This is a genomic window from Gluconobacter cerinus (assembly GCF_025961355.1).
Lineage (GTDB): Bacteria > Pseudomonadota > Alphaproteobacteria > Acetobacterales > Acetobacteraceae > Gluconobacter > Gluconobacter cerinus.
In genome coordinates, this window is record NZ_JAOQNM010000001.1 from 1035674 (window position 1) to 1117500 (window position 81827).

Annotated in this window: 58 protein-coding genes, 1 tRNA gene and 2 rRNA genes (2 of these 61 running past the window's edge); 22 read left to right on the forward strand and 39 right to left on the reverse strand. The window is 56.3% G+C overall.

Annotation, left to right across the window (positions count from 1 at the left end; translation table 11 throughout):
* The 3 genes in view from M2305_RS04805 to M2305_RS04815 are tightly spaced (each overlapping or abutting the next) and all read left to right on the forward strand, a layout consistent with a single transcriptional unit that may run on beyond the window.
* A protein-coding gene (locus tag M2305_RS04805; protein WP_064273557.1) for an efflux RND transporter permease subunit crosses the window boundary here: on the forward strand, positions 1 to 2152 show its 3' portion. It extends 1022 nt beyond the left edge of the window; the window shows 2152 of its 3174 coding nt (coding positions 1023-3174); its start codon lies beyond the left edge, outside the window; its stop codon occupies positions 2150 to 2152.
* Positions 2152 to 3333 (forward strand): efflux RND transporter periplasmic adaptor subunit, encoded by a 1182-nt coding sequence (locus tag M2305_RS04810; RefSeq protein ID WP_086634233.1) that lies wholly within the window; start codon positions 2152 to 2154, stop codon positions 3331 to 3333. Before M2305_RS04805 ends, M2305_RS04810 begins: the two co-directional genes overlap by 1 nt.
* Positions 3330 to 4958 (forward strand): efflux transporter outer membrane subunit, encoded by a 1629-nt coding sequence (locus M2305_RS04815; RefSeq protein ID WP_264648715.1) that lies wholly within the window; start codon positions 3330 to 3332, stop codon positions 4956 to 4958. The genes M2305_RS04810 and M2305_RS04815 overlap by 4 nt, the downstream gene beginning before the upstream one ends.
* A gap of 58 nt (positions 4959 to 5016) precedes the next feature.
* Here the strand turns inward: M2305_RS04815 and M2305_RS04820 are convergent, their stop codons facing one another.
* From M2305_RS04820 to tsaE, 6 genes are all read right to left on the reverse strand, one after another.
* On the reverse strand, positions 5017 to 5664 hold the full coding sequence (locus tag M2305_RS04820; RefSeq protein WP_264648716.1) for a GcrA family cell cycle regulator: 648 nt from the start codon (positions 5662 to 5664) through the stop codon (positions 5017 to 5019).
* 133 nt (positions 5665 to 5797) lie between these two features.
* Positions 5798 to 7000 (reverse strand): ribonuclease D, encoded by a 1203-nt coding sequence (gene rnd, locus M2305_RS04825; RefSeq protein WP_202206233.1) that lies wholly within the window; start codon positions 6998 to 7000, stop codon positions 5798 to 5800.
* A gap of 86 nt (positions 7001 to 7086) precedes the next feature.
* Entirely contained in the window at positions 7087 to 7413 is a 327-nt protein-coding gene (gene trxA, locus M2305_RS04830; RefSeq protein WP_007283421.1) for a thioredoxin TrxA, read from the reverse strand.
* Between the two features lie 83 nt (positions 7414 to 7496).
* Positions 7497 to 11054, reverse strand: a complete 3558-nt coding sequence (addA, locus tag M2305_RS04835; protein WP_264648717.1) for a double-strand break repair helicase AddA — start codon at positions 11052 to 11054, stop codon at positions 7497 to 7499.
* Positions 11051 to 14086 (reverse strand): double-strand break repair protein AddB, encoded by a 3036-nt coding sequence (addB, locus tag M2305_RS04840; RefSeq protein WP_264648718.1) that lies wholly within the window; start codon positions 14084 to 14086, stop codon positions 11051 to 11053. The genes addA and addB overlap by 4 nt, the downstream gene beginning before the upstream one ends.
* The gene (gene tsaE, locus M2305_RS04845) at positions 14083 to 14532 is read right to left on the reverse strand and encodes a tRNA (adenosine(37)-N6)-threonylcarbamoyltransferase complex ATPase subunit type 1 TsaE (RefSeq protein ID WP_264649932.1); all 450 of its coding nucleotides are present in this window, start codon (positions 14530 to 14532) and stop codon (positions 14083 to 14085) included. The genes addB and tsaE overlap by 4 nt, the downstream gene beginning before the upstream one ends.
* 240 nt (positions 14533 to 14772) lie before the next feature.
* Here tsaE and M2305_RS04850 point away from each other — a divergent pair, with 240 nt between their 5' ends.
* Positions 14773 to 20052 carry a Hint domain-containing protein gene (locus tag M2305_RS04850; protein ID WP_264648719.1) on the forward strand — a complete coding sequence of 1760 codons (5280 nt, stop codon included), beginning with the start codon at positions 14773 to 14775 and terminating at the stop codon, positions 20050 to 20052.
* 7 nt (positions 20053 to 20059) lie between these two features.
* On the opposite strand, the gene M2305_RS04855 is transcribed toward M2305_RS04850, so the two are convergent.
* On the reverse strand, positions 20060 to 21127 hold the full coding sequence (locus M2305_RS04855; RefSeq protein WP_264648720.1) for a glycosyltransferase family 4 protein: 1068 nt from the start codon (positions 21125 to 21127) through the stop codon (positions 20060 to 20062).
* Between the two features lie 46 nt (positions 21128 to 21173).
* On the opposite strand from M2305_RS04855, the gene M2305_RS04860 reads away from it, so the two are divergent.
* Together M2305_RS04860 and M2305_RS04865 are read left to right on the forward strand one after the other, a co-directional pair.
* The gene (locus tag M2305_RS04860) at positions 21174 to 22196 is read left to right on the forward strand and encodes an NAD(P)/FAD-dependent oxidoreductase (RefSeq protein ID WP_064273540.1); all 1023 of its coding nucleotides are present in this window, start codon (positions 21174 to 21176) and stop codon (positions 22194 to 22196) included.
* Positions 22197 to 22293: 97 nt separating this feature from the next.
* Complete coding sequence (locus M2305_RS04865) at positions 22294 to 23547, forward strand: D-amino acid dehydrogenase (RefSeq protein WP_064273538.1); 1254 nt, start codon at positions 22294 to 22296, stop codon at positions 23545 to 23547.
* Positions 23548 to 23652: 105 nt separating this feature from the next.
* Here M2305_RS04865 and M2305_RS04870 read toward each other — a convergent pair whose 3' ends face one another.
* The 3 genes from M2305_RS04870 to typA form a co-directional block, all read right to left on the reverse strand.
* Entirely contained in the window at positions 23653 to 25758 is a 2106-nt protein-coding gene (locus M2305_RS04870) for a tetratricopeptide repeat protein (protein WP_264648721.1), read from the reverse strand.
* 149 nt (positions 25759 to 25907) lie between these two features.
* A complete protein-coding gene (locus M2305_RS04875; protein WP_046900907.1) occupies positions 25908 to 26207 on the reverse strand; it encodes a hypothetical protein in 300 nt (99 codons plus the stop codon).
* A 275-nt stretch (positions 26208 to 26482) separates the two neighbouring features.
* Positions 26483 to 28303, reverse strand: a complete 1821-nt coding sequence (gene typA, locus M2305_RS04880; RefSeq protein ID WP_086634249.1) for a translational GTPase TypA — start codon at positions 28301 to 28303, stop codon at positions 26483 to 26485.
* Between the two features lie 171 nt (positions 28304 to 28474).
* Here typA and queF point away from each other — a divergent pair, with 171 nt between their 5' ends.
* A complete protein-coding gene (queF, locus tag M2305_RS04885; RefSeq protein WP_046900909.1) occupies positions 28475 to 28963 on the forward strand; it encodes a preQ(1) synthase in 489 nt (162 codons plus the stop codon).
* Positions 28964 to 28966: 3 nt separating this feature from the next.
* The gene (locus tag M2305_RS04890; RefSeq protein WP_264648722.1) at positions 28967 to 29779 is read left to right on the forward strand and encodes an aminoglycoside N(3)-acetyltransferase; all 813 of its coding nucleotides are present in this window, start codon (positions 28967 to 28969) and stop codon (positions 29777 to 29779) included.
* Here the strand turns inward: M2305_RS04890 and M2305_RS04895 are convergent.
* The 7 genes from M2305_RS04895 to M2305_RS04925 form a co-directional block, all read right to left on the reverse strand.
* Positions 29774 to 31330 (reverse strand): PepSY-associated TM helix domain-containing protein, encoded by a 1557-nt coding sequence (locus M2305_RS04895; protein WP_264648723.1) that lies wholly within the window; start codon positions 31328 to 31330, stop codon positions 29774 to 29776. The genes M2305_RS04890 and M2305_RS04895 overlap by 6 nt on opposite strands.
* Complete coding sequence (locus M2305_RS04900; RefSeq protein WP_046900183.1) at positions 31327 to 31635, reverse strand: hypothetical protein; 309 nt, start codon at positions 31633 to 31635, stop codon at positions 31327 to 31329. Before M2305_RS04900 ends, M2305_RS04895 begins: the two co-directional genes overlap by 4 nt.
* Positions 31632 to 31901: a hypothetical protein gene (locus M2305_RS04905; protein WP_264648724.1), complete on the reverse strand. Its 270-nt coding sequence runs from the start codon at positions 31899 to 31901 to the stop codon at positions 31632 to 31634. The genes M2305_RS04900 and M2305_RS04905 overlap by 4 nt, the downstream gene beginning before the upstream one ends.
* 10 nt (positions 31902 to 31911) lie before the next feature.
* Positions 31912 to 34113 (reverse strand): TonB-dependent siderophore receptor, encoded by a 2202-nt coding sequence (locus tag M2305_RS04910; protein ID WP_264648725.1) that lies wholly within the window; start codon positions 34111 to 34113, stop codon positions 31912 to 31914.
* A gap of 156 nt (positions 34114 to 34269) precedes the next feature.
* Positions 34270 to 34743 carry a flavin reductase family protein gene (locus M2305_RS04915; protein WP_046900185.1) on the reverse strand — a complete coding sequence of 158 codons (474 nt, stop codon included), beginning with the start codon at positions 34741 to 34743 and terminating at the stop codon, positions 34270 to 34272.
* A gap of 100 nt (positions 34744 to 34843) precedes the next feature.
* Positions 34844 to 35683, reverse strand: coding sequence for an aldo/keto reductase (locus M2305_RS04920; protein ID WP_264648726.1), 840 nt, complete (start codon positions 35681 to 35683; stop codon positions 34844 to 34846).
* 59 nt (positions 35684 to 35742) lie between these two features.
* Entirely contained in the window at positions 35743 to 39366 is a 3624-nt protein-coding gene (locus tag M2305_RS04925) for a PAS domain-containing protein (protein WP_264648727.1), read from the reverse strand.
* Positions 39367 to 39543: 177 nt separating this feature from the next.
* On the opposite strand from M2305_RS04925, the gene M2305_RS04930 reads away from it, so the two are divergent.
* Positions 39544 to 40338, forward strand: coding sequence for an SDR family NAD(P)-dependent oxidoreductase (locus M2305_RS04930; RefSeq protein WP_264648728.1), 795 nt, complete (start codon positions 39544 to 39546; stop codon positions 40336 to 40338).
* 76 nt (positions 40339 to 40414) lie between these two features.
* Here M2305_RS04930 and M2305_RS04935 read toward each other — a convergent pair whose 3' ends face one another.
* On the reverse strand, positions 40415 to 40603 hold the full coding sequence (locus M2305_RS04935; RefSeq protein ID WP_086634214.1) for a YqaE/Pmp3 family membrane protein: 189 nt from the start codon (positions 40601 to 40603) through the stop codon (positions 40415 to 40417).
* Positions 40604 to 40686: 83 nt separating this feature from the next.
* Entirely contained in the window at positions 40687 to 42825 is a 2139-nt protein-coding gene (glgX, locus tag M2305_RS04940) for a glycogen debranching protein GlgX (protein WP_264648729.1), read from the reverse strand.
* A gap of 204 nt (positions 42826 to 43029) precedes the next feature.
* Between glgX and glgA the strand changes: the two genes are divergently transcribed.
* Genes glgA through treZ form a run of 3 tightly spaced genes read left to right on the forward strand, consistent with a single transcriptional unit; the run spans position 43030 to position 48659 of the window.
* Positions 43030 to 44670, forward strand: a complete 1641-nt coding sequence (gene glgA / locus M2305_RS04945; protein ID WP_264648730.1) for a glycogen synthase GlgA — start codon at positions 43030 to 43032, stop codon at positions 44668 to 44670.
* A 12-nt stretch (positions 44671 to 44682) separates the two neighbouring features.
* Positions 44683 to 46884, forward strand: a complete 2202-nt coding sequence (gene glgB / locus M2305_RS04950) for a 1,4-alpha-glucan branching protein GlgB (RefSeq protein ID WP_264648731.1) — start codon at positions 44683 to 44685, stop codon at positions 46882 to 46884.
* Between the two features lie 17 nt (positions 46885 to 46901).
* A complete protein-coding gene (gene treZ / locus M2305_RS04955; RefSeq protein ID WP_264648732.1) occupies positions 46902 to 48659 on the forward strand; it encodes a malto-oligosyltrehalose trehalohydrolase in 1758 nt (585 codons plus the stop codon).
* Positions 48660 to 48677: 18 nt separating this feature from the next.
* On the opposite strand, the gene M2305_RS04960 is transcribed toward treZ, so the two are convergent.
* From M2305_RS04960 to M2305_RS04985, 6 genes are all read right to left on the reverse strand, one after another.
* Positions 48678 to 50219: a glucoamylase family protein gene (locus tag M2305_RS04960; protein WP_264648733.1), complete on the reverse strand. Its 1542-nt coding sequence runs from the start codon at positions 50217 to 50219 to the stop codon at positions 48678 to 48680.
* A gap of 180 nt (positions 50220 to 50399) precedes the next feature.
* Complete coding sequence (gene xdhC, locus M2305_RS04965) at positions 50400 to 51191, reverse strand: xanthine dehydrogenase accessory protein XdhC (RefSeq protein WP_264648734.1); 792 nt, start codon at positions 51189 to 51191, stop codon at positions 50400 to 50402.
* A 2-nt stretch (positions 51192 to 51193) separates the two neighbouring features.
* Positions 51194 to 53524 carry a xanthine dehydrogenase molybdopterin binding subunit gene (gene xdhB, locus M2305_RS04970; protein ID WP_264648735.1) on the reverse strand — a complete coding sequence of 777 codons (2331 nt, stop codon included), beginning with the start codon at positions 53522 to 53524 and terminating at the stop codon, positions 51194 to 51196.
* Positions 53517 to 54977, reverse strand: a complete 1461-nt coding sequence (gene xdhA / locus M2305_RS04975) for a xanthine dehydrogenase small subunit (protein WP_264648736.1) — start codon at positions 54975 to 54977, stop codon at positions 53517 to 53519. Before xdhA ends, xdhB begins: the two co-directional genes overlap by 8 nt.
* A 287-nt stretch (positions 54978 to 55264) precedes the next feature.
* On the reverse strand, positions 55265 to 56167 hold the full coding sequence (locus tag M2305_RS04980) for an aminotransferase-like domain-containing protein (RefSeq protein ID WP_264648737.1): 903 nt from the start codon (positions 56165 to 56167) through the stop codon (positions 55265 to 55267).
* Complete coding sequence (locus tag M2305_RS04985) at positions 56091 to 56450, reverse strand: winged helix-turn-helix domain-containing protein (protein WP_264648739.1); 360 nt, start codon at positions 56448 to 56450, stop codon at positions 56091 to 56093. The genes M2305_RS04980 and M2305_RS04985 overlap by 77 nt, the downstream gene beginning before the upstream one ends.
* 112 nt (positions 56451 to 56562) lie before the next feature.
* Here M2305_RS04985 and M2305_RS04990 point away from each other — a divergent pair, with 112 nt between their 5' ends.
* Positions 56563 to 57177: a LysE family translocator gene (locus tag M2305_RS04990; RefSeq protein WP_086634204.1), complete on the forward strand. Its 615-nt coding sequence runs from the start codon at positions 56563 to 56565 to the stop codon at positions 57175 to 57177.
* 9 nt (positions 57178 to 57186) lie between these two features.
* On the opposite strand, the gene M2305_RS04995 is transcribed toward M2305_RS04990, so the two are convergent.
* From M2305_RS04995 to M2305_RS05015, 5 genes are all read right to left on the reverse strand, one after another.
* Positions 57187 to 58116, reverse strand: coding sequence for an ABC transporter ATP-binding protein (locus M2305_RS04995; RefSeq protein WP_264648740.1), 930 nt, complete (start codon positions 58114 to 58116; stop codon positions 57187 to 57189).
* Entirely contained in the window at positions 58113 to 59066 is a 954-nt protein-coding gene (locus M2305_RS05000) for an ABC transporter ATP-binding protein (RefSeq protein ID WP_264648741.1), read from the reverse strand. Before M2305_RS05000 ends, M2305_RS04995 begins: the two co-directional genes overlap by 4 nt.
* On the reverse strand, positions 59056 to 60039 hold the full coding sequence (locus M2305_RS05005) for an ABC transporter permease (RefSeq protein WP_046900201.1): 984 nt from the start codon (positions 60037 to 60039) through the stop codon (positions 59056 to 59058). The genes M2305_RS05000 and M2305_RS05005 overlap by 11 nt, the downstream gene beginning before the upstream one ends.
* Positions 60036 to 60986 (reverse strand): ABC transporter permease, encoded by a 951-nt coding sequence (locus M2305_RS05010; RefSeq protein ID WP_264648742.1) that lies wholly within the window; start codon positions 60984 to 60986, stop codon positions 60036 to 60038. The genes M2305_RS05005 and M2305_RS05010 overlap by 4 nt, the downstream gene beginning before the upstream one ends.
* A 119-nt stretch (positions 60987 to 61105) precedes the next feature.
* A complete protein-coding gene (locus M2305_RS05015) occupies positions 61106 to 61300 on the reverse strand; it encodes a hypothetical protein (RefSeq protein ID WP_046900203.1) in 195 nt (64 codons plus the stop codon).
* Positions 61301 to 61607: 307 nt separating this feature from the next.
* Here M2305_RS05015 and cysK point away from each other — a divergent pair, with 307 nt between their 5' ends.
* A complete protein-coding gene (gene cysK / locus M2305_RS05020) occupies positions 61608 to 62603 on the forward strand; it encodes a cysteine synthase A (protein ID WP_264648743.1) in 996 nt (331 codons plus the stop codon).
* A 127-nt stretch (positions 62604 to 62730) separates the two neighbouring features.
* A complete protein-coding gene (locus M2305_RS05025; protein ID WP_211499807.1) occupies positions 62731 to 63408 on the forward strand; it encodes an RBBP9/YdeN family alpha/beta hydrolase in 678 nt (225 codons plus the stop codon).
* On the opposite strand, the gene M2305_RS05030 is transcribed toward M2305_RS05025, so the two are convergent.
* From M2305_RS05030 to M2305_RS05045, 4 genes are all read right to left on the reverse strand, one after another.
* Positions 63402 to 65771, reverse strand: coding sequence for a heavy metal translocating P-type ATPase (locus M2305_RS05030; RefSeq protein WP_264648745.1), 2370 nt, complete (start codon positions 65769 to 65771; stop codon positions 63402 to 63404). The two genes, M2305_RS05025 and M2305_RS05030, sit on opposite strands and share 7 nt — an antisense overlap.
* Before the next feature lie 80 nt (positions 65772 to 65851).
* Positions 65852 to 67567, reverse strand: a complete 1716-nt coding sequence (locus tag M2305_RS05035) for an ABC transporter ATP-binding protein/permease (protein WP_264648746.1) — start codon at positions 67565 to 67567, stop codon at positions 65852 to 65854.
* Positions 67554 to 69950 (reverse strand): TonB-dependent siderophore receptor, encoded by a 2397-nt coding sequence (locus M2305_RS05040; protein WP_338085666.1) that lies wholly within the window; start codon positions 69948 to 69950, stop codon positions 67554 to 67556. Before M2305_RS05040 ends, M2305_RS05035 begins: the two co-directional genes overlap by 14 nt.
* A 76-nt stretch (positions 69951 to 70026) precedes the next feature.
* Positions 70027 to 70239, reverse strand: coding sequence for a heavy-metal-associated domain-containing protein (locus tag M2305_RS05045; protein WP_086634247.1), 213 nt, complete (start codon positions 70237 to 70239; stop codon positions 70027 to 70029).
* A gap of 300 nt (positions 70240 to 70539) precedes the next feature.
* Here M2305_RS05045 and M2305_RS05050 point away from each other — a divergent pair, with 300 nt between their 5' ends.
* The 4 genes from M2305_RS05050 to M2305_RS05065 all read left to right on the forward strand — a co-directional run bounded on the left by M2305_RS05050 (position 70540) and on the right by M2305_RS05065 (position 73909).
* Entirely contained in the window at positions 70540 to 70944 is a 405-nt protein-coding gene (locus tag M2305_RS05050; RefSeq protein WP_211510097.1) for a hypothetical protein, read from the forward strand.
* Between the two features lie 85 nt (positions 70945 to 71029).
* Complete coding sequence (locus M2305_RS05055; protein ID WP_264648748.1) at positions 71030 to 72826, forward strand: copper resistance system multicopper oxidase; 1797 nt, start codon at positions 71030 to 71032, stop codon at positions 72824 to 72826.
* Between the two features lie 20 nt (positions 72827 to 72846).
* A complete protein-coding gene (locus tag M2305_RS05060; protein WP_264649933.1) occupies positions 72847 to 73596 on the forward strand; it encodes a copper resistance protein B in 750 nt (249 codons plus the stop codon).
* 25 nt (positions 73597 to 73621) lie between these two features.
* On the forward strand, positions 73622 to 73909 hold the full coding sequence (locus M2305_RS05065; protein ID WP_264648749.1) for a hypothetical protein: 288 nt from the start codon (positions 73622 to 73624) through the stop codon (positions 73907 to 73909).
* A 25-nt stretch (positions 73910 to 73934) separates the two neighbouring features.
* Here the strand turns inward: M2305_RS05065 and M2305_RS05070 are convergent, their stop codons facing one another.
* Positions 73935 to 74276: a metal-sensitive transcriptional regulator gene (locus tag M2305_RS05070; RefSeq protein WP_408870800.1), complete on the reverse strand. Its 342-nt coding sequence runs from the start codon at positions 74274 to 74276 to the stop codon at positions 73935 to 73937.
* A gap of 281 nt (positions 74277 to 74557) precedes the next feature.
* On the opposite strand from M2305_RS05070, the gene M2305_RS05075 reads away from it, so the two are divergent.
* The 3 genes from M2305_RS05075 to M2305_RS05085 all read left to right on the forward strand — a co-directional run bounded on the left by M2305_RS05075 (position 74558) and on the right by M2305_RS05085 (position 79076).
* The gene (locus M2305_RS05075; protein ID WP_046900211.1) at positions 74558 to 74800 is read left to right on the forward strand and encodes a FeoA family protein; all 243 of its coding nucleotides are present in this window, start codon (positions 74558 to 74560) and stop codon (positions 74798 to 74800) included.
* An 8-nt stretch (positions 74801 to 74808) separates the two neighbouring features.
* Positions 74809 to 76677 (forward strand): ferrous iron transporter B, encoded by a 1869-nt coding sequence (gene feoB, locus M2305_RS05080; RefSeq protein ID WP_264648750.1) that lies wholly within the window; start codon positions 74809 to 74811, stop codon positions 76675 to 76677.
* A 476-nt stretch (positions 76678 to 77153) separates the two neighbouring features.
* Positions 77154 to 79076, forward strand: coding sequence for a DUF6311 domain-containing protein (locus tag M2305_RS05085; protein ID WP_264648751.1), 1923 nt, complete (start codon positions 77154 to 77156; stop codon positions 79074 to 79076).
* A 9-nt stretch (positions 79077 to 79085) separates the two neighbouring features.
* Here the strand turns inward: M2305_RS05085 and M2305_RS05090 are convergent, their stop codons facing one another.
* From M2305_RS05090 to M2305_RS05105, 4 genes are all read right to left on the reverse strand, one after another.
* Positions 79086 to 80015, reverse strand: coding sequence for a glycosyltransferase family 2 protein (locus M2305_RS05090; protein ID WP_264648752.1), 930 nt, complete (start codon positions 80013 to 80015; stop codon positions 79086 to 79088).
* A 224-nt stretch (positions 80016 to 80239) separates the two neighbouring features.
* Positions 80240 to 80316: transfer RNA gene (locus M2305_RS05095), tRNA-Met, on the reverse strand.
* A gap of 48 nt (positions 80317 to 80364) precedes the next feature.
* Positions 80365 to 80479, reverse strand: a 5S ribosomal RNA gene (gene rrf, locus M2305_RS05100).
* Positions 80480 to 80559: 80 nt separating this feature from the next.
* Positions 80560 to 81827: ribosomal RNA gene (locus M2305_RS05105) — 23S ribosomal RNA — on the reverse strand (it continues 1469 nt past the right edge of the window).

Genomic DNA, 81827 nt, shown 5'->3' on the forward strand with positions numbered 1-81827 from the left:
GGCCGCGTTCCTGACCGGTATCGTGGTCCTGCTGTTCCTTGGCTCCTGGCGCTCTACTGTTATCATCGCCACATCCATTCCGCTGGCCATTCTGTGTGCGCTCATCGGGCTGGGCTGGGCGGGTCAGTCCATCAACGTGATGACTCTGGGCGGCCTGGCGCTGGCCGTTGGTATTCTCGTCGATGACGCCACCGTCATGATCGAGAACATCGATACCCATCTTGAAATGGGCAAGGATCTGGAACTCGCCATCATTGATGCGGCAAACCAGATCGTCATCCCGACTTTCGTTTCCACAACCTGCATCTGCATTGTCTGGCTGCCACTCTTCGAGCTGGATGGCGTGTCAGGCTACCTCTTCATGCCGATGGCAGAAGCCATCATCTTCGCGATGATCGCGTCCTTTATCCTGTCCCGTACGCTCGTGCCCACCATGGCCAAGTATCTTCTCGCAGGACAGGTTCATCATGGCGCACATGGTGAAACCGATCATGGCCACCCTGAACCCAAAGGCTTCTTTGGCCGGTTTCAGGCTGGATTCGAAACCCGCTTCAATCGGTTCCGTGATGGCTATGGCAGCCTGCTGGAGCGCTGCATCAGCCGCCGTGGCGCTTTCGTCGGCATCTTCATGCTGATCTCCATTGCCTCAACCGGACTCTATGCCTTTGCAGGGCGAGACTTCTTCCCTGAAGTGAAATCCGGCACTCTCCAGATGCATATGCGTGCACCTTTGGGAACGCGTATCGAGGTTGCTGGCCGTATCGCTGCCCTCGTGGATGATCGCATTCATCAGGATCTGGCAGGCAAGGTTGAAAGCATCATTTCTGATTGCGGCCTGCCAGAAGGCCCTCACAATCAGGCATTCATGCCCACACCAAGCGTCGGAACGCAGGACTGCGACCTGACGATTGCCCTGAAAAATGATGCCTCCCCTGTCTGGGACTATCGCAAGCTGCTCCGCAAGGATCTGTCACAGCGTTTCCCCGGCACGGTCTTCACATTCCAGCCTGCTGATCTGACCCAGAAAATCCTGAACTTTGGATCTTCTGCTCCGATTGACGTTCAGATCTCCGGTCCGGATGCCCTGCTGAACTACGATTATGCCCGTCACATCATTGGCAAGATCCGTCAGGTTCCAGGTGCTGCAGACGTCACGATCCAGCAGACCATGTCCACGCCGACGCTGATGGTTAACGGTGATCGGACCTTTGGTCAGGCAACAGGCGTGACGGAAGCCGATATTGCCCAGAACGAACTGTACACGCTCTCGGGCTCAGCCGTTGTGGACCCGCAGTTCTGGCTTGACCCGGAAGACAACGTCACCTTCCCGCTGAACCTTTACACCTCACAGGATCAGATGACGCATCTGAGCGATCTGCTGACCATTCCGGTGGACAAAGGTGAAGGCAACACGGAGAACATCGACCCGCAGCTTCTGGGTGCCGTTGCCAACGTGATCGCAGCCGGAACACCGGGCGAAGTGTCTCACTACAACTCGATGTCCGAGATGGACATTTACGTAAACGTCGAGGGCACGGACATGGGTTCCGTTCTGGACGGCGTGAAAAAGGTACTGGCGGCCGACGCACATAACGTCCCGCGCTCGGCTGAAATTGACGTCCACGGACAAGCCACCACCATGCATGGTGCATATTCACAGCTTGTCTTCGGGCTCTGCGTTTCCGTGGTGCTGATCTATCTGCTGATCGTTGTGAACTTCCAGTCCTGGCTGGACCCGTTCATCATCATCACGGCTCTGCCGGGTGCTCTGGGCGGTATTGCATGGGCTCTGTTCCTGACAAATACGCGTCTGTCCGTTCCGGCTCTCACGGGCGCCATCATGTGCATGGGAACGGCCACGGCCAACTCCATCCTCGTGGTCTCGTTCGCCCGTGAACGCCTCGAAATCCATGGTGACGCCCTCAAGGCAGCACTGGAGGCCGGCTTCGGCCGTATCCGCCCCGTGCTCATGACCGCACTCGCCATGATCGTTGGCATGATCCCGATGGCCATTTCGAACTCTACGAACGCGCCACTGGGCAAGGCTGTCATCGGCGGTCTGCTGGTCGCAACGATTTCTACGCTGCTCTTTGTCCCCTGCGTTTACGCCATCCTCCACAATCGTTCTTCGCGTCAGAAGGAAACTGTCTAATGGCCAGCTCTCCGAAAATCTTCGCCATTGCGGGAAGCTGCGTTCTCGCGCTTTACGTGGGCTTCATCGTTGTCGAAAAAACCCATGCGGCAACGGAACTGAAGGCTGACACTGAAGCTGGCGCGATCCAGAACGTTGCGGTCGTCACGCCCAAACAGTCACCTGAGAAGGTCGCCCTGACGCTCCCCGGCACGATTGATGCCTGGTATCAGGCGCCGATCTACCCGCAGGTCTCTGGCTACGTGAAGATGTGGTACAAGGACTACGGTGCACACGTGAAGGCTGGCGACGCTCTGGCCGAGATCAATGCCCCTGCCCTTGATGCACAGTATGCGCAGGCCAAGGCAGATCTGGACTCTGTGATGGCGAAGTACCACCTCGCCACCGTGACGGCCGAGCGCTGGCGCGCCATGGGGCGGTCTCAGTCCGTTTCAGGGCAGTCCGTCTCGGTGTCCAACGCAAACGAACAGTCTGCCCATGCAGAAGTGGATGCAGCACAACGTAACGTTGATCACTTCGAAGCTCTCGAGAAGTTCAAGACCATCGTTGCACCGTTTGATGGCGTCGTGACGGCCCGTAACATCAACGTCGGTGATTATGTCAACAATGGCGGCGGTGGCCTGAACTCAACGGGTGGCGCATCCGAACTCTTCACGGTTGCGGATGTACAGAAGCTGCGTCTGTTCGTGTCCGTGCCGGAAACATTCTCCTATGTTCTGCAGCCGGATCTGACCGCAACCATCAGTGTGCCCCAGTATCGTGGCCGCACGTTTGAAGCGCATTACCTGACGACATCACGCGGCTTCGACCCGACCACCCGTACAGCCGTGGCCGAGTTCACCCTGGAGAACAAGGATGAAGTGCTCTGGCCCGGGACCTTTGCGTCAGCCGCTCTGAAATCCCACAATGAAGACGCACATCTCTACGAAATCCCGACCAGTGCTCTCGTCTTCGAAGAAAAGGGCATGCAGGTCGCCGTCGTCGATGAAAACAGCCGCGTCCATTATCGGAACGTCACCGTCGGTCGCATGGCCGACACTTCGACCGAAATCCAGAATGGCATTTCCCCGACAGACCGCATCATCTCCAACCCGCCAGCCGATGTGCTGGAAGGCGACAAGGTCAATGTCGTGGAAGGTCAGCGCGGCTATAACCAGTCAGGCTATGGGAAAGACCAATGATCAGCCCCATCCTTCGCCGTTTTTCACTCGCATGCGGTTCAGCCCTCTCCCTTCTGGGGCTGTCAGCCTGCGATCTCGCCCCGACCTACAAGGCCCCCAGCTTCGTCGTCCCGGCGAGCTGGCAGGGTCAGGCGCCGTTCGCTGTCGCCACGCCTGCTGATACGCTCCTTCCGGAAAACTGGTGGATCATGCTGCATGATCCACTCCTGAACGGGCTTGAAGAACGCGCAACCGCAGACAACGGGGACATTCAGGCAGCGGCAGAACGCTTCATTCAGGCACGGTCCCTCGTAGCAGCGGCGCGGTCCGAACTGCTCCCCCATGCCAGCCTGGAAGCCGGTGCGTCAGACAACAAACAGTCTGCTGACCGTCTGTTCCGCAATGGTGCCACGCTCACGCAAACGGAAGAGGATTACGGCGGCCTCGTGTCCTGGGAGCCGGACTTCTGGTCGTCCATCCGGAACCGCGTTCGGTCCCAGAAGCAGTTTGCCCAGCAACGCGCGGCAGACTTCGCCATGGCGCGCCTGAGCACCCAGGCCGAACTGGCGCGCGATTATATTGAATTGCGCGGCTATGATGCGCAGGATGCGATCTACTCACAGTCCATCGCCTTCTATAAGCGGGCTGTCACCATCACGGAAAATCAGGTTCAGAATCAGGCAGCCCCACGTCTGGATCTGGCCCGTGCTCAGGCACAGCTCTACACCACGCAGGCTGCTCAGCTGGATATTCAGGCTGCCCGTCAGGTTACGGAGCATGCCATTGCCGTTCTGACCAACTCGTCTCCATCGGCGTTCCATATTCCGCAGGTTCAGACGTTCAGCTTCATCCAGCCGAGCATCCCAACCACCGTGCCTTCCGAACTGCTGCAACGTCGGCCAGACATTGCGTCGGCCGAACGCGAAATGGCTCAAGCCAACCGGGAAATCGGCATTGCCCGTGCGGCATTCTACCCGCATATCGCTTTGAAGCTGGGCGGCGGTTTTGCGTCCAATGGCTTCGATCTTGCCAATCTGGCCAATTCACTCTGGACGTATGGCGCCAGCCTCGACATGCCACTCTTTGACGGTGGCCTGCGTCGGGCGGAACTCCAGAGAACGTGGTCTGCATACCGGGAAACGCGCGACGAATACCGCATGAAGGTTCTTGATGCCTTCCGCGAAGTCGAAGATGGCTTGTCCCGGACTGAGCGCCTCTCCAAAGAAAATACCGCTCTGGAGCAGGCCGTCAGAGCCAATCTCGACACCCAGAATATGACCATGACCCTTTATCAAGGTGGCGTTGGCACATACCTGGAAGCGATTTTCAGTCAGGAAAACACACTGGAAAGCCGCATCCATCAGGTAGAGGTCGCCACGCGCCTTTATACGGCAGATGTGGACCTGATCCGCAGCCTGGGTGGCGGGTGGTCCGTCAAGGCCCTGCCAACCATGGACCAGACGCTGTCTATCGCGCCGCTCCAGTATGACAACCTGCACCACCCGAAAGCTGTTGGGGATGTTACGGCATCACAGCATCCGGAGCAGTTCGAGAACCTTACGGGCACCGCACCTTCGACGCCTGGCCTCGGCCATGACAGGCAACTTCCCTCCCTACCAATGGGAGATCTGGCGAACCATCCCTGAACAGACGGATGGCCAGAAATAGCCAATAAAAAAGCCGTCCATTTGGACGGCTTTTTTTTTAATCGCGACGGTCGCGGATTTTGACGTAGGCGATGGCCGCATGTTCCGCACAGTAGGGCTTACCCGGCAGAGGGGTTGCGCCACAGAAATGGAACCCCGGGGTGCCCGGATCACCGATCGGCCAACAGCAGGACGGCCCACGACGCGTCGGACGATCAATGCTGGCCGTAAAACGCGGCGGCGGAGCCGGACGGACCGGCGGAGCCACACGGGGTTCCGGAGCAGGCGGCTTGGCGGGCGCTTCAGCCTTCAGGGGTGGAACCGCAGCCGCGCGTGCAACTGGAGCAACCACAGGACGGGCCGCCACAGTTTCTGCAGCCTTTGCAGGAGCGGCCTTGGGCGCATCCACCTTGGCTGGGGTGACCTTGGCGTCTACCTTGTCCCCCAAAAGGTCAGCAGTTGCTTCGGCAGGTGCCGCAGCCTTCCGGGCGGGGGGTTTGCGCCGTGGCACTTCCGTTGACGGCGTTTCGCCATCCTTGACCTTGCGGTTCCGGATGGGTGACGGGCGAGGCGGCAGGCCAAGGCGATGCGCCTTGCCAACAACAGCATTCTTCGTGATGGAAAGCTGGCGGCCGATTTCGGCGGTCGAAAGTCCCTGACTCCACAACTCGCGAAGTCTGGCGATCGTCTCGTCCGTCCAGTCCATATATCGTTCCTCTGTCGCGCATCCGGGCCTGTCTTGGCCCACTATCCTGTTACCCGCCGACCCTTTTTACAGGACCGGAATCTTTTGGGTGACGTTCCTTACCAGAAAGTCATGCCCGCGTCGAAGGTGCTTGTCACGCGTCCGCAGGTTCACCGTCTGGTGCAACCCGCTGAAGCTCAACACATCCCTTTACGACAGCCAGTGCAATCTCGCCACGTACGAGCGCCAACGCATCCAGCCCAAAAACTTCACGACGCCAGCCCTTAAGAGCACCGACATCTGTCTCACCAAGCGCAATCCGGTCCAGATCTTCGGAAGACGCCACCAGACGCGGCGCAACCTTGTGCATTTCACATTTGGCTGTCTGAAGCACCCGAAGAAGCGCAACCAGTGCTGCTGATGGCCGTCCACGATCAGACTTGGACGGTGGCTTGGGCAGTTCGGATTCTGGAAGATTTTCACCGACACGAACGACTTCCAGAAGTCCCTGCCCCATACGTCCTTCAGCAAAGCCGCGCGTTACACCACGGACACGCGCTAGCGTCTCAACGTTTTCCGGCTTAATCGCAGCAATTTCGAGCAGACTTTCATCCCGAATAACCCGCTGCCGGGGAATATCGGCGTTCTGCGCCTCTTTTTCACGCCATGCTGCTATCTCGCGCAGGATACCAAGCATTCTGCGATTATTCGTGCGGGCTTTCAGCTTTTCCCAAAGACGGCGCGGATCAGGGCGGAATGTCTCTTCGGACGTGAGAACAGCCTGTTCAGCATCAGCCCAGCGTAGGCGACCTTCGTCTTCAAGCTGCTTGCGCAGTGCAAGATAGACCGTACGAAGATGCGTCACATCTGCTGCTGCGTAAGCGATCTGGGCCTTCGTCAGGGGGCGGGCTGACCAATCGCTGAACCGATGGGCCTTGTCGATCGCATTGCCAGTGATCGCCCCCACGAGGCTGTCATAGCCGACCTGATCGCCAAATCCGGCCACCATCGCTGCGACCTGTGTATCGAACAGGGACTGCGGGAGCCGGTCGAAAATATGAAGGAAGATTTCAAGGTCCTGCCGTGCGGCATGGAACACCTTGATGCATCCGGGCTCATCCAGAAGTTCACCCAGAGGAGCCAGATCAATGCCCGGCGCCAGCGTATCGATAACGGCGACGTCTTCGGCACCAGCAAGCTGCACGAGGCAGAGCTCGGGCCAGTAGGTTTTTTCCCGAACGAATTCCGTATCGATGGTAACGAACGGCTCCTGCTTCAGCTTGTTGCAGAGCCGTGCAACCTCCTCACTGGAGGTTACGATGACGGGGGACGGGAAATCAGAGGCTTTCGGACGCATGGCCCGATCCTACACAAAGGAATCGCCTCTGACCACGCCCCCACTGCCCTCAGATGAGGGACAGTGAAACGCGAGCAGCCGTCAGATCAGATGGACTTCTCGATCCAGGCCTTGAGCTGGCTCTTTGGCATCGCACCCATCTGCTGTGCAACCGGCTTGCCGTCCTTGAAGACGATCAGCGTCGGGATGCTGCGAACGCCGTATTGCGTCGGGGCTTCCGGGTTGGAGTCGATGTTGACCTTAGCGACCTTTAGGCGGCCCTGATACTCAGCGCCGATTTCCTCGAGCGCCGGGGCAATCATCTTGCACGGACCGCACCATTCTGCCCAGAAATCGACCAGAACCGGGCCGTCAGATTTCAGGACGTCTGTTTCAAAGCTGCTATCCGTAACGGCAACCGTATTTGCGCTCATGGACGTGTTCCTTGTGATGAAACGTGTTTCTGTAAACCGATATCGGCTTCTCTGGTCAGGACTGCAAGAGCCTGCCCATTAAATCAAGACTCCTCCAGTACACGATCCAGAAGCTCATCTGGAAGAACCATCACAGAGGGCCCCTCCGTCCAGACCAGCGAGCAGTGAATGGAAAAATCGGGGTGCAGTTGCTGGAGAACAGCCCGATAGGCCGCCATCTGATGTCTATATGCTTTGGGTGTCCGCTCGACGCGACTCGGGGGAGTGCGGTTCGTTTTGTAATCACAGATCCAGATTTCTCCGTCCCCGATCCACAGACGATCCACCTGCCCCAGAACCACGCGCCCCTCACTGATGCCCGATATTGGCTGCTCGGCCCGACTGCCTGCCTGAAACAGAGGTGCGAGATCCGGATGATGCAGGACGCCCATGACCTGATCCGTCAGACGCTCGACCTCGTTCTCTGTCAGCCCGAGCGCAGGTCTGGAGAGCCAGCGGGTTGCGAGCGCCAGCCGGTCTTCGGAAGGCGTTTCCGGCAAAAGCTGAAGCAGGCGATGGATCATCGTGCCGCGCCGCATGGCCTGTTCCCGAACTGGCTTTGGCCTCCCCGCCAGAAGTTCCAGCGGGGAGCGGGCTGCGGGCACTTCGCCAAACTCCGCGCCATCCGGCCGGCTTGGCGCCAGAGGCCGGGTCATGGCGTCTTCTATTGGCGCAACATCCGCGCGCCACTCGGGCGCACGGCCTAGCCAGACCGGCAAGTCCAGCATGGGCGTGACGATCTGCGGCGCGGCATCCGGCGCGGGAGCCACACTTCGCTCTTCTTCCAGAAGCAGACGATCTCCGTCCCACCCCAGTCCCAGCGGTTCGGATCGCGCATTGACGAGCGTTTCGAAGCCGGCCTGACACTGACGATACCAGCTAGTGTCTTCCGGCTGACGTTTCGTGGAGGCTCCGCAGATCACCAGCCAGTCACTGGCGCGCGTCAGTGCCACGTAGAGCAGACGGTTGTTCTCCGCCCGCGCCTTTTCCGCATCCCGCGCAGACAAAGCCGTCGTAACATCCGTTCCGGCATCTTTCTTCGGCACCCAGATCGGAAGATCCAGCCCCGCAGCTTCTTCCCACAGAAAGTCTCCACTGGCTGGCGCACGGGACAACGTATCCGGCATCACGACCAGCCGGGCCTGCAATCCCTTCGATCCATGCACAGTCATGACGCGGACAGCCCCGGTCTCGCTTTCGGCTTCACGCTTACTGGTGATTTCGCTGGCTTCCAGCCAATGTAGAAATCCCTGAAGCGAAGGGGGGTGCAGTCCTTCGTATCGTAGGGCGGCTGTCAGCAGTTCGTCCACAGGTTCAGCCGCTTCCGGCCCAAGACGACGCAGCAGTCTTGTGCGCCCACCATGCGGGCCAAGGGCTTCGGCCAACAGACGATACGGCGTGGCATAATCCACCCGTGCATAGAGCGCGGACAGCATCGTCCACGCTGCCTGCCACTCCGCACGCTCCCGATGACGTTCCCGCAGAACAGTCCAGAGCGGCTGGCCTTTCGGGCCAAGGGCGTGGGCGCGACCGTCTTTCGTCGCCAGCGCCATCAGGGAATCATCGCTTAGTCCACCGAGGGGTGAGGTCAGAACCGCCGCCAGTGTCAGATCGTCTTGTGGCAAAAGCAGTGCCGCACAGAGCGTCATGAGGTCGCGCACAGCGACCTGCTGTGTCAGACCAACGCGCACCAGTGTTGCCACCGGCACATTCCGCGACTTCAACGCCCGGATCAGGGAGCGCAGGAATGACGAACGACGCGGCACGAGAATCAGAACATCGCCCGCTTTCAAAGGCGCCTGTCCCGGTTGCGGCGAACGGCCAATCTGTTGATCAATCCACCCGGCAAGGGCCTCCGCCAGACGCTGTGGCGCACTGCGCTGGCCGGTATTGGTTTTCGGAGCCTGCCAGGGCGTCAGACCTTCATCATCGTCCTCGCCTTCCAACACCGGAACAAGCGGCCAGAGTTCAACGCGCCCACCCTGCCCCGGACGCGCGGACACATGGGGAAGAAGTGTCTCCTGCCCCTGTTCCAGCAGGCCATGTGCGGCATTCGGCTGGGAAAAGACCGCGTCCACAAAAGACAGAACGGGCGTGACGGAGCGGAACGAGACGTTCAGATCCGGATCACGCCACGGCAGACCCGCATTCTGAACGCGGCGGGCAAATTCGGCTCTCCAGCTATGAAACTGTTCAGGATCAGCGCCCTGAAATCCGTAAATGGACTGTTTGTAGTCACCGACCGCGAACACGGTGCGGGGTCTCGGCCCCTGCTCCCAGGCGCCCTCACCGGAAAAGAACTCGGATGTCAGAGCTCCGGCGATCTCCCACTGAAGGCCCGAATTGTCCTGCACCTCATCCAGTAGAAGATGGTCGATCCCGCCATCTAGCTTGTAGAGCACCCAGGCCGCACCTGGATCTTCCAGCAGATTCCGCGTTTCCTGAATAAGGTCGTTGTAGTCCACCAGTCCACGCGCGGCCTTGCCCTCTCGGAAGCTGAACAGCATCGGCGCGGCAAGGGACAGAAGTGCACGGTTCAGGGAAAGAAGCACGGCGCGCTTAATGCTCTCGGTCAGGTCCAGCAGGCGCTGGCCTTCGCGCGTAATGATATCTTCTAGATGCGGGAGAACCTTCCGGGCTGGCGCGCTGGCAAAACCGTTTATTTTTCTAAGCGTCCCGGCTTTAACAATGAAGCTCCCCATCCAGACAGCAGGATTGCGACTTTCAACGGGAGACGCCAACCAATCAAGCATTGGTACAACCAGCTTCAGAGCACTGTCTGTTGCCAAAGGTTGAAGAGCCTGCAATTCGGAACGCAGTCGCTCTTCTTCTGGAGGCTTACAGATCAACCCTTCCAGATCAGATGCCGCCTCCTGCCCGGCTTTCAGGGCTCCCCGATAGGCGCTCAGCACAGCATCCGGCAGGATCTGCCAACGATCCAGCAGGGGACGGACGCGACTTTCTTCCATGTTCAGAGCGCGGATCCGCTGGAAGAACCGGTCGATCCCGATAGTCCCCGCCACCTCCGCCACGATTTTCGGAGCCTTGGCGAGTTCGTCTTCCATGGCTTCCCGCAAAGCCAGCGTCGTATCCGTGTCTTCCATCAGGGTAAAATGCGGATCGACTGAGGCTTCAAGTGGGAAACGGCGCAGAAGCGACTGACAAAACGCATGGATCGTCTCGATCCGCAGACCGCCCGGCAGGTCCAGAACCTTCAGGAACAGCGCACGGGCCGCCCGGCGCGTCTCGTCCGTGTTGGGGACACGTAATTTCTCAAGTTCCCGACCCAGACGCTCATCCGGGAGCGACACCCATTCGCCGAGCCGGGACTGGAGACGGTTGGCCATCTCGGCGGCGGCGGCTTTGGTGTAGGTCAGGCACAGGATACGGGACGGATTTGCCCCTTCAGCCAACACAATCGACCCATCACCTGCTTCTACTTCAAGGGGCAGCATCAGGCGAAGCAGACGATCAATCAGCAGCTTCGTCTTACCTGATCCGGCAGACGCGGACACGAAGACGGACGCCATTGGGTCAGATGCGGCAATCTGCGTGCGATCAGCTTCAGCAATAACGTCAGCGCGATTGCGGGTCTCGCTCATGAGTCATCTCCTTCCGCATAGGCCGCACGCCATTCATCCACCCGTGCCAACTGGGCGTAATCCGTGTAGCGCGGCACATGTCCGGCCCAGGGCTGGGAGCGATAGGGTTGATCAGGCTGGTCATACTCATCAATGAGGCCGCGTAGTTTTTCTATGGCCTCACCAATCAGGGCAGCCGCATCAAGGCTGGATTTCCGGCTCGGGACTTCGCTCTCTTTCCCCGGATCATCGCCGCCTGTCAGGTGCCAGTACAGAAGCTGTTTCGTTTCGGCAGCCGGAACGCCTTCGAAAGCACCCTTGGCCAGCAATGCCCCTTCCAGAACAAGCTGAACGGACCATCCACCTTCCACGGCTTTGCCGGTGGGCGGAGAGCCGGTCTTGTAATCGAAGATCGTCGCCTTGCCATCTTCGTCAATGTCAATGCGATCTGCCCGGCCGCGGAGTTCGAACGGTGCACGTGCAGCTTCGATCTTGAAGGACGCAGACACTTCCATATGCCGCGCAGTGGCGTGCTCCTGTTCTCGACGGCTCCGCTCCTGTACGGCAACCCAGTCCGCAATACGCTCCAGCCTTGGGGCCCACCAACTGACCAGTGCAGGTCTCATATTGGCCTTGGCCAGTTCTTCCGCGAAGGCACGCTTCAGGGATGAGGCTACGTTCTGCGGCCAGCGGTCCGGATAGTCTTTAAGAACGCGATCCATGGCCTCGTGCACAATCATGCCGAAATCCGCGTGTTCCGCACCTTCTTCAAGCGGCTTAAGCGCCTTCAGCTTCAGGACATGCTTGGCGTAAATGGCATACGGGTCCTGCATCCACGTCTCGATCTCCGTGATGCTCAGACGACGCGGGCGGAGTGTCACAGGTGGCCTTGGCTCAGGGGGCGCCACGGTTTCCGCGCCATCCAGCGGCTGATCCATCGCCTTTTGCCATTCGAGCGCGGGATGCATCGGCAGTTTCTGCCCACGGCCACCCAGAAACGCTTCCATTCGCACCATCCAGCGGGCGGGCACACCCGGTGCACCGTCACGCCGGGCGGAGCTGGAGAACACAACCTCCCCAGCGGCCAGAGCCGTTGAGACGAAATCATGAGCGCTAATGCCGATCTGTCGTTCGGGAGACGGCAGACCAACACGCGTCCGCATCGGGCGGCTCAGCCATGGCCCCGGATCTGTTGCAGGTGGCCAGACCGTTTCGTTTAATCCACCCAGAACAACCACATCGAACGCCAACAGACGCGCTTCGAGCACACCGAGAATGGTGACACGCGGATGGGCCAGTTCTACACCACCCCGATGCGCGCGCAGACCCGTCAGCATCTGCCCGGCCATGGACGTGTTCAGGAAGGAATCCAGATGCGCCAGCCTTTGGGGGGGCAGGATGCCAGTATGCTGAATTAAAGCGGCCAAGTGGCGGGAGAGCGCCTCACCATCGTCCCCCATCCAGAGACGCCCGCCCGGATGCAGTCCTTCTTCGGGCTCTGCGGTCAGTTCTGTTTCAGTCGCGGCCAGGGCTTCGGCAGTATGGATCAAGGCTTCCAGCAATTTAGGGAGTGGAACCGCGCCAGACAGGCCAAGCAAAGGCTCGAAAGCGGCTTCAATCCGGGCGATGAACGCTGCTGGCCCTTCCGGCTCATCAGGAGCATCCGCGCTTGCCCCATTGTCCGGATCACGCTGGTTCTGAATATAGGTCTCAAGCGCCGCTTTAAGGCCTGCAATACCGGGTGCAGGAGCAGGTCCACGCAGCAACAGACGCTCCAGCCGACGGGCCGAGGCGTGACAGTTGCCCGGTGTCCGACCAAGAGACGTCAAAGGGTGCTTCAGAACAGAAAGCAGAGCCACCGGTGAAAGCTGGGCCTCGGCCGCCGTGGCGATCAAGCGCAGGAACACGGCGGCTGGCGTCTGCGCCAGAGGCTCACCCGCACTGTCATCAGCATAAATCCCGAACCGCAGAAGCTCGGTCCCAACACGCTGGGCAAGGCTGCGATCTGGCGTCACAAGCGCACAGGTCTGGCCGGGGACGGAGACGACATTCCTGAGGATCAGCGCGATGGACTGCGCTTCCTGTTGCTGATCCTGTGCGGGCAGCAGGGACAGGCCAGAGATATCACGCGGGTTCAGATCCCGCCCCCAGGCCGTAATCCCCTGTTCCGGCAGCATGACGCCACGCATCAGGCGCTCTCTGGCCCGATCCCTGCCGCCGTCCCAATCCGTCAGATCGTCGCGTATCAGCCCCAGATCCGTAAGAATTTCCTTAAGACCAGCCTGTGGGTGTGACGCAGGAAGCGCGTCCCACATCGCCTGAGGCAGGTCCAGATCAACACCCGGCAGGATCACCAGCCCGGCGGGTAACGTCGCAACCGCCGCCAGCACATCTGAAACCGCTGCGGACCCATCTGCGAACCCCACCGCCCAAACTGGCGTGTGGGGAGGAACATGCTGCCACGCCGCTGCCTGCGCTTTCAGACGCGTGACCTGACGGGCGACGGGGTTCGATAGACCTTCTTCCTCCAGCCATTTCGGCCAGATGGTCGTAACGATTTCCAGAAATTTCAGCGTCTGCTGCCAGTGTTCTGAAAAGCGTTCTTCCACAGCGTCCGGCAGGCTTTTTGCCAGATCGACGCCACTGCGCTCGGCCTCATCCATCAGGTCAGCCAGGGCCTTGGCGAGAGGCCATGCCCGATCAATGCCTTTGGTTTTGTCCACTCCGACACTGACAATGGGCGTTTGCAGAATCAGCATGGACAGAACAGCCAGCCGTCTTTGTGGTTCAACAGCCGGGGGCAACGAGACATCAATCCCGATGGACGCCAGCGCCTCTTCATCCACGTCATTTATCGCAACAATGCGCGGCAGGAGGGATGCCTTGCCATCCAGCACGCGCAGGAACGCTTCCATCAACGCACGGCCGGCACGACGGCTCGGCACGAGCAGCAAGCCCGGACCATCCGTTCCGGCAGCGGGGTCCTGTTTCAGCCATTCATGAGCGACCCGATCCAGAAACGGCTCGGTGCCCGCGATCGTCACAACGGTCATAGCGCAATCCCGCTCAGGCGCTCGTTCGGCCAGCCGGTTAGCTCTGCAAACCGTTGGTCTTCTGTCGCGCCCGAGGTGAGCGTCAGATGCAGCGCATTGGCAGGGAGGAGATCTTCAGCGCGCTCTGGCCATTCCACCAGCATGATGCCTTCGCAGGCTTCATCCCAGGCCAGTTCATACAGCGCATCCGGCCCATCCAGCCGCCACAGATCATAGTGGAAAACCGGCCCGGCAGAGGTGTCATAAGGCTGAACCAGTGCAAAACTCGGGCTTGGAACGTCCATCTGCGGATCACGGGCCAAAACCCGCAGAAATGCCCGCGCAAAGGTAGTTTTCCCGGCCCCCAGACCGCCTGACAGGGCAATGCAATCGCCCGGAGCGCACAGCCCGGCGATTCGGGCGGCAAGATGTTCGGTCGAGGGCTGATCGGGAAGACGTATCTGCATCCCCGCAATGTGACGCCGCACGCCTCATCCATCAAGCGGTGGATGTTCTGCTTTCTGACAACAGGGCATTGCTCGTCACAAGCATAAAACATGACACAAAACGAAATAAAGTGAACGTTTTGTGATTATTTGAAAAATTCAAACAATCCTTATTGACTCTTTATTACATACACAGAGAAATGGTTCTTAACTTTTCAGTAACCATTCTGAACAAGACCATTCCAGTCAGGGTATTTGCCGATGACATCCAATCTTCTGATCAATGAATTCATGTTCAATCCAAGTGCATCGGGAGATCCGAACGAATTTATTGAAGTCAAAGGGGATGCCGACACAGATTACAGTGAATGGTCACTGATCGTTGTTGATGGTGACGGCAGCGTCGCGGGCAAAATTGACAACGTTTTTCAACTCGGGACGACCAACAGCGCTGGCTACTGGGTGACCCCATACCAGACGAATGCTTTGCAGAACGGCACGCAAACTGTCCTTTTGGTCAAGAATTTCACCGGCAAGGCTGGCGATGATCTCGATACCGCCAATGGTGGGACGTTCACCTCCACGCCCTGGTCTGAGATTGGAGATACCATTGCCGTTTCAGACGGTGGCAGCGGTGATCCGACCTATGCTGGCGCTCCAGTTCTGACGGGTAAGCTGATTGCCGGCGCCTCCCGCATTCCGGATGGAACGGACACAAACAGCGCTTCCGACTGGGCAATTGATGACCCCTCACTGGCTGGTATCGAAGGCTACGGAACCACTGCCGCTGCGGGAACGGTTCTGGTCACACCGGGAGCCGCCAATGACGGGAGCGCTACAGGCGGTTCAGGAACAGGAACCAACACCGGTGGTTCTGACACCGGCACGGGAGGCTCTTCGGGCTCCGATACCGGGAGTGGCACGGGCACTGGCACCGGATCGGAAACAGGCGGAAGCTCGTCTGGCGGAACCAGCACCACGCCCCAGACCCTGACGATCCAGCAGATCAATGGCGTCGGCTATTACAGCCCGTATGCGGGCGCCAGCGTCACAACCACTGGCGTCGTCACGGCAATCGATACGAATGGCAGCATCGGCTTCTGGGTTCAGCAGGCCAGCAAAGACAAGGACAGCATCGGCAGCACGGGCATCTTTGTCTATGCGGGTAAGACAGCCACCCTTCCGACCGTGGGTGAAACCGTTACCATTACCGGCACCGTCACGAACTACTCCGGTACCTCCTGGAGCAAATCCCTCACGCTGCCGGAGATCAATCTGGTCTCTTACACCGATACGGGCGCGGCCTACGCAGAGATTGCCCCGACGGTCATTGGTCAGGGCGGCCTGACGGTTCCAGCAGCGTCTTACCTCGGGGACCTTGAGCAGGCGATCGATCTTAACAAGAGCACGGCGTCTCTAAGCCCCGATACGAACGCTCTTGATTTCTATCGTAACCTCATCGGTCAGGTCATTACCCTGCATGATGTCGTGGCGACCGGCGCCACCGCGTCCAATGCCACATGGGTCGTGCCTGATAATGGTAATGGCCTCCTGACGCCCACCGGTGCGCTTCAAAGCACCGAGAGCAGCATCAACACCCAGCGCGTCGAAATCTATTACGACAGCGGCGTCACCCCTGGTTCGGCCATCAGTGCCGAAGTCGGTGACAAGCTTGGCGATATCACGGGTGTTCTGACCTATTACAACGGCGTCTATGAACTGATCCCGACCACACAGGTCACGGTCATTCACACGGAAACGCCTGCTCCGGTCACGACCTTCCACAAGGACGAGCAGAATCTTCTCGTCAGTGACTATAACATCGAGAATTTCAACGCACTTGATCCGGCCAATGCAGACCGTCTGGCGCAGGTTGCCAAGATCATCGTGCAGAACCTCGACAACCCGGACGTTCTGGCTATCCAGGAAATCCAGGACGACAGCGGCACAACCAGCGACGGTACGGTCAGCGCCGAGCAAAACCTCGCAGCGCTGGTCAAGGCAATCGCAGATGCCGGTGGCCCGACCTACTCGTGGGCGCAGGTTGATCCTGCCAATAACACGCAGGGCGGTGTCACGGGCGGCAACATCCGTAGCGTGTTCCTCTACAACGCAGACCGCGTCACGCTGAAAGAGCCCGTTACCACCATCGGCAGTGAGGAACTGAGCGGCACGTTCAAGAATACCCGCCTGCCACTGGTTGGAACCTTCGAGTTCAACGGGAAGGATGTCACACTCATCAACGTGCATCTGTCCTCCCAGGCTGGAAGTTCGGAGCTTTATGGCGCGACCCAGCCCCCGGTAAACCATGGTGGCACGACGGCAACGGTTAACAACCGTATCGCGCAGGCCCAGTACATCACGAACTACGTCCAGAACCAGCTTTCGAGCAATCCAACCGCCAAGATCGGCATCCTCGGTGACTTCAATGACGTGGCGTGGAGCGACGCCAATCAGGTCTATGCCAACGCTGGCCTGACGGACATGGAAACCAAGGAAGACGCGAGCAACCGCTACACCTACATCTATGAAGGTAACGCTCAGTCCCTTGATCACACCATCGGCACGGACGGGTTCGCCAATGCAGGCCAGTTCCAGACCCTGCATATCAACACAGGGCAGCTGGATGGTGAATCGGATCACGATCCGTCCCTGACCCTGCTGGAAATGACGGACTACAGCGCCACAAGCGGCGCAGCTCTGTCCGACGTTGCTCTAACGAATAGTCAGACCGCTGCCGTTCACAGCGGAAGCACAGCCTCGAACATCAGCGTTGGTGATGGCAGCCGCCTGGCACTTTATGCCGGCAGCACGACCAAGAATATCCATCTTGCCAGTGGTGCAAAAGTGGATCTGCCGGAACTCGCCTGGTCCAGCAGCACAACAGCAACCCTGACAGACCCTTCCACGCTGGAAATCTCCAACGGCACAGACACCTATACGATTGCTCTCGACAGCGATTACGCCGCCGATTTCTTCACAGTTCAGTCTGACAGTACAGGCGGCACCCTGCTCCTCGCCGAAGGGACGCCGTGCTATTGCCGCGGCACGCTCATTCTGACGAACCGCGGGGAAATTCCCGTCGAGCAGCTTGAAATCGGTGACCTGGTTCAGACCCGCTCGAACGGTCTGCGGGCTATTCACTGGATCGGTCGCCGCAGCTATTCGGGTACGTTCGCCAATGGCAACCGCGACATCCTGCCAGTCATTTTCCGGAGCGGTTCTCTGGGCAACAATCTGCCCCAGCAGGACCTGTCCGTTTCGCCGCTCCACGCCATGTATCTGGACGGGGTCCTGATCCCTGCAGTCGCTCTGGTCAATGGCAAGAGCATCCTTCAGGCAGAACGCATGGATGAGGTGGCTTATTTCCACATTGAGCTGGAAAGCCACGACGTTATCTTCGCGAACGGTGCAGAATCTGAAACCTTTGTAGACGACAGCTCTCGCGGCATGTTCCACAATGCCTCTGAGTATGATGCGCTCTATCCTGCAGCAGCGCAGGCTCAGGCCCGCTATTGCGCACCGCGTGTTGAAGAAGGCGCTCAACTAGCCACTATCCGGACGCGCCTGAACGCTCTTTCGACGAAAACACGTGTGGCAACGGGCGCTCTGGAAGGCTTCCTAGACGTCGTAACCCACACCCATATTGAAGGATGGGCACGCGTTCCGGGCAGCACTGACGCCGTTCGTCTTCAGATCCTAGATAATGGGGTTGTTCTCGGCGAAGTCACTACGTCAATGGCAAGGCCAGATGTTGGTGGAGCCTGTGGCTTCCGATTTGACATTCCAAGCGGTCTGTCTCCGCTGGATCGTCACGTTCTGGAAGTGCGTCGCGCCACCGATCACGCTCCCCTGGGCAACACGCCCTGGATGATGGACCAGATGGAGCAGAAAATTCCACAGGCCGTTCTGGCACCGTCGCCAGTGGCCCCTCTGGATGGCTTCATCGACATCGCTACACGCAATCGCATCTCCGGTTGGGCCACAAACCCTGCCAATCCCGAAGATGTCGTGACTCTGCAGATCGTCGATAACGGTGTGGTTCTCGCTTCCATTGTGGCAAACGGTCGTCGCCCCGATGTTGCCAAGAGCGGACGGCCCCTGCTCTGCGGCTTCGATGTGATCCTGCCCGGCGGCCTCTCCCCACTCACACGCCATGTCCTGGAAGTGCGTCGGGAAGAGGACGGCGCACTTCTGGGCACGCCACAGGTTCTGGAACCCGTAACCGCCTTCGACGCGGATATGGAGCAGACTGTAGCCCGCGCTGTGTCTGCTGCCGCTGACGAGCAGTCTGGCGATCAGGTTCTGTCCTTCCTCCTCGGACAGGTGGAAAAACTCCGACAGTCCCGTGCGCTGGCCGTGAGTGGTCTGGCAGAACAGTCTCTTCATGCCACGCGCCGTCGCCGGGGAATGCCCACGAAGGCCACCACGCAACGCAAGCGCGCACTCGTCATTGACAGCCTTCGCCCCGATGCCAAGCGGGATGCAGGGTCGCAGGCGATCCTGTCTCACATGATGGCCCTCGAAACTCTGGGATATGACGTCTGTTTCGTAGCCGCTGACCAAATGGACATGACCGCACCTCTGGACTCACTGCCGAGTGTAAAGGTGCAGGGACTACCGTTCTTTGCGTCCGTTGAAGACGTTCTGCGTCGCCAGTTGAACAGCTTCGACGTCGTGTATCTGCACCGTGAAGACATCGCGACGCGCTACATGGCACTCGTCCGCCGCAACCAGCAGAAAGCCTACGTCCTCTACAGCGTCGCAGACCTTCACTTCCTGCGTCTGGCACGTCAGGCTGCAGTGCAGGGCCGACCGGAACTGATGGCAAAGGCCAATCAGATTCGTGTGGCGGAATACCGTGCAGCGCTACAGGCGGATGCTGTCCTGACGCACTCTGAAGCAGAAGCGGCCCAGCTTCGGAAAGATCTGCCGCAAGCCATTGTGCATGTGGTTCCATGGGCAACACCTGCGGCCAGCACATCGTCCACAAGCCACGACAGAAACGGCGTACTGTTCATTGGCAATTACGCACATGCCCCAAACAGTGATGCCGTGCAGTGGCTGGTGAATGACATCATGCCGGCGGTGTGGGCCATGGATCCGACCATTACCTGCACTCTGGTTGGGGCAGAGATGCCAGATAGCATCCATGCTCTGGCCAGCGATCGCATCCGGGTTCTTGGGCATGTCCAGAACCTGGACAGCGTGCTGAACCAGGCGCGCCTCAATGTCGCTCCTCTCCGGTTCGGGGCAGGCATCAAGGGCAAGGTGCTGGAAAGCCTGTCTGCGGGCGTGCCCTGCATCATGACGCCTGTGGCCGCAGAAGGACTGGCGCTTCCGGACAGTCTGCGTGGCCTCGTCCAGTCCACCACCCAAGACATGGCCCAACAAATTGTGGCGCTACACTCCGCCAAAACCCTGTCTGGCATCATTGAAGCCGGGCAGACATACACCAGCGCCACATTCTCTGAAGACGCTGTGACAACGGCACTAGGTATGGCACTTGAGCGGAAAGTAACGCTTCAGGCAGCAGGCTGAAGAAAAGTCAGGACTGACCCAGGAGAGCCATCCATCGATCCATGATGGCGCCTTCCTGAAATTCCAGTGCTTTAAGGCGGGCCATGTCAGACATGGGCCGCCTTTTTTCATTCTGCTCCATCAGAGCCAGAAGAGCTTCAGCAAGTCCGATATAATCCTCTGGTGGCACGAGGATTCCTGTTTCCTCCGGCACAACCACTTCCGCCGGGCCAGTTTCGCAATCAAACGCCACCACCGGCAATCCCGCTGAGGCAGCCTCAAGCAGAACCATCGGCAGCCCTTCGTAGCGCGATGAACACACGTAGAGCGCGGCCTGCCGGTAATCGTCGTCAAGATGAGGGGTCGCGGGTGCAATCGTCACCCGCTTCAGGCACGCCGCCTGTTGCAGAAGCATGAGCCGTTCCGGTCCGTCTCCACGAATAAGCAGAGACCAGCCTGCTCCGCGTTGATCGGCTTCTATAATCGCCCAGGCTTTCAGAAGGAGATCATAGCCTTTCTGAGCAGTCAGCCGACCTGCCGTCAGAACAAGACGAGAAGCCTGCGCATAAGCTGTCTGCCAGACCGGGGGGGCCATATTCGGAATAACTGACAGAGACGCTTTGAGGGATAGTCCTGCCTGCCAGAGCGCTTTGTCACGCGCCGTCAGGACCACCACATCATCAGCCCATCGTGCCGCAATCTGCCGCCCCCAGACCCGTTTGCGACGCCCCAGCATGATGTTGAAATTGAAGTGCTCCCACACGATGCATCGACACCCAGCCAGACGGGCCGCAGCCACGCCATACAGGGCATGTGTGGCTTCCACGACAATTAGTGTGTCGATGCGGTGACGCTTCAGATAGCGCACCAGTTTCCCAACAATTCGTGGCCAGGAGTTGAAAATTTTTACCGGCTTTTCAAACAGCGATTTTACGGGAATTCTGTCGTCCAGCGGAAAGACGGGCGGGCCGTTTCCCACCAGTTCCAGCAGATGAACCGTCACATCCCGCTGAACAAGCCCGTTCATCACCGCGCAGGCAGAGCGTTCGGTTCCGCCTGTTGCATTAATATGTTGGATGACAAAGGCGCACCGCATGCGGGATGGTCTACCCCATTCAACTCAAAACGCCTAAGAAACAGATATGACGATTTCACCTCAAACCCTCTCCACCGACGTCGCAATTGTTGGCGCCGGTCCGACCGCCCTCTTCGCAGCTTTTGAATGCGGAATGCTCAAACTGAGCTGCGTCCTGATTGACGCGCTCGACAGCATTGGTGGTCAGTGCGCGGCGCTCTATCCGGAAAAGCCGATCTATGACATTCCGGCGCACCCTTCCATTGAGGGCGGCGCACTCATCGAAGCGCTGGATCAGCAGATTGCACCGTTCGACGTTCCCCGTCTGCTTGGCTCCCGCGTGGAAACCCTGACGGGCCACCGTGGAGACTTCACGCTCACCACAGCACGTGGCGACACCGTGAAAGCCAAGGCTGTCATCATCGCCGCTGGTGCCGGCGCATTCGGTCCGAACCGCCCACCGCTAGACGGACTGGAAGCGTACGAGCGCACGGGTGCAGTTCAGTATTACGTCAAGAAGCGCGCTGATTTCGCAGGCAAGAAAATTGTCGTTGCCGGTGGTGGCGATTCTGCTCTGGATTGGGCTCTATCGCTTTCAGATGTTGCTGAGCACATTTATCTGCTGCATCGCCGAGACCGCTTCCGCGGTGCCCCGGAGACACTGTCCCGCATCGACGATCAGATCAAAGCAGGCCGCATTGAAAAGGTCGTCCCGTACCAGCTTCACGCCCTGCACGGTACGGACGGCCAGCTTTCTGCGGTGGAAGTCACCACTCTGGCTGGCGAATCCCGCCATCTGGAAGCTGACACGCTTTTGCCATTCTATGGTCTTTCCACGGATCTCGGCCCGATCGCTCTTTGGGGTCTGGACACGCATCGCAACACGGTTCCGGTCACCCCGGCGACATTGGAAAGCAGCACACCGGGCATTTTCGCCATCGGCGATGTGGCAACCTATCCTGGTAAGCTTAAATTAATTCTTCAGGGATTTTCTGAAGGTGCGATGGCAGTTCATGCCATTCACGCCATAGTTCATCCGGATACAGCCCTGCACTTCGAATATTCCACCAGCAAGGGCGTTCCGGGCTGAAAAGCCGGGGGTAGACAACCGTTTCCGCTGGTGCTGATCTGATCGGTACCAAATCGAAAATACGGTTTTCTACCAATCGGAAAGCAGCAGAACTGTCATGAAAATCATCGTCATGGGCGCCGGCGTCATCGGCGTGACAACCGCCTGGTACCTTGCTCAGGAAGGTCATGAAGTTGAGGTTATTGACCGGCAGCCTGGCGTAGGGCTTGAAACGTCCTTCGCCAACGCCGGTCAGGTCTCCCCTGGTTACTCGACACCATGGGCCATGCCGGGTCTGCCGTTCAAAGTCGCCAAATGGATGACCAGCAAACACAGCCCGCTGATCATCCGCCCGCGCTTCGATACGGCCATGTTCCGCTTCATGGGCGAGCTGCTCGCGAACTGTTCGGAAAAAGCATACGACATTAATAAGAGCCGTATGCTTCGGATTGCGGAGTATGCCCGCGATAAAATCGACGCCCTGCGCGACGAAACCGGCATCGCGTATGACGGTGACCAAAAGGGTCTGATCCAGCTTTTCCGGACGGATGCCCAGGTTGAACACGCAGCCGAGGACATGCGTCTTCTGGCAGAAAGCGGCGTGGATCATCAGCTTCTGAACGTCGATGAAATCATTGCGCATGAGCCAGGTCTGGCCCATGCCCGCCATCGCCTGCGCGGTGGCCTCCGCCTTCCAGGCGACCAGACGGGTGATGCGCATCTCTTTACACGTCGTCTCGCCGCCATGGCCGAGCAGAAGGGTGTGAAGTTCCGTCTTGGCACCACGATTGAAGCCATCGAAGCGGCTGACAAATCCATCGTGAGCATTCGTACCAGCGCTGGGCGCCTGACAGCAGATGCGTATGTGCTGGCTCTTGGCAGCTACTCCCCGCGTCTGATGAAGCCGCTGGAACTGCGTCTGCCGATCTATCCGGTCAAGGGATACTCCCTGACCATGCCAATCACAGACGAGAGCCGTGCGCCGGTATCCACGGTGAATGATGAAACCTACAAGGTTGCCATCACGCGCCTCGGAGATCGCATCCGTATTGGCGGAACAGCCGAACTGACTGGCTTCAGCCTACGCCTGAGCCCGGACCGTCGTGAAACGCTGGAACTGTCGTTCAACGAGATGTACGGCGGCGGCGACCTCTCCGCCGCCCGTTACTGGACCGGCCTGCGTCCCTGCACGCCAGATGGCACACCCATCGTCGGGCCAGCTCCGCGCTACGGCAATCTATGGCTTAACACCGGTCACGGCACGCTTGGCTGGACGATGGCAGCGGGCTCCGGCCAGATCGTTGCAGACCAGATCTCCGGCCGACAGACGGCCATCCCGTCACTGGATCTCTCTCTCGATCGCTACCTGTAAAACAATGCTGCTATCAGCTTTATAAAGGCTGATAGCAGCGTTCATTCTCTGGCAGACCGATCTGACGTGATCTGCCAGAACCAGCTTTCAGCCATACTCTTCCCCTCAGGCGGACAGAAAAGCCTGAACGTCCTCTGCGGACACTGTGCCTTCGTGCTCAAGCAGCTCCTGCTTGCCACCAACATGATGGGGCATCACCATCAAAGGTGTTCCGTCATCCATAAAGCGAATACGCAACGTCTCCCAATCCGGTGCTACAAACTGCTTGTAAGCCTGCACTAAAGCGCATTGGTCGATACACCAGTTGGTCGGATTATCCGGATTGTAGGCAATTTGAAGATAATTATGCAGGAAACGGGCGATGTCGGGCACTTTCTCCGCATTCCCAAAGTAGGAGATACCAGCCCCAAAACCCCACGGCTCTCCAAAAAACTGATGCCCGGCCTTATCGTAAGCATAAAGGCGGAAGCCATAATCTGCCGTGGCTTTCATCTCTTCCCAGAGCATCAAAAAATCTGACGGAAAGTAGCCATCACAGTCTGCGGTAATGACCGGACAGCTCCAGCGCTCGGCAATTTCCGGAAAAATCAGGTATCGAATGGCCGTATAGGTTGCACCGTCGCGGTAGGTCAGCGGGCCATGCGCGAAGGTGAAATCAAGCCCATAATCATGCACTGACAAGGCACTGACTATCTCTTCCAACCAGTCCAACTGTTCATTCGTCGGGCTATCGATACCCAGACAGAGCCGGATGCGGCCACCCTTCGGTCGGGCCATGCACACCTTCAGCAGAGACAGAACTAGCTTGGGAATGAACTGGAAGTATCCAGTATCACATCCGAAAACCAGACAAAGCTCTGGCTGAACGTCCTCCTGCCCCGGAAGAACACTGGACCTCCAAGTCCACCCTGAGGTTCCAAGACGGTCTTCCACGACTTTGTCTTCAAGGCCTGTAACTTCATTTTCAGGCAGCCACGAAAACACACCGCAATTATAGTGAATTGGCATGATGCCGGTTTCGATGGCTTGGGTCTTGGCCTCGCCATAATGCCTGTCTGCGGCAGTTCGATCCCCGGACAGCCACGCGTCATGCCCTAAACAAATCTCGCTCCAGTAACGGATGCCATTACATGTCTGCTCATGCCGCAAAAGCTCCAGGCCACGGTCTCGGCCTTTACTGAAACAGGTTTGCTCAAACATCAGACTGTAGGCCTGCACCACATCCTGATTATTTGTTGTGGCCATTTTCTGGGGGAGCAGCAGGGAATCAAAAAGAGGATCGAAACAACTTCCTGAAACCTGTTGCATCAGTTCCGGGAGAAGAAGAAGCATGTTCTCTCCTTCTGCCATTCTGGTCTCAAGATACCCAAATTGCCTGATTATGCTCGGATCAGAGAACTGCTGTGCAAGCGCCTGAGACAGGTGCGCTGTCGCGGCAGCATGATCTCCCATCCGCTCCGACAGAATGGCCTGAAAGTAGATGAGATCAGGACGTTCATCATACAGTCGGGCACATTTCAAAAATTCCTGGGCAAAATCCAATCGCCCCTGCTCTGCGCACATCAACGCCAGATACAGAATATGAATGATTTCATGCGGAGCGACGGAAACTTTGAGAATTTGCCTGTTCAGCCATTCAGTTTCGGACGTTGAATCAATACCCATGAGACTCTCAGACAGGGCATTCAACAGTTGAGATAAGACTTTGGGCGGGCAAGATTCCAAGATCCAGACGGTCTCTTCGCCTTCAGTTTCCAAGAGAACGATATCATCTTCTCTCGTGGCCATCAGAGTTTCGAGAGGCCATGCTTGCTCCCCAATTACGAGAGAAAATTCACGAATATATGGGAGGTGCAAAGGCCCTTTCCCCATAGACCATCTGCGCGACAGCAGAGCATGAAGGACAGGAATGAGAGATGCCCGGATTGGAAGAAAGCTCTCCCAGTCCATGTGATGCCCCGTCCAGTCCAGATCCATGGAATTCCGGCTGGAGAGAAATTCTGTCCCCATCCTCAGAACACACAAAGGTCGTGTTGTGTCAGGCAGTTCGCGAAGCACGAGCCCAGACCGGGCAGGTGTCACTTCATAGCCGTCCTCTACCAGAACTGGTGCGACCACTTTTAGCAAGACGTCTGCAAAGGATGCTGTGCAGAGGCAGGCTTCCCTGCTGGCAAGCAGTGTTCCATGCCAGGACAGAAGATAAGAAGTCATGCAATCCAAATCCGGAAAATTGACGGGACGATAATCTTGAACGCAACAAGTCTGGGGTAACCGTACAGTAAAAACAAAAAAAGCGGGACCAGCCTGCGCCGATCCCGCTTTCCTCTACTTACCACCCGGTAAAACCGGGTAAGCCGCCATTAGTTGGACGGTGCTGCTTCATCCGTCGTGGAGGCAGCAGCAGCAGCCTTCTTGTGCTTCTTGTGGTGGTGCTTCTTGTGATGATGCTTCTTCGTGGTGCTCGTCTTGTCAGACGTTGCGGCATCCGTGGATGCTGCTTCCGGAGCGGCGGCAGGCGCAGCCGGTTCTGCTGGAGCGGCAGGGGCCGTCGGAGCAGGCGTTGCTTCGACCGGAGCAGACACTGGATCAGCGAAAGCCGGAGCAGCTGTCAGGGCCAGAGCAGAAACGGCGGCGATTAGGGAACGATTGAAAAGGCGCATCTGAGAACGAAGCTCCAGAGAACTGAAAAACGGACCACATTTCAGAAAACTCGAAGTGGCCATGCTTTGAAATTAGCACCAGTGCGCGTCTTCGTCGTGCATTAACTTTATGAAATTTCAGGGGGATAGAGGTTCCTCTTCGCAAAGACGCCTCAATTCCGCCAAAGTCCCGTCGAGGACTTCCTGATTTCTTGCCTCTCGACTCTCAGCCATAAAAAAACGCGCACCGGAAACCCGGTGCGCGTTCTTCGAAATCTATTCCCTGATGGGAAAGATCAGCTTTCGCGGCTCTTGGAAGCGCGCTTACGCTCGTTCGGATCCAGGTAACGCTTACGGATACGAATGGCGGACGGCGTCACTTCAACCAGCTCATCGTCTTCAATGTAGGCGATGGCCTGCTCAAGGCTCATACGGCGCGGCGGCGTCAGAAGCAGGGCTTCGTCCTTGCCGGATGCACGCATGTTGGTCAGCTTCTTTTCACGGACCGCATTGATGTCCAGATCGTTCTCGCGGGAGTGCTCACCCAGGATCATGCCTGTATAAATCTTCTCGCCAGCGTCCACGAACATCGTGCCACGATCCTGAAGGGCGAACAGCGCATACTGCGTTGTCTGACCGTCTTCAGCGGAGATCAGCGAGCCGTTACGACGGCCTTCGATCGTGCCGACATATGGCAGATAACCATGGAACAGACGGTTCATGAGGCCCGTACCGCGCGTGTCGGTCAGGAACTCACCGTGATAGCCGATCAGGCCACGGGACGGGATCAGGAACGTCAGACGAACCTTGCCACCACCGGACGGACGCATGTCCTGCATCACACCCTTACGCAGAGACATCTTCTCGACGACAACGCCAGAATACGGCTCGTCAACGTCGACCAGAACTTCTTCGAACGGCTCTTCACGATCGCCGGTCTCTTCGTTTTCACGGAAGAGAACGCGCGGACGACCGATCGTCAGCTCAAAGCCTTCACGACGCATCTGCTCAATCAGAACGCCAAGCTGAAGTTCACCACGACCGGCAACTTCAAAAGCTTCGCTTTCCGGGCTTTCCGTAACCTTAATGGCCACGTTGCCTTCGGTTTCCTTGAAGAGACGGTCACGGATCTGACGGGACGTAACCTTCTTGCCTTCACGGCCACCCAGCGGACCATCGTTGATGCGGAAGGTCATGGACAGGGTCGGCGGATCAACCGGGCGGGACGGCAGCGGCTCGCTGATGGACGGATCAGCAATCGTGTCCGGAATCGTTGCTTCGGACAGACCAGCAACGGCCACGATGTCACCAGCTTCGGCTTCATCAACCGGCACGCGGTCCAGACCACGGAAAGACAGCAGCTTGGTCAGACGGCCAGTTTCAACAACCGTTCCGTCCGGACGCAGCACGCGAACCGGCATGTTCACCTTCGCACGGCCCTGGTCGATACGACCCGTCAGGATGCGGCCAAGGAAGTTGTCGCTCTCAAGGATGGTTGCAACCATGCCAAAAGGCGCATCCTTGTCGACGTTTGGCGTCGGGACGTGGCGCAGAACCAGATCGAACAGCGGGGACAGGTCCTTCTTCGGTCCGTCCAGCTCAAGATCAGCCCAGCCCTGACGGCCGGAAGCGTACAGCATCGGGAAGTCGAGCTGGTGCTCGTCAGCGCCCAGGGATGCGAACAGATCAAAGATTTCTTCGTGCACTTCGTCCGGACGCGCGTCGCTACGGTCGATCTTGTTCACGACCACGATCGGGCGGATGCCACGGGCCAGAGCCTTGCCCAGAACGAACTTCGTCTGCGGCAGAGCGCCTTCAGCAGCGTCAACGAGGATGATCGCGCCATCCACCATGCTCAGGATACGCTCGACTTCGCCACCGAAGTCAGCATGGCCCGGCGTATCAATGATGTTGATACGCGAGTCTTTCCAGACAACGGATGTGCACTTGGCAAGAATGGTGATGCCACGCTCGCGTTCGAGGTCATTGCTGTCCATCGCGCGATCAGCAACGTGCTGGTTCTCGCGGAAAGAGCCGGACTGCTTGAGGAGCGCGTCAACCAGCGTGGTTTTGCCATGATCGACGTGCGCGATGATGGCGATGTTACGGATTTCCATTTGGTCTTCCAGACGGTGCATCGAAGATGAGAATTTGCGCCGTCTTCTGCACCGAATCCCGCGAATATGCAAACTCTGTCGCAGTCTTTTCGTAAAGGGGCCGGGTTGAGTGAGGCGCAAAGCTGGTCCACATCTTCGGAAAACACAGTCTTTCCGCGAGAAGAATCCACCATGTCTGACCATCATCCAACGGGGCCTTCCGCCCCGGGAACTGACGCCCTGAGCCAACTTGGCCGTAACACGCCTGCCGCAAACAGCCCGGAAGAAGCCGTTCTGGAGCGTGTGCCCTCCCCTCATCAGGGTCGCAAATACGTTGTGCGCTTCACGGCACCGGAGTTCACATCTCTTTGCCCCGTGACAGGCCAGCCGGACTTCGCGCACATCGTCATCGATTACATCCCGAGCAAATGGATCGTGGAGAGCAAGTCTCTCAAACTATACCTGACCAGCTTTCGCAACCACGGTGCTTTCCACGAGGATTGCTCCGTTGCGATTGCCGAACGCCTTGTCGAACTGCTCGATCCGGAATGGCTGCGCATCGGAGCCTACTGGTACCCCCGCGGCGGCATTCCAATCGATGTCTTCTGGCAGACAGGTGAACCGCCAGCAGGCGTCTGGATTCCTTCACAGGACGTTCCCGGCTATCGGGGCCGTGGCTGAGACATGACTGAAGCGGCTGCCATTGCCCGTGCCCGCGGGCCTGTCACCCAGGCACGGCTGGCGGTTGATTTCAGACGGATTGGCCTTGAACCCGGCATGACGGTTCTGGTTCATACGGCCATGAGCCGTATTGGCTGGATCTGTGGCGGGGCAAGAAGTGTTATCGAGGCTCTTCTTCAGGTTGTGGGGCCGGAAGGCACGATCGTCATGCCTGCGCAGTCTTCGGACCTGAGCGATCCCGCCGGATGGTGTGATCCACCCGTTCCACAGACCTGGTGGGACACGATCCGGGCCAGCATGCCTGCGTTCGATCCCCGCACAACCTCCACGCGGGGCATTGGCACAGTTGCCGAGACCTTCCGCACGTGGCCTGGGACGCTCCGAAGCCTGCATCCGCAGGTGTCCTTTACAGCCCGGGGTCCACGCGCTGCAGACATCCTCTCCAGCCAGCCTCTTGAAGACCCGTTTGGCGTTGTTTCACCTCTCGCGGTTCTGAACCAGTGCGGCGCTCACGTGCTGATGATCGGCACAGGCTGGGAAACCTGTACGGCACTTCATCTGGCGGAACGGCTCTCAGATCCGCATGGCCCCACGTTTGAAGACGGAACTACTCTGCTGGTGGATGGGGAACGTCGTTGGGTCCGGTTCCGCATGCCGCAAACGAATGTGGAGCGCTTTCCGGCTGTAGGGGCAAAACTGGATGGGCAGGCCATGCTGCAACATGGCCATGTCGGGGCGGCCCCCTCGCGGCTGTTTCCAGTTGCGCAGGCCGTTGATACGGCCGTGGAAATGTGGAGCTTACCGTCCCCCTTATGACGTAACCGGGATGCGTATTTCAGTCCCCCTGTGCGGGCTCTTTCTGAGGGCCAGCACAATGAGAACCACTCCATAAACAAGCGCCACACCATCCACACTCGCAGCCAAGGACGTAACCTCTCCCGACGTCAGAGAGCGTGTCATGTCCGTCAGGGGGATCAGCAGGGTCAGCACGCCAGCCGCAGTTAGAAGGGAACGAAGACTTCTCGTTCCGCCCCAACACGCAGCGACAGTGAGGCAGATGAAAAAGACCGCGTAAAACAGGGCCTCAGCTGCCTGGTAGTGGCCGCCTTCTGGCAAGAAAGGCGTGGCAGCAAGAACTGCGGATACACCGCTGACGCAGCCAATCATGCAGCCTGTTGTCAAAGCCGAAAGGCAGCGCGTTCCAAAGCCGTCTTCCGTCAGACCAGCCGAGCGGTCACGGCGCCTGCGCGATGAGATCCAGAGCTGATTGCCTGAGTAAAACAGGAATGCTCCACCAAACCCCAAAACGGCATAGCCCCACCGGATCAACCATCCTCCGTAAGTCCCGAAATGCAGAGCGTAGATCAACGTGAGGGCCTGGAATGCCGGCTTCTGATGGTTGGGCAGAAAATCAGTTGAGATCAGGCGCCCTGTGTAAGGATTGACCTCGCCATACCCACCATCCGGCCGACGGCTGATCTGTGCCGCGTCCTGTACCGTCACGTGCAAAGACAGCTTCCCGCCCCGGCTGGAATAGGCCAGCGCGTCCGGCTCAAGCCCCGGAACCTGCTTTCGGAAGGCATCGACAATCGCCAGCGGCTCAAGAAGTGCCTGAGGCCGGTCACCCTGGTGCGAGTGATTTTTCTGAGGCGGATGTGCGGACACTGCTGGCAGAAACAGGGTTTTTTCCAACGCCATGATGGGCTGATGAAATGCAAACCCAGCAGCCGTTGCAGCCATCACGATGTGAAACGGCAGGGAGCAAACACCCAGCAACGTATGGAAATCGAGCCACATGCGGCGCAGATTTTCGGTCAGTCTGACGGCAAAGAGATTACGGACCAGAGAGGGCAGCAGAACAATCGTGCCCGACACAAGCGCCACAGCATACAAGAGCGCCACAATCCCCATGATGAGGCGCCCATATTCCCGGTTCAGGGGAAGGCCTATTCTTTGATGCAGGATGTTGAGGAAATACCCTACCTGCGAGGGTGTTCTCGTCTGGGTAACGAGTGTGCCATCTGCGGCCAGACCTGCATAAACTGTCCGTGCAGGCCCATGGTCCCTGTCTGATGAGACAACCCACATGAGGCTCGATGGACTGGTCTCATCCGGATGCAAAACCACAGTATGGTTGGCAATCATGGACGGATCTGCCGTCTCGGCCTTCTGCACCAGTTCGGATAGGCGATCTGCCGGAACCGGCGCTGGCAACGTAGCTGTGCGAGAGGCCCAGTTCCCCAGCGGCAATTCAAACATTGTCATGCCGCCTGCGTAGAAGGCGATGAACAGAAATAGCCCTGCCATAATGCCCACCCAGCTATGAACATTCCGGTAAAGCCGGACGACATCCCCGCGAATCTTCATGCCATGACACCATGCAGCAGGAAAAACAGGACCCACACCCCGGCATTGACGAGAACCAGCGTCAGCCATGCCTGACGGGGTGAGCGGAACAGGAAAGAAAATGCCACTACGAGCCCCCAGACAGGCCCGGGAAACCAGCGCAAAATCTGGGATGCTGCGGTTTTAAGCTGGGCATCGGCGTGAAACAGCAGCCCCAAAATGCCCATCAGACCGATAGCCAGCGTGGCGCCGAGTATCAGTCCAGCCAACACCTTCCCGATCCATCCTGTGCCATCCAATGGCTTGGGCTGCGTCGTACCACTCACAATGTGCGCCCCTGAGGCCTGAAAATCGCCAGCGTCAGAGGCAGCAGAATACACGCCAGCATCAGCACGGTTCCGACGATCAGCAGTGCGGTCAGAAAATGCATTCTCAGGCTCATCACCCCCAAAGCAGCCAACAGGCTGAGCAGCCCCGGCAATAAGCCCTTACGCGACGAAAGAGATCGGCGCAGCAGACACTGAGACGGTACAGACAGGTAAAACAGTCCAGCCGCGAGACTTGTCAGGACTACAGAGAGGAGTTCGAACACTACCGGTCGCTCACCAACGATAGGACAGAGTGACGAAGACTGCCCGCCCCGGCGCCCATGCACAAGCAACCGAGCGCGTACATGCGGCGACGTAGTGGCGGTTTGCAATATTGGTGCCATTGAACTGAATTCCGAAGCGCTGATAATCGATGTGCGCCTGCAAATCCCAGACAAGCTGGCTTGGAACCGTGAAGGTCGCAGGCAGTGCGCCTGCCGTGTTGCCCGTATAGCGCACGCCAGCGCCCAGACCCGTCACCCAGTTTCGGGCCAGATGGAAATCACGCTTCAGGAACAGGGATGCCATGTGAGATGGGATGGCCACTGGACGCTGGTTTTTCTGGGCCGCGACAGTCGTTTTCGTGATGCGAGGATCCTGATAGGTGAACGACGCCAGCATATCGATCTTATAAGGGAGTCGACCCACGCCCTCCGCCTCGAAGCCCCGTGTTCTTTGTTCGCCCGTCTGAATGTCATAGGTCGAATCAGCCGGGTCAGTCGTCAGAACATTGCTTTCGACCAGATTGAAGAAGTCAGCCGTTAACATGAAATCTTCGCCCCAGGGCGTGCCATGTGGGGGCTTGTATTTCAGGCCAGCTTCGATCTGCCGTCCGCGTGTCGGCAGAAAAGGCGTGTTCTCACGTGTCGTTCCAACCTGCGGCTGAAAAGACGTTGCATAAGACACATATGGCGCCAGACCGATGGCGGATTTGTAAAGCAACCCAACACGCCCGGTGAAGGCATTGTTCTGCTGAGGGGTCTGCTCCCCGGTCCGATTATTGACCGTCAGGCTTTGCGTGAAATCCTCACGGCCAGAAAGCGTCAGGTAGAAACGATGCCAGTCTGCCTGTTCCTGCGCGTAAAGGCCTGTCTGTGTTTCTGTCTCGTTTGTATTGGTAGTCGTACCGTAGGTCGGCCAGGAAATCGGATTGTAAACGGGATTGTACAGATCAAGAGAGGGCGCTGTCTTCTGCCCGCGACGGAACGCCATAAAGTCACTGCGAAAATCCACACCGACCAGTAACTCATGGTGAACAGGCCCCGTCCTGAGCTTCAGGTTTGAGCGCGTATCCAGCGTGACATTGTTGTAGTTTGAGGATTGCAGCAGAGCCTGACGCGTCAGAGTTCTCTGGTCAGCAGACAGGGCAACAGCCGTTACATATCGGTATGATGCATCAATATGCGCGTAACGCATGTTCTGACTGATGGTCCAGTTTGGCGTCAGATGACGTGTGAAGCTGTAGCCAATGGAAACCTGGCGCTTTGAGTAAACATCATAGTCTGCATCGCTGTTCAGGAAATTGCGCGCAATATAGCCGTATGGGCTCGCATAAAGCGTTCCGTTTGCGGGAAGAAACTGGGACGTGGACCCACCATCGACCTGCTCATAACTGGCAAGGATCGTAAAATCCGTCTTGCTGTCCGGACGCCAGCTGACGGAAGGCGCGACATAAATCTCATTGTTCTTGATGTTTTTGGCATACGTGTCGGATTTTCGGATCAATCCGTTGAAGCGCCACAGGAGTGTCTTGGAGGCGTTCAACGCTCCACCCACATCTGCCGCACCCTGAACACGACTGTAAGACCCGGTCTGGAACGTCACCTGATTTTGCTGATTCAACCGCGGGCGCTTGCTGACAGCATTGATAATGCCGCCAAGCTGTCCCGACCCATACAGCGCGGACGAAGCACCCCGCAGCACGTCCATTTCCTCAAGGCCCCATGGCTCAATGCTGTAGGAAAAAGACGTCGTCGCGTCCGGCGTCCGTGTGCCATCAAGGTAAATATCCGGCGAAAATCCACGGATTGTTCCGAAATAGCCGCGTGGATCATCCTTTGAGCCATAATCGGAAACACCAGCCGCATAGCGAACTGCTTCGGAAATACTCCGGGCGTTCAGCATCGTCATGCGGGCCTGCGTAATGACGGTCAGGTTCTGGGGCACGTCTTCAAGTGGCGTGGATGTCTTGGTCGCAGCATTTCCGCCAGCCGCTAGCAACCCGACATGACTGCCCTTCACTTCCAGACGTTCTTCTCGTGACAGTTCAGGGGAATGATCCGCATGCCTGGAATGTTCAGCGGCTTTTTCGCGTCCAGAAGGAGGGTGCTGATAATGCCTCGGACGTTCCTTCTCCGGCTCCTGCGCAAGCACCAGACCCGAAGGCAGCCCCAGCAACATCGTTGCACAGGGAATAAGACACGACCGTACCCGCATCACAAAATCTCCGAAAAGCGAGCGCGGAGATAACACTAATGATAATTATTCTCAACAACGAAAAATGAGGAATTTCGAAAAAAGCTTCGAAATTTCCATCACTTTTTCAGATCATGACCTACAGGTCATATCCCTGTAACCAAAGCAGGCGAATGGTTACGCTTCAATTCCTAACTGACCCTGGAAGTACAGTAACGGGGCTTCATCACGAACGGTGATGGACGTGGGCTTCGCCATGAAGAGCGCGTGCGTCCCGCCCTGAAACGTCTCGACGAGTTCGCAATGCATCTGCACCAGTGCGCCATCGATGAAGGCCGTGCCGTCTTCCGCCCGCACCACAACGTCTGACCCGAATTTGTCCGCCGTTCTGCTAGCAAACAGCATAGCCACATCCTTGTGGCTGTTGTTCAGGATGCTCAGACCAAAACGTCCGGCTTCAGCAATCGCTTTATAAGTCGAGCTGCCACGATGCAGGCAGATCAGAAGCAGGAGCGGATCAAGGGAAACAGATGTCAGGGCGCTGATGGTTGCACCCTGTTCGCCTTCGCTTCCCTTGGCGGTCACAACTGCGACACCCGTTGCGAAATGGGACATCGCCCGGCGAAAGTCCTGCTCATTCAGTGTCGTCATGACAACTCTCCTGCCATCGTCGGAATTTTTGGTTCCGGCACCATTACAGGAGAACCCTGACCGTCACCAGAAGCGAGGGAACCGCTGGACGCTCTCTTTTTCAGAAACGGGCAGTCATCGGATGCGCGCCCATACGGCCATCTTCGCGATCAAGTTTTTCAATCGCGGCCATGTCACTCTCCGTGAGGGTGAAGTCGAAGACGTCCAGATTTTCAGCCAGTCTCTTTGGGTTCGCTGATTTCGGGATCACGATCAGACCGTTCTGAAGATGCCAGCGGATAATGACCTGAGCGGGTGTCCGACCAACGCTCCGGGCAACCTCCCCAATCGTCGCATTATCCAACACCTGCCCTTTCCCGAGCGGGCGCCATGATTCTGTGCGGATATTGTGCTGCTCGTTAAAGGCCCGCAGCGCCTTCTGCTGGAAAAATGGATGAAGCTCAATCTGGTTGACCGCCGGAACGACGCCAGTTGCATCCATAATACGCGAGAGATGGTCCGGCTCGAAGTTGGACACTCCAATGGACTTCACGCGCCCCTCTTTTTGCAAGGTCACGAGTGCCTTCCATGTTTCCACATACTGACCCTGCTCCGGCATCGGCCAGTGAATGAGATACATATCCAGAACCGGACGGCGCAGCAGCCGGCAGCTCTCCTCATAGGCACGCAGCGTATTGTCGTAGCCCTGCTCGTCATTCCAGACCTTCGTTGTCACGAATACATCAGGATAATCCGCCAGAGCTTCACCAACGCCATCTTCGTTCCGATAAAGACGCGCTGTATCGACAGAATGATATCCGAGCTTCACAGCCTCCCGCACAACCGTTGCTGTTTCTTCAGGGGGCGTCTTCCAGACGCCCAGCCCGAGCTGCGGAATGATCCGGCCATCGTTCAGTGTAATTCTTGTCTGGTTATCCAGATATGGCACCTCATCGTTCATCAGAAATTCCTTTTCAAATCTTGTTCTTACATATCAAACGCCTGATTGGCGGGCTGAGTTCAGGCTGGCACCACCAGCTGTGAAAGCTTGCGGGCCAGAGCTTCTGTGCTGAACGGTTTCACAAGCAGAGCACAGCCTGGTTCAAGCAGTCCTTCATCCAAAATATTCTGCTCCGCATAGCCCGTAATGAACAGAATTTTCAGATCGGGAAATCTGTCTCTCATGCGCGCAGCGAGTTGCCGCCCGTTCATGCCCCCTGGCATACCAATATCCGTGATCATCACGCTGGGCTGAACGCCATTCGAAAAACGATCTGACAATTCCAGAGCTGAAATACCGTCCTCTGCTGTCAGAACTCTTGCCCCCAAATCTCCGACAACATCACTGACAATGAGGCGTACGGCTTCCTCGTCATCCACAATCAGCACCAGCTTTCCAGACAGCCGCACAGACGCCGTTTTCGTCAGAATATCACCGTCAGGAACATCTTCTGGTAACAAAGTAGCAGGCCCGTTGTAGCGAGGGAGCCAGAGGCTAACAGACGTTCCGTCTCCGGGCCGGGATCTGATCTGGGCTTGCCCACCAGACTGACGGGCAAAACCATAAATCATGCTCAACCCCAGGCCCGTCCCTTTCCCTAAAGGCTTGGTCGTAAAAAACGGATCAAACGCCCGTTGCAGGGTTTCTTCCGCCATCCCACAACCGTTGTCCTCAACCTTCAAAAGCACATAGTCACCAACAGGCACCCCGGCTTCGTGGCTGGCTACAGACCCCAAAGATGTATTAGCACTCACGATCCGTATGGTCCCGCCGCTCTCTCGCATCGCATCACGTGCATTGATACAGAGATTAAGCACGGCGTTCTCAAGCTGGTTGGCATCAACCCGTGTCGTCCAGATTCCTGGCTGCAGATCAAACTGAATAGACACCAGTGGGCCAACGCTTCCGCGAAGAAGGGTCTCCAGACCACTGACCAGACCATTCACATCTGTCGGCACGGGATCCAAAGGCTGCCGACGCGAGAAGGCCAACAGACGGTGCGTCAGTGAGGCTGCACGTCGCACCGCATCCTGCGACGCAGTGATATACCGATCAAGACCAATGGTGCGACCTTGCGTCAGTCGGGTCTCAAGCAGCTCAAGACTCCCGCCTATTCCCGCAAGCAGATTGTTGAAGTCATGGGCGAGACCACCCGTTAGCTGGCCAACGGCTTCCATTTTCTGGGACTGGCGCAACTGCTCTTCCAGATCATTGCGCTCGGTGACATCACGGCCAACACCGTAAATGGTGTCCCCTTCATTATTGAAGTTCCAGTTATAGAGCCGCCATGTGCCGTTCCGGTGCTTCATCCGCACGTCCAGCGCGACGTCGGACCAGGGCGTGCTGTGTCGAACCCGATCGAACGCCTCACAAACGGCGCCCTGATCATCCGGGTGACACAGGGCTTCAATCCTCAGCCCGATCAAACCTTCCTGTGTGTAGCCCAACGCCCGCAACCAGGAGGGACTGACAGCCATGTAGTGACCACTTCGGCTGATGATAACGAACAGGTCCTTGGCGATGGTCCAGAGGCGGTCACGTTCCCGCGTTCGCTGGCGGATCCGCTCCTCCAGCATGACGTTCATTTCACGCAATTCCTGCTGGGTCTTGGCCTGGCGCATGGCAGCATGGGTGCGATCCGCCACAGCGCGGGTGAAGACAATTTCTTCTTCGGTCCACACATGCGGAACAGTGGAATAGACGCACATCACACCCACGAGCCTGCCAAACTTGAACAGGGGCACATTCAAAAGCGCACGAATGTTGAGGGTTTCAAAGCGTTCGACACGCTTAAGCGTCAAAGTATCCAGACGCACATCTGAAATTGCGACAGTACGCCCGCGAGCCAACAGAGGCCCATAATCACCATAGTCACGGAATGCATGGAATCCGCGGATAGACGCCTGACGTTGGACATGACTGCCTGACCCCAGCGTCACTGTCCGCATTGCACCAATCAGCAGACCCGTTCCCGCCTCATCGACTGTTCCGTAGGCGGCGCAGCTTACGGAAAGTTCGCGACACAGGATCTGCGCGGCGACGCCTTCCATCTCATCAGCGTTTTCCAGTGCCCTCAGGCGATCTCCAAGCTCTACCAGTGCCGCCTGACGAAGGGCCTGTCTCTTGCTGTGATCAATATCCAGCACGATGCCAGGAAAACGGAGCGGTCGCCCGTCTTCAGTCAGATCGCAACGCCCATTCCCTTCAAACCATCGCGGGCCAGCTGGTGTGTGGACACGGAATTCGAAATCGCATCGCCCGCCTGTGTGAAGGGCGTTTGTGATGGCGGCCGCAACGCGCCCCTGATCTTCCTGCTCGATAGCAGCGTAGAACGCCGTAACAGGAACGCCCTGCTCCAGCGCTTTTGCATCAAGGCCCAGCGTTTCAGCCAGACGCGTATCCCCGATCACGAGAGAAGAATTGTCATCCCACATCCATGTTCCGGCAATGGCGCCTGCATCCAGTGCAAGCTGGAGCCGAAGACTGGATTGATTGACTTCCGTCAGATCACGCCCCGTCGCCAGAAGCCGCTGGACGTCCCCGTCTTCTCCGAAAATCGGCGTAACGGCCACATCCCAGAAGCGGCGGTTCCCCCGCATGGTATTGGCATACCCCTGAAAGCGTCCCGCCTCTCCACTCAGTGCCGTTTTGACGGCTTGAGTGGCCATGATACGGGCCTGCCCCCGCCACAGATCAGCCCAGGGAACACCATGCAGGATAATCGGGCTGTCGAGTTCCATTGCCTCGATGCCGCCTGCATTGATGAACCGGATGCATCCATCCATGTCCAGAATATGAATGCAATCTGGCGAACTGGAGAGAAGAAGATGGGTAAAGGCTTCGCTGGATCTGAGCGCCTCAGCCACGGCAGAGGCGTTTGAAACGTCCATGACCACGCCGACAGAGCACAGATCATCGTGACCCGGCCGATCATCATCCCGCCAGCCGCGAATAAGCAGATGCCGCACCATTGTCGGACCCTGCGCATGTGAGACCACGATGCGGAAACGGAATTCGAAAGTGCCTTCTTCCCGCAGCTCGTCTTCTGCAACACTTTCATATGCTGCGCGGTCATCTGGGTGGAGGCAGGCATATGCATCTTCCAGCGAAAGCCCCTGCATCAGCAGTTCGGGGGGAAGCCCCCAGATCTGGGCAAAGCGCTCATCTCCAAACAGAAGCCGACGCGTCAGATTACAGCGGAAAAAACCCATCTCCGCGGCTTCGGCCATTCTTCTGATACGCCGATCCAGCCGATGAAGCTGACTGGCCACTCCGGAGCCGTCTGCCACTGGAAATGACCTGGCAATATGGCGCGCGCAAAGGGCTTGGACATTCTCCAGGCCTGGCGTTTTCTGCCTGACACACAACCAGACTTCAGGAGAGCTTTCATAAACGGGAAGACGGCAAACAGCCTCAGGATTTTGACCCTCAAGCTCGGCAAGAAAGTGGCTGTCTCCACCAGAGACAATGACCCACTCCCGATCATGGTCACGGAGAACCAGAGCAGCAGCTCCACCACCCAGACTGACTGCCAAAGCCAGCAGATGCTCCGAGAAGTCTTCAAGGGCTGTTCTGATCTGATGCACGATCGAAGGAGGAAGAGCGTTGCCGCTGGCTTGCGCTACTTCTGAACCGGCCGTCATGCTGTCTCTCCCGGTCACGCCGCTTTTCCCGGATGGACGAGGGCCGACCTCACACTAACAGATCTTCACAGGAGCGCAGCCTCCCGCCAGAGTTCTTTTCCATAAAACCTTTGCGACCATCAAGAGCGTGCTGCGTTTCCTTCGCCATGTGCCATCCGATGAAGAAGGAAACCCGCCATGCTTGGAATTGATCTGAGTGGTCGTACAGCCCTTGTCACAGGGTCCACTGGCGGGATCGGGCTCGCCATAGCGCGGCGCTTGGCAGAAGCTGGCGCAACCGTCATCATCAACGGCCGCAAACAGGAAAGCGTAGACAAAGCGCTGGACGTTCTGCGGGAACGTATTCCTGGTGGCACTTTCCGCAGTGTGGTGGCGGATGTTGGCACTGCCGAAGGGTGTGACACGCTTGTGAACACTGAAGGCGCAGTTGATATTCTGATCAACAATGCCGGAATTTTCGGCCCCAATGACTTCTTCAAGACCACGGATGAAAGCTGGCAGAAGCTGTTCGAGGTCAATCTCTTTTCCGGTGTCAGACTGGCCCGCGCCTATATGCCCGGCATGAAAGAGCGTAACTGGGGCCGTGTCCTTTTCATTGCGTCGGAATCGGCAATCAACATTCCTGTGGAAATGATCGATTACGGTGTCAGCAAGACGGCCATGCTGGGTCTGGCCCGCGGTCTGGCAAAGGATATGGCGGGAACGAATGTCACGGTAAATTCTATCCTGCCAGGACCGACACTCTCCGAGGGTGTAGAAGACATGCTCAAGGCCCAGAACCCTGACAGCACTCAGCCTGTGGAAGAGCTTGCGGCGGATTTCGTCCGGAAGCACCGCCCAAGCAATATCCTTCAGCGCATGGCAACAGTCGACGAAGTCGCGAATATCGTTGTTTACGCCGCATCTCCCCTCGCCTCTGCCACGACAGGCGCAGCTTTGCGGGTTGATGGTGGAACAGTCGATACGATCTAAAGACCCGAATTGAGAATATAAAAAAAAAGCCCCGGCGCCTTTCGACGCCGGGGCTTTTTTATGGGGCGTTACAGGCTCAGCCGCGGCGTGCAGCAGCCAGCTTCTGATCGGTGCGATACTGGCTCAACGCATACACGGACCAGATTGCAGCCGGAATCCAGCCGATAACAGTCACCTGAAGGAACAGGCAGATAATGCCTGCAAACGGGCGACCAATGGTGAAAAACTGCAGCCACGGCAGAAGCAGGGCAAGAATGAGACGCATAAAATAGTCCTTTCCTAAAACAGGGTCCGTCATTCTTCGTCAGGTCTGACATGGATGCAATGTTTCATCCGCCATGTCCGCCGTCAGGCACACTCGCCAGCTTCACGACAAATCAGTTCCAGCAGCAGCAGAGACCGACCGGTGACGGTGTATTCATGCTTCTGGTCAAAGACTTCTTTCTCGATCTCGCTACCAGCGTCTGGCTGGTTGGTGTCCAGCAGAAGCTTCCACCGGCCTTCTCCTGTCTCTGGCAGTATGAATGGAACGGCATCTTTCCATCCATTGAACACAAGCAGCACAGTCGCATCTGATCCGCGTCGCATGATGCCACTCCGTTGGCTACGGCCGTCGATCATCAGACCAAAACACTGATCATGCCCCCAGTCTTCCGGCATCATCTGATTGCCACCAGCAGTCAGCCAGGTGAGTTCCTGAACATCCAGCTCTTTATTGTAAGCCTCCGTCAGAAAGCGCCCACGCCGGAGAATGGGATACCGGCGCCTCAATCCTGTTAAGCGGCGAACAAAATTCTGAAGTTGGGCACCTTCTTTGCCGATCTCCCAGTTCAGCCATGAAATCTCACTGTCCTGGCAGTAGGCATTATTGTTCCCCTGCTGCGTCCGGCCAAATTCGTCACCGGCCAGAAGCATCGGCGTTCCCTGTGACAGCAGCAGTGTGGACAGCATGTTCCTGCATTGGCGCCAGCGAGTAGCATTAATATCCGGGTCTTCTGTCGGTCCTTCCACGCCATAATTGAAGGATCGGTTATCGGGAGAGCCATCCTTACCCTCCTCCCCGTTCGCATCGTTATGGCGCTCGTTGTAGGAGACGCAGTCCATGAGCGTGAAGCCATCATGAGCCGTGACAAAATTCACACTGGCCCATGTCTGCCGCCCACTGTGGTTGAAACGGTCCGGGCTGGCCAGAAGCCTGGGCGCAAGGGCGCCTGACTTGGCCTCGCCACGCCAGAAATCACGAACAGTATCCCGGAACGTGTCATTCCACTCCGCCCAGCCCGGCGGAAAATTCCCAACCTGATACCCGCCGGGGCCAACGTCCCAAGGCTCGGCAATCAGTTTCACATGCGACAGGACCGGATCCTGCCGGCAGACACGCAGAAACGTTGCATCATTGTGAAAACCATCTTCTTCGCGCGCAAGTATTGTTCCGAGGTCGAACCGAAATCCATCAACGCCCATTTCCTTGACCCAATATCTCAAACTGTCCGCAACAAAGCGGATGCAGTTCAGATGCGTCAGGCTGAATGTGTTTCCGGTTCCCGTTTCGTTTATGTAATGTCTTTTGCTGTCTGGCATGAGCCGGTAATAGGAAACATTATCCAAGCCCCGAAATGAAAGCGTAGGACCAAGCTCGTTACCCTCGGCGGTATGATTGTAAACAACGTCGAGAATAACTTCGAGGCCCGCCTCATGGCAGGCACGCACCAAAGCCCGGAATTCCTGAGCCGCATTATCAGGCTCTGCTGCGTAATGGCTTTCAGGGGCAAAAAAGCCGATCGTATTATAGCCCCAGTAATTTCGCAGGCCCTTATCCGCCAGAAATTTGCTGTTGACGAAGCTTTGAACCGGCAGGAATTCCACCGCCGTCACGCCCATATCCCGAATACTTTTCAGCAGTTTCGGGTCTGACAGTCCGGCATAGGTTCCCCGCAGTTTCTCGGGCACGGCAGAGTTCTGACGGGTATACCCTTTCACATGCATCTCGTAGATGACCGTATCCGTCCAGGGTGTATCGGGATGGTCAAAATGCTGCGGCGTCGGGTCAATGATGATGGCTTTGGGGACGAATGCAGCACTGTCTGCCGTGCTGAAACTCAGATCCTTGTCCGGGCTATCCAGCTCATAGCCAAACAGGGAAGGATCCCATTTAAGGTCCCCATGGAATGCTCTGGCATATGGATCCAGGAGTAATTTATTCGGATTGAACCGGTGCCCTTCGTCGGGCTCATAAGGCCCATGAACACGGTAACCATATAACTGCCCCGGCTTCAGATTCGGGATCCATCCATGAAAAACATGATCGGTATATTCAGGCAGACGGATCCGATCTGTCTCGCGTGTTCCGTCTTCATCGAACAGGCAGACTTCAACAGCTTTGGCGTGGGCAGAAAAAACGGCGAAATTTACCCCGGAATCGTCATAGGTAGCTCCGAGATTATTAGGATTTCCTTCCTGTAATCCCTTCTGACGCGAACCGCTCATTTTGATTGTTCCAGCAAAAACGCAAGTCGGTTTTCCTGCCCCATGGCAGAGCCGTGCAGCTTTTGGGGCGATAACGCTGGAAGGGCTTCTGACACGACTATAAATTATTTGTGAAGGCGTTTCCAACAGCATCCATCAGGCGTTGTTTCATCGACAAAGCCAAAAAATATCCAACTCCGCAGGATAGCGAGAGGTGTGTGTGTGATGACGCAGAATACGCCCGCATCAGCTGTGAGAGAGCTGCAGCTTCTTTCCGTAGCGGCGGAGATCTATCCGCTGATCAAAACCGGGGGACTGGGAGATGTCGTTGGCTCACTGCCAGCGGCACTTGAGCCTCACGGGATCAGCACACGCACCATTGTGCCCGGCTATCCGGCAGTTCTGCATGCACTGTGCAACCGCAAAGAAACAATCCGGATCGATAATGTTCTCGGATATTCCGTTATTCTTTGGGAAGGCCGCACTGATGGAGGCACGCTTTATGCCGTGGACGTGCCAGATCTCTACAATCGTCCCGGAAATCCCTATCTTTCGCCAGACGGTCAGCCCTGGAGCGACAACGGCATCCGTTATGCGGTGTTATGCCGAACGGCCGCATTAATTGCTTCCGGATTACTACCCGACTGGAAACCAGACGCAGTTCTGAGCCACGATTGGCATGCCGGGCTGGTTCCCGCCTATCTGCGCTATATGGAGGGCCCGACGCCGCCGGTCGCCCATGTCGTACATAACCTCGCGTTCCAAGGGCTCTTCCCCCGCGAAATGCTACACGCGTTCGGTTTGCCGGAGTGGTCTTTTACCTTCGACCAACTCGAATATTACGGCCAGATCAGCTTCATGAAAGCCGCTCTTCAGTTTTCAGACCGTCTGATCAGTGTGTCACCAACCTATGCAGAAGAAATTCAGACTCCTGAGGAAGGAATGGGGCTGGATACCGTCCTGCGGGCTCGTTCCAACGCTTTGACCGGCATTCTGAACGGCGTGGATCTTCGGGAATGGAATCCCATGACCGATCCCTCCGTCTTCTTTCCTTATGCGGTTGGAGACATCATCGCGCGCCGTGCGAACAAGCGTGTGTTTCAGGCTGAGTTTGGCCTTCCCCAGAAATCGGATGCTTTGCTTCTCGGGATGGTCAGTCGTCTGACAACACAGAAAGGGGCTGACCTTCTCGCAAAGCTGGCCCCTCGCCTCTTTCAGGAGAATATCCAGCTCACTGTTGTCGGTGTGGGTGATGAAGGCATCATGCAGGAGTTTGCGACCCTACGTAGCCGGTATCCACAAAATTTCGTCTGCCATCTGCGGTACAGCGAGACACTTGGACACAGACTGCACTCTGCGGTCGATGCATCCCTGATCCCTTCCCGTTTTGAACCCTGCGGCCTGACGCAGTTTCATGCCCTGCGTTACGGATCAATCCCGATTGCAGCCCGCGTGGGCGGGCTGAGCGACACCATTATTGATGCCAATTCAGCCGCTGTATCAGAGGGCGTTGCAAACGGAATTCTGTTCTCCCCCACCACAGAGGACATGCTCTATCTGGCAATCCGCCGCGCGCAGGCACTGTTTCGTCAAAAGGCTGTCTGGGCACGGATGCAGCGGAATGGGGCCCTGCACGATGTGTCCTGGAATGGCAAAGCCGCCCAATACGCCCGCCTGCTGCAGGACATGACCGGCCATGAAACAGTCATGACAGAGCCGGGCAGTGATATCGCCCCACGCCGGGCCGATCCGGCATCTGCACGTCCACGGCTGTCACGGCAGGTTGCACGGATGCCGCGCACCGCAGGCGACGCAGCAACATCTTCACTTGTTCCATTCACGCCCCGTACGGGCACCCGTTCCTGAAGGTATTTTTGCATGATGGCTCGTCCGGTCGATCCCGTTCTTCAATCCATGACAGACGCACTTATGGCCGGGCAGTGCAGTGACCCCTTCGCACTCCTGGGCCGCCACCGGGATCATCGGCAGGATATTGTGAGAGTCTTTTACCCCGATGCTGTGGAAGTCCATCTCATGGTGGAACAGGCATCAGGGCAGGTTTTGGAAAAGACCATGCGTCGGATCGATGATCGCGGCCTGTATTCCGCCACGCTCCCCCGCTCCGCCCGCTATCGCCTGCGTATCCGCTGGGCCGACGCCTGGCAGGACACCCATGATCCATACAGCTTTGGCCTGCTTCTGGGCGACATGGATCTGTACCTTTTTTCGGAAGGGAAACATCAGCAGATCGACCGGATGATGGGCGCCATTCCCATGGCCGTTGACGGCGTAAATGGCGTCCGCTTCGCAGTGTGGGCACCGAACGCCAAACGTGTCTCCGTCGTTGGCGATTTCAATATCTGGGATGGCCGCCGGCACTGCATGCGCCTGCGTCATGGGTCTGGCGTGTGGGAGTTATTTATTCCTGGAGTGCACGCCGGAGAGCGTTACAAATACGAAATAGTCTCTCAGGATGGACACGTTCTTCCCGCCAAGGCTGACCCCTATGCCAAAGCCGCAGAACTTCCGCCGGCCAATGCGTCTGTTATTGCGGCACCAGATGACTTTGTCTGGCACGACGCGGAATGGATGAGCACACGTGCGGCCAGACATGCCAGTCAGGCTCCCATTTCAATTTACGAAATTCATGCCCCCTCATGGCGGCATCCCCAGCATGGCAATGACATCATGACGTGGGAGGAGCTTGGTGATGCGCTCATTCCGTATCTTCAGGATCTGGGATTTACTCATCTCGAGCTGCTTCCGATCGCGGAGTATCCTTATTCCGGCTCGTGGGGATACCAACCGCTCAGCCTGTATGCACCTACAGTGCGCCATGGTTCACGCGCCCAGTTTGCCAACTTCGTTGACCGTTGCCATCAAGCTGGCCTCGGCGTCATTATCGACTGGGTCCCGGCCCATTTCCCTGCCGATCAGCATGGGCTTAGCCAGTTCGATGGCACACACCTGTATGAACATGCAGACCCGCAGGAAGGCTATCATCAGGACTGGCACACCCTGATTTATAATTACGGGCGCAACGAAGTCTGTGGTTTTCTGGCTGGCAGCGCCTTGCACTGGCTGGAACAGTTCCACGTCGATGGTCTGCGTGTCGATGCTGTCGCATCCATGCTGTACCGGGATTACAGCCGCAAGGAAGGAGAATGGCGCCCCAACATTCATGGAGGACGCGAAAATCTGGAAGCGGTCAATTTCCTGCGCCATCTGTCAGAAACTCTGGAAGACCTTCACCCTGACACAATGCTGATCGCGGAAGAATCAACGTCCTGGCCAGGCGTGACAGCGCCCGCCAGAACAGGCGGCCTAGGCTTTACCTATAAATGGAATATGGGCTGGATGCATGACACGCTGCGGTACATGGAGCTTGATCCGCTCTGGCGCAGTTACCATGCAAACGACATCACTTTCGGCATGATCTATGCTTATTCGGAACGTTTTATCCTGCCACTTTCCCATGATGAGGTTGTTCACGGAAAAGGGTCTCTCCTGACCAAAATGCGGGGAGATGAGTGGCAGAAACATGCCAATCTGCGCGTACTTTACGCCCTGATGTGGGCCTATCCGGGCCGAAAACTTCTCTTCATGGGCGGAGAGCTGGCTCAACCGCACGAATGGAATCATGAAGGTGAGTTGGCGTGGTATCGGCTGTGGGACGGGTATGGTCGCGGCATGTATGACACGGTTCGTTCCATCAACACACTATATCGCTCTCACCCTGCTCTTCATGCTTCCGATGATGAGCATGAAGGGTTTCAGTGGCTCGTTGCTGACGATATCGCCAACACGGTTTTTGCCTGGCTCAGACAGTCTCCAGATGCACGCCCTGTTCTTGTTGTGGGCAACATGACGCCTGTTCCTCGCATGAACTACCGCATCGGCGTTCCATGGCGCGGTGAATGGCGAGAGCTCCTCAACACAGACGCAGCCCATCTGGGTGGAAGCAATCTCGGCAATCATGGGCAGGTGTATGCCGAGGATATTCCTGCCCACGGCATGCCACACTCTGTCGAACTGATCCTCCCCCCCCTTGCCGTGCTTTATCTTTCTCCAGCTCCCTGAGACAAAGGACGCAGCGCATGTCTTCCTTCAGGTTTAAAAACCGCCTGGGTGCAGAACTCATCGCTCCCGATCGGACACGGTTCACGCTCTGGGCTCCCTCCTGTGAGAGAGTTTTCGTGGAGGTGGAGGACCTTCCGCCTATCGCCATGAGGCGACACGCAGATGGAACATTCGTCGCCGAAGCACCTTGCGGTGCCGGAGCGCGATACCTTTACCGCGTCCGCGACAACGTCACGGTTCCTGACCCGGCCAGCCGCTTTCAGCCCGATGGCGTCCATGGGCGAAGCGAAATTCTTGACCCCGATTTTTATGATTGGAAAACATCTGACTGGACGGGGCGCCCGTGGGAAGAAACGATCATTTACGAGACGCATCTGGGTCTCGAAGGCAATTATGAAGGCATGAAAGCCCGCCTTCAGGAACTGGCGGATCTGGGCATCACAACGGTTCAGTTCATGCCGGTCAACAGTTTCAGTGGTCACTGGAACTGGGGATATGATGGCGTGCTGGTTTATGCCCCAACGCCAGCTTATGGCCGGCCGGAAGCCCTGAAGGACCTGATCGACCATGCTCATTCACTGGGTCTGATGGTCTTTCTGGATGTTGTGTACAATCACTTCGGCCCAGATGGGAATTACCTGCTGGAATATGCAAAGGGCTTCTTCGACCCGCGCTACGACACACCCTGGGGTGACGGTATCGACTTCCATAACCCAATCGTAGCAGATTTCTTTATCGACAATGCGCTTTACTGGCTGATGGAATATCGCTTCGACGGCCTCCGCATCGATGCCGCGTGGGCCATTACGGATCGACAATGGTTTTATAAACTTCAGAGCCGCATTCACAAGACTGTCGAAAAGGGCCGCCATGTTCATTTAATTCTTGAAAATGAGAACAATGACGCAGGCCTTCTTCGCGACGGCTATTCCGGACAGTGGAGCGAAGACTGGCACCATACCCTGACCGTCATGCTCAGCGGAGAGGACAAAGGATTTTTCCTGCCGTTTCATCACGAAACAACCGGCCTTCTTAAACGTGTCCTGACAGAGGGGCTTGCGTGGCAGGGCGAATTTTTTCCGCCGCGCCAGAAAACGCGTGGCAGTCCGAGCAGCGATTTACCTCCAACAAAATTCGTAACGTTTTTACAAAACCACGATCAGATCGGTAATCGCCCTCTGGGGGAAAGATTGATCACCCTTTCTGATCCAAACGCCTTTAAAGCCGCCTATGCGCTGCTTCTTCTTTGCCCCATGACGCCAATGCTGTTCCTTGGGGAAGAGTGGGGCTCAAAAACGCCGTTCTATTTCTTTTCGGATTTTCACGGGGCCATTGGCGAGAAGGTCCGCCGTGGGCGCGAAGAACAGTTTGCCGAATACTGCAACCTGACGGACCCGGAAATTCTTGCGACACTTCCTAGCCCCACTGACCCGAAAACATTTCGAATGTCTCGCCCGGACCGAGCCGAACGGGACACATCGGAAGGTCAGGCATGGCTTGCCAGAACAAAAGAACTTTTGGCCTTGCGCCATTCCAAAATTACGCCGCACCTAAAAGGAGCTTACAGCGCGGGAGCTGATATTCTGGGAGAGAAAGCTGTCATTGCCTCCTGGACTCTTGGGGACGGCAGCCTGCTGACCATCGCCGTTAATCTGGGGACAAACACTGTCTCGCTTCCCGAGCCAGAAAACATCTTTTACGAAACCAGCCCTAAACGAGCATCCCAGACACTTCCGCCCGGAACGCTCGTTGCGGCACTTGGTCGCGCCTTTTAACCGGGACGACCTACAAAATTACAGCGGACGGTCGCCCTGGCTGGACGCTGTTTTTTCGTTCAGCCAGCCGCCCTGAAATCCCGCGCGCTTCAAGCCGTCACGCAGGTAAGGATTCTTTTTCATCGTGTTCCACACGAAGCCACTGCGCCAGTTTTCCAGCATCAGCAGAATAGGTCCCTGATCAATGCCAAGCTGCTGCCCGTCTACCCAGTAATCATTCTTGTCTTTGAATGAGGGGTTGAAGGAGTCCAGGAAGCCATACTGATTGTAAATCCGACTTCCGTAGCGCTTGCGCATCTCTTCCAGTGCGGGAAGAGCAATTTCAGGCGCGAAGGCAATCGATCCACCTGCGGCTGTTGGTGCAATGGTGCCATCGTCGAGAATGTAATCCCGGCCTGCACCACGCGCACTGTAGGCGAGGTAATGGCGATGCTTGCCGTCATAATCCTGCTGAATGTCCCCGGGGCCATCACAGGCGGTCAGACCCCAGATATTGGCGCCGTAGTCCTTCCAGTCTCCGGGATTCGCCTGTGCGTAAGCGCGCTGCGCGTACACAGCTTCACGCCCGTTCTGGAAATAGTCATCATCATGCTTGCGATTGAAATCGTCCTGAATGCCACGGAAATCAATCCAGGATTCGCTGTACTGGTGCCCAAAGAGTGGTGCGAAATTCAGCAGCTTATGGCCCTGAAAATCTCCCCATTGCCCGTCGTAAGTAGCCGTCCAGGTCTTCCATGTTTCTGCTGGAAGGGGATGCGTTGGCGATGCAATGGCCAGAAGATAAATGATCAGGCCTTCATTATAGCCCTTCCAGTCCGTCGTGATGAACGTGTTGGGCGGCGACCATCCCATGCTCAGCCAAGGGCCATGCGCTTTCATCCACGTCCAGTCGATACGGCGATACAGGCGATCGGCAATGTCGCGGATTTCTTTTTCCTGCGCAGTATCGCGGTCATAATAAGACTGGGAAAACAGAACGCCGCCCATGAGAAGCGTTGTGTCTACACTGGAAAGTTCAGACCAGTTCGCGACACGCAGGCCGGTATTGGGGTCCAGAAAATGGTAGAAAAAGCCTTTGTACCCTGCCGCACCTGAAACCTTGTCATTCTGCGGCAGACCAATCAGAAATCTCAGGGTCGTCAGCGTGCGGTCCGCAGCCTGTTGGCGGGTTATGTATCCGCGCTCCGCTCCAATTCCATAAGCCGTCAAACCGAAGCCCACACCCGCAATGCTCGCAGCGCCATTCGGCAGCGGAGAGCGATCAGGGATCAGCCCATTCTTGGGGTTGGCCGTATCCCAGAACCAGCGGAACGTCCGATGTTCCAGATCTTCCACAAAAGTCTGATCGGCCGCCGTGAGGGATGGTGGTTTGTCGGCCTGCGGTATCGCCGCACCTGCTGCGATGGCAGATCCTGAAAAGAGGGCAAGGTGCACAACCCCTGCCGCTACTCCAGTCCGGAGAAAACGGGAGGATGAAGCACAGAACTTTTGTCCTGCACGTCGTGCTGTCGAGAGAAACCTGCTGCCTGGCGCAGGCTGCATCCGAAAGTCAGTGCTCATAGGCTCACCATAAGCGCAGAAGATGCATCACTTGAACGTGGTGTTACATCACAACGGCGTGATGTCTGCGAGGCTTGGAAAACTGCCAGAAATATCGAAAATTATCCACTCGGAAATCACGAATCCCGTACGATTTTGCAAGCTTCCGTTACATGAGCGAGTCCCGGATTCCTACTGCCGTCAAACTTCCAGCAAACGAGCCGCAATTTCTGCCGTCACGAAAGCTGCAATCATTTCAGGACGCTTGTCCCGGACGCCGAAATCTCCAATCGGGCAGACCAGTTTATCAATCTGCTCCTGCGGGATGTCGATTGCCCGGAACGCACTCTCAAAGCGTTTGCGTTTCGTACGAGAGCCGATCATCCCCACGTATCGCAGATCATTTCGTGCCAACGCTGCCCCCGTAATGAGGGCATCCAGAGTGTGACTTTGTGTCAGCACCAGAACGCCCGAACCAGCAGGCGCTGCATTCAAGGTGCTTTCCCAGTCTGATGTGACCTGTGCTTCGACTGTTGGCGGAACAGGCCCAAACTCATCTTGCCGGGCATCAACCCAGACAAGCCTGAGGGGCAGAAGCGCCAGTGATTTCGCCAGCGCTCTCCCTACGTGCCCAGCCCCGAACAGAATCAACTGAGGCAGCGTCTCCCGCTCTTTCCAGGCCTGACGCTCAATGTCATCCAGGTTTCGTATGCGCTCGATGCTCACCGTCACAGCGCCGCCACAGCACTGGTTGATGGCAGGCCCCAGCGGGATATGCCGCTCCAGATGGTCTGCACCATCGGCCAGGAGGGCCCGGGCATCCGCCATGCAGTCCCACTCCAGACGTCCCCCACCGATGGTCCCAACCTGCTCGCGTTGTGTGAGGAGCATATAAGCCCCGGCCTCACGCGGCGTGGACCCTTTGGCGACCAGAACCGTTATTCTGGCCACCGCTTCCCCCGCATCACGCCAGCGGCGGATGGCTTCCAGCATGGTCAGTCGTTCTCGCCACGCAGGCTCATGGCAGTCCGCAGAACACGTTCTGGCGTCGCAGGCGCATCAAGCTGCGGGCAGGTCTTGTAGTCATTCAGGCTGGCAAGAGCGTCCGAAATGGCCTGAAGAACTGCCACGCCATGCACAAAAGGAGGCTCCCCAACGGCCTTGGACCGGAAAATCGTCTCTTCCTGGTTCGGGGCGTTTTCCAGCAGTTCCACATTGAAAATCCGTGGCCGATCGGAACAGGCCGGGATCTTGTAAGTGCTGGGCGCATGGGTCCGCAGACGACCAGCCGGGTCCCAGACCAGTTCTTCCATCGTCAGCCAGCCTGCTCCCTGCACGAAGCCACCTTCGATCTGCCCGACATCGATTTCTGGATTCAGGGACTGCCCGGCGTCATGGAGAATATCCACGCGGTCCATGGTGTTCTCACCTGTCAACAGATCAACGGACACTTCCGCACAGGCCGCACCATAGGCAAAGTAAAAAAACGGACGTCCCCGCCCCGTTGCCGGATCCCAGGAGATCTTGGGCGTCTTGTAGAACCCGTTGGAAGACAGGGAAATGCGGGCGAAATAAACCTGCCAGGCCAACTGCTGGAAGGTCATGACATCTGACCCAACATGCACGCCATCGGGCAGGAACTGCACGTCTTCCTCAGCGACGCTCCACTTCTCGGCGGCAAACGCGATCATGCGGCGCTTGATCTTGGTGATGGCATCCAGAACTGCCATGCCGTTCAGATCTGCCCCAGAAGACGCCGCCGTTGCGGACGTGTTGGGAACCTTGCCCGTTGTAGTGGCTGTGATGCGAACGCGATCGGACGTCAGCCCGAACTCACGCATGGCAATCTGCACCATTTTCGTGTGCAAACCCTGCCCCATTTCGGTCCCGCCATGGTTCACCTGTACGGAACCATCCGTATAGACATGAACCAGCGCACCCGCCTGATTGTAATGTGTCGCCGTGAAGGAAATGCCGAATTTTACCGGCGTCAGGGCAATCCCGCGCTTGATGTAACGACTGGTTTTATTAAACGCGCGGATTTCTTCCTTGCGCTTCGCGTAATCGCAGCGCCGTACCAGTTCCGTGACGATTTCCCGGCTGATCGAGTCTTCCACCGTCATGTGATACGGCGTGATGTTCCGGTCTGTCGTTCCATAAAAATTGCGCAGCCGCACAGTCACAGGATCAAGCCCTGTCGCAAATGCGACTTCCTCGATAACACGCTCCGCCGCGACAATGCCCTGCGGACCACCAAACCCTCGGTAGGCCGTATTAGACTGCGTGTTAGTGCGCAGTGGCTCGGAACGGAACCGCACATCCGGATAGAAATACGCGTTGTCCGCGTGAAACAGCGCACGATCCACAACAGGCCCGGACAGATCGGCGGACCAGCCACAGCGGGCAGCCAGAACCATATCGACCGCCAGAATGTCCCCGTCATCCGTGAAGCCGACCTCATAATCCACGACAAAATCATGCCGCTTGCCGGTCATCATCATATCGTCGTCACGGTCCAGACGCATCTTGGCAGCCTGCCCGGTCAGATCAGCCGCAATAGCCGCCAGACAGGCCGCAGCATTGGCCTGCGTTTCTTTGCCCCCAAAGCCCCCGCCCATCCGGCGCACTTCAGTCGTGACCAGATGATGGGGCCGCCCCAGAACACACGCCACCAGATGCTGCGTTTCAGACGGATGCTGCGTGGAAGACCAGACACGCATTTCCCCAGCCTCACCCGGCTGAGCCAGAGCGGCCTGGCCTTCAAGATAGAAATGCTCCTGCCCGCCCATCGTGATATTGCCGGACAGACGGCGCGGCGCGGCAGCCAGTCCGGCATCCACATCACCGCGCTTCATGACCAGTGGACGCCAAACCAGATCGCCGCCAGCTTCACGCGCCTGAGCAACGTTCAGGATAGCGGGCTTTTCTTCATACTCGATCTTCGCAAGCCGCACGGCCTGACGGGCAGCCTGCCGGGACGTCGCCACTACGGCAAACATCGGCTGGCCCCAGTAATAGACATGATCCGTGGCCAGCAGTGGCTCATCATGCGCATGCACCGGGCTGATCTCGTTCTCGCCCGGAACATCCTCTGCCGTCAGAACCCGCACCACGCCCGGCGCAGAGCGAACGGCGCTCAGATCCATGGACACGATCCGCGCATGAGCCTTGGTGCTTAGCCCCGGGACGACATGCAACATGCCTTTCGGCTCCGGCATATCGTCGATGTAGTTCGCACGCCCTGTCACATGCAGAATCGCACTTTCATGCTTCATGCTGGTGGAGGCCGCCCCCTGAACCATCGGCATCTTGCGAGCTTCAGACATGGGCCTGCCCTCCCGTACGGGCCAGACGCGCCTGTGGGCCGCCCGTTGTTTCCTCAAAGAAGCGCGTCAGCAGATTTGCGGCGACTGTCCGGCGATACCAGTCTGTGGCGCGCATATCCGTCAAAGGCGTGAAGTCCTGTGCAATCGCGGCTCTTGCGGCGTCCAGCGTCGCTTCATCCCATGGGCGGCCGAACAGAGCTGCTTCAGCATTCGCTGCGCGCTTCGGTGTTGCTGCCATCCCACCATAGGCCAGCCGGATAGACGTAATGATTCCGTCTGCATTCCGGCGCATGAAAAAAGCCCCCAGAACCGCTGAGATATCCTGATCGAACCGTTTGGAAATCTTGTAAGCGCGGAACTGAACGTCCTTTTCAGGAACCGGAAGGGTAACGGCTTCCACAAACTCCCCGGGCCGCCGATCCTGCTTTCCATAAGCAATGAAATAGGCTTCCAGAGGCATGGAGCGACGTTCATTGCCCAGTCGCAAATGCAGGGTTGCACCAGCCGCAATAAACATCGGCGGCCCGTCACCAATTGGAGAACCGTTGGCGATATTTCCACAGACTGTCGCGCTGTTCCTCACCTGCGTTGAACCCAGCCGACGGATCATCTCTGCTGCATCGGGAAGGAGGTCTGCGATAAACGGCTTGGCTTCCTGATAAGTCACGGCAGCACCGATCGTCAGGCCTTCATCCGTGCGCTCTATCTTCCGTAACTCAGGGACACGGCCGATCGAGACGACATGCCGCAGTTGCTTCATGCCTTTGGTCACCCACAGACCCACATCCGTTGCCCCGGCGACAATCGTGGCCTCGGGATGCTGCACCAGTGTGTCAGCCAGAACATCTACACTCGCCGGAATTGTAAGGGTGCCTTCTGCGCCAGACACCTGAACGGTTTCACCGTCATTCAGGGCTGTGAGACGCTCCGTGATCGTCGCAACCTGTGCATCGAAACGGTCCGGGCCGGCCGATATGGACTGTTTCATGGCGCGCACGATCGGCGCGTACCCGGTGCAGCGACAAAGATTTCCAGCCAGAGCGTCGTCAATCTGGGCGTCATCAACAGTTGCACCAGGGGTCTTGCGATACGCTGCCATGGACATGACAAAACCTGGCGTACAGAAACCGCACTGCGAACCGTGCTGTTCCACCATAGCAGCCTGCACGGGATGCGGTGCATCAGGCGTACCGAGGTCCTCAATCGTATAAACCTGCGCACCATCCAGCATGCTGACAAACTGAATACATGCATTCACAGCGCGCCAAACGAGCCGATCCTGATCCAATCGTACGACCAGCACGGTGCATGCACCACAGTCACCTTCGTTACAGCCCTCTTTCGTTCCGGTTTTGCCACGATCTCGCAGCCAGTCCAGAAGAGTCAGGGTCGGGTTCAGGCCATTCAGAGTGCAGTGCTCATCGCCCAGATAAAATTGTACAGCCTGTCTCATGATCCTTGCCCTCCATGAGGCAACACGCGCAAAGCAAAACGGAAGAAGGCTGGCTGGACTGTCAAAGTTCGACCCTGGTGAAGATGGGGAAACCCCGAATATGAAAATGGGAGACTAGCAGAGTCCTGCACTGAAGAGGGTGTTGCCGTCCATATCCAAGATACGCATAACGCGTTGCTTTTTCGAGAGCGTAAATAACACCCACTGGCACTCAAGACCGAGCTCACTTTTCGCTTCGCTATGCAGCATCTTTAAGCAAGCCATTATGGCTGTTGCAGCGCGCCGCCTCAGAGAAGACCTTTCAGAACAGACCAGAGTTCGGGCTGCTCCACAGCACTGACGGTGAACCTCAACATGCTCGACGGTGCCTGCGTTGGAGAAAATAATGTTCCAGGCGCCAGAAGCATCCCTTTTGCAGATGCTGCCCGCGCAACGGCTTCAGAATCCTGCCCACAATCCGCCCAGACGAAAATACCCGCAGGCGGAAGATACGGAAGCGTAAGACCACATCCGATGAGCGCATCAGCACATTTCTGGCGCGCCTGATTCACCCTCTGCCGGAGCCGGGAAAGATGCCGACCGTAGTGCCCATCTTTCAGAAGACGCGCCATGACGTTTTCTCCCAGCTGCGGCGTACATAAGCCAGCCAGAAGTTTTAGGTCCGTCAGCCGCGCCACAATATCCGGACGGGCCGCCAGCACACCTACCCTTAGACCGACCGCCATCGTCTTGGCATAGCCTGTGACGAGAATAACCCGTTGCAGGCGGTCCATGGATGCAAGACGAATAGCAGTTCCATCATGGAAATCCGCGTAGGTATCGTCTTCCAGAACCATGAAGTCATATTTCTCGGCCAAACGCAGGATATCATGCGCCGCTGCGGCTCCGAGAGTATATCCCGTGGGGTTGTGAACAACGCTGTTAATCAGGAAAAGCTTCGGTTTATGCTCCGCAGCCAGACGCTCCAGAACCTCCAGATCCGGCCCTTCCCGTCCCCGCGGCACACTGATGATTCTCGCCTCGTAAGCCGCCAAACGACCAAAAATCAGAGGCCAGCCCGGCTCCTCAACCAGCACCGTATCTCCCCGCTGGACCATCAATCTCAGCACAAGATCAATTCCATGCGTGACACCCGCCGTCATCAGCAGATGATGATCCGGATGCGCAGCGATGCCTTGGCCGCCCAGCATGGCCGCAATATGTCGGCGTAACTGCGGGCTCCCCTGCGGATGGCCGTGACAAAACCAGCCCGCGCGCCAGAAGACGCTCGTACGCTTCCATCACCGTATAGCGACTGAGCCCTGCGCTTTCGGCCATCTTGCGAACTGACGGCAGGCGGCTGCCGGGCCTGAGCCTGTGTGTCTCTATACGTTCGGCGAATTCAGTTTCGAGTTGCTCAACCAGCGTTGTGTCACCACCACGGACGGGCTTCCAGAGGGGAAACGTTCCATGCTGAGTTGGTAGTACTGTCATGGTCAAACCTCCGGAACAGTCTGAAAGAATCCTGTTCAACTGTACCGGTACTGTTCCGGTAGTTCTTGTCATAGTGATCAGGATAATCCCGTCTGCAACAGGAAATTCCGTCATGCCGACTTACTGGCAGGCTTTTGCGCCTCTCGTTCTTTTCACGTTTGTCGCATCCGTTACGCCCGGTCCCAACAATATGATGCTGGCGTCTTCCGGGCTGACACACGGTTTCCGCCGAACGATCCCACACATGCTTGGGGTTGCGCTGGGGTTTGTCCTGATGGTGGTCATTCTCGGCCTTGGCTTGGGAAGCCTGTTTGAACATGCGCCCTGGTTTTACGTTGGCCTGAAATATGCCAGCGCGGCGTATCTGCTCTGGCTGGCTTGGAAAATTGCCACATCCTCAGCAACGCCCGAAGCCAATGGGAAAGGAAAGCCCATCAGCTTCCTGCAGGCTGCTGGTTTCCAGTGGGTCAACCCGAAAGCCTGGGTCATGGCCGTCGGTATTGTTGCAGCCTATGTTCCGAAGGAAGGGTTCTTCTTCAACCTTGCCATCGCCGGCGTCATCTGTGGCTTGGTGAATTGCCCTTCCGTCGCGCTCTGGGCTGGCTTTGGCGCAGGCATGAGACGGTGGCTTCATCGGCCGCTTCTGTTACGGAGCTTCAACTATGCGATGGCTCTGTTACTGGTCGCTTCCCTTTACCCACTGGCTTTCGAAACGGCCTCTCGCTGAGTTTCAACTTCACAGCGGGTAATGGCAGGCGACCTGCCGTCCCTCACCGGACGGCTGAAGTACAGGACGTTCTGTTGCACAACGCGGCTGGGCAATCGGGCAGCGGGTATGGAAACGACACCCTGATGGCGGATTGATCGGGCTAGGCACGTCGCCTTGCAAAGGCGGCGGCAAGGCCCGATCCGGGCGCGGAACCGCATCCAGCAATGCTTTGGTATAGGGGTGTGCCGGCCGGTCCAGCACGTCCAGACCGTGTCCCTCTTCCACAATGCTGCCCAGATACATGACAGCAATCCGATCTGCCATTTGCCGGACAACGGACAGATCATGAGAGATAAAGATGCATGCCACGCCCAGAGAAGCCCGTAGATCCCCAAACAGATTGACGATCTGAGCCTTAACAGAAACGTCCAGTGCGGAAACGGGCTCGTCTGCGACAAGAAGCTCCGGCCCTAGCGCCAAAGCGCGGGCAATGTTCAGCCTCTGTCTCTGCCCCCCGGAGAACTCATGCGGGAAACGCCCGGCAACTGACTGGGAAAGACCCACCTGATCAAGCAGTTCCGCAACGCGCTCCCTAACCCCATGACGACGATGAATGCGGAGGGGCTCGGCCAGAGACTCCCCCACGGTTCGGCGTAGATTGAAGGCAGCAGAAGAATCCTGAAAGACCATCTGCATTCGCGCGCGCCAAGGGCGCATCGCGCGATCGGACAGTCCGGAAATTTCCTGCCCGTCGAACAGAACCTTGCCAGATGTCGGCTGTGTCAGACCAATCAGAGTACGTCCCAGGGTCGACTTTCCGCATCCGGATTCCCCGACGAGCGCCAGAGCTTCTCCTTTCCGCACCTGCAGGGAAACACCCGAGACAGCATGCAGCACACGTCCCCGGCCAAGACGGTACGATTTCTCCAGATTGCGCGCTTCCAGCAGAACACTCATGCCGCATACAGGACACACGCCACGCGTCGTCCCTCCTCGATTTCAGTCAGCGACGGACGCACGGCACATTCTGGCCGAACGACGCTGCATCTGGGAGCAAACACACACCCGGTTGGACGATCATCAGGTGTCGGCGGCTGACCTGGAATGGTTGGAAGCCGTTCGGGTCTGGGACCGTCTAGGGGTGGAATGGCCGCAAGCAACGCCTGAGTGTAGGGATGCAAAGGACGATCCAGCACATCCCGAACCGGGCCATTTTCAACCACCAGTCCGGAATACATGACTGCCACATGTGTGCAGGCCTGCGCGACAACACCCATATCGTGCGTAATCAGCATGACACCGGCGCCTTCTTCCCGAATTTCGCGCAGCAGTGTCAGGATCTGAGCCTGCACGGTAACGTCAAGCGCTGTCGTGGGCTCATCGGCAATCAGCAGGGCCGGTGTGCAGGAGAGTGCCATCGCAATCATGGCGCGCTGGCGCAGACCCCCTGACAGTTGATGAGGGTACCGCTTTGCGGCCATAGCCGGGTCGGGCACACCCATCCGTTCCAGCAGCTGCACCGTCCGTGCACGGGCCTCACGTCTGCTGACGGGATGATGCAAACGGATCTGCTCGTCAATCTGCGCCCCGATAGACCTTACTGGCAAAAAAGCCGTCATCGGGTCCTGAAAGATCATCGCAATCCGCGCGCCCCGAAGCTTACGCATCACCTTGTCCGGGAGGTTGACCAGTTCCTGTCCAGAAAAGAGGATGTGCCCGGATGCTTTCAGGCCGGGAAGAAGCCCCATGACGCTCATGGCCGTAAGGCTCTTGCCCGATCCGGATTCCCCCACGACCCCCAGAGCCTCGCCAGCTTTCAGGTGAAACGAGACACCTTCAAGGAGCCGCGTACCATCGGGCAGGTTCAGCTTCAGGCCCTGAATATCGAGCAACTGTTCAGCGTCCATGCTGACCATCCCTGATACGCGGATCGAGGAGCGCATACAGTCCATCCACCAGAGCATTCGCAATGACAACGAACACGGCTGCATACATAACTGTCGCCATGATCAGAGGCAGATCCAGGGTGGCCAGAGCCTGATAGGTCAGACGTCCCACGCCCGGCAAAGCAAACACGACCTCTGTCAGCAACGCTCCGCCGCCTAGCAACTGGGCAAAATCCAGACCGAAGAGCGAGACATAGCTCAACCATGACAGTCGCAATCCATGCCAGAGCCACACACGTGCCGGCCCTGCGCCTTTCGCTCTTGCCGTGCGGATAGAGTCTTCTCCCATCGCACTCAGAAGCTCTGATCGCAGAATACGGGCATATAGCCCCATGAAGGAAACCGAGAGCGTCAGCGATGGAAGAAGCAGGGATTTTGCCCAGCCGATTGGACTTTGAGAGAGCGGCACATATCCCAGCGGAGGCACCCATCGAAACAGCCACGTATCGTGCCAGCGACTCTGGGTGAACAGATTGATCACCTCCCCGAGCCAGAAAACCGGCATGGACAGCCCGATCAGACCCAGCACCATCAGGACCCGGTCCACCCAGCTATCCCTCAGCACCGCGGACGCAACACCAATCCCCAGAGATCCCACAACCCAGAAGAAGGCAGCCCATACAACGAGGGACAGCGTTACCGGCGCCGCAGACACCACTTCGGGCACGACTTTCTGACCGTGATTGACGAAAGATGTGAGATCTCTGCTGACGAACAGTTTCTCCATCATGCGCACGTACTGAACAGGTAACGGGCGGTCGAATCCATATTCAGCGCGGATCCGCGCCATGACCTGCGGGCTGGCGCCTCTTCCTGCGATACGCGCAGTCGGGTCTGCTCCTGGAGTGGCGAAGAAAATGCAGAACACCAGAACGGAAATGCCGAAAATCACCAGCGCCATCTGCCCGGTGCGCGACAGGAAACTGCGTATCATCGACCGGCTCCCTTCGGATCCAGATGATCCCGAAGGGCATTTCCCAGAACATTCAAGGCCAGCACTGTCACGACAATCGCTATGCCCGGCGCTATGGCGACAATTGGCCTCGTATAAAGAAGGCCTTCTCCATCCTGAATGAGCGTTCCCCATGATGCTGCAGGGGCCTGCACACCAAGAGACAGAAAGGACAACGCCGATTCCGCCAGAAGGCAAAGGGCCATGACGAGAGGTCCGAGAACAACCATAGAAGGCGCAAGACTGGGCAGAATTTCACGTCGGAGAATACGAAAATCCGAGGCCCCCATTCCCCGGGCCGCCATGACGAATTCTGCTCGTGACAAACTCAGGACACGGGCTCGCAATGGGCGGGCGGCATACGGCACATAAACCAGCGCAATAATGCCTATGGGAATCAGAAAGCTATCGGCAGCAAGCGTTATAAACCCCAGATGAAGGCCATGCCCTACCGTTACCACCGAAAGTGAAATGGCGAACAGGTAAACCGGAATAGCCCACAGGATATCGAGCAATCGGGACAGGACGATATCCACCCAGCCCCCGAAATATCCGGCACAAATACCGATACTTCCCGAGAGGCACAGGCACAGCAGTGCGGCCGATGCCGCGATCAACAGGGAGCTTCGACCGCCATACAACAGACGAGACGCGACATCCCGTCCCTGGGAATCAGAACCCAGCATATAGGCGCCCGGTGACCAGTCAGGCCCCAGAGGCGTCAAACCCAGATGCAGAGGATTATCATTGGGCTGCATCAGGTCCAGTGACTGGCCGTGACGTATAGTAGTTCCAGCAATGTTGGAAGAAAACGGGTCCACTCCCACCATTTGGGCATAGAGCGGAGCACATAAGCTCGCCAGAATGACGAGCCCCAATGCCGCGACCGCAAGAGCAACGCCTTTCTTGACGGAAAGCGCGCGGATCATTCGCAGAAAACCGTTTCCTCCCACACACACTCCCATCTGCCGATCTGTTCAGCCTACCGTTCTAGCGGACCGACAGGGGAAGAGAAGAGGTGTAAAGGAAGAAACGTAAATCGTTTATTTCAGATCGGCCTCAGAACGGACCGTGCATGCTGCGAGACCAGGCGGCGCAGGGCGGATAAATCTGTCAGGGTCTGGTTATGCAGCCCGCGAACGCTGTCATGGGCGGCATAGAAGCGGCGCGCGCCCGTTGCGCTGACCAGAATGGCAACGCCGAGAAAAATACCATTGATTTCGATAACTGTGGAACCAAGCATGACGTCGAACCTTAAAAGCGCCCGACATCTGTGTGCTGTCGGGAAATTACGAATGAGAAGAGAAAGAATTCCGGCTCGCGGAAAGTCGGCAACACGGGGGTTGCCAGCAGCACATTCGACACATCATCAGGATGCCCTTCCGGTGGATCAGTTCATGCTCTCATAACGGATGAAACGTCAGATCGTCAATATATTACGATAAACAATAAGTGATTCGTAAAATTATATATTATATTACTTTTATATTTCGTTTTTTAAGATCAAATTCCGTCCTGCCCTTTTCCACGTCCTGTGATACAGAAACGATATGAACAAAAAGGCCTTGTCCTCCCCCGCTCCCTTCGAAGGTTATGCCGCTCCGCGCGGTAAGATTTACAACTCATTCCTGGAGACAGTGGGGGGCACGCCGCTCGTTGCACTGCCCCGCCTGACGGAACAGGAAAAGCTGCAGGGGCGCCTCCTGCTGAAGCTCGAGTTCTTCAACCCGCTAGGCTCCGTCAAGGACCGTATTGGCGTTGCCATGCTCCGCGATGCCGAGGCCCGCGGGCTGATCACGCCGGGACGGACAGCCCTCATTGAGCCGACATCCGGCAATACAGGCATTTCGCTTGCATTTGCGGCTGTTGCACTAGGGTATCGCCTGATCGTCACCATGCCGGAAAGTGCCTCCATTGAGCGGCGCAAGATGCTGCGTCTCATGGGCGCGACAACCGAGCTGACACCTGCAAATGACGGAATGGCCGGTGCCATCCGCCGGGCAGAAGAACTGATGGAAACGCTACCTGACGCGTGGATGCCAAGTCAGTTTGAAAATGACGCCAATCCGGCAGTTCACGAGCAGACAACCGCGTTGGAAATCTGGAATGACACCGGCGGGCAAGTGGATATGGTTGTAGCGGGACTGGGCACTGGCGGCACGGCCTCCGGAATTGCGCACGGCCTCAAGAAACACAACAAGGCGATCAAGGTCTTTGGTGTAGAACCACGGGAAAGCGCCGTTCTACATGGTGATGAACCTGGCCCCCACGGTATTCAGGGTATTGGTCCCGGATTCCAGCCGGATACGCTGGATCTGCGGGCACTGGATAGCGTGATTGAGGTTTCAGAGCAGGAATCGCTGACAACAGCGCGTCTCTGTGCCGCCGTCGAAGGTATTCCCATCGGAATTTCCTCTGGCGCCGCACTCTATGCTGGCATGACTTTGGCCAAGAAAACCGCCAATCGCGGCAAGACGATTGTTGTTATCGCCCCGTCTTTTGCGGAGCGTTATCTCTCCACACAGCTTTTCGACGGACTGGCCTAAAAACGTTCAATAAAATAACTTTATAATATAGTTATTTTATTGAACTCTGATTTATGTTCGTTATTAATCCAGATCACAAATCCTGATCGGGAATTGTCTCCCGGTCAGGTTTCTGGAGGCTTTGGGCATGAACCTTTTCTCTGGCCGCGCAACTGCTCTGGACCTAGCAGCGAGTGCTCGAGCGCTTTCCTTTCAGCACTCGTCTGAAGAGACGGTTCTTGCCGCCGAATTCCATCACATCAAAACACAGTTCACGCCTTTGCTCGTGCCAGGACTTTTCGGTTCCGGACAGCACCACTGGCAGACCCGATGGGAAACTGCTTTTGGCCTGCCTCGCCTGCATCAGGCAGACTGGGAAAATCCAACACCGGAAGAGTGGGACGCTGCACTGACGCAGGCCATTCAGCAGGCTGAAAAACCTGTCCTCCTGATCGCCCATAGCCTTGGTGCGGTCCTGACCATGCGGTGGCTCGCACAGCATGAGTCATCCAATGTCGCTGGCGCGTTCCTCGTTGCGCCAGCGGATATTGAACATACGACGCACCCGGAAGCATCTCGCATCAACGCGTTTGCTCCACTCTCAGAGGCTCCCTCTCCGGTTCCCGTCGCCATGATGGCCAGCCGGAACGATCAGTGGCTTTCCAACGATCGTGCCCGGCTACTGGCACAACGGTGGCAGGCCGAATTTACGGATGCCGGTCTGACAGGACATGTGGGGAGTAATGATTTTCTGGGGCTCTGGAGCCATGGCGCCAGAACCCTTATCTCCTTTGTTCAGCGCCGCCTCACGACGCCGGCTCAGTGAGAGTGTGGTTTCCAGCGGTTCAGAAGCAGGGAATTACTAACGACCGAGACTGAGCTCATGGCCATGGCTGCACCCGCGACAATCGGGTTCAGCATGCCCAGTGCGGCCAGTGGCAGACCCAGAACGTTATAGATAAATGCAAAGAACAAATTCTGCCGGATCTTCGAAAGCGTAGCCCTGGATAGGGAAATGGCATCCAGAACGGCCGCCAATTCACTCTTCATAAGCACGACATCTGCCGTGTCCAACGCAACGGCAGAACCGGCCCCGACAGCAAAGCCCACGTCCGCTGCTGCCAGCGCCGGTGCATCATTGATGCCATCCCCGACCATCCCCACAACAGCACCTTCAGCACGATATTTCGTCACGCTTTCAGCCTTGTGCTGCGGTAAAACGCCAGCGAGGTAATCATCCACGCCAACCTGCCGCGCAACAACCGCTGCGGCACGCTCATTATCGCCCGTCAGCATGACAACCTTGATTCCACGCGCCTTCAGCGCTGCAACCGTTGAAATGGCATCCGGGCGAAGGCCATCCCCCAACGCGACGATGCCAAGCAAGCGTCCTCCCGCGGCGACCGCAATTACGGTCTGCCCTTCATTTTCGAGCGCCGCCACAGGAAGAGCATCCAGACTGTAGCCTGCCTGCGTGAGATAGCGCGGAGATCCGAGCAAAGCTGCCTCTCCGTCAATCTGTGCCTCAACGCCCAGACCTGGGATGGCCTTGAACCCATCCACACTCAAAATCGTCGCACGGTGAGCTGAGGCATAGTCCACGATAGCCCGAGCCAGAGGATGCTCGGAATTCTGCTCCAGCGATGTGGCCACGGCCAGCAGGCGGTCAGCCGAAACTCCCTCAGTAGGATGCAAACGGGTGACAGTCGGACGACCTTGCGTCAGGGTTCCAGTCTTATCGAGAATGATTGTCGTAAGTTTCTCGGCTTGTTCCAGCGCATCGGCATTTCGGAACAGAATACCATTCTGAGCCCCTCGCCCTGTCCCGACCATGATAGCCGTTGGTGTAGCCAGACCAAGCGAGCAGGGACAGGCAATGACGAGCACAGAAACTGCTGAAATCAGGCTCCATGTCATGGAACCTGTGACCAGCCATCCGATCAGGAAAGTCGCGACAGCAAATGCGACAACGGCGGGAACGAAGATGCCGGAAACACGGTCTGCCAGTCTCTGGACATTTGCCTTCGATCCCTGCGCCTGCTCGACCATGCGAACAATCCGCGCGAGAGCGGTATCCGAGCCAACACCTGTTGCCTTCACTCGAAGCATACCGTTCGCGTTGATCGTCCCGCCGAAAACTTCACTCCCGGCCTGCTTCAGAACCGGTACGCTTTCGCCCGTCAGCATGGCTTCGTTCACATCGGAAGCACCATCCAGCACTTCGCCATCCACCGGGACACTCTCGCCCGGCCGGACGACAAAGATGTCTCCGGTGTGCATATCAGCTACCGCACGATCAACCAGAACACCGTCCCGCTCGACATGTGCGGTTTGCGGCTGAAGCTGCAACAGGCTTTCAATCCCCGCACTGGTACGCACTTTGGCGCGCGTTTCCATCAGCTTGCCGAGTGAAATCAGAGTGATGATTGCACCACTGGCTTCAAAATAAACTGGCTGGGGCAAGTGCAGGATCGCGACGACGGCACTAAACAGATACGCGATGCTCGTTCCCAGAACGACCAGCACATCCATGTTCGCCGATCCGCCCCGAACTGCATTCCAGGCCCGGCGATAAAGATGAGCGCCACAGACGAACTGAACCAGCGTCGCACTTACAAACTGAACAGCAAGCGGGACTGTCTCCATACGCCCCAGCAACATTCCGAACATCTCAATGAAAAGCGGCAACGCAAGTACGAATGTCAGCAGAAAGCGGTTTCGCTCCCGACGCCACACAGCTTCACGCTTTGCCTTCGGATCTTCGCGCTTGCCTTCATCCAGACGAGATGCCCCAAATCCAGCCTTGGCGATTTTGGTCGCAAGATCGTCAGGCGTCACAATGCCTGGAACATAAGTGACATGCGCACGCTCGGCAGCGTAGTTCACGCTTCCCTGCACGGACGGCATCCGGTTCAGGACCTTTTCAATCCGCGCAGCGCAGGCAGCGCAGGTCATGCCCGTAATTGCGAAGTCCACACTCTGCTCATCTACCGAGAAACCGGCTTTGCGCACTGCGGCAATAACGTCCCCGACGGTGGTGCCTGAGCCTTCCAGTTCGACCTGCGCACGCTCAGACGCAAAATTGACAGCTGCCTGAACACCATCCTTGCGGTTCAGAACTTTCTCGATCCGCGCAGCGCAGGCCGCACAGGTCATTCCACCAACTGGAAAACTGACCGTTTGTGACATCTGGGACTCTCCTGAGCGGACGGAATTCACGAAGCCACAGGCTCCAAAACAAAGGGGAAATAATATACCCCCATATGGTATTATAAAAGACGATGAACAGTTACGCTTTTTTCTCGAAGAATCATTTCCTGGCCATGAAATGCTTTAAGGGCTGCGTGATGCGCAACACTGATGAGGGTGATGTGAGGCAGGCGTTCAAGGAGGCGCGCATAAAGATCAGCCTCGTTCTTCTCATCCAAAGCAGACGTTGCTTCATCGAGGAACAGCGTGGACGGTCGAGCAAGAAAAACCCGAGCAAATGCCAGTCGTTGCTGCTCTCCCGGAGATAACACGTCTCCCCAGGCCGCTTCATTCTCCAGATCTGGCATAAGGCACCCCAGATTTGCCGCCAGAAGCGCCTCTTCACAGGCGTCACGGGCATAACGATCCGGGGTTGCTGGATAGCTAAGGGCCTGAAGCAAAGAGCCAGTCGGAACATAACTGCGCTGAGGCAGGAACATGGCATCGCGCATGTTGAAAGAAATATGCCCCTTCCCCTGCGTCCATAGTCCGGCGAGGGCACGAAGCATGGTGCTCTTCCCTGCCCCGGATGGCCCGCTAATGAACCACCGCTCTCCGGCAGGAATATGGAGGCTTCCTATATCCGCGATGCGAGAACCATCAGAGCGATCCAGAGAGAGAGCTTTGATTTCAATCCCATCGGCATCTGTCGGCTCCCGCACGATACCACCATCCGGAAGGCTCACGACAACACGCTCAAATTCCCCCAGACGCTGAAGGATGGAGCGAAGCGTTGCCAGATCCGTGTAATTTTCGATGAACCATTGCAGGCTTCGGCGCACATTCATGAATGCTGAATTGATTCGCGAATACAGACCAAACGTCAGAGCATGGGCCAGCAGCTTCGGTACAAGAAGCGCCCACAAAACGATATTAACGCCACCCGTATAGAGTTCGACCACAGTATTGGCGCGCCAGGTATAGGTCATGACGCTGCGCCAGTTTTTGGCAATACGGTTCAGGCATTCGGACAAACGGAAGTGCTCCGCAGCCTCTCCACCATAGAACGCGATCTGTTCCGCGTTGCGGCGAACATCCAGCAAGGTCGCGCGTAAATCAGCATCGTAATGCTGCTGACGATAATTAGCGCTGACAAGGGGGCCACCTGCTTTCTCAAGCACGAACGAGACCAGAAGAATGGAAATCGTCGTTCCGAAAAACATGTATCCGGGGATGACGATGTGCCAGCCATGCCAGACAAATGAGAGCGTTCCACCAATTGTCCAAAGTACGACCGCAAAGGACAAAAAGGTTGTGACAGCCTGAATGGCTTCCAGCCCGAGGCGGAGCGTCCAAACGGTCATCTGGGCCAGATCATCGGCAATACGCTGATCCGGGTTATCCGCCCGGTTCTGACCATGTTCCAGATGATAATAGGCGTCATCAGAAAGATATTGGCGTAGGTAGACCCTTGTATTCCACAGGCGCCAGCGCATGGAGAGCACCTGTGTCATATATTGCTGGATAACTCTCATTCCGGCGCTAAGCGACGTCATCAGAATATAAATGGGCAGTAACGCAATGCAGGCTGCAACACGGTACGCGAACATCGTGTCAAAAAAGGTCTGGTCCCATTTCCCAAACCACACTGCGACCTGAACATCTAGGAAGGATAAACCGATAATACTGCCCAGAAGGCCCAGCGCCTTCCAGCGATCTTCCGACCGCCAGTAGGGGAGCAGAACCTTCCAGTCAGAAAGAGAATGTGGGGGTGTCGGGGGTTCAGTATGTGCCACGAAGCGTTGCCATGAAACTGCGAGGAGCGGCCGGGAAATTAAACTGCCAGACGCCGCTGGCACGCTCGTAATAATATCGGTCTGTCAGGTTATAGGCGTTCAACTGAAGTTTGAGATGCTTGTTGAACCGGTATCCAATGACGCTGTCGAGCGTCATGTAACCGCCCTGAACTGTCGTGGCATAACTGCCCCGAAGATTACTGTATGCGTCCAGCCCGACACCAAAATTCAGCCCTTTCAGACGACCTTGCTGCACATTGTAATGTACCCAGGACTTGAACATGTGATGCGGTGAGAAAACACCCCCGAAGTCTGAAACTTTCGGGTTGGAAACCTTGGTATCCAGATATGTGTATCCGATGGAGACATCCAGTCCCGGCAGGATCTGGCCATCCACCTGCGCTTCCCAGCCTTGCCGACGGATTGGGCCGGTCGTGATATAAAAGCTGGTGTGATCCGGGTCCTGAACAGGCTGGTTCACACTCTCCATACGAAACAGGGCTGTCGAAATATTAAGGCGCCCGTGGAAGTACTCGCCTTTAAAACCCGTTTCGACCTGATTGCCCTGCTGTGGCGTCAAACCTTCTCCGTTGAAAGTCAGCCGCCCCACCGAAGGTGTGAAGATGCTGGCATAGCTGGCGTACCAGGAGAGGTTGGGCGTGATCTGATACACCGTGCCGAGATAAGGCGTCAGTTGACCATGAATATTCGCCGTGGTTCTCCATGGGCTTTCCGGAGACGGACTGCCATCCCGCGTCTTTTCGGAAAAGCGTGACACCCGGCCGCCAAGAATCAGCGAAAGATGATGGATCAGCTCAAGGCGTAGCTGACCATAGAACCCCCACTGATAAGCATTGTCGTCTGTGCCTTCAGCCCCGTCCGCCGGGTTATAGGTAATACTGCCTGCAGCCGGTTTCCCTACAACTGCCGTATTGTTAATGCTGACATCAGAGTAGAGCGCGTCTGAATTTACAGCTCCGTAGGCAACGTGTGTATTGTAGGCATTATAATTAAAGCCCAGCAGCAAATGGTGCGTCCGGTGCAGAAGGCGGAAGCTGCCTGTTGCGTAGATGTCCGCGGATCTGGATATATTGGTCCCACGATAAGGGAAAGTCCCACTGTCTACGTAACTTGTAAGGCCGGTACGCACATCCGGAAGAGTGTCCGGAGAATTATACGATGTATTGTAACTCTGGTCGTAGAATGTCCCACGTGCTGTGACGCTCCAGTCGCCCCAAAGCTTCTGCGTCAGCGAGGCGATCGTCTGCTGCGTCATGTAATTGCTGTAGCCCCAGGGAGGCGTGGGGTTCGCATCGCGCCCGCCATACCAGAGCGTCCGCGTGGTCGTGACGGGGAGCCCGTAATAGGGTGCATCAATATTCTGCTTCTGGGCTGCATGAGACACAAGGAATGTGGTGGACGGTGTAATGTCCCATTCCAAAGCGCCATAAGCCTGCCACATCCGATTATGGGCATACTTGTAGAAGTAATCGTTATCCTGAAAGACGTCGGCCGTACGGAACCGTAGCGTTTTGGAGCGATTGAGCGGAACGGTCAGATCAACATCGGCGCGATAATTATTGAAGCTACCAACCGAGGCACTTCCGCTTGCAGCAAAATCCTTGCCGGGCTTTTTTGTCACCTGATTGACAACGCCGCCAGCTCCACCAGCGCCCTGCAATAATCCGGCCGATCCGCGCATAACCTCGATCCTGTCAAACATGGACAGATCAAAGCTTGCATTATTCAGCGTTCCAGCAGCGTTCGGCGTATTATCGATGGACGTCGTAAGCTGATAGCCGCGTGAATAGAAATTACTGTTGGCGGTAGAACCGGGAAGAACGCGGATACCGTTAATCTGCCGCATTGCGTCCGTCATCGTCAGCATGTTGGAATCTTCCATGCGCTGCTGTGTGATGACAGAAATGGAGTGCGGAATATCCTTCAATGCGACGAGCGTTTTACCCCATGCCTCTACGGCGGGTGCGGTATAGGAGCGCGGCGTTCCATAAACACGCAGGTTCTCTGTTCCGCCGTCTACGGTCGAGGCCAGATCGGGGCTTTGGGCCACGGGTACTGTAGCAATAGCTGCTGTAGTTTCCGGAGAAACCATCGGCTTCCCGCAGACCTGCCGTCCCCCCGCATCTTTGTGCTGAATGCGGCAATGAGACATTTTCTGGCGTGTTTTCTCTCCGCGTTCAGCAGCCTGAGCATCAGGAGCGGAGCCCATCAGGACAGTCCCACAAAGAAGGGCAGACCCGGAGACCGAGAACTTCAGGAAACGTCTGGATGCGTCAATGCCGTGATGTGTCATAAAACCTGCCCAGAAAAAATAACTCTGCCGCACAATTTGTTTCGATTTGACAATATAACGCTGCAGCATGACACCCGGACTGGTTTCACAGATTGAACCGGGTGTTGTGTACCGTGCGCCTCTCTGAATGAGAAGGCGACGCGCGTTAGGAAACCAGGTCGAACCCTGTTTCTTCAACAGTTTCGGCCAGCCCCGCAGGAGTTGCCACGTCGGGATCGTACACCACCGTAACCTGTCCGCCAGCCAGTACGACTGTAACCGACGAGACGCCGCTCACGTGTTCCAGCGCCTCGCGCAGACGCTTTGCACATCCTTCGCAGGACATTCCTTCCACTTTGAGATGTGCTGTCTGCGTCATGGTCATTTTCCTTCTGGCTTACTCAGTATCCTTGGAATACTGCGATTCTTTCATACCCCTGTTGGGTATATGTTTTTCTCCTATGCGGTTTCCGGGCGATTTTGAAATTAAAATCGTTAATATAACGTATTAAATAATGTGTACGGATGGGGGGTATCCAAGAGAAATCCTGTCTCCCTCCTTTTTGTGTATGCTCTGTGGGTGAAATCTCTCTTCCATTCATTCCCTGCCTGGGTATAGGGTCATTGCAAGAGGCAGGCGAAAGGACATCCAGACGCCTGTGGAAGACAGGGATCTGTGATGCTCAAAACGCATACCCGGACATGGCTTGGCATCATTGCCTGCCTGCTGATGCAGGTGGGACTGATGGCTGGTGCCTTTCCGGCGCATGCAGCATCACGGGCACACGCCATGGCCATGACGCACTGCGCATCCATGACTCACAAGACGACTGATGCCTGCGACAAGCACAGTATGCCGGGCCTCGGAACTCCCACTCTCCATGATCATCACCACGCGGGGCATGGACAGGGCTGCTGCCACATCCATTCTGTGTCGGCTGAGCCTCTCTTGACGCTTGCGAACACACCCTCGTTGTCGGCGCATCCTGCGATTGCCAGACGCTTTGCCAAAACAGGCCACACATCGCTGTCTGGAACAGACTGGATTCCGACGCCCCCTCCCCCCAAACAGCTGATTTCCTGAAACGACCCGATCCGCAGCTTTGCTGCGGCTGGAGTGTGCATCCGTACGCTTCGGTTTTCCTGCACCGTTTCCCGGTTTTCAGCTGATGCCTAATTCATTCGACCCCATACGCCCCCTGACGCGGCGGCGTTTTGTTACAAGCCTCGGTGCGGGAGCGTGCCTGGGCGCCCTGCCTCACAAAGCACAAGGGAGCACTCGCACGTCTACAGGCCTTCTGCCTTCAACCCCTTCCAATGTCTGGGATCTGAAGGTCAGCCGAACGCATATTTCTCTCGATGGAAAATCCATGCACGCCCCCAGTATCGGTGGAACAGTGCCTGGCCCCATCCTGCGCTGGAAACAGGGCGAAACCGTTACACTGAACGTCTCAAACGCGCTGGATGAAACAACGTCGATCCATTGGCACGGCATCCGCGTCCCGTCCAATATGGATGGCGTGCCGGGCCTGAGCTTTGCGGGCATCCCACCGGGCGAGACTTTCAGCTATCGCTTTCGCCTGCATCAGAGCGGCACATACTGGTATCACAGCCATTCCAACATGCAGGAAGCGATGGGACTGTATGGCGCTATCGTCATTGACCCCATTCGTCCTGATCCGAATGCCTGCGACCGGGATTATGTCATCTTTCTGGGAGAATGGACGGATGTCATGCCCCATGACATCGTCAGCAATCTCAAAATGCAGGATGACTATTACGTCTTCCGTCAACGAACAGCCGCATCCTTTCCCAAAGAAGCCCGTGATGCGGGGAGCGCCATGGCCGCTCTGAAGGACCGGCTTGCCTGGTCCCGGATGAACATGGCCGCAACCGATATCGCGGATGTTTCAGGGGCTATCTACACCTATACATTGAACGGCAACGCGCCAGACATGAACTGGGACGGCCTGTTCCGCCCAGGCGAGCGTGTGCGTCTGCGCTTTATCAATGGCGCCACCATGACGCTGTTTGACGTGCGGATTCCGGGTCTTGAAATGCTTGTCGTTCAGGCAGACGGCAACGACGTGGAGCCAGTTCCGGTTGATGAATTCCGCATCGGCGTGGCGGAGACATATGACGTCATCGTTCAGCCCAAGGAAGACCGAGCCTATACGATCTTTGCTCAAAGCGAAGACCGAACAGGCTTTGCCCGCGGCACACTGGCGCCTCGCTCGGGCATAAGTGCACTGATTCCGCCCATGGATCCACGCCCCGTCCGCACCATGGTCGACATGGGTATGGGCAACATGAAGCCGGGAGAGAGCATGGACCACATGGCGATGCCCGGAATGGCCCATGGCACAGACATAAAGAACATGCCTGGAATGGATATGTCTCACATGGACATGAGCCATATGGGGCATATGTCCATGCCAAAGATGGAAATCGACGATCCTGGGCCGCCGCCGATTAATGTCGAAAACCAGAACGTCGCGATGATGCCGATTGATCGGACAAACAGCCCAGGGGATGGACTGGAAAACAATGGCCGGCGCGTCCTGAATTATGGGCAGCTTCGCGCGACACGACCGGGCGCAGACCGCAGGCCTCCATCACGGGAGATTATCCTGCATCTGACGGGAAACATGGACCGTTATATCTGGGGCTTTAATGGCCGAAAGTTCTCAGAGTCCGGACCAATCCGCCTGAAAAAAGGAGAGCGTGTCCGCTTCACACTGATCAATGACACCATGATGGAACACCCGATCCATCTGCATGGCCTGTGGAGTGAACTGGAGAATGGCCAAGGCGATTATCGCCCTTACAAGCATACCATCATTTCACAACCGGGATCTCGCATGAGCTATCTCGTGACGGCAGATATTCCCGGCATGTGGGCCTATCACTGTCATCTGCTCTATCACATGGATCTGGGCATGTTCCGCACCGTGGTGGTGTCATGAAAGCCGCATGGGCAGCAACCATGCTTCTGGCTGGAACCGGTATGGCTCATGCCGAAGACACCACGCAGTATCACGCCGCGGATGCTCCGATTCCGGGCGCGGTCACGCATCTTGGCAACATTATGCCCGTGATGATGGACCAGAGCAGCTGGTTCCATGGAATTCTGGAGCAGGCAGAAGGGCGCTATGCCCCCGCCGGCACTGATTTCCGCTGGGACGGTGAAGTCTGGTACGGCACGGATTATGACCGACTCTGGATCAAGTCTGAAGGCACGCTTGAGAAAGGGCGCCTTAGCGATGGCCAGCAGGATATTCTCTACAGCCGGGCCATTTCCACATACTGGAACCTTCAGGGCGGCGTGCGTGTTGACTTGGATGATGGCCCGGCCAGGACGTGGGGGGCCTTCGGTATTCAAGGGCTGGCCTTATACCAGTTTGAGTTTCAGGCCACGGGGTATGTCAGTGACCGTGGGCGCTTTGGTGCCCGCGTCGAAGGATCATACGACTTCCTACTGACCAATCGCCTTATTCTCCAACCTCAGGCGGAGTTCAATCTCTATACGAAGTCTGATCCAGCCCGGCAGGCAGGCGCAGGCCTGTCAGACGTCGATGCCGGGCTCAGGCTTCGTTACGAGCTATGGCGAAAATTCGCGCCTTATGTGGGCGTCACATATTCCGGCCATCTGACACAGGCTCGCAGGATCGTACGGGATCAGGGCGAAAAGCCCGGCTCGGTACGCTTCAGCCTCGGCATCAGAAGCTGGTTCTGATCTTCATTTTTCAGGAGTTCTTATAATGAAAAAAGCTCTTCTCACCGCCTCTGCCTTTCTGTTCGCCACAGTGGCATATGCTGCCCCCAGCCAGACAACCGAACCAAAGGCGCCTGTGGCCGTAAAGGTAAAGGCAGATCCTCTGGCAGGCCTGACCATGGATCAGCAGATGGAACTCTGCGAGCGCCTTGAAACTCTCAAGACGCAGAGCAAACCTTTAACTCCGAAGATGCAGCAGCAGCTCAAGGCCTGTCAGGCGATGAGCATGGACGCTCCTTCTGACACAGCCCCGGACGCGACACAGGACCGTTAAATCCACCGATGGAAAAGAGGAGGCGTCAGCGCATCATCCGGCGCACGACCTGCAAAAGCTCGTCAATCGCCTCTTCGCCACCGTCCGTCTGCACGGCTTTCCTGACACAACCATTAGCGTGCGTGGACAGGATCTGGATGGAAACACCGTCCAGCGCGGATTTTATGGCAGAGATCTGTGTGAGAATATCAACGCAGTAACGGTCATCCTGAACCATGTTCAGGATACCACCAACCTGACCCTCGATCCGACGGATGCGGTTCAGCAGTGCCTTCTTCTGGGGTTGCTCAACGCGCTTCTCACCGGGGACCTCACTGGTGGCACAATGCACACAGCCGTCTGCCGGAATCTCGTCTTCTCTCGTCATACTCTTCATAGGTCACGGCTCCTCTGCGGTCATGCGAAGGCGTTCATAGCATCTCCACGCTCATTCCGACCATTCAGCCCTATCAGACGGGCTCTTTCTGGCGTTCTTGAGGCGGCCCACATGATATCACGCAAGAAAAATCCTGAGGCACACAGTCAATAAGTAAACTGTGGATGCAAATAATTCTCATCTCTCTCTTTTCGCTCCCGCCGGATGAGCCTATCTAGGGAAACGGCCAGCACGCCCAAGGGAGAGCTGGGAGGCACTGGGATAAGAAACTGATGTGGTATCTGAATACACTCTCCAAAGGAGATCATGCCATTATTGATCGGGTCGAAGAGCTGACACTGGCAGACCCCATTTCTGCCCGCCTCGGTGAACTTGGCTTTGTTCCGGGCGAGAGAGTGGAAATTGTGGCGACCGGTCCAATCGGCGCAGACCCTATTGCTGTTAGTCTTGGCACATCCCGTTTTGCGCTCCGCAAAGGAGAAGCAGCGCGTATTGTTCTGCGCCGCCCAGTCTGACCATCATAATGACGTCTCCCGCCCCTCCGTCTCCTGCGACTCATGTGTTACAGACTGCCCTTGTTGGAAACCCGAACTGCGGCAAGACTTCGCTTTTCAACCAGTTGACCGGAAGCCGTCAGAAAGTAGCGAACTACGCTGGCGTCACGGTCGAGCGAAAAGAAGGCTTTTTCTCCACGCCGCAAGGTCGCCCGATCCGCGTTCTGGATCTTCCTGGGGCTTACAGTCTGGCCTCTACAAGCCCGGATGAGGATGTCACGCGCGATGTCTGCCTGGGACAGCACCGTACTGAAAAACGTCCTGAACTTCTGATCAGCGTTATTTCTGCAACCAATCTTCGGCTCCATCTGCGTTTTCTGCTGGAACTTCGTCAGCTTGAAGTCCCCATCATCGTTGCACTCAACATGATGGATGAGGCCAAGCGCAATGGCATGACCATTGATATTGCCGGGCTTGAGCAAGAACTTGGCATGCCGATTGTGCCTGTCATCAGCCTGAACAGGCAGGGTGTTCAGCCTTTATTGGAAGCTTTGGACCGCCCTCTTCCGCCTCCGCCAAAAGCGCTTGCCCCGGACGCGGACCTTCATGCGGAAGTCCGACGTCTGCTTCAGGCATATGTTACGGATCGCTCTGCTGGCCATGCCCGATTAGTTGATCGACTGGATCGCTGGTTCCTGCATCCTGTCTGGGGCCCAGTCATTCTGCTGGTCGTGCTGTTCGTGATGTTCCAGACAGTCTTTGCATGGGCACAACCTCTCATGGATGCTCTGGGAAGTGGTATTACCATGCTTGGGGAGTTCATTCTCAGGCCGCTGCCTGACGGTGTCTTGCGGAGCTTACTGGCTGATGGCGTTATCGCAGGCGCAGGAACAGTCATTGTTTTTCTCCCGCAAATTCTGATTCTCTTCTTGTGGATTCTGGCCTTGGAAGAGTCTGGATATCTGCCCCGTGCAGCATTCCTTCTGGACCGCGTCATGGCTTTGGCTGGTCTGAGTGGCCGGTCTTTTATCCCACTTCTCTCCAGCTTTGCCTGCGCCATTCCCGGCATTATGGCCGCACGCACCATTCAGAATCCCCGGGATCGGCTGGTCACGATCCTGATTGCTCCACTCATGACGTGCTCCGCCCGTCTGCCAGTTTACACACTGCTGATTGGCGCATTCATCCCGCACAAAACAGTTCTTGGGATTTTTGGAATTCAGGGTCTAGTTCTGTTTGGGCTCTATGCCTTGGCGATCGTCAGCGGCATCATCGCCGCCCGTATCATGACGCGTGGGGTCAAATCAGAAGAACATCCACTCCTTCTGGAGCTCCCCCCGTATCGGCGCCCTAATCTCAAGAGCCTAGCGCTCGGTCTGTGGCAGCGTGCCGTGATGTTCCTGTCACGGGTTGGTACGATCATTGTATCGCTGAATGTCCTGCTCTGGGGCCTATCCAGTTTCCCGCTTCCCCCCGCCGGAGCAACTGGTGCTGCTATTGACTACAGCCTTGCGGGACGGATTGGCCACCTTATGCTCCCGATTTTTGCTCCCATCGGTTTCAACTGGCAGATCTGCGTTTCCCTGATTCCCGGCCTCGCTGCACGTGAAGTCGCCGTCAGCGCGCTGGCGACAGTCTATGCACTCGGGGTGAGTGAAGACGCTGCATCCGCGAAGCTTCTGCCACTTCTTTCCAGCCAATGGAGCATTGCTACCGCTCTCTCGCTGCTGGCGTGGTATGTTTATGCCCCGCAATGCATCTCGACTCTGGCTGTCATGCGACGGGAAACCCGGTCCATGAAAGTCGTTCTGGGAGCAACAGCGTATCTTTTTGGTTTGGCCTATGTCGCAGCCTTCATCGTCTATCACGTCGCCAGGGCTGTCACAGGAGACGCATGATGATTGAAACAATCGTTGCCATTCTACTGGTCAGTATCGCAGCACTCTACTGGTATGCACGTCTCTTTCCAGCGAGCTGGGGACGCCTGAAAAATGCGTGCGGGTTACAATCTCACACCCCTGTTGCTATCCCGGCAAAAGGATGCAGCAATTGTAAGGCTTGCAGTGGAAAAGTAGGGGGATGTCACTGAGACTAGATCTTATTGATTAATAATCTAGTGTTTTTCTGATTATTAGACGAAGAAAAACTTAGCATTTTAGAAAAAAATATAAAAAATCTGACAATTCCAGTCTAGAGTGATATATTCTTGTTAAAAATAAACTTTAGATCAAATATATTCTTTGATATTATACAGGCTTACACATTCCCGGCCGTGCTAGGCATCGTTCTAGCTTTATATACGTTTCCCGCTTCCCTTATCTCGGGAAAACTTCCACCCGTTGTTCAGGCGGCTAGGGGAGACGTTATTCAGCATATGATCGGGCAGGCTTACTTTTTAAAACAGGACTGGCATCTACCTCTCCTTGTGGCAGATCGCCTCGTAGGCCCCGCGGGCACCAATATTGCAATGACAGATAGCATTCCTCTCGAGGCTGTATTCCTTAGAAGTGTACATATTTTCTTTCCGGGAATGCAGCAGGGCATCACATTATTTCTCGCCTTATGCTGGTTTCTTCAACCCATCTGTGCCGTGTTTGCATTACGGTCAATGGGCGAAAAACACCTATTCCCAGCAATTAGCGTTAGTCTGCTGAGCGCCTGCTTCCCAAGCTTCCTAGCTAGAATTAATCACTCGGCCCTTTGTGCTCATTGGATACTTCTTCTCGCCTTAGGCCTCTATTTTAAATCACTCGACCTTCAAAGTAAAGGAAGCTCTTGGCCATTATGGCTTCTGGCAGTACTTACAAATTTAACTCTTTTTATTCACCCTTACCTAATGGTGATGGTAGGAGCTCTTTTAGGAGCGATTCCTCTATCAATTTTTTTCAGAGAAAAATATTGGACGGTTAGCTGGGTCAGTATAGTCGCAATAATTTCTAGCGGTACCTGCCTCCTAATAACTGGAAGAATTTTTGGGTACTGGGGAGGCACTAGCGGCGGAGGATATGGAATTTATTCCATGAACCTCGCATCACCACTTTGGCCAGTCCATTCCAGTCTATTCCCGCACGCAACCCAAGCACAAATTGATGCCACAGGAGGTCAATACGAAGGATACCAGTATTTGGGATCCGGCGTTCTTTTTCTTATAATTGTTCTCGCATGCCAGAAACGTGCATGGATATTGCTACGTAGCAGCTTACTCCGCAATATTGGGCTTTTACTAGGATGTATGGCTCTTACAGGAATCGCAGCTTCGAATAAAATGTATTTTTTCCATACTTTAATTGTGCAGACCCATATTATGGTCCCAGGTGCTGAACAGATGCGATCATCAGGACGAATGTTCTGGCCAGTTGCATACATCATTTTACTTGGGACAGTTGGAAACACATACAGGATATGGCCTCGTGCCGCCCGAGCCCTATTAGGGTTGGCCGTAATACTCCAATGGATAGACACACGAGATTTACGCTCTCAAGACTATGCTATTGAATCCAATTTAACGAACGCCTCGACAGAAAAAAATAACCGTCTATTCAAAATAATACAAAAATTTGATCGTGTGGAAATTTATCCACGTCTAGAATGCGACGCAACCAACCTAGAAGAAGATATGCCTATTATTTATGCTGCGGCCTATCAAAACGCTTACATTAATACGATGTATAAAGCTAGATCTATACCAGAGGGAGAATGCCATCTAGCACAAGAAAGACCTCATGTACTAGACAACAAAACTCTTGTTATTCTAGACGGTGCTCACCGATTTACAAGTGCCTTATCATGGACTGACCGCACGCAAGCCCATTGCGGTGCCCTAAACACCTTCGTTCTTTGTACTGGAATACAGCATCAGCTTCAGCTTCAGCTTGTTCCTTTATCTTCGCCAATACCACTTCCCCTTAATGAGACGATTTTCACCTCATCAAGCAATTCCTTTCATTCAGAAGTTTTAGAAAATGGGTGGTCAGGTTCAGAAAAATGGGGGACTTGGAATGAAGGACATCAAGCATTTCTATTTTTTATTATGCCAGAAAATATTAAGAAAGTTACGATTACTCTTGGCCTTCGCTCGGCTCCTGGCGAACCCAAACATGTACAGGTGTTTTTATACGATAAATCTTTAGCTGATTGGTCCGTCTCCCAACAAGAGAATAATTATTCATTAACTATTCTTTCTCTAAAAAATAAAAATATTCATTTAAGAATAGAAATTGATCGAGTTACAAAAATATATAAAGATCCTCGTTTTTTAGGCATTGGAATTTCTAGTATAAAATTATCTTACCCATAGTAAATAAGATTAATTATATTTTTTTCTTAAAACATAAATTGGCCTTTGTTTAGTTTCCATATAAATACGACCTATATATTCTCCCATCATTCCTATACTTAATATTTGAACGCTACTAAAGAGCACAATCGCTGTAAAAAGAGATGCATAACCCGGAACGGAATTTCCAAAAAAAATTGTACGAATGACAATAAAAAATCCATACAAAATGGAACATGACGCTCCCATTATCCCTAAGTAAGTCCAAAGGCGAATTGGAATAGTAGAAAAACTTGTGAAGCCCTCCAAAGCAAAATTCCAAAGAGAAAAAACGGAGAATTTAGTTGTACCCACGGAACGTGGAATTCGAACATAATCAATCATAACCGTTCGAAACCCCACCCAAGCGAACAAACCCTTCATAAACCTTTGTCTCTCGGGAAGTCTCTTCAGAGCCTCTACAACACATCGATCCATTAAACGAAAGTCACCAACGTTCTCAGGAATTGGAACGTGAGAAATTTTACTGTGAAGATCGTAGAACCATGCTGCTGTTCTACGTTTGAGAGCACTATCAGATGAACGATCAACCCTTCTTCCAAGCACAGCCTCAGCTCCCTCGCGCCAAGCCTTCACCATCTGAGAAATAACTTCCGGAGGATCTTGGAGGTCAGCATCGATGATAACCACTGCGTCAGCATCTGCGGCATCCAATCCAGCTGTTAAAGCAGCTTCCTTTCCAAAATTCCGTGAGAGTTCAAGAATTTGAAACCGTGAGTCTTTAAATGAAAGAGCCACCAATTGTTCTAACGTTGCGTCTTTACTTCCATCATCAATACAAACAATTATCCACTTCACACCGGAGATTTCATCCAGAATAGGGATAACCTTATCTGCAAAAACCGCAACCAATCCTTCTTCATTATAAAAAGGAACAATCAAAGAAATAGTCTGCACCATAAAAATTTAATAATCCCCCAAACAGGATCGCCTGTCACCGTTAATAAATCGTAAAAAAACCACTCCAGTACGTCTATAGGAAGTCATATAAATATTATAGCTGCCCTGTGTTGGACACTGACGGTTCGGGTCTTCGAGTGATTTGTGGTGTGATTGAGTAGTCTGGAACGCAGAAAGCCACCCTGGAGGGTGGCTTTTGTGGGTCCTGGACAGGACTTATTATATGGTTGCGGGGGTAGGATTTGAACCTACGGCCTTCAGGTTATGAGCCTGACGAGCTACCGGGCTGCTCCACCCCGCGGTGGTATTGGTGATGTTGGTATTGTGGGAGTGGTGAGTGGGCTAGGGGACCTGGCGGCGACCGACTTTTCCGCACCTTGAGGTGCAGTATCATAGGCGCTGAGGGATTTCACGGCCGAGTTCGGGAAGGGATCGGGTGTAGGGCCCTCGCAATGGCCACCAGGTCTTCTAGCCCACCCAGTCTTTTTGAGAGTGGGTGGAGGTTGGTGTTTTATGAGTGTGGCTGATTTCTGTGCATGTGTTTGATGTGAGAAGTATGAGCGATTAGGACCGGTTAGCTGCATGCATTACTGCACTTTCACACCCGGCCTATCAACGTGATGGTCTGTCACGGCTCTATGAGACCTCGTTTTGAGGTGGGTTTCCCGCTTAGATGCTTTCAGCGGTTATCCCGTCCACACTTAGCTACCCGGCTGTGCCACTGGCGTGACAACCGGTGCACCAGAGGTATGTTCATCCCGGTCCTCTCGTACTAGGGACAAATCCTCTCAAGTCTCTTACACCCACGGCAGATAGGGACCGAACTGTCTCACGACGTTCTAAACCCAGCTCACGTACCACTTTAATCGGCGAACAGCCGAACCCTTGGGACCTGCTCCAGCCCCAGGATGTGATGAGCCGACATCGAGGTGCCAAACCTCCCCGTCGATGTGGACTCTTGGGGGAGATCAGCCTGTTATCCCTAGAGTACCTTTTATCCGTTGAGCGATGGCCCGTCCACGTGGGACCACCGGATCACTATGGCCGACTTTCGTCTCTGCTCGAACTGTCATTCTCGCAGTCAGGCGGGCTTATGCCATTGCACTCGACAGCCGGTTTCCGACCGGCCTGAGCCCACCATCGCGCGCCTCCGTTACACTTTGGGAGGCGACCGCCCCAGTCAAACTGCCCACCATGCAGGGTCCCGGACCAGGCTTACTGGTCTCGGTTAGACATCAGAAAAATTCAGGGTCGTATTTCAAGGGTGGCTCCACCGGTGCTGGCGCCCCGGCTTCAAAGCCTCCGACCTATCCTACACAGGATTTTCCTGATGCCACTGCAAAGCTGCAGTAAAGGTTCATAGGGTCTTTCCGTCTGACCGCGGGTACCCCGCATCTTCACGGGGAATTCAATTTCGCTGAGTCGATGCTGGAGACAGTGGGGAAGTCGTTACGCCATTCGTGCAGGTCGGAACTTACCCGACAAGGAATTTCGCTACCTTAGGACCGTTATAGTTACGGCCGCCGTTTACCGGGGCTTCAATTCAATGCTTGCACATCTCCTCTTAACCTTCCGGCACCGGGCAGGCGTCAGGCCCTATACGTCATCTCACGATTTCGCAGAGCCCTGTGTTTTTACTAAACAGTCGCTACCCCCTGGTCTGTGCCACCCAACCATGGTTGCCCACGATTGGGTCTCGTTTATCCCGAAGTTACACGAGCAATTTGCCTAGTTCCTTCAGCATCGTTCTCTCAAGCGCCTTGGTATTCTCTACCAGTCCACCTGTGTCGGTTTCGGGTACGGTCTATACGC

Coding starts and splice junctions, on each gene's coding strand:
- glgX (WP_264648729.1), bottom strand. CDS start 42,825: ATGAGCGGTTCGCGTCAGAAGGGATTACAGGAAGGAAATCCTAATAAT.
- M2305_RS04895 (WP_264648723.1), bottom strand. CDS start 31,330: ATGAAGATTCGCGGGGATGTCGTCCGGCTTTACCGGAATGTTCATAGC.
- M2305_RS05050 (WP_211510097.1), top strand. CDS start 70,540: ATGCTCAAAACGCATACCCGGACATGGCTTGGCATCATTGCCTGCCTG.
- M2305_RS05060 (WP_264649933.1), top strand. CDS start 72,847: ATGCTTCTGGCTGGAACCGGTATGGCTCATGCCGAAGACACCACGCAG.
- addA (WP_264648717.1), bottom strand. CDS start 11,054: ATGAGCGAGACCCGCAATCGCGCTGACGTTATTGCTGAAGCTGATCGC.
- M2305_RS04920 (WP_264648726.1), bottom strand. CDS start 35,683: ATGAACGATGAGGTGCCATATCTGGATAACCAGACAAGAATTACACTG.
- M2305_RS04820 (WP_264648716.1), bottom strand. CDS start 5,664: ATGGACTGGACGGACGAGACGATCGCCAGACTTCGCGAGTTGTGGAGT.
- M2305_RS04870 (WP_264648721.1), bottom strand. CDS start 25,758: ATGACTTCTTATCTTCTGTCCTGGCATGGAACACTGCTTGCCAGCAGG.
- M2305_RS04875 (WP_046900907.1), bottom strand. CDS start 26,207: ATGCGCCTTTTCAATCGTTCCCTAATCGCCGCCGTTTCTGCTCTGGCC.
- M2305_RS04815 (WP_264648715.1), top strand. CDS start 3,330: ATGATCAGCCCCATCCTTCGCCGTTTTTCACTCGCATGCGGTTCAGCC.
- tsaE (WP_264649932.1), bottom strand. CDS start 14,532: ATGCAGATACGTCTTCCCGATCAGCCCTCGACCGAACATCTTGCCGCC.
- M2305_RS05005 (WP_046900201.1), bottom strand. CDS start 60,039: ATGATACGCAGTTTCCTGTCGCGCACCGGGCAGATGGCGCTGGTGATT.
- M2305_RS05045 (WP_086634247.1), bottom strand. CDS start 70,239: ATGACGCAGACAGCACATCTCAAAGTGGAAGGAATGTCCTGCGAAGGA.
- M2305_RS04930 (WP_264648728.1), top strand. CDS start 39,544: ATGCTTGGAATTGATCTGAGTGGTCGTACAGCCCTTGTCACAGGGTCC.
- M2305_RS04985 (WP_264648739.1), bottom strand. CDS start 56,450: ATGACAGTACTACCAACTCAGCATGGAACGTTTCCCCTCTGGAAGCCC.
- M2305_RS04890 (WP_264648722.1), top strand. CDS start 28,967: ATGACTGAAGCGGCTGCCATTGCCCGTGCCCGCGGGCCTGTCACCCAG.
- xdhB (WP_264648735.1), bottom strand. CDS start 53,524: ATGTCTGAAGCTCGCAAGATGCCGATGGTTCAGGGGGCGGCCTCCACC.
- M2305_RS04850 (WP_264648719.1), top strand. CDS start 14,773: ATGACATCCAATCTTCTGATCAATGAATTCATGTTCAATCCAAGTGCA.
- M2305_RS04860 (WP_064273540.1), top strand. CDS start 21,174: ATGACGATTTCACCTCAAACCCTCTCCACCGACGTCGCAATTGTTGGC.
- glgA (WP_264648730.1), top strand. CDS start 43,030: ATGACGCAGAATACGCCCGCATCAGCTGTGAGAGAGCTGCAGCTTCTT.
- M2305_RS04910 (WP_264648725.1), bottom strand. CDS start 34,113: ATGCGGGTACGGTCGTGTCTTATTCCCTGTGCAACGATGTTGCTGGGG.
- typA (WP_086634249.1), bottom strand. CDS start 28,303: ATGGAAATCCGTAACATCGCCATCATCGCGCACGTCGATCATGGCAAA.
- M2305_RS04980 (WP_264648737.1), bottom strand. CDS start 56,167: ATGCTGGGCGGCCAAGGCATCGCTGCGCATCCGGATCATCATCTGCTG.
- M2305_RS04865 (WP_064273538.1), top strand. CDS start 22,294: ATGAAAATCATCGTCATGGGCGCCGGCGTCATCGGCGTGACAACCGCC.
- glgB (WP_264648731.1), top strand. CDS start 44,683: ATGATGGCTCGTCCGGTCGATCCCGTTCTTCAATCCATGACAGACGCA.
- M2305_RS04935 (WP_086634214.1), bottom strand. CDS start 40,603: ATGCGTCTCATTCTTGCCCTGCTTCTGCCGTGGCTGCAGTTTTTCACC.
- M2305_RS04855 (WP_264648720.1), bottom strand. CDS start 21,127: ATGCGGTGCGCCTTTGTCATCCAACATATTAATGCAACAGGCGGAACC.
- M2305_RS05090 (WP_264648752.1), bottom strand. CDS start 80,015: ATGGTGCAGACTATTTCTTTGATTGTTCCTTTTTATAATGAAGAAGGA.
- M2305_RS05065 (WP_264648749.1), top strand. CDS start 73,622: ATGAAAAAAGCTCTTCTCACCGCCTCTGCCTTTCTGTTCGCCACAGTG.
- M2305_RS05075 (WP_046900211.1), top strand. CDS start 74,558: ATGTGGTATCTGAATACACTCTCCAAAGGAGATCATGCCATTATTGAT.
- M2305_RS04995 (WP_264648740.1), bottom strand. CDS start 58,116: ATGAGTGTTCTGCTGGAAGCGCGCAATCTGGAGAAATCGTACCGTCTT.
- M2305_RS05025 (WP_211499807.1), top strand. CDS start 62,731: ATGAACCTTTTCTCTGGCCGCGCAACTGCTCTGGACCTAGCAGCGAGT.
- M2305_RS04960 (WP_264648733.1), bottom strand. CDS start 50,219: ATGAGCACTGACTTTCGGATGCAGCCTGCGCCAGGCAGCAGGTTTCTC.
- M2305_RS05010 (WP_264648742.1), bottom strand. CDS start 60,986: ATGATCCGCGCGCTTTCCGTCAAGAAAGGCGTTGCTCTTGCGGTCGCG.
- M2305_RS05000 (WP_264648741.1), bottom strand. CDS start 59,066: ATGGACGCTGAACAGTTGCTCGATATTCAGGGCCTGAAGCTGAACCTG.
- xdhA (WP_264648736.1), bottom strand. CDS start 54,977: ATGAGACAGGCTGTACAATTTTATCTGGGCGATGAGCACTGCACTCTG.
- M2305_RS05040 (WP_338085666.1), bottom strand. CDS start 69,950: ATGCTGCAGCGTTATATTGTCAAATCGAAACAAATTGTGCGGCAGAGT.
- M2305_RS05070 (WP_408870800.1), bottom strand. CDS start 74,276: ATGACGAGAGAAGACGAGATTCCGGCAGACGGCTGTGTGCATTGTGCC.
- M2305_RS05015 (WP_046900203.1), bottom strand. CDS start 61,300: ATGCTTGGTTCCACAGTTATCGAAATCAATGGTATTTTTCTCGGCGTT.
- trxA (WP_007283421.1), bottom strand. CDS start 7,413: ATGAGCGCAAATACGGTTGCCGTTACGGATAGCAGCTTTGAAACAGAC.
- M2305_RS05085 (WP_264648751.1), top strand. CDS start 77,154: ATGATCGGGCAGGCTTACTTTTTAAAACAGGACTGGCATCTACCTCTC.
- xdhC (WP_264648734.1), bottom strand. CDS start 51,191: ATGCTGGAAGCCATCCGCCGCTGGCGTGATGCGGGGGAAGCGGTGGCC.
- queF (WP_046900909.1), top strand. CDS start 28,475: ATGTCTGACCATCATCCAACGGGGCCTTCCGCCCCGGGAACTGACGCC.
- M2305_RS04810 (WP_086634233.1), top strand. CDS start 2,152: ATGGCCAGCTCTCCGAAAATCTTCGCCATTGCGGGAAGCTGCGTTCTC.
- rnd (WP_202206233.1), bottom strand. CDS start 7,000: ATGCGTCCGAAAGCCTCTGATTTCCCGTCCCCCGTCATCGTAACCTCC.
- treZ (WP_264648732.1), top strand. CDS start 46,902: ATGTCTTCCTTCAGGTTTAAAAACCGCCTGGGTGCAGAACTCATCGCT.
- M2305_RS04925 (WP_264648727.1), bottom strand. CDS start 39,366: ATGACGGCCGGTTCAGAAGTAGCGCAAGCCAGCGGCAACGCTCTTCCT.
- M2305_RS05055 (WP_264648748.1), top strand. CDS start 71,030: ATGCCTAATTCATTCGACCCCATACGCCCCCTGACGCGGCGGCGTTTT.
- M2305_RS04990 (WP_086634204.1), top strand. CDS start 56,563: ATGCCGACTTACTGGCAGGCTTTTGCGCCTCTCGTTCTTTTCACGTTT.
- addB (WP_264648718.1), bottom strand. CDS start 14,086: ATGACCGTTGTGACGATCGCGGGCACCGAGCCGTTTCTGGATCGGGTC.
- M2305_RS04915 (WP_046900185.1), bottom strand. CDS start 34,743: ATGACGACACTGAATGAGCAGGACTTTCGCCGGGCGATGTCCCATTTC.
- feoB (WP_264648750.1), top strand. CDS start 74,809: ATGACGTCTCCCGCCCCTCCGTCTCCTGCGACTCATGTGTTACAGACT.
- cysK (WP_264648743.1), top strand. CDS start 61,608: ATGAACAAAAAGGCCTTGTCCTCCCCCGCTCCCTTCGAAGGTTATGCC.
- M2305_RS05030 (WP_264648745.1), bottom strand. CDS start 65,771: ATGTCACAAACGGTCAGTTTTCCAGTTGGTGGAATGACCTGTGCGGCC.